The following is a 113,606-nucleotide window of genomic DNA, read 5'->3' as shown; positions in this document are numbered from 1 at the left end:
CGGCAGCTTGTCGGCGAGGTGGCGCAGCGTGGCGTTGGCCAAGCCCAGGTTGCCTTCCGAGTTTTCGAAGTCGATCGGATTGACCTTGTGCGGCATCGTCGACGAACCGATTTCGCCGGCCTTCGTGCGTTGCTTGAAGTAACCGACCGAGATGTAGCCCCACACGTCGCGATCCAGATCCAGCAGGATCGTGTTGGCGCGTGACACGGCGTCGAACAGTTCGGCCATGTAGTCGTGCGGTTCGATCTGGATCGTGTACGGATTGAACGTGAGCTTCAGGCGCTGTTCGACCACTTCGCGCGAGAACGCTTCCCAGTCGAATTCCGGATACGCGGACAGGTGCGCATTGAAATTGCCGACCGCGCCGTTCATCTTGCCCAGCAGTTCGACCTTCGCGATACGGTCGATCGCGCGTTCCAGACGCGCGGCGACGTTCGCAATTTCCTTGCCGAGCGTGGTCGGGCTGGCCGGCTGGCCGTGCGTGCGCGACAGCATCGGCTGTTCGGCCTGCGCGTGAGCCAGCGCGACGAGGCGCTGATGCACCGAGCGCAGTGCCGGCAGAATGACGTGTTCACGCGCGCCGGCGAGCATCAGGCCGTGCGACGTGTTGTTGATGTCTTCCGACGTGCAGGCGAAGTGGATGAACTCGCTCGCGCGTTCCAGTTCTTCCTGACCCTTGACCGATTCTTTCAGCCAGTACTCGACCGCTTTTACGTCGTGATTCGTCACGCGTTCGATTTCCTTGATGCGCGCGGCGTCGTGCGCGGTGAAGCGCTCGGCCAGTTGCAGCAGGAATTGCTCGGCCGCTGCTGAAAAGCGCGGCACTTCGGCGAAACCGGCGTGCGAGAGCGCGATCAGCCAGTGGATTTCAACCGTCACGCGATTGCGCATGAAAGCGGCTTCCGAGAGCCACTCGCGCAGGGCTTCGGTTTTCGACGCGTAACGGCCGTCGAGCGGGGAGAGCGCGTTCAGCGCGAACAGGGTGTCGGGGCGGGTGTCGGACATGATGGGGGCGTGACGCAAGGGTGAAAACGCGGGGAAACTGCGGGAACCCGGAATTTTACCACCGGACGCTTGGACCCCTGATTCCATCGCGACGCCCGCGGGGCGTTCCGGCGGCACAGAGGAAAAGCTTGATTTTGCCGCTGATGCTCATGGCGGAGCGCCTGATAAGGTGCTGCGTCACCCAACGCAAAATATTGGCTTTCCTGCGGTGAGCCAACCGGCGGAATCCGATTTCTGGCATTTAGCGTTATCGCCAGATTTGCGCGCGGATCGCCAAGGAATCGTTCCGGCCTGTCCGAATCCTTTCTGCCCCAGTTCCGTACTCGCCACGGCTACTTCGAAAACTCGCCGGGCACTTCGGTTATGCGCCGCTGCGGTAGATGGCTCATCCACTCGGTATCGCCGAAGTTGCCGCGATGTACTGCCGGCTGCACCAACGCAGCGTCGTGAAGAGGCGCATCAGTGGGCAGCGTGACGGCCGCATATTCGTCGATGCCGAGCGTTACCGGCGCGAATGACGAGTACCTTCCCGCTGCCGACGGGCGAGCCAACGACCGGTGCGTGATGGCCGCCGGCGCGAGTTTGGGCGAGGCTGTAGACAATACAGCCCTACCTGAGCGCCGCGCACTGCTGACAGTCCGCGAATCGGGGTGGTGGGCTTCGAAGCGCATAACGTGAATCTCGTCACGCATCACGCGGTGCGCGGGGCGCGCTTCAACCCGATGCGGCTGTAAGGTGGCCGGCGCAAGAGTCTGCCCGCTGGTAGGGAACCCGACGTCACGTGGGTGTGCCTGAGCGGGCGTGTGTTTTGCGACATCGGGTAGTTGCGCCGAAGTGGCGTAGGGTTTCGCGTGACGCTGCGGCAAATCGTCGAAGGCGACCCATATCAGGACCGCGGCGGCGCCGATGGCGCAGGCGGCCCTTACCACAACATGGTGAGCAGAACTGCCGGGCACTCGAGCTACATCCGGCGTCATGCGCATGGCGGACGCGTCCGGCAGGACACTTGCGCCAAGCGGCATGGCGTCGTTGAGCGGGGGCGGCACCGCCATAGGCGCAGACGGCGATTCCGGCCACGGGGACGCCCAGTGGCACATCGACCAGATAGTTTCATCATGTAGACAGAACGTCCGCAGAAGCGCGCCTAGTTCAGCGCGCAAGTTGCCCTCGGGGGGCAGCAACGCCCACTCGTTGCCGAAGGGTGGGAGGAACGGGTCGGATGCACGTAACCTGGGCTGGCTGATGCTGCCTTCGATCCGTACGGAAGGGCTGATCGTTGACATGGATTTTTCGCAATGCCTCGCTGTGGAGTCAATAGCCCGGAGACGACAAACCAGTACCAGTAATAGCGATGTGCCACTCAGGTCATCTACGGGGTAATCATCCGGCTGCCGGAAGCAGGCCACTCAATCCCACAAGAAAACCTCGCCTTCGAAACAGATGCTCACTATCGAGCGACCGATGCGTGCCCGGGAAAATAAACTTTTACCGGGATAATTCCAACGGCCGAGCTCAAATCCGTGGTGCGGGAATCGATATGCGCAAAAAAATCGCTTAATAAGCGTGACCTGGCGATGTAACGCCCGAATGGGGATAGGCGGAACCTCCGCAAATCGAACCGATCGCTGCCAGCAAATCTCAAGAATGTTCATTGAATGTCGAACATACGGATCGCGACTTTATTCACTGCACATAGCACATCTACTACGCTGCGCGAAAGCTATTTATGACGACACGCTTGTTTATGCCGAGACGCCCGGAGGGCGGCGTCGAATACCTTCAAAAAAAAGACGCCCGCTACTAACGGGCGCATTAACAATGCTGCGACCCGGGGAGAGGCCGCCATGCACCGAGGAACGACTAAGGACTGTTGCAGGAGTCTAGCTTAATCTCCGTAAAAGGTTGCAGTCAGCTTCCTACGGAAAAAAGGAGGAAATAAGTCGACAACGCTTCACCATGGCTTTAAATATCTTCTTATCGAAGGCGACTGCGCGATATGCGATATACATGATCGCCAGGTAATTTTCGTTAAGCCTTTCAAATTAATAGCATGTTGCGAGGCGCCGTAGAGGTGTAATGCTCGAATACGAAATACCTGTTGCAGAGCGGCTTTAATGGTGTGGCATCGTCAATTAACTATCCGGTTCATTGCCGGCGTAATAATGAAGTATTTGCTGAATCTAACGGCTATGCTTCTATATTTATAAAAAATTGAGTATTGTGTCGGCTCCTGTATTCCAAAAAAATCAAGTAAAGCGAGGAGGTTGTAAATGATGAAAGCTCCCCGGCAGGGTGTAACGGTCTTCCGGTCGGTCATTACCAGCGGTGCACAATTCGAGGAATACATCAACGAAATCGGACGTCCACGGTTCGCAGTCAGCTGTGGAGGCGACGACCCGGGCGGCGCCCAGGCCGGGCCGGATGAATGGCTGTTCGCCGACGATATTGAATGCCTGATGCGGGCATTTCTGGACTGGGATGCGCGTGGTATTCGTATGGAGTTCGATCAGCCGGCAGCCAGTGAAGGGGAGGGCGCCGCGAACTGGATGGTCGTGGGATTGCCTGTCCACTTCAACGATGCGACGGCGAATCTCAACTGCGGGCTACTCGGCGAGATGTGCAGGGTCATGGGTGCTGACGGCGCCCGCCGGGCCTTTCTCGAATCGGTGTTCAACGACGCATGGACGTACGATTTCGTCGCGTTGCGGGCGAACCGCTACGACAGTTTCATCGAGCAATGGAAGTCGGATGACGACAAGAATGCCCGGCCCGATCACTATCGGGCGTTGAAGCATTTTGGAGTTATCAGCGATGCCGGCGAACTGGGCATTGGCTGTCGGCCATTGCAGTATTGGGTGTATATCGGTGTGGCGAGTGGCAGCCTGACGGCTCAACAACTCGAAGATTCCGGCTTGGACCGCGAAGGGCTGATCGGCCAGGCATGCGTGATCAATGGACTCGGTGAGGTTGAGCGTATTGGGAACCATCGCGTCATGGAAGGGGGCGAGGCCTAGTGCGTCTCTTGCACCCGGCCTGTTGCCGGCACACGGTCGTCGCATGTCGCCGTGGGGCAAGAACGGAGGTTAATGGCCGCGGTATGCATCGCGACACCGATCTAGAATGCTGACTTCCTCCCTCCCGCTGGCAGCAGGCTTCGCATGGAACTGAAATGGCTCGAAGACTTCGTTTCGCTCGCGGAAACGCGTAGTTTCAGCCGCTCGGCCGAATCGCGTCACGTCACGCAGCCGGCGTTTTCGCGGCGGATTCAGGCACTGGAAGCGTGGTTGGGCACGGAATTGATCGATCGTTCGGTTTACCCGACGCGGTTGACGGCGGCAGGCCAGGTGTTCTACGAGCAGGCGCTGGCGATGCTGTCGCAGTTCCACGAGGCGCGTGCCCTGCTGCGCGGGCACACGGCGACGCCGCAGGCGACCATCGAGTTCGCGGTCCCGCACACGCTGTCACTGACGTATTTCCCGCGCTGGCTGCAGCGCATCGAAGCGCAAATGGGCCCGATTCACACCCGGCTGCGGGCGTTGAACGTGCACGATGCGGCCTTGGCGCTGGTGGAAGGCGGCTGCGATCTGATGATGGGCTATCACCATCCGAGCCATCCAATCGCGCTTGACCCGGCGCGCTACGACATGCTGACGCTCGGCAACGAGCCGATCAGCCCGTTCTCGGCGCCGGGCCGCGCCGGCCGTGCCCGGCACACGCTGCCGGGCACGGCCGAAACGCCCACGCCCTATCTGACCTACACGCCGAACGCGTACCTCGGGCGCATGACCGAAGTGATCCTCGCTAATGCGCAAGAGCGCCTGTATCTCGACCGCTTGTACGAAACCGACATGGCCGAGGGGCTCAAAGCGATGGCGTTGGCCGGCCACGGCATCGCCTTTCTGCCCCACAGCGCCGTGGAAGACGCGGTTGCCGACGGCAAGCTGATCCGCCTCGATCGCGCAACGCGTGGCACGCCCGAGGGGCAGCTCACGCTGACCATGGAGATTCGCCTCTATCGCGACAAGCTGGCCGCGAAAGGCGACGATGCGCGGCAGATACTCGTGCGGCAGTTATGGGACGTGGTGTCGGAGGAGTTGGCGCAAGGCGCAAGCGCTGCCTGAAAACCTGCGTCCCCACGACGCGAATTTGCGGCTTCTCAACGGTTATGCAAAAAAAACATAATCGGATAAGGAAACGGCATTGGATTTCAAAACGGCGTTTTTCGACAATGCTGTCACTCGATCAACGCCGGAGCGTTCATGTCATCCCAGCAACAAGCAGCACAATCCGCATCAACGTTGCAGTCGGTTCCTTCCTACCTGAATAAAGACGACCTCGGCCCGTGGGGCAACTACCTGCGTCAGGTCGACCGCGTCGCGCCGTACCTCGGCTCACTGTCCCGCTGGCTTGAAACCCTGAAGCGCCCGAAGCGCATTCTGATCGTCGATGTGCCTATCGAACTCGATAACGGCACAGTTGCGCACTTCGAAGGCTATCGCGTGCAGCACAATGTGTCGCGCGGTCCGGGTAAGGGCGGCGTGCGCTATCACCAGGACGTGACGCTGTCGGAAGTGATGGCGCTGTCGGCGTGGATGTCGGTGAAGAACGCTGCTGTGAACGTGCCGTACGGCGGCGCGAAGGGTGGTATTCGTGTCGACCCGCGCACCTTGTCGCGTGGCGAGCTGGAGCGCGTGACGCGCCGCTACACCAGCGAAATCGGCATCATCATCGGGCCGAATACCGACATCCCCGCGCCGGACGTGAACACGAACGAGCAGATCATGGCGTGGATGATGGACACGTACTCGATGAACCAGGGCCAAACGGCCACGGGCGTCGTGACGGGCAAGCCGATCACGCTGGGCGGTTCGCTGGGCCGCCGTGAAGCGACGGGCCGCGGCGTGTTCGTGGTCGCCTCCGAAGCCGCACGCCGCATTGGTGTCGACATCGAAGGCGCACGTATCGCCGTGCAGGGCTTCGGTAACGTGGGCGGCATCGCTGCGCGTCTGTTCCAGGAAGCGGGCTCGAAGCTGGTCGCGGTGCAGGATCACACCGGCACGCTGTACAAGTCGACCGGTATCGATGCGGTCGCGCTGCTGGATTACGTGGCGAAGCACGGTGGCGTGGGCGGTTTCCCGGAAGCCGATGCGATCGCGAGCGAAGAATTCTGGAACGTCGAATCCGACATCCTGATTCCGGCTGCGCTCGAAAACCAGATCACCGAAAAGAACGCCGGCAAGATCAAGACCAAGATCGTCGTGGAAGGCGCCAACGGCCCGACCACCACGGCAGCGGACGACATTCTGCACGACCGCGGCATCCTCGTGATTCCGGACGTGGTGGCGAATGCCGGCGGCGTGACGGTGTCGTACTTCGAATGGGTGCAGGACTTCTCGAGCTTCTTCTGGACCGAAGACGAGATCAACCAGCGTCTCGAGCGCGTGATGCGTGAAGCGTTTGCCGCAGTGTGGCAGGTGTCGAGCGAACAGAAGGTGTCCGTGCGGACCGCGGCGTTTATCGTCGCATGTAAGCGGATCCTGGAAGCGCGCGAATTGCGCGGTCTGTATCCCTGATCTGATTGCGTGAAACGGCGGGTCCGCTACCTCGCGGGCCTTTCCGATCCTTGCTTCGACGCGGTTCAAAAGACCGCGTGTTCGACCCGGCGGGCGGCATCGATACGATGCCGCCCGCCTTTGTATGTCCGGAAAGGTTGACCGACCCGGAAGCGCCGTATAAAACGACAATACGCGTAGCGGCGCGCGCCCCGGAGGAAGTCCCCTCGGGAGCACGCAACAAACATGGTTTATAGCGATACTTTCAGAATAATTACTTTGCTAAACTGGCGCCGGTTCTTGCCAAGGAGATCACACATGAAGGTTAAAAAAGCTGCGCTGCTGCTCGCGACTCTCGGACTGTTTACGGTTGGCGCGCATGCGCAAGACGCCGGTACGCTGAAAAAGATCAAGGACACAGGCGTGATTTCGCTGGGTCATCGCGAATCGTCGATCCCGTTTTCGTACTACGACGACAAGCAGAATGTCATCGGCTATTCGCAGGAATTCGCGCTGAAGGTCGTTGAGGCGGTCAAGCAGAAGCTGAACATGCCTAACCTGAAGGTCAAGCTGACGCCGGTCACATCGCAAAACCGTATTCCGCTGGTGCAGAACGGCACCGTCGACATGGAATGCGGCTCGACCACCAATAACGCCGAGCGCCAGCAACAGGCTGCGTTCTCGAACACGATCTTCGTGATCGGCACGCGTTTGATGACCAAGAAGGATTCCGGCGTCAAGGATTGGGCCGACCTGAAGGGCAAGACGGTCGTCACGACCGCCGGCACCACATCCGAGCGTATCCTGCGCAAGATGAACCAGGACAAGAGCATGGGCATGAACATCATCAGCGCGAAAGACCACGGTGAGTCGTTCCTGACGCTCTCCACCGGCCGCGCCGCTGCGTTCATGATGGACGACGCACTGCTGGCAGGCGAACGCGCCAAGTCGAACAACCCGGGCGACTTCGTGATCGTCGGCACGCCGCAATCGCATGAAGCGTACGGCTGCATGATTCGCAAGAACGATCCGGAATTCAAGAAGGTCGTCGACGAAGCAATCGCCAAGGTCGAAACCTCGGGCGAAGCCGATCAGATCTACAAGAAATGGTTCGAATCGCCGATTCCGCCGAAGGGCCTGAACCTGAACTTCCCGGAAAGCGATGACATGAAGGCGCTCTTCAAGAGCCCGAATGACAAGGCAATCGATTAAACCTCAGCTGTTCTTTTGAAACGCTGAACGAGACGGAAGGGGCCACGCGCTTCTTCCGTTTCTTTTTGCTGGAGTCTTGGTCATGTCATATCACTGGAACTGGGGCATTCTGCTGAGTCCGGTCTCCACCGGCGAGCCGACTACCTATCTCGGCTGGCTAATGTCCGGCTTCTGGGTGACGATTACCGTGTCGCTTTCGGCATGGGTGATCGCGCTGATCGTCGGTTCGCTTTTTGGTGTGCTGCGCACGGTGCCGAATAAATGGGCGTCGGGTATCGGCACGCTCTATGTCGCAATCTTCCGCAACATCCCGCTAATCGTGCAGTTCTTCATCTGGTATCTGGTGATACCGGAGTTGCTGCCGGTGTCGATCGGGACCTGGTACAAGCAACTGCCGCCGAGTGCGCAGTTCTTCTCGTCGTCGATCATTTGTCTCGGGCTCTTCACCGCTGCGCGCGTGTGCGAGCAGGTGCGCTCGGGCATCAACGCGTTGCCGCGCGGCCAACGCGCCGCGGGCCTGGCAATGGGTTTCACGCAATGGCAGACGTATCGCTACGTGCTGCTGCCGGTCGCGTACCGGATCATCGTGCCGCCGCTTACGTCCGAGTTTCTGAACATCTTCAAGAACTCGGCGGTCGCGTCGACCATCGGTCTGCTGGATCTGTCAGCTCAAGCCCGGCAACTGGTCGACTACACGTCGCAGACGTATGAGTCGTTCATCGCGGTCACGCTGGCGTATGTGCTGATCAATCTGATCGTGATGCAACTGATGCGCTGGGTCGAACACAAGACCCGGTTGCCCGGCTATATCGGAGGTAAGTGATGCATCATTTCGACTGGAGCGGTATTCCGGGCGCACTGCCTACGCTGTGGACCGGCGCTATCGTCACCATCAAGATCACGCTGATTGCGATCGTGATCGGCATCGTCTGGGGCACCCTTCTCGCGATCATGCGACTCTCGCCGATCAAGCCGTTCGAATGGTTCGCGAAGGCTTACGTCACGGTTTTCCGTTCGATCCCGCTGGTGATGGTGCTGTTGTGGTTCTTCCTGATCGTGCCGCAGGTGCTGCAGAACGTGCTGGGCTTGTCGCCGGATATCGACATCCGGCTGGCTTCGGCAATGGTCGCTTTCTCGCTGTTCGAGGCTGCGTACTATTCGGAGATCATCCGCGCCGGCATTCAGGCGGTGCCGCGCGGGCAGGTCAATGCCGCGTTTGCGCTCGGCATGAGCTACCCGCAGGCGATGCGCCTCATCGTGCTGCCGCAGGCGTTCCGCGCGATGGTGCCGCTGCTGCTTACGCAAGGTATCGTGCTGTTTCAGGATACGTCGCTCGTCTACGTGATCAGCCTTGCCGACTTCTTCCGCACCGCCACGAATATTGGCGACCGTGACGGTACGAATGTCGAAATGGTACTGTTCGCGGGCGCGTGTTATTTCGTGATCTGCGTGATCGCGTCGAGCCTCGTCAAAGGTCTTCAGAAAAAGGTCGCAAGATGATCTCTATCAAGAATGTTTCGAAGTGGTACGGTCAGTTTCAAGTGCTGACCGACTGCACGACGGAAGTCAAAAAAGGTGAAGTGGTAGTGGTGTGCGGGCCGTCGGGCTCGGGCAAGTCCACGCTGATCAAAACCGTTAACGGCCTCGAGCCGTTCCAGAAGGGCGAGATCGTCATCAACGGCCAATCGCTGACCGACAAGAAAACCAATCTGTCGAAGCTGCGTGCGAAGGTCGGCATGGTGTTTCAGCACTTCGAACTGTTTCCGCATCTGTCGATCGTGCAGAACCTGACGCTTGCGCAGATCAAGGTGCTCGGCCGTTCGAAGGACGAGGCCACGACCAAGGGCTACAAGCTGCTTGATCGCGTTGGTCTGCGTGCGCATGCGGATAAGTTTCCGGGGCAACTGTCGGGCGGTCAGCAGCAGCGTGTGGCGATTGCGCGCGCACTGTCGATGGACCCGATCGCCATGCTGTTCGACGAGCCGACTTCCGCGCTCGATCCGGAAATGATCAACGAAGTGCTCGACGTGATGGTCGAACTCGCGCAGGAAGGCATGACGATGATGTGCGTCACGCACGAAATGGGCTTTGCCAAGAAGGTCGCGCACCGCGTGATTTTCATGGACAAGGGCTTGATCGTGGAAGACGACAAGAAGGAAGACTTCTTCGCGAATCCGAAGTCGGATCGCGCGAAGGATTTTCTGGCGAAGATCCTGCACTGAGGTTGTTCTTGAGCCGCGCTGACTGGTTGGCGTGACCCATGCAAAAAAGCCGCTTCTTTGAACTGCACCCAAAAGGCTGGACAGTTCAAAGAAGCGGCTTTTTTATTTCTGACGTTCTGACGTTCTGACGTTCTGACGTTGGGGCCTTTGCGACGGCGGCCGCCGTTCAGGCGTTCTTCAGTTGGCGAATGCTGGTAGGTGCGGGTTCCAGCCATTCGGGCGTTAGCGAACGCACGCGCAGATCAGGATTCGAAAGCGGCGGCGTCGTCCGCGGCTTCGAGATCGACCTCGGCAGTGGCCACCGCCTCAATCGAAGCCGCAATCGTAGTTGCCGAAGCCGAGGCGTCCAACGCCGGATTGCGCAGCTTCTCCAGCACCGAAGCCGGCACGGGCACGTTGACTCGGTCGATCACTTCACCGTGCTGGAACATCATCAGATCGCCCGGTTCGAAAGCGGTCCACACTTCGTTATCAGTGAGCGGTTTGGTCGCGATCACGGCGACGCGGTCTTCCGGCGTCGTGTACTTGGCGAAATCGATCGACACGTCCGCATCGACCAGATGCGCGGTCGAGAACGGCCAGCGCCGTACGATGTAGTGCAGATGCGTCGAGCAGTGCGCGAACAGCGCCTGGCCGTTCGACATCAGAAAATTGAATACGCCGAACTGCGTGATCTCGCGCGTGAGGGTCTCGAGTGCGGCGAACAGTTCGCCGAGCGGCGGCTGCGTGCCCGGGAAAGCTTTGCGCAAACCTTGCAGCAACGCGCAGAACGCGAGTTCGCTGTCGGTCGTGCCGACCGGTTGATAGACGCCGTTAAGCGCCGGCGAATAATCTTTCAGGTCGCCGTTGTGCGCGAAGATCCAGTGGCGCCCCCACAGTTCGCGCATGAACGGATGGCAGTTCTCGAGCAGGATGTGCCCTTGCGTCGCCTTGCGGATATGCGCGATCGTGTTCTTCGATTTGATCGGGTAGCGCTTGACCATCTCGGCGATCGGCGAGGTGGCCGACGATTGATGGTCGATGAACAGGCGGCAGGCTTTGTCTTCGAAGAAGGCGATGCCCCAGCCGTCCGCGTGGTGATCGGTGACGCCGCCGCGCGCCGCAAAGCCGGTGAACGAGAACGTGACGTCCGTCGGCGCGGCGCAGTTCATTCCGAGAAGTTGGCACATGTTGCGGGTAAGCCTGTGAACGGGGCGAGCCGTTACAATGATGATTTTCCAAGCATATCACCGAGCCAGAAGCGCCAAACAGCAAAATTGACGTGTGTTTAGGCTCTAGCGTTGCGAATTGCTGTGATTTGTACCGCTTTGAGCATGCCGATTGGCTTTTTTGCCGCCGAATCTCGTTCCCCTCTCGCCATGACCGCTTCCAACGCCTCCCTCGATTCGATCGACACCATCGACACTGTTATGATCGCCCGCCCGGACGACTGGCACCTGCACGTTCGCGACGGCGAGATGCTCGCTGCCGTATTGCCGGATACCGCGCGCCAGTTCGGTCGCGCGATCATCATGCCTAACCTGAAACCGCCGGTCACCACGACCGCAATGGCGCAGGCGTATCGCGAGCGCGTCGTCGCCGCGATCCCGGCCGGGGCGAAGTTCGAACCGCTGATGACGCTGTACCTGACCGACAACACGCCGCCCGACGAAATCCGCCGCGCGCGCGAAAGCGGCTTCGTGCATGGCGTGAAGCTGTACCCGGCGGGTGCGACGACCAACTCGGACGCGGGCGTCACCGACATCATGAAGTGCGCCAAAACGCTCGAAGTGATGCAGGAAACCGGCATGCCGTTGCTGGTGCACGGGGAAGTGACGGATTCGTCGATCGACCTGTTCGACCGCGAGAAGGTGTTTATCGACCGCGTGATGACGCCGTTGCGGCGCGAATTTCCGGCGCTGAAGGTGGTGTTCGAGCACATCACCACGAAGGATGCCGTCGACTACATCCGTGAAGCCGGCGTGGAGCCGGGGCTGCTGGGTGCGACGATCACCGCGCATCATCTGCTGTACAACCGCAACGCGATTTTCCAGGGCGGCATTCGCCCGCATTATTACTGCCTGCCGGTGTTGAAGCGCGAGACGCATCGCGTGGCGCTGGTCGAGGCGGCGACCTCGGGTAATCCGCGCTTCTTCCTCGGCACGGATAGCGCGCCGCATCCGAAGGGTCTGAAGGAACACGCGTGCGGCTGTGCGGGTTGCTACACGGCACTGCATGCGCTCGAACTCTATACGGAAGCATTCGACAAGGCCGGCGCGCTGGACAAGCTCGAAGGCTTCGCTAGCTTCTTCGGTGCGGATTTCTACGGTCTGCCGCGTAGCGAGGAGAAGGTCACGCTGCGTCGCGAAGAATGGACGTTGCCGGCTGAATTGCCGGTCGGCGACACGCCTGTTGTGCCGCTGCGTGGCGGTGAGTCGATTGGTTGGCGCCTCGTCTGAGGTTGCGTTAGATGCAGGTGCAAGAGGCGGTGCGCGTGGACTTCGGTTTCGCCGATATCGACTGGTCGAAGCCGTGGTTCGCGCAGTTCGCGGCGCGCGGCGAGCGCTGGCAGCGGGGCGCGCTAACGAGCTACGCCGCCTTGCTCGCAGAAATGAATGCCGATGCCGGCGAGATGCGGCAGGTGACAGGGCGCGGCCAGCGCCTCGCGTTCATTGCGCAGGACGAGCTGCCGCCGGGTGCGGCTTACGAGGCGCACATCGCGTCGACGGGCTGCGTGCCGACGCGCCACAACCTGCATGATTTTTTCAACGGGTCGATGTGGTTTGCGTTTCCGCGTATCAAGGCGGCGCTGAACGCGCGACAGTCTGCGGCGATCGACGTGTTAGGCGTCGGCCCGACCCGCGGCGGCGTGCGCGATGCGCTGACCTTGTTCGACGAAAACGCGTTGCTGTTCGCCTGTGCCGATCCGGCGTTGAGCGCGGCATTGCGCGGGTTCGACTGGCAGACGCTGCTGATTGCTCATCGTGATGTCTGGGGCGCGCGCTGCGAAGTGCGTTGCTTCGGTCACGCGCTGCTGGAAAAGCTGATTGCCCCGTTCAAGGCCTGCACGGGCCACGCATGGATCGTCGACGTGCCGTCCGAATATTTCGGCTGGGACGCCGCCGCGCGCGACAAATGCCTCGACGAGTCTGTCAGCACGGCACTTCTGAGCACCGAGGCATTGACGAGCCGCATGTTTGCGCCGCTGCCGGTGCTGGGGATTCCGGGCTGGTGGGCGGAGAACGAATACGCCGCGTTTTACGATGACACGTCCGTCTTTCGCGCCGGGCGGCGTTCGCGCTAATGGCCCGCAGTGCATATGCCCCGGTTCAAGCGGCTTGGGCGTTTGCCGCGCGTAGAGTCGGGGCGAAGGGGCGAAGGGGCGAAGGGGCGAAGGGGCGAAGGGTCGAAGGGTCGAAGGGTCGAAGGGTCGAAGGGTCGAAGGGTCGAAGGGTCGAAGGGTCGAAGGGGCGATCCGGTTTGAGCGGGATAGCGGCGCCATCCGGCCGTTCCAGCCGTCGAGGCCGCACGTATCCGCCGCAGTGTTAAAATGCGCCCCAGCAAAGCAGGCCAGGCAGTCGCGGCCTCTGCGGTTTCGGCCAAAGAGGGCGAGGAAAGTCCGGACTCCATAGGGCAGGGTGATGGCTAACGGCCATCCGTGGCGACACGCGGAACAGGGCAACAGAAAGCAAACCGCCGATGGCCCGGCGCAAGCCGGGATCAGGTAAGGGTGAAACGGTGCGGTAAGAGCGCACCGCGGCTGCTGCAAGGCAGACCGGCACGGTAACCTCCACCCGGAGCAATTCCAAGTAGGCAGGCTAGCATCTTCGAGATGCAGGACGGGGCCCCCGTCACGTCTGCGGGTAGGAAGCTTGAGCGCGTCAGTAATGGCGCGCCTAGAGGAATGACTGCTACGCGCGTCGCGTTTTCGGACGGGGCGCGTGCACAGAATCCGGCTTATCGGCTTGCTTTGCCACCTAACAAAAAATGCCGGCGTCCTTGCGGACGCCGGCATTTTTCTTTTGACGCGCTGGTTTGCTCAGATGCGTGGCTACCCGCACCGAAGCCGCCGCGCCGCGCTCAACCCGCGACGATATCGAACGAGTGCGTGAGTTCAGCGGTCTTCGCGATCATGATCGACGCCGAACAGTATTTGTCGTGCGACAAATTGATCGCGCGTTCCACCGTAGCCGGGTTCAGATTTTTGCCCGTAACGGTGAAGTGGAAGTGGATCTTGGTGAACACTTTCGGATCTTCGCTGGCGCGTTCGGCCTTTAGCGTCACCGAGCAGCCGGCGATTTCCTGGCGGCTTTTCTTCAGGATCATCACGACGTCGTACGCCGTGCAGCCGCCCGTGCCGAGCAGAACCATTTCCATCGGACGCGGCGCGAGATTGCGGCCGCCGCCTTCCGGCGCGCCGTCCATCGTGACCAGATGACCGCTGCCCGTCTCGGCCGCAAACGCCATCCCGTCTTGCCCCATCCAGCTAACTTTGCATTCCATGCTGTGCTCCACCGCGCTGCGCTTATATCGAAAACGCATTGTAGCCCGGTGTTTGCGCGTCCGCCCGAAGGGACTTTCGCCGGAACTTATGCCCAATGACCACTTGCGTGTTGCGGTGCGGCATGTTCCGCCGATTCGGGTAAGTCCTGACCGGTTTAGGGGTTTTACTCTAGCTGATGTCTGCTTATATATTGGCTTAAAACGGCATGGGTGGTTGATTTTAAAGAGAATTAGCTATTTTGCGGTCTGCAAGACGATATACCACATTGTGGGATTGAATTTCGCAATGCAAATGTTCTTGCGTCGCACAAGACCGCCTCCTATAATCGAGCCCATCGGTTGCAACAGTTCTGCAACCTCCGCTGTCTCCTCCGCCTCCTCCTTTGGTGGATTAAACCCGAACCGCTCGTTCGGGTTTTTTTTCGTCCGCGCTTGGGTCCCGAGCCGATGCCGTTCGGCGTGTCACGAGGAGCGTCAAAGGGCGCTATCCGGCCGTCGCCGCACGCAACTTGTCGCCCGAAACCCTGCAAGCTTTGACTCGGCGTGACAAATTCCTTTATAATTCAGAGCTTTTCCGCATCCGCGCCCGCGGAGGAAGAACCAGGGAGAGCCTGCACGCGCCTCGATGCGCACACTACAAGCAGGAAAAAACACATTGGGCGCAGCAATTTTTTTGGATCGATCATGAAGACGTTTTCCGCAAAAGCCCATGAGGTTACGCGTGAATGGTACGTGATTGACGCGACGGATAAGGTTCTCGGGCGTGTCGCCAGCGAAGTGGCACACCGTCTTCGCGGCAAGCACAAGCCTGAATTCACTCCGCACGTCGACACCGGTGATTTCATCATCGTTATCAACGCCGGCAAGTTGCGCGTCACGGGCAACAAGGCTACTGACAAGAAGTACTACCGTCACTCGGGTTACCCGGGCGGTATCTATGAAACGACGTTCGGCAAGATGCAAGAACGCTTCCCGGGCCGCGCGCTCGAGAAAGCGGTCAAGGGCATGCTGCCGAAGGGCCCGCTCGGCTACGCGATGATCAAGAAGCTGAAGGTCTACGCTGAAGCAACGCATCCGCATTCGGCACAACAGCCGAAAGCGCTCGAGATCTAAGGGGAGCCCACATGATCGGTAACTGGAATTACGGCACGGGCCGCCGCAAGAGCGCCGTCGCACGCGTCTTCATCAAGGCAGGCAAGGGCGATATCGTTGTGAACGGCAAGCCTATCGCCGATTACTTCTCGCGCGAAACGTCGCTGATGATCGTGCGTCAGCCGCTGGAACTCACGAACCACGGCGTTACGTTCGACATCAAAGTCAACGTGACGGGTGGCGGTGAAACGGGTCAAGCCGGTGCGGTTCGCCACGGCATCACCCGCGCACTGATGGACTACGACGCAACGCTGAAGCCGGAACTGTCGAAGGCTGGCTTCGTGACGCGTGACGCTCGTGAAGTCGAACGTAAGAAGGTCGGCTTCCACAAGGCACGTCGCAGGAAGCAATTCTCGAAGCGTTAATCGCTTCGTGTGCAATCCGGCTTTCGGGCTGGAATGCTGCAAAAGCCGCCAACGCTTTCGCGAAGGCGGCTTTTTTTATGGTTTTTCCGCGCTGGGTTGGCGACGACGGTTTTCTCGCAGGGGCGGTGGTTCTGTCCGCTCAGGCAGGCTGATGGCGGCCGGCGTCGATCGATAGAATTTCCTGGAAGAACCCATTGATTTTGTGGGCTTCAGCACGATATTGAGATCAGCCCTACAATAGCGGTTAGAAGCTTTTTGGAGAGTTCGAATGAACGCAGTCACCGATACACCCGTGACCGAGATGCCCGCCCCCTTCGTTTTTACCGACGCAGCGGCTGACAAGGTCAAGCAACTGATCGAAGAAGAAGGCAATGCGGACCTGAAACTGCGCGTTTTCGTGCAGGGCGGCGGCTGCTCGGGCTTTCAGTACGGTTTTACGTTCGACGAAGCCGTCAACGAAGACGACACCGTCATGAACAAGAGCGGCGTCCAGCTGCTGATCGATTCGATGAGCTACCAGTATCTGGTCGGCGCTGAGATCGACTATAAGGACGACATCAACGGCGCGCAGTTTGTTATCAAGAACCCGAACGCTACGACCACCTGTGGTTGCGGCTCGTCGTTCTCGGTTTGATGGCCGGCCGGTTAGGCGACAGGTTGTAAAGGAAACGGGGCTTCGGCCCCGTTTCTTATTGCCTGAGCCAAACATCGGACTCTTCGCTTAGCGCGGGTAGATCGCCCCGAGCACGCGCTCGGCTGAGGCGCCAGTGACTGCCGGCAAATTGCCCGGCAAGCGCGCCACGCAGCGCATGGCAAGCCAGGCGAACGCCAGCGGCTCGACCTGGCTCGGCGGGACGCCGAGCGCGTCGGTTGTCATCACGGGCACGCCGCTTACGCCGCTGTCCTCCAGCGCCTGTCGCAGGGCTTTGAGAATCTCCGGATTGCGCGCCCCGCCGCCGCACACATAGACCGCCCTGGCGTCCGATGCATGTCGTTCGATTTCGCGGGCAACCGTTACCGCGGTCAGCGCGACCAGTGTGGCTTGTACGTCGGCGGGGGCGAGGGCGGCGAACGGTTGGAGCTTTGCATCCAGCCATTGCGCGTTGAATAAGTCACGGCCGGTGCTTTTCGGCGGTTGTTGCGAGAAGAAGGGTTCGTCGAGCAATGCACAAAGGAGCGTGCGGTCGACCTGGCCGCTCGCGGCGAAGTGACCGTTTTCGTCGAAAGGCTTGCCGAGATGGCGCTGCGCCCACTCGTCGAGCAGTACGTTCGCCGGCCCGCAGTCGAAGCCGCGCACGCCGCCGGTCGCGTTCAGGATCGTGATATTGCTGATGCCGCCCAGATTGCAGACCACCCGCGTTTCGTCTTTCGCGCCGAACACGGTGGCGTGAAACGCCGGCACGAGTGGCGCGCCCTGGCCGCCGGCCGCGACGTCGCGGCAGCGGAAGTCAGCGACCACGTCGATGTGCATCATTTCCGCGAGCAGCGCGGGGTTGTTGATCTGGCGCGTGTAACCTTTTTCCGGCCGATGCCGCACCGTCTGGCCGTGGACGCCGATTGCACGGACTTCCGAGGCTGGCACGCGGCTGCCTTGCAGCAATTCGTGGCAGCACACGGTGTAGCGCGTGGCGAGCGCATTAGCGGCCAGCGCTTCGCGTTCGATTTCGTTGTCCCCCGGCTGTTGAAGTGCGAACAGGGCCTCGCGCAAGCCCGCCGCGAACCCGACAAACGCCTCGGCCAGCACCACCGGCGGCTTGCCTTGGGCAAATTTGACGGCCACACCGTCCACACCGTCCATGCTCGTGCCGGACATCAATCCAAAGTAGACGCCGTCTGCGGGGTTTTGCGCCACGTTGCTGCTCCTCTCGATGATTCGTTGCGATCTCTTTTAGCAGATTATCGGTGCAAGCGCGGCCGAATATAAAGCGTCACGACGCCAATGGCGCGCCCCGACAAGCCGAAATCGTACGCCGGCGGCGCGCTTATGGCTGAGTCAGTGGGCGCGCCGGCGCGCATCTATGGGACAATCTCTCTTTTTCGCGACTTCACGTTTCCAGCATGACAACCGAGTCCACTAAGCCCAGCCCCGCCTTCCCGATCACCGACGAAGTCCGTCACGCACTCGCCGTCACCAAGCGCGGCGTCGACGAACTGCTGATCGAAGACGAATTCGCGCAAAAGCTCGCGAAGAGCGCGGCTACGGCCAAGCCGCTGCGTATCAAGCTCGGCCTCGATCCGACCGCGCCTGACATCCACATCGGGCACACGGTCGTGCTGAACAAGATGCGCCAGTTGCAGGACCTCGGTCACACGGTGATTTTCCTGATCGGTGACTTCACGTCGCTGATTGGCGATCCGTCGGGCCGCAATGCCACGCGCCCGCCGCTCACGCGCGAGCAGATCGAATCGAATGCGAAAACGTATTTCGAGCAAGCCGCACTCGTGCTCGACCGCGACAAGACCGAAATCCGCTACAACAGCGAATGGTCGATGCCGCTCGGCGCCGACGGCATGATCAAGCTCGCATCGCGCTACACGGTGGCGCGGATTCTCGAGCGCGAAGATTTCACCAAGCGTTTCCAGGGCGGCGTGCCGATCTCGATCCACGAATTCCTCTACCCGCTGATGCAAGGCTACGACTCGGTCGCGCTGAATGCCGACCTCGAGCTCGGCGGCACGGACCAGAAGTTCAACCTGCTGGTGGGCCGTGAACTGCAGAAGCAGTACGGTCAGGATCAGCAGTGCATCTTGACCATGCCGTTGCTCGAAGGCCTGGACGGCGTCGAGAAGATGTCGAAGTCGAAGAACAACTACATCGGTATCAGCGAAAAGCCGACGGACATGTTTGGCAAGCTGATGAGCATCTCCGACGTGCTGATGTGGCGTTACTTCGAACTGCTGTCGTTCCGTCCGATGGATGAGATTGCCGGCTTCAAAAAAGAGATTGAAGCGGGCCGCAATCCGCGCGATTTCAAGGTGATGCTCGGTCAGGAAATCGTCGCGCGCTTCCACTCGCAAGCCGATGCCGAGCGCGCGCTCGAAGACTTCAATCATCGCGCGAAGGGCGGCGTGCCGGACGATATTCCGTCGGTCACGCTCGCGGGCGCACCGCTCGCTATTGGCCAATTGCTCAAGCAGGCCAACCTCGTGCCGTCGACCAGCGAGGCGCTGCGCAACATCGAACAAGGCGGCGTGAAGATCGACGGTACGACGGTATCGGACAAGGGCCTGAAGGTCGAAGCAGGCGAGTACGTCGTGCAGGTCGGCAAGCGCCGTTTTGCGCGCGTCACGCTGACGGCTTGACGGCTCAGCGGACTCAACCTCAGCGGACTCAACGATAACGCGATGGTGATTCGAGCGTTGTTGCATTCGGAGTCGAGCCGATGATCGCGCTGATCCAGCGCGTGCGGCGCGCGGAAGTGCGCGTGGACGACCGCGTGACCGGCGCGATCGAGGCGGGCCTGCTGGCGCTCGTATGCGCCGAACGTGGCGACACAGAGGCCGCAGCTGACCGGCTGCTCGCCAAGGTGCTCGGCTACCGCGTCTTCAGCGATGCCGCCGGCAAGATGAATCTCTCCGTGCAGAATCTCGACGGCGCCGGGCGCGCGGGCGGCTTGCTGCTCGTTTCGCAGTTCACGTTGGCCGCTGACACCAACAGCGGCCTGCGTCCCAGTTTCACGCCCGCCGCACCGCCCGACGAGGGCAAGCGGCTATTCGATTACTTCGTCTCGGCAGCCCGCGCAAAGCACCCGATCGTCGAGACGGGCGAGTTCGGCGCCGACATGCAGGTGTCGCTCGTCAATGACGGGCCGGTCACGTTCTGGCTGCAGACAAACGCTTGAGTCTCAACTGCCGCCGCATGGGGTATGCGGTGGCACGCCGCTACGCCACCGGCCGCTTTTTGCGACAATAGCGGCTCGGCATAACCGGCTACTGGCGCCCACGTTCATCCCATGACCACGCAGATTCTGCTCATCCGCCACGGCGAGACCGACTGGAACCGCATCAAGCGCATTCAAGGTCACATTGACATTCCGCTCGCGACGACCGGCCTTGCGCAGGCAAAGCGCCTTGCACGCCGCATCGCGAATGAGGTGCAAGAGGGCGCGCGGCTCGATGCGATCTATTCGAGCGATCTGCAACGCGCGCAACAGACCGCGCAGCCGATCGCCGACGCGCTCGGCCTGCCGTTGCAACTGCGTGAAGGTTTGCGCGAGCGCTCATACGGCGCGTTTCAGGGGCATGACAGCGACGAGATCGCCGTCCGTTTCCCCGACGAATACGCGCACTGGCAAACCCGTGATCCAGGCTTCGCGCCGCCTGAAGGCGAATCGCAGCGCACGCTCTATCACCGCGTGCTGCACGCGATCGAGCCTCTGGTGGCCGCGCATCCGGGCGGGCGGATCGCCGTCGTCGCGCATGGCGGCGTGCTAGATTGCGTGCGTCGTTTTGCGTGCGGTCTATCACTCGATGCGCCGCGTGATTACGCGTTGCTGAACACGAGCGTCAACGTGGTGGATTACGCCGACGACGGTCACAAGGCGACGATCGTGTCGTGGGCGGACGTGTCGCATCTCGAAGCGCCGAGTGCGGACGATAGCTTCAAAAGGACGCCGGAACCGGGGCGTTGATCGGAGCGGTTCCATTTGCATGGAGCCGGTTTGCACGGCTTGCCTCGCTCGCGACACTCAGGGGGCCGCTACTCGCCGAAGCTCTTTCGCAGAAAGCTATCTCGCAGAAATCTATCCTGCGGCGAGCTATCTCGCAGTGGTTATTTCGCGCGGCTTACCTGGATTCGCGCGCAGCAGCAACGCGGTGGCGTGCCCGCTTCGATACGCCGTTTGCCAGCGCCCAGCGGATCACCGGCGCGACCAACCGCACACCGGGTCGGGTGAGCGCGCGACGAAGACCAGCGAATCGCTCGAACCCAAGCATCGCCTGCGCCCAATCGGGCAGCAGATCAACGCCGGCGTTCAACATCAATGCTCCCGCGGGCCCCATCGCGGCGGTCGGTGCGGGCGCATTCATCAGAATCTTCACGACTTCTCGAGTACGCTCGCTGGCCACCAACTCGGGTTGCATGGCGAGCAGGTAAGCGTCGATCCCGGCACGTGAGCGCGGAATATTCGACGCGCCGAGCTTCTCGGCGATGCGCGCGGTTTCCTCGAAGTACCGATCCTGCGCGGCAACGGGCAGCAACGGATTCACGTACCGTAAGTGCGCAGTCATGAAACTCGACACCTCGGCCACGTGCACCCAAGTCAGCAGGGCAGGATCGCTTGCGCGATACGGCTGGCCATCAGGCCCAATGCCAGTGACGCCGAGGTGAATGCGCTTCACGCGCTCGATCAGCGCTAAAGCATCGTGCCGGTTGCCATACGTCGTGCCGGAGATGAAAGTCGCGGTTCGGCGCAGCCGCCCCAGAATATCGGTGCGAAACGTCGAATGGTCCCATACGCCGGCGAGTGCCAGCGGATGCAGTGCCTGGAGCAGCAGTGCGCTGATGCCACCCGTCATCATCGACGTAAAGTCGGCGTGGACTTTCCAGCACACGGAGTCGGGCCCGAAGAGGCCGGGGTCTCCGGGGGGCGATGAGTAATCGAGTGTGGGGCCGCTCCCGGTTGTCAGATGCGTGACACCGGCAGCCAGTTTCGAGCGGATTCCGCTCGTGAGCAATTGTGCGAGACCCGCGCGTGAGCTGGGTTGCCTGGCTTGATCGGACATTGCTAGATCGGCCTCACGCGATGCGGATGGGCTGCCGGTTCAAGGCGCGGCCGAATCCCACAGGCCGGGGATGGGGCTCGAAGCGTCCGGCGCGGCGAGACCGAAGTGCCGGTACGTGAGCAGCGTGGCGACGCGGCCGCGCGGCGTGCGTTGCAGGAATCCTTGCTGGATCAGATACGGTTCGAGCACGTCTTCGATCGTGTCGCGTTCTTCGCCGATTGCCGCCGCCAGGTTGTCGACACCGACCGGGCCGCCGTCGAACTTGTGCAGGATCGCTTCGAGCAGCTTGCGGTCCATCAGGTCGAAGCCGACTGCGTCGACGTCGAGCATTCTGAGCGCGGCGTCGGCCACCTGTGCGGTGATGTTGCCGTCTGCTTTCACCTCGGCGAAATCGCGCACGCGGCGCAACAGCCGGTTCGCGATCCGCGGCGTGCCGCGGGCCCGCTTGGCGATTTCGAACGCGCCATCTGGATGGATCTGCGCATGCAGCAGCGATGCCGAGCGCGTGACGATGCGCGCGAGTTCTTCGGCGTTATAAAACTCGAGCCGCGCCACGATCCCGAAGCGATCGCGCAGCGGATTGGTCAGCATGCCCGCGCGGGTGGTTGCGCCGACTAGCGTAAACGGTTGCAGATCCAGCTTCACGCTGCGCGCGGCCGGTCCTTCGCCGATCATGATGTCGATCTGATAGTCCTCTAACGCCGGATACAGAATTTCCTCGACGACCGGCGAGAGCCGGTGGATTTCGTCGATGAACAGGACGTCGTTGGCTTCGAGGTTGGTGAGCAGCGCAGCGAGGTCGCCGGCGCGTTCGAGCACCGGACCGGAAGTTTGCCGCAGATTGACACCCATTTCCCGCGCGATGATGTGCGCGAGCGTGGTCTTGCCAAGACCCGGCGGTCCGAACAGCAGCACGTGGTCGAGCGATTCCGACCGGCGCTTGGCCGCCTCGATGAAGATTTCCAGCTGACCGCGCACTTTTTCCTGGCCGACATATTCTTCGAGCTGGCGCGGGCGCAACGCGCGCTCGAACGCTTCTTCGTTCGGCGAGACGGGCGTGGCCGCGATGATGCGCTCGGCGGCGAGTTTGTCGGTTTCGATCATGCGGTCATTGTACCGCGCGCGAGTTCGAGCTTTAGCCCTTGGATAGCGCCTTCAACGCGAGCTTGATGCCTTCGGAAACGCCGGTGCCGGCCGGCACGTTCTTGATGGCCGCCAACGCTTCTTTTTCGGAGTAACCCAATGCGATCAGCGCGTTCAGGATATCGGAGGCGTGGTCGGATGCCGACGCCGCGCCCGCCATCGCACCGAGGTCGGCGCCGATCTTGCCCTTCAGTTCGAGGAGCAGCCGCTCCGCGGTTTTCTTGCCGATGCCAGGCACGCGAGTCAGGCGCGCTGCGTCCTGCATCGTGACGGTCTGCGCCAGTTCATGCACGCTCATGCCGGAGAGCACGGCGAGCGCCATGCGCGCGCCGATGCCGGTGATCTTCAGCAGCTCGCGGAAAGTCGAGCGTTCCTCGGCGGTGCCGAAACCATAGAGCAGATGCGCGTCTTCGCGCACGATCATTTGCGTGAGCAGCACGACGCGTTCGCCGTTCGAAGGCAGGTTGTAGAACGTGCTCATCGGCACATCGACTTCGTAGCCGACGCCGTTGCAGTCGACGAGCAGATGCGGCGGGTTTTTTTCCAGCAGAACGCCGGCAATGCGACCGATCATGGCGGATTCAATCTTTAGAGAAAGGGCGAGTGTAGCGCACCGAATCTCTACCCCACCAACCTTCCGCGCCGCACCCGCAACCCCTTCTTCGCCAACGAAGGCGCAATGCCGCCCAGCGTACTAAGCGTCGTGCCGCCGTGCGCGTGGCAAATCGCCATGCCGAGGGCGTCGGCGGCGTCGGTGCCGGGCACGCCGGAGAGGTTGAGCAGCCGCACCACCATCTGCTGCATCTGCTCCTTCGTCGCGCGGCCGTAACCGACCACGGCCTGCTTCAACTGCAAGGCCGTGTATTCGGCGACCGGCACCCCCCCCGCCACCAGTCCACAGATCGCCGCGCCACGTGCCTGACCAAGCAGCAGGGTGGATTGCGGATTGACGTTGACGAACACCTTTTCGATCGCTGACTGATCCGGCGAATGTTGACGGATCAGCGTCGAAATGCCTTCGAAAATGGTGCCGAGACGCGACGGCAGATCGGCGTCGGCGGTTTTGATCACGCCGCTTGCGACGTAGCTAAGCGTGTGTCCGGTTTGATCGATTACGCCAAAGCCGGTCACGCGCAGGCCGGGGTCGATGCCGAGAATTCTCATGAGGTGCCGCATGCGCGGTGAAAATCAGGTGCTTGCGATACTACAACGAACGCGCCGTGTGGCGGTCGGTGTGCAGCGACGCCGGCGGAATAAAAACTGCTGTCGCATGCGTTGGCGTTGAAAGGCGGCGCACACACACGCAAAAGAGAACGGCCCGGCGGAAATGTCCACCGAGCCGTTTCGCTCAAGCTACGTTAGCGATTACCGCGCCACAAAGTATCAGGCGGTCTCCGCGAAGCCGAAATCAATGCCGGAAGTGACGCACGCCGGTCACCACCATCGCGATGTTGTGCTCGTCAGCCGCAGCGATCACTTCGTCGTCGCGCATCGAGCCGCCCGGTTGAATCACGCAGGTCGCGCCTGCTGCAACCACTACATCCAAACCGTCACGGAACGGGAAGAACGCATCCGACGCCACAGCCGAACCCGCCAGCGTCAAACCGGCGTTCTGCGCCTTGATGCTCGCAATACGCGCCGAATCCACGCGGCTCATCTGGCCCGCGCCGACGCCGAGCGTCATGCCGTTGCCGCAGAACACGATCGCGTTCGACTTCACGTACTTCGCGACGCGCCATGCGAACAGCAGGTCGTCCATTTCCTTCGGTGTCGGGTGACGCTTCGTGACCACGCGCAACTCATGCGGCTGCACGTTTTTCGAATCGAGCGATTGCACCAGCAGGCCGCCGCCGACGCGCTTCAGATCGAACGCGTTATGGCCTTCGCCGAAAGCGATTTCCAGTAGACGCACGTTCTGCTTGGCCGCGAACACCTGGCGAGCCGCCGCGCTGAACGACGGTGCGATCAGCACTTCGACAAACTGCTTGGCCACCGCTTGCGCCGCCGTTTCGTCGACTTCACGGTTGAACGCGATGATGCCGCCGAACGCCGAGGTCGGGTCGGTCTGGAACGCCTTCGCATACGCTTCGTTGGCGTCCGCGCCCACTGCCACGCCACACGGATTCGCGTGCTTGACGATCACGCAAGCCGGCACGTCGAACGTTTTTACGCATTCCCACGCCGCATCGGAATCGGCGATGTTGTTGTACGACAGTTCCTTGCCCTGCAACTGGTTGTAGTTCGCCAGTGCGCCCGCCGGCACGGAGAGGTCGCGGTAAAACGCGGCGCTCTGATGCGGGTTTTCGCCGTAGCGCAGGTCCTGCACCTTGTCGAAGGCCAGGTTGAAGGTAGCCGGGTAAGTGTTGCGCGACGAGTGTTGCAATTCGTCGGTCAGGCTCGTCAGGTAGTTCGTGATCGCACCGTCGTACTGCGCGGTGTGCGCGAACACCTTGGTGGCCAGACGGAAGTTCGTCTTGTACGAAACTGCGTTGCTATTTGCACGCATTTCGTCGAGCACGACTGCGTAATCCGTCGGATCAACCACCACCGTCACGTCGCGATGATTCTTCGCGGCTGAGCGCAGCATGGTCGGGCCGCCGATGTCGATATTCTCGATCGCGTCTTCCAGCGAGCACTCTTCTTTCGACACGGTCTGCACGAACGGATACAGATTCACGACCAGCAGGTCGATCGTCGGAATGTCGTGCTTTTCAAGCGCTGCCATGTGTTCCGGCAGGTCGCGGCGCGCCAGAATGCCGCCATGCACCTTCGGATGCAGCGTTTTCACGCGTCCGTCCAGCATTTCCGGGAAGCCCGTGTAGTCAGCGACTTCGGTGACGGAGAGGCCCGCGTCCGCGAGCAGTTTCGCGGTGCCGCCGGTCGACAGGATCTTGACGCCGAGGTCCGACAGCGACTTGGCGAAGTCGACAATGCCGGACTTGTCGGAAACGGAGATGAGCGCTTGCTTGATCATGATGAAGACGAAAAGCCGAAGGGAAACGTGGCAGGGCGCGAAAGAAACTAAAACGAGCTACAGGAGACCGTGCTGTTGCAGTTTCTTGCGCAGCGTATTGCGGTTGATGCCGAGATACTCGGCGGCCAGCGACTGGTTGCCGCCGGCCTGCTCGAGCACCACTTCGAGCAAGGGTTTTTCCACGCATGAAATGACCATGTCGTAGACGTCATGCGGATTGGAGCCGTCGAGATCCTGGAAATATATCCCCAGGCTGTCGCGGACAGATTGTTCGATATTGTTCTTGCTCATGCTGCTAGTCGGTCGGTATGGTCCGGCTCGCCGTCGTTCTTGCTGAGCGTCTCGTCGACGTAGACGAGGCGGTCGGAGATCGCCTTTTGGGCGTTGAAGAATTCGTTGACGGCGAGGAGTTGTTCGCGCGTGGTGTCCAGCGTATTCATGCGGTGCCGGAACACGTTGGCGCCAGAAAGGCCGCGAGTGTACCAGCCGATATGCTTACGCGCTGTGCGCACACCCGTAAATTCGCCGTAGAACGCGTAGTGATCTTCGAGATGCTCGTTCATGACCTGCTGGATTTCGTCGATGCGCGGCGGCGGCAGCAACTCACCCGTTTGCAGGAAATGCTCGATCTCGCGGAACAGCCACGGACGCCCCTGCGCGGCGCGGCCGATCATGATGGCGTCGGCGCCGGTGGCGGCGAGCACCTCGCGGGCTTTTTGCGGCGACGTAATGTCGCCGTTGGCGACCACCGGAATGCGCACCGCCGCTTTGACGGCAGCGATGGTCTCGTATTCGGCGTCGCCGTGATACAGGTCGGCGCGGGTGCGGCCGTGCACGGTCAGCATGGAAATGCCGGCGGCCTCGGCCAGACGCGCGACCGTCAAAGCATTTTTGTTCGCGCGATCCCAGCCGGTGCGGATCTTCAGCGTGACGGGCACGGCATCAGGGCCGACGCCCACCGCGCCCACCACCGCCTCGACGATGCGCTGCACCAGCGGTTCGTTCTGCAGCAAGGCCGAACCCGCGGCCACGTTGCACACCTTCTTGGCCGGGCAGCCCATGTTGATGTCAATGATCTGTGCGCCATTCGCCACGTTGTAGCGGGCGGCTTCGGCCATCATGGCCGGATCGGCGCCGGCGATCTGCACGGCGATCGGCTCGACCTCGCCCGTGTGGTTGGCACGGCGCATGGTCTTTTCGCTTTTCCACAACTGCGCATTCGAGGCGACCATTTCCGACACCGCATAGCCCGCGCCCAGCCGTTTGCACAATTGCCGGAACGGCCGGTCGGTCACGCCGGCCATGGGGGCGACGAACAAGTTGTTACGCAGATTGTGGGAGCCGAGAGTAGGCATGACTTGGACGCGCCTGCGACCGATTGTTTCAGTGTCTTTTCAGATTCTGTCAATCGGAGCGTTCGCGAAATGCGAGGGAAAACCGCTATTTTAGCGTTAACAGATAGCCGACACCTGACTTGCGTCTGCCGTAACTCATTAAATCTTCTATGAAAGTGCCCGATTCATAGAACCGGCACCGCTTGCGCGGCGCCGCTTATGTGCCCACCTACGGCGCCTAAAAAGCCTGCAGCGGCCGTGCGGCCGCGAGCGGGTGGCGCGCTCAACGGCGTTGACCGAACATCATTTGCCGCGCCAGCGCGGTTTTCACCGGCGGCACGAATTCGAGCGCGGTGAGAGCGAGGCCGCGCAGGGCGGCGAGCGGCGCGAAGTCGACGGTGAACAGGCGTGCGAGCGTATCGGTCGCGCCGATCGTCAGGCGCCGGTCGAGCGCGCGGCGTTGCGCGAACGTTGCCAAGGCCAGTGGGGTGGGGCCTTCCGCCGACAAGGCATCGACGAGCGCATGCGCGTCACGTAGGCCGAGATTGAGGCCTTGACCCGCCACCGGATGCAGCGTCTGCGCCGCATTACCGATTGCGACGACATGGCCCTTCACCAGCGTATCGACCGCGTTCAGCCCCAACGGGAACGACGCGCGCCCCTTGATTTGCGTGAAGCGGCCCATGCGGCTGCCGAATGCGGCGCCGAGTTCGCGCAGGAATTCGTCGTCCGTGAGCTGGGCGCGCCGCGCGGCTTCTTCGGGTGCGCAGCACCAGACCAGTGCGTAATTCGCGCCGCGCACGCCGCCCATCGGCAGCAGCGCGATCGGTCCTTGCGACGTGAAGCGTTCCCACGCTACATGCGGTTGCGGCGCCGACACGCTGACCGTGCCGACCAGCGCGGTCTGCCCGTAATCGCGTGTGCCGCCGGCGCTGCTAGCCGCGCTCCTGGCGGTTTTCTGGTCGCCGAACAGGCCGCCTTCGGCATTGACCAGAATCCGCGTGCGCAGGTGGCGTGTGACACCCGCGGTTTCGATCGGCAGCGTGACGCCGTCGAGTTCCTGAGTCGGCGCCGCGGCGGAGGTGGAGCGGAACCAGTGCACGGAAGTCGCGTGAACCGCCTCGGCGAGACCGTGCACGATTGCGCCATAACGCAGCACGTAGCCGAGCGCCGGCAAGCCGTGCTCGCCGTGGTCGATCAGCGTGCGGCCGAAATGGCCGCGCTGCGACACGTGGATGCGCTGGATCGCGGTGGCGTCGGCGGGCCAGCGCAGCGGTTCGAGAATCATCCGGCTACCGTGCGACACGGCGATCGCGCGCGGATCGGCAATCGAATCTTCCGGCTCGCGCGCGTCGATCAGTGCGATCTTCAGCGCCTGCGTCGCGCTGCGGCGTGCCAGCCAGCCGGCAAGCGCCAGCCCGACCGGCCCGGCGCCGACGATCGTCACGTCGAAATCGAAGGGGCGGTCGGACACGGCGGGTTTCAGAATCACCGTCGACTGGGGGACGTCGTTCATGGCGGGTTGTTTCCTTGGGTTACTGCCTGGCTTACCGTTTTGTTTGCTGGGCCGCGCGGGCCTCTTGCATCAGCGCCTCGATCTCGTCGGCGGCCACCGGGACGTCGCGCGTGATCAGTTCGCAGCCGGCCGGCGTGACGATCGCGTCGTCTTCGATGCGGATACCGATGTTCCAGTAGCGCTCGGGCACGCCTTCGGCCGGACGGATATACAGACCGGGCTCGATGGTCAGCGTCATTCCCGCCTGCAGCGTGCGCCACGGCAGCGCGCCCGCTTCGTCACGCGGCGCGCCGCGTTCGCGGTAGTCGCCGACATCGTGCACGTCCATGCCGATCCAGTGGCCGGTACGGTGCATGTAGAACGGCGCGTAGGCGCGCTCGGCGATCACCGCGTCGACCGAGGCGAACTTCGTGCGGTCGATGATGCCGGTGTCGAGCAGACCTTGCGACAGCACACGCAGGGCGGCCTCGTGCGGATCGTCGAAGGTGGCGCCGACGCGGGTGGCGTCGACGGCCGCCTTCTGCGCGGCCAGCACGAGGTCGTACAACTCGCGCTGCGCCGCCGTGAAGCGGCCGCTCGCCGGGAAGGTGCGGGTGATGTCGGAAGCGTAGCCGTCGAGTTCGCAGGCGGCGTCGATCAGGATCAGGTCGCCGTCCTGGGCAATCGCGTTGCCGGCTGGGTAGTGCAGCACGCAGGCGTTGGCGCCCGCCGCGACGATCGACGTGTAAGCCGGCGCCTGAGCGCCGAATTTGCGGAATGTGTAAAGCAACTCGGCTTCGAGTTCGTATTCGCGCACGCCGGGGTGGCAGGCGGCCATCGCGCGGCGATGCGCTTGCGCCGAAATCTGTCCGGCGCGGCGCATGATGGCGAGTTCGTGGGGATCCTTGATGAGCCGCATCTCGTCGAGCAACGGAATCAGATCACGCGCGACGGTGGGGGCGGCGACGCCGCTGCGGCCTTGCGCACGCACGGCGTCGAGCCAGCCGCGCACCTGTTCGTCCAGTTCCGCCGACGTGCCGAGCGCGTAATGCAGCGCCGGCTTGTCAGCGAGAATGTGCGGCAGTTGCGTATCGACTTCGCCCACGGCGAAGGCGGCGTCGAAGCCGAACGCCTCGCGCGCGCCGTCCGGCCCGAAACGGAAACCGTCCCACGTCTCGCGCTCGACATTCTTCTCGCGGCAGAACAGGATCGAAGCCGGCTCGCCAGGCGCGGCGCTTGAATCGAGCACGAGGCACGCCTCGGGTTCGGTAAAGCCCGTCAGATAGTAGAAGTAGCTATCGTGCCGGTAGGGGTAGTCGGCGTCCCGGTTGCGCAGCTTTTCCGGCGCGGTGGGGACGATGGCGACGCCCGCGCCCGCTGCGCGCAGTGCGGCGAGTACGCGCTCGCGACGCGTGCGGTAGACGTCGATGGCGATGGTGGGTTCGGTCGGCTGGTTCATTTTGCGATTGTAGCGCCCAATGCGGAGACTTATTTTGCGCGGATACTGGCGGGGAGGGGGCGCCCCAGCCGCGTTAGCCATTTGGCCGGGTAGACGGCGCGCGGGCGTCGCGGCAATGTTGCAATCCATGCACGGCGAGCATCCGTGCGGCTTGCGAAGTGGCTACTCTGCGCTCGGGAATGGCGCCAACCACTTATACTTTCGCCGAATTCAAGAAAAGGCAGATGGTCATGATGAAACTCATCGGTTCGCTCGCCAGCCCGTTCGTGCGCAAAGCGCGGATCGTTCTGGCCGACAAGAAGATCGACTACGAACTCGTGCCCGAGAACGTCTGGGCGCCGGATACCGCGATTCACACCTTCAATCCGCTCGGCAAGGTGCCGTGTCTCGTGATGGAAGACGGCGAAGCAGTGTTCGACTCGCGAGTGATTTGCGAATACGTGGATACGCTGTCGCCGGTCGGCAAGCTGATTCCGCCGTCTGGGCGCGAACGCGTCGAAGTGCGCTGCTGGGAAGCACTTGCCGACGGCATCCTCGACGCCGCGGTGCTGATTCGCCTCGAAGGCACCCAGCGCACGCCCGAACAGCGCGTGGACGCGTGGGTCGCGCGGCAGCAACGCAAGATCGACGAAGGCCTGATCGCGATGTCGCAAGGCTTGGGCAGCAAGCCGTGGTGCACGGGCAATCACTACACACTCGCGGACATCGCGGTGGGCTGCGCGCTGGGCTACCTCGATTTCCGCATGCCCGAATTGAACTGGCGCGAAGGGTATCCGAATCTGGATAAGCATTTCCAGAAACTGTCACTGCGCCAGTCGTTTATCGATACGGTGCCGGCCTGAGTCAAGTTCACTGAACGGCGTGTCGCGGCTGCTTGTGTCGTGCAATCGACATCGATCGGCCGGGTTGCTTTCGAATAAAAAACGCGCGCTCGGTTTTTCCCGAAGCGCGCGTTTTTTATGGTGGTTTTTTCGGCCGTGATTGAACAGGGTTTCCGTGTAGAAGCGGCCAGATCGCTTCATCGACGCTTATTGGCAGCTCATTTCTTGCCGTTTTGACGCCGTACGATCCCCGGCCCGAACGCAAACCCGAACGCCAGCAGCAGCAACGAAACAGCCAGCACCGTGTTATTCCCACTCGTCACATAGGGCGTGCTGCCTGAGGTACCCTGCACCGTCACATCGAGCGAGCCGATCGTGTACGGCATCAGGCGTCCGATCACCTTACCGTTGGCGTCGATCGCGGCCGTCATGCCCGTGTTGGTGGCGCGCAGCATCGGGCGCCCAGTTTCCAGTGAACGCATGCGTGCAATCTGCAAGTGCTGATCCAGCGCGATGGTGTCGCCGAACCAGGCGAGATTGGTCGAGTTGACCAGCACACCCGCCGGCGTATCGCTCTCGCGAATGTTCCGCGCAATCTCCTCGCCAAAAATATCCTCGTAGCAGATATCGACCGAGACCGGCTGGTTGTGCACGACGAACGGCTTTTGCACCGGCGCGCCGCGTGCGAAATCGCCGAGCGGAATGTTCATCAGATTCACGAACCAGCGGAAGCCCCACGGCACGAATTCGCCGAAGGGCACGAGATGGTGTTTGTCGTAGCGATACACGTCGCGCGCGCCCGGCGTGACGCCGAACAGGCTGTTCGTATAGTCGACCACCTGGCCTTCCGGCGTGATGGTGCCGCCGATCGCGCCGAACACGATCGCGGTACCCGTGCTATCCGAGAAGTTGCGCACTGCCGAGGCGAACTGCGGCGGCAATTGCTGCGCGAGCACCGGAATGGCGGTTTCCGGCGTGACGATCAGGTCGGCCGGCTTCGACGTAATCATCTGCTGATACTGGTCGATCGCGGCGCGCATGCCGGCTTCTTCGAACTTCATTTCCTGTTTGACGTTGCCTTGCAGGAGGCGCACCGTCAGCGGCGCGTTGGCCGGCAGGGTCCATTGCGCGAGCGGCAGCAACAGGCCGGCCGCGATCAGCGCAACCGCGATTCCCCCTGGCGCCGCAACGCGCGCGATACGGCGTTTAGTCCCACTGCCGGCATTTCCAGCATTGCCGACTGCAGCGGCATCGCGTTGCCCGCGCGAGGGCAGCAGCGGCAACAGCGCCTGCACGATCAACGCCGCCACCAGCGCCAGCATCCAGCCGACGCCGTACACGCCCGCCACGGGCGCAAACCCGGCGAACGGGCCGTCCACCTGCGCATAACCGCTCGCAAGCCACGGAAAGCCGGTGAACACGGTGCCGCGCAACCATTCGCCGATCGCCCACGCGCTCGCAAAAGCCAGCGCGCCGTGCCAGGTCGGCGAGAACGGTTGGTCGGTATCGGACGCGCCATTGCTCGCGTGCCCCGCGCAGAACGACCAGATGCCAGCAGCGAGCGCCGGATACACCGCCAGATACAGCGAGAACAGCGCGACCGCCGCGCCCGCGAGCGGCGCGGCCATACCGCCGTAGTCGTGCATGCTGACGTACAGCCACCACACACCGGTGACGAAGTTGCCGAAGCCGAAAGCGCCGCCCGTCAGCGCTGCGCTTTTCCAGCCGGTGGTGCGCGTCAGCCACCCAAAGAAGAAGGCGAAGATCACGAGTTCGAGCCAGCCGCCGTGCGGCGTCGGTGCGAACGACAGCGTATTGGCCGCACCGGCGGCCAACGCGACGAGGTAATGCCAGCGGGGCAGTGCGCGGCCGCGCGCTTCTCGGGCGGCAGGGACACTCACGCCGCGGCGCGAACGGGATGTAATCGGGTCGGCCATTGTTGCGCGGTCGGCGTGAGGAGTTGGAGAAGCGAAGAAAGGAAGCGGATCAGGTCTGCACGTGCTGCGCTTCGCGCTCGCGCTGGCCGGCGAGCGGGTCGCGGCGCACCAGCAGCATGTGAATCTGGCGGGCGTCGCCGCGCAGAATCTCGAAGATCAGATCGTCGATGCGGACTTTTTCGCCGCGATGCGGCACCCGTCCGAAATGATGCGTGACGAGGCCGCCGATCGTATCGACTTCGTCGTCCGAGTAATGCGTGTCGAAGACCTCGTTGAACTGCTCGATTTCCGTGAGCGCGCGCACGCGGAAGCGCCCGTCCGGCGAGGCGATGATGTTGCCGCTTTCCTCGTCGAAATCGTATTCGTCTTCGATATCGCCGACGATCTGTTCCAGCACGTCTTCGATCGTAATCAGGCCGGCCACGCCGCCGTATTCGTCGACCACCACCGCGAGATGATTGCGATTCACGCGGAAGTCGTGCAGCAGCACGTTCAGGCGCTTCGACTCCGGGATGAAGACGGCGGGGCGCAGCATGCCGCGCACGTCGAATTCCTCTTCGGCGTAGTAGCGCAGCAGATCTTTCGCGAGCAGCACGCCGATGATGTTGTCGCGATTGCCCTCGTAGACCGGATAGCGCGAGTGCGCTTTTTCCAGCACGTAGGGGATGAATTCGGCGGGATTGTCCGCGATGTTGATCGCGTCCATTTGTGCGCGCGGCACCATGATGTCGCGGGCGCTGAGTTCGGACACCTGGAACACGCCCTCGATCATCGACAGCGAGTCGGCGTCGATCAGGTTGCGCTCGTGCGCGTCCTGCAGGATTTCCAGGAGTTCTGCGCGCGAGTCGGGCTCGGGCGAGATGAAGTCGGTCAGACGCTCGAGGAGTGAGCGTTTTTCCTGTGGTTTGTCGCTAGTTCGGTGTCGACTGGGATACGTGTCGTTCATGGTAGTGCGCCCGGCGAAACTGAGCGCGCTGTTGCAGAGCATTAAGGATACACCAGGCACATGGCAGGACCGTGTCCCGCCTGGCTTGGGCGATGAGTGATGTGACGAAACCGCCCACCCGCGTGCGGCAGGGCGTGGGTCCATCCTAACTGATTACGCGGGGAAAAGCGTTTTCGACCAAAAAAACGCGATTGCCCTCGCGGTTGAAAAACCTCGCGTTTGGCCTCGCGTTTGGCCTCGCGTTTGGCCTCGCGTTTGGCCTCGCGTTTGGCCTCGCGTTTGCCCTATTTCTGCCCGGCCTCGCGGCTTTCCTCACGGCAACGCTCAAGCAGTGCCTCCAGCGCGCGGTCGGGCATGCCGCTTTCGCGCAGCGCATGGACGGTGCGGGTGACATAGTCGAGCGTGGTGCCGTAGCGGCCGCACGCGCAGCCGAGCACGGCTTTGACGACCTCGTCGCGCAGCTTGCCGGTGTAGCTCGGCACGTCGCGGCGCATCACGAACGCGAGCGCGTCGACGCGCCGGCCGTCGGCGAGCACGCAGGGCAGCCAAGCGGGGCGGTACGAACCCATCGGCATTTCACGGCGCCACAACGCTTCCAGATGCGGCATCGCACCCTCCGCGGCGAGGCGGAAGGCGATGCCGGAGCACGAGCCGCCGCGATCGAGCGCGAGTACGAGGCCCGGCTGCTCGGGCGTGCCGCGATTCACGCGCGACCATAGATATAGCCCGCGGTGATAGCCGTGCACTTTCGAACGGGCGGCTTCGACGGTGGGCAGGCCGGGATTCCAGATCAGCGATCCATAGCCGAACAGCCACAGATCGCTTTTGCGGTCCCAGTCGCGCAAGGTGCATTCAAGCGACGCGCGCAACTCCTCGTCCGTCAGCAGCCGCGATTCGCCGAGCGCGGGCGGATAGTCCGTGTAGCGCGTGTTGCGCGTATCGGCTTCAGGGGAGGACGTGCTCACTGTGGTTTCTGACGGAGATGGTAAAGACGTTGGGAAAGATTATTGGTAAGGATCCGGGAAACCGAGCTTGCCGAGGATTTCGGTTTCGATCGCTTCCATCTCCTCGGCTTCTTCCTCGACCTCGTGGTCGTAGCCTTGCGCGTGCAAGGTGCCGTGCACCAGTAGATGCGCGTAGTGCGCGAGCAGCGGCTTGCCCTGTTCGGCGGCTTCTTTTTCCACCACGGGGCAGCACAGGATCAGGTCGCCGGTCACCGGATCGTCTTCCGATTCGGCGTACGCGAACGTCAGCACGTTGGTCGAATAGTCTTTGCCCCGGTAGGTGCGGTTAAGCAGGCGGCCTTCTTCGGCGTCGACGAAACGCACGGTCAGTTCGCCGTCTGCGAAGAGCGCCGCCTTGATCCAGCCGGCCACGGTGGCGCGCGGCAGCAGCGCCTTGTGTTCCGGCCAGGCCTTGGCGGCGGGGAATTGCAGATTCAACGTCAGTTTCGGGGCGCGGCTCATGCGGTGTCGACTTGTTGCTTGGGTTGCTGCGGCATATTCAGTGCGATTTGGCGCTAATTCGCGCCGCAAATCAGCGCCGGAAATTAGCGTGAATCCGCCGGACTGGCGGTTTTCTGCGAATGCGCATCGTACGCCTCCACAATTCGCGCGACCAGCGGATGCCGCACCACGTCGGCGCTCGTGAAGCGCGTGAGCGCAATGCCGCGCACGTCCGCCAGCACCTGCTGTGCCTCGATCAGCCCGCTTCTCGCGCCGCGCGGCAAGTCAACCTGGGTCGTGTCGCCGGTGACCACGGCCTTCGAGCCGAAGCCGATCCGCGTGAGGAACATCTTCATCTGTTCGGGCGTGGTGTTCTGCGCCTCGTCGAGGATGATGAACGCGTGATTCAACGTGCGGCCGCGCATGTACGCGAGCGGCGCAATTTCGATCATTTGCCGCTCGAACATCTTGGCGGTCTTGTCGAAGCCAAGCAGGTCGTACAGCGCGTCGTACAGCGGACGCAGATACGGATCGACCTTTTGCGCCAGATCGCCCGGCAGGAAGCCGAGGCGTTCGCCCGCTTCGACGGCCGGACGCGTCAGCACGATGCGTTTGACCTGGTCACGCTCCAGCGCGTCCACCGCGCAAGCCACGGCGAGATACGTCTTGCCCGTCCCCGCCGGGCCGACGCCGAACGTCACATCGTGCGAAATGATCTGCTTCAGATACTCGCGTTGCGCCGGTGTGCGGCCGCGCAGGTCGGCGCGCCGCGTGTACAGCTTCGGGCCGAGTTCTTCGAGGTCGTCTTCGCCGGCGTCGGCGGGTTGATCGAACGGATGATCCGGGTTGCCGGGGAAACGCGCGTCTGCCGCGTCCGCGCCGTGGCCGTTGCCGTTCGCACGATGGCGCGCCGGGTGGCGCACTTCGACGAGCGCGAGCTGGATGTCGTCGACCGACAGCGGCTCGCGCGCGTTGTTGTAGAAGTTTTCAAGCGCGGTGAGCGCGAGTTTCGCGCCGCGCCCGCGAATCGTGATGCGGTGGCCACGGCGTTGCAGCGTCACGTCGAGCGCCTGCTCGATCTGCCGCAGATTCTCGTCGAGCGGTCCGCAGAGGTTGGCGAGCCGCGCGTTGTCGTCGCGCGGTGCGGTGAATTCCAGATGCTGCTGAGTGGTCTTCAAGGCGGTGGATCGATCCTGTCGGGTTCGTGACGCCGGGCGGGCGTCGCTCAATGAGTGGTCGCGTGTGCGTCGTCGTGCACCAGCACGAGCTCGCCACGTAACGAATGTGGGTACGCATGGACGATTTTCACGTCCACCATCTGGCCGATCAGCCGCGCGTGCGATGCGACAGGCGCCGGGAAATTCACCACGCGGTTGTTCTCGGTGCGGCCTGCGAGTTCGTTCGGGTCCTTGCGTGCCGGGCGCTCGACCAGAATCCGCTCGACCTTGCCGACCATCGAGTCGCTGATGCGCTGCACGTTTTCTTCGATCGTAGCCTGCAGATGTTGCAGACGCTTGAGCTTCACTTCCCGCGGTGTGTCGTCGTGCAGATTCGCGGCTGGCGTGCCTGGACGTGGGCTGTAGATGAACGAGAAGCTGGTGTCGTACTTCATCTCGTGAATCAACGCCATCATCTTGTCGAAGTCTTCTTCCGTCTCGCCGGGGAAGCCGACGATCATGTCGGTCGACAAAGACAGGTCAGGACGGATCGCGCGCAGCTTGCGGATCACCGACTTGTATTCGAGCACCGTGTAGCCACGCTTCATCGCCATCAGGATGCGGTCGGAGCCGTGCTGCACCGGCAGGTGCAGATGGCTGACGAGCTTCGGCACCTTGGCGTAGGTGTCGATCAGGCGCTGCGTGAATTCCTTCGGATGCGACGTGGTGTAGCGAATCCGTTCGATGCCTGGAATATCGGCGACGTATTCGATCAGCTGTGCGAAATCGGCGATTTCGCTCGAGCCGAGCGTGAGTCCGGCACGGTAGGCATTCACGTTCTGGCCGAGCAGCGTGACTTCGCGCACGCCCTGGTCGGCAAGGCCGGCGATTTCGGTCAGCACGTCGTCCAGCGGACGCGACACTTCTTCGCCGCGCGTGTACGGCACGACGCAGTAGCTGCAGTACTTGCTGCAGCCTTCCATGATCGACACGAACGCGCTCGGACCGTCGACGCGCGCCGGTGGCAGGTGATCGAACTTTTCGATTTCCGGGAACGAGATGTCGACCTGGGCGCGGCCGCTTTCGCGGCGCTTGTCGATCATTTGCGGCAGACGGTGCAGGGTTTGCGGACCGAATACCAGATCGACATACGGCGCGCGCGCCACGATCGACGCGCCTTCCTGGCTCGCCACGCAGCCGCCGACGCCGATGATCAGATTCGGATTCGCTTCCTTCAGCTCGCGCACGCGGCCGAGGTCGGAGAAGACCTTTTCCTGGGCTTTTTCGCGCACCGAGCAGGTGTTGAACAGAATGACGTCCGCGTCTTCCGGCGTGTCGGTCTTGACGAGCCCTTCAGCCGCACCGAGTACGTCGACCATTTTGTCGGAGTCGTACTCGTTCATCTGGCAGCCAAAGGTCTTTACATAAACTTTCTTGGTCATCGATTTTCGCCGGTCGCAGTGGTTAACCTGGGGGCGTCGTTTAAAAGGTGAAGAGGGGTCGAACGTACCGGTAGCGTGTGGACGGGCCACGGGGGGGCGGTTGGGCTTGCTTGAGTCCGCCAGGGCCGATTTCGGTCCGCTTTCAATGCACGTTCGCAGCGTAACTAAGCATTATAGCCCCTCATCGGATGCGGTTTCTGCCGCGGCCCTTGGCTGCAGCCGCTCCCGAATGGCACCTTGAAGTGCTGCACCGAGGTTATCCATCGCGATATTTCAAAAATATTTGAAAATGCTTCAAATGCTACGCCAATTATCAAATCGACCCGTTCCGCTCACAATGCACTCCTCGTAAACCCTTTGTGCTCCGTGCAGCCCCGCCATGCAACTCGATCACGCAACGATCGTCACCGCTGACCTCGAGACCGCGCGTCGTTTTTTCGTCGACGTCGCCGGACTGACGCAAGGCAAGCGTCCGCCGTTTTCGATCGACGGCTACTGGCTGTGTGCAAGCGGCCGCCCGGCGATTCATCTGATTGACGCGACGGTGCCTGCACAGACGGGAAGGGCGGCGCCACGCATCGACCATATCGCCTTCCGGCTGGAGAGCGCCGACGAATGGCAGGCGTTCTTGCACCGCCTGCACGCGGCGGACATGCCTTACCAGCTCGCCGAAGTGCCCCAGATAGGTCCTCAGCAAGCCGAATTGCAGCTGTTCGTCGCGCTCGCGCCGGGAGTGGTCATCGAATTCGTGACGGCGCTGCGTCACGTTCACCGTAGCTAACACGCTTAACTTTAGAACCTGGAGTAGAAAAATGCCCATTCCATTACTGGCGCTAGCGATCAGCGCTTTCGCGATCGGCACGACCGAGTTCGTGATCATGGGCTTGCTGCCTGAGGTTGCGCGCGATCTGGCCGTGTCGATTCCGTCGGCCGGTTTGCTGGTGAGCGGCTATGCGCTTGGTGTCGCGGTCGGTGCGCCGCTGCTCGCGGTAGTCACCAGCAAGATGCCGCGCAAGCTCGCGTTGCAGTTGCTGATGGGGCTGTTCATCGTCGGCAATACGCTGTGCGCGATCGCGTCCAGCTATTCCGTGCTGATGGTCGCGCGCGTGGTGACGTCGTTCGCGCATGGGTCGTTCTTTGGCATTGGCGCGGTAGTGGCCGCTTCGCTCGTGCCGGCTGAAAAGCGGGCGAGCGCCATTGCGCTGATGTTCACCGGCTTGACGCTCGCAAATGTGCTCGGCGTGCCGTTCGGCACTTTCGTCGGCCAGGAGTTCGGCTGGCGTGCGGCGTTCTGGATCGTCAGCGCGTTTGGGGTGCTGTCGCTGGCGGGCGTGTCGTTGCTGGTGCCAAATCGTCACGATTCCGGCCCGGTCGGTTTGGGCCATGAGGTGCGCGTGCTGAAAGACCCGCAAGTCTGGACCGCGCTCGCGATGACGGTGCTCGGCTTTGGCGGCGTGTTCGTCGTGTTCACCTATATCGCGCCGATTCTCGAGCAGGTCAGCGGCTTCTCGCCGCGTGGCGTGACGCTGATTCTGGTGCTGTTCGGTATGGGCCTCACTATCGGCAATACCGTGGGCGGCAAGCTCGCGGACCGCGCGCTGATGCCTTCGTTGATGGGCATTCTGGTGGCGCTTGCGGTCGTGATGGCGATCTTCGCGCGCACCAGTCATTCGCAGGTGGCCGCGGCGATTACCATTTTCGTGTGGGGCATTGCTGCGTTCGCCACGGTGCCTCCGTTGCAGATGCGCGTGGTCGAGAAGGCCGCTGCGGCGCCGAATCTGGCTTCGACGCTGAACATCGGTGCGTTCAACATGGGCAACGCGGCCGGCGCGTGGCTCGGCGGTCTGGTAATCAATCACGGCCATTCGCTCGATACGTTGCCGTGGGTCGCGGCGGCGGTCAGCGTGGCGGCATTGCTGCTCACGTGGTTCGCGGCGCGGATGGATGCGCCGGCATCGGCAGTCGCGCAGCGCGCGTGAGTGTCGGTGCGGCGCATCCGATATCCCGAGATGTGCTTGAGTGTGTGTACGTGCTTGAGCGCATCTGAGGCTGGACACGTCCATTTGAATAATTCGCACAAGCTTTGCGAGAATCGTCATCCGCAATGCTGATAACAGTGTGAAGATAACTTCGTTGGGCGTGGCAGGGCGCGATGCTATCTTGCTTCCACTAACCGCTTGCCCGCCGTCCGGCGGCGCTTCTGGAGGCAATCATGCATTCCCCGCTGGCACTGGTTCGCGATCCCGCGGCTGATATCGATGCATCGCCGCGTGCCGCTGAACCCTTCGATGCTCTTGAACATCTGGTCGGCGTGAATCTCGCCCGTTTGCGCGCCGAGCGCCAACTTTCGCTCGACGCCTTGGCCCGTGCTTCGGGCGTTTCGCGGGCGATGCTCGCGCAGATCGAGTCAGCGCGCAGCGTGCCGTCGATCAAGGTGCTGTGCAAGGTGGCATCGGCGTTGAAGGTCTCGGTGGCCGCGTTCTTGCGGCGTCATGCGATCAACGGCTTCGAGCATTTGCCGGCGGAGCGTTCGTCGCGGCTCGTCAGTTCGAATGGGCGCTTTTCAGCCCGGCCGCTGTATCCGGATGCCGAGCCGACCGCCGCCGAGTTCCACGAGCTGCGTATCGCGCCGCTGCATACCGAGGCCGGTACGCGCCGCGCGCCGGGCACCACGGTGAATCTGGTGGTGAGCGAAGGCACGCTGGAAGTCAGCGTGCACGACCAGCGCCAATTGCTGGCAACCGGCGACGCGATCGTGTTCGACGCCGACCAGCCGCACAGCTTGCGCAATCCCGGTGACACCGAAGCACGCGCGTTTCGCGTGACGCTGAAGGCGGAAACGCCGCCGCGCTGGGACGTGCCTGCGCCGCATGATTTGACGCGCTAGGCAGCGCCGGTTTGACGAATGAGGTTTTTCAGGCGGATGTGCTGTGAGGATCGGCTGTGAAGCAATGTCCGTCTAATCAGTGGGGTTGCGCTGCAGGTTTCGCGCGACTGTTGTATTCTTTGCCAGCCGGTCGATCCGGCAATCAGTGCGTCTTCAGGGCGGGGCGAAATTCCCCACCGGCGGTATGCCGGCAGCGCGAAAGCGTGAGCCGGTGAGCCCGCGAGCGCCCGCGTCGTCAATGTGTTTGGAACTGTGCAACTACGTTGCATGGGACCAGAGTAAGTGCTTTGCATGGGACCAGAGTAAGCGCTAAAGCGCTAACTCTGATCGGCAGCTAAAGCGCTAACTCTGGTCGACAGCACTTGCATGGGACCAGAGTAAGAGCTTTGCATGGGATCAGAGTAAGCGCTAAAGCGCTAACTCTGATCGACAGCTAAAGCGCTAACTCTGGTCGACACGGGGTCAGCAGATCTGGTGAGAAGCCAGAGCCGACGGTTAGAGTCCGGACGGAAGAAGATGTGCAGATAGTCATGTTCGTTTCCGTGGCGCCGCTAGAGGCTGGAGCGGTGCACGAGCGCCGCTTTGCGCGGCGTTCAACGGCGCGTCTTTGTCTATTTGCAATGCCCTGAAACGTTTCTCGCCCAACTTTTGCGATGAGCGTTTCAACTATGTCTTTTGCAACTTTTCCTGCACCGTCGACGATTGCGGACGATGCATTCCTCGATCTTCCCCTGCTCGCCACCGAGCCCGTTCCGCCACGTATCGCCGCCGCCTTGCAAGCCATGCGCGATGGCCGCGCAGTCGTCCTGCAAGACGATCACGACCGCGAGAACGAAGCCGATCTGATCGTTTCCGCCGAGCGTCTTTCCGTCGAAACCATGGCCTTGCTGATCCGCGAATGCAGCGGCATCGTCTGCCTGTGCCTGCCCGACGACAAAATCCGCGCACTCGAACTGCCGCCGATGGCCGTCAATAACGAAAGCCGTCATGGCACCGCATTCACGGTCTCGATCGAAGCTCGCGATGGCGTGACCACCGGCGTGTCCGCACTCGATCGCGTGACGACAATCCGCGCAGCCATCAGCGATACGGCGAAGCCTGCCGATATCGTGCGTCCGGGCCACGTGTTCCCGCTGCGTGCGCAGCCGGGCGGCGTGCTGGCACGTCGCGGCCACACCGAAGGCACGGTCGATCTGGCGATTCTCGCGGGTCTGAAGCCGGCCGGCGTGCTGTGCGAGCTGATGAACGCGGACGGCACGATGACGCGCGGCGCGGATGTGGAGCGCTTCGCTCAACAACACAATCTGCCGATGCTGACGATCGCCGAGCTGGTGGAATTCCGCCAGGCGCTGGCGACGGCGCGCGAATGCGTGGCCGATGAGGCTTGATGCGTTAAGGGTGTGCCGCGTGCGGCGAGGTGATCCGGTTGGCGATTGATCGCGAACGCTTTGTCGCGCTGGACGACGGCGCCGATCAGCGCGAACTCGACGCACTCTCGCGCGCGTTTGAAAAAAACAAAACCCCACCTCGGAAAAGACGTGGGGTTAGTCAGCGGTCTGAAGCCTGAAGCCTGAAGCCTGAAGCCTGAAGCCGGCTATTGCAGCCGGCTTTTCTCTTCTCTCACCCGTTAAGACTGCACGTCGCCAAACTCACCACGCACGCCGGCTTCGACCAGCGCGGGCAGCTCATCCATATGCTTCATGATGCGTGTCATACCCATCTTGCGCAGCGCATCCGCGTAACCGTCAGGGATATGGCTCGCACCGACGAAGGCAATCGTCTTCATGCCCGCCGCACGCGCGGCATTCAAACCGGCCACGCTATCTTCCACGACGACGCATCGCGCCGGTTCCACACCGAGCGCTTTCGCAGCGAACAGATACACATCCGGAAAAGGCTTCGGGCGCGCCACCTGTTCGGCGCTGAAAATCCGCTCGCCAAAAATCTGCTGCAAACCCGCGCGCCGCACTGAAGCATTCACGCGCGCCATCCGGCTGTTCGACACGACCGCGGCCGGCAGCGTCACGCGTTGCAATGCGTCGCGCACGCCGTTGATCGGGCTCAGCGATGCCGCGAGCGCGAGCTCGACGTTGTGTTCGATCGTATTGAAGAAATCAGCCGGCAGCGTGATGTCGAACGACTTCTCGATACCTTCGAGAAAGCGCGAGGTCTGCTGGCCGAACGCCGTTTTGACAACGGGTTCGAAGTCGAGGCCGGGGAAGGTGGCGGACAGCGTTTCGAGCATTACGCGGTCAGCGATGATTTCGCTGTCGACGAGCACGCCGTCGCAGTCACAGATGAGGTGGTCGATCATGCTTTAAAGCGGAAAGCGAGAGGCGCGCGGGCAAGACAATGGCAAGCTCTTACGCGGAGATTGAAAGCGTCATGATACGTGCTTTGGCGCCACGTGCGCGGCGCCATCGCTTTCCGTCGGCGCACATTTGCGCCTTGAGCGTGCGCGTAGTGCGGCTCGTGCGCGCGCTATATGCACCCTATATGTGCCCTGTGTGCGCTGCAGGATCAGTGCGCGTGCAAATACAGATACAGCCCCGTTGCCAGCGCGCCGCCAAGCAGCGGGCCGCACACCGGAATCCATGAATAATGCCAATCGCTGTCGCGCTTGCCCGGAATCGGCAGCAGCGCGTGCATCAGACGCGGCGACAGGTCGCGCGCCGGGCTCATCGCGTAACCGGTCGGGCCACCGAGCGAAATACCGATGCCGAGCACCAGCAGGCCGACCGGCAATGCGTCGAGCGCGCCCAGGCCGACTTGCGGCGAAGCCAGGTACAGCACGCCGAGAATCAGCACGAACGTCGCGATCATTTCGGTGAGCAGGTTATGCGGCACGCTGCGAATCGCGGGCGACGTGCAGAACACGCCGAGCTTCACGTCGGCATCGCCTTCTTTCGCGAAGTGTTGACGATACGCGATCCACACGAGCAGCGCGCCCGCCATGCCGCCGAGCATCTGCGCCGCGATGTAGCCCGGCGCTTTGGCCCATGCGAATTTGCCGGCCAGCGCGAGGCTGATCGTCACGACAGGATTCAGGTGCGCGCCGCTGTACGATGCCGTGACGTACACGGCGATGAACACGGCCATCGCCCAGCCCATCACGATCACGATCAGGTCCGCACCTTTGCCTTTGGTGCGGGCGAGCAGCACGTTGGCGACTGCGCCGTTGCCGAGCAGCACCAGGAGCGCGGTGCCGATGAATTCCGCAATGTAAGGAGACATGGTTTGTTATCCGAAATATAGTTGTTAGGGAAGCCGCGGGATAAGCGGCTTCGTTATGTCGAAAGGTATTGTGTGAAAGCTGGGATCAGGGCGTGTCGGCCCAGGCCTTCGCGGCGCGAATCGCGCGCTTCCAGCCGTCGAGGCATTCCTTGACGTCGGCGTGCGGCAGGGCAGGCGTGAAACGGCGATCGAGCGCCCATTGGCTCTTCAGTTCGTTCACGTCTTTCCAGTAGCCGACCGCGAGACCGGCCAGATATGCCGCGCCCAATGCGGTCGTCTCCGATACCTTCGGCCGTACTGCGTCGACGCCGAGAATGTCCGCCTGGAACTGCATCAGCAGATTGTTCGCGCAGGCGCCGCCGTCCACGCGCAATTCGCCGATGCGAATGCCGGAATCGGCTTCCATCGCTTTGAGCACGTCGAGCGATTGATAGGCGATCGAGTCGAGCGCGGCGCGGGCGATATGCGCCGCGCTCGTGCCGCGCGTCACGCCGAACAGCGTGCCGCGCGCACGGGCGTTCCAGTGCGGCGCGCCGAGGCCGGCAAACGCGGGCACCAGATACACGCCGTCGCTATGCGCCACGCTGCGCGCCATCGTTTCGATTTCCGCGGCGTTCTTGATGATGCCGAGGCCGTCGCGCAGCCATTGCACCACCGCGCCGCCGATGAAGATACTGCCTTCGAGCGCGTAATTGATCTGATCGCCGATTTGCCAGGCGATCGTGGTGACGAGATTGTTCTTCGATTCGATCGGCTTTTCACCGGTGTTCATCACGAGGAAGCAGCCGGTACCGTAGGTGTTCTTCACCATGCCCGACTCCGTGCACATCTGGCCGAACAGGGCCGCGTGCTGGTCGCCGGCGATGCCCGCGAGCGGAATCCTGGAAGCGAACACGGTGGTCTTGGTCGGCCCGTACACTTCCGAGGACGCACGCACTTCCGGCAGCATGTTGCGCGGAATGTCGAGCGCTTCGAGCAGTTCGTCGTCCCACTTCAGCGTGTGGATGTTGAACAGCATCGTGCGCGACGCGTTGGTCACGTCGGTGACGTGCAGGCCGCCCTTGGTGAAATTCCACACCAGCCAGCTATCCACGGTGCCGAAGGCGAGGCGGCCTTGCCTGGCCTTTTCGCGTGCGCCTTCGACGTTGTCGAGAATCCAGCGGATTTTGGTCGCGGAGAAGTACGAATCGATCGGCAGGCCGGTTTTGGCGCGGACTTTTTCTTCGAGACCCTGCTCTTTGAGCTGATCGCAGAAGTCGGCGGTGCGGCGGTCTTGCCAGACGATCGCGTTATAGATCGGATGGCCGGTTTCGCGGTCCCACACGATGGTGGTCTCACGCTGATTGGTAATGCCGATCGCGGCGATCGAGGTGCCGTTCATGCCGGCCCGAGTGACGGCTTCGGCGGCGACGCCGGCCTGGGTCGACCAGATTTCCTGCGGATCGTGTTCGACCCAACCCGGACGCGGATAGATTTGCTGGAATTCTTTCTGTGCGGTCGACACGATGTTGCCGAGCCGGTCGAACAGCATCGCGCGGGAGCTGGTGGTGCCTTGGTCAAGCGCGAGGATGTACTGATCCTGCATTGTCTCTTCTCCATGCGTTTTATGAATCGCCGGATTGCTGACCGGCGACGGGAACGGCTTGTTGTTTTAAGCGGGCTGCAACAGTTTGAGGTGGTGCGTCCCGGCTTTGTCAGTAGCCGAGGGGGTGAAAATCGATTCGGTTCATGCGGGTTTATCCACGGAGCCGGGCCGCGTTGCTATAGCCTCGTTAAGCGGTCTGGCTAGGTGGCGTAACTAAATGGCCTGGCTAAGTGGCCTGACTGAATGGCCTGACTGAGTGGACCAACCAAGTGCCTTAACTAGGCTAGGCGCTCTGTCGGACCGGCTCGCGGGCAAACCACGCGTCAATCTCGTGTGTGATCGAATCGAGCGTGCCCGGTTCGACGTGCAGGCCGAGTTTCGAGCGGCGCCACAGCACGTCTTGCGCGCTGCGCGCCCATTCGGTGTCGCGCAGATAGGTGAGTTCGGCTTCATAGAGACCTGGCGCGAAAGCGCGGCCGAGGTCGGCCACCGAGCGCGCATTGCCAATGACGTCCTTCACGCGCGTGCCGTACGCACGAGCGAGGCGGTGAGCCAGATCGGCGGGCAGCCACGCGTTCTGCTGCCTGAAGCCGGTGAGGAAGCGCTCGAAATTGGCTTGCGGAATATCGCCGCCGGGCAACGGCGCACCGGCCGTCCACGAAGGCGTGCCCTTATCCAGCGCGTGTGCGAGTTTGCCGACGGCCTCTTCCGCCAGCTTGCGGAACGTCGTGATCTTGCCGCCGAACACAGACAGAAGCGGTGCTTCGCCCGCGGGCGCGTCGAGTTCGAGCGAGTAATCGCGCGTGACCGCCGACGGGTTGTCCGCGCCTTCTTCCTCGAGCAGCGGACGTACGCCCGAGTAGGTCCAGCGCACGTCCTGCGGCGAGATTTTCTGCTTGAAGTAGCGGTTGATCGAGTCGCACAGGTACTGGATTTCGTCGGCGTCGATCGCTACTTGCGACGGATCGCCGCGATATTCGAGGTCGGTTGTGCCGATCAGCGTGTAATCGTGTTCGTACGGAATCGCAAAGATGATCCGCTTGTCCGGATTCTGGAAGATGTACGCGTGATCGTGTTCGAACAGGCGGCGCGTGACGATATGGCTGCCCTTCACGAGGCGCACGCTGTGCGTCGCCTCGCGGCCAAGCGCGCCATGCAGCAGTTCGCCGACCCACGGACCGGCCGCGTTTGCGATCGAGGCAGCGCGCACGTCGAGGATCGTGCCGTCCGCGCGCTTGAATTGCGCGCGCCATTCGCCGCCGGCGCGCACCGCGCTCAGCAGTTTGGTGCGCGTGAGAATCGTTGCGCCGCGTTCCTGCGCATCCAGCGCGTTCAGCACGACCAGACGCGCGTCATTCACCCAACCGTCCGAATACACGAAACCGCGCTTGATCGAGTCGATCAGCGGTGCGCCGGCAGGATGGTTGCGCATGACGATGCCGCGCGAACCGGGCAGGAGTTCGCGTCTGGCGAGGTGATCGTAAAGGAACAGGCCGGCGCGAATCATCCAGGCCGGGCGCAGATCGGGCATGTGCGGCATCACGAAGCGCAGCGGCCACATGATGTGAGGCGCCGCGCGCAGCAGCGTCTCGCGCTCCTGGAGGGCCTTGCGCACCAGCCTGAACTCGCGGTACTCGAGGTAGCGCAGGCCGCCGTGAATCAGCTTGGTGCTGGCCGACGACGTATGGGCCGCCAGATCGTCCTGTTCGCAGAGCAGCACCGACAGGCCGCGGCCCGCCGCATCGCGTGCGATGCCTGCGCCGTTGATCCCGCCGCCCACGACGAGCAAATCGTATCTCGAGCCTTGCGTCACCTGCTGTGTCCCCTGCGTTGTATCCGGAATGCTGTTTGGAAAGACTATCGAACCGATAGTGTTCGTTTGCGAACTTTAATGAACATATTCGAAAAAGTAAAGTTCGGTTTTCGTAGGCGCCCCTCTAGTGGTTGGCTAAGGTGGTGGCGTAACGCGCGGCCACGGACGATACTCTCGGCAGCAGCCATTGCGAGGTGAATTCATGCGTGGACTTTGGATGATCGGCGCCGCTGCGGTCCTGACGGGATGCGTCAGCTCGCCGAGCTTGAACGGGACGATGGGTGCGCCCTCGTTCGCATCGTTGCAACAGATGTGCAATGCCCAGACAGTCGACTACGGCAACGACGCGCAAGGCGTCTACGCGACGCTGTTCGATGCGTACGTGGCGAACCGGCGCGGCAAGTTGCCGAAGGACGATTACTGCGCGTTCCAGGCGTCGCTTGCGCAGCGCTATACGAGCCAAGGGCTGAGTGCCGATCCGCAGGTGCGTAATCAATGGGTTGCGTTCTTCACCGACCAGCGGGCCAAGGCGTTGAGCTGGCGCGCGGCGGTCGACCCGACGTTGCGCGCGGGCTGAACTTCGCACCAGCTTTTCTCCACCCGGTCCTTCCCGCTGGCTATTCGCGTTGAGTGAGCTGGCGGGCTAACGCGGGGCTAACGCCGGGCTAGCCGCGCTGCGGCTGGGCGCCGCGCCACAACATCTTGCGAATCTGCGCGAACACGGCCTCGCGCGTCGGCGCCTTGCTCCCGGCGGGTTGTTGCGCTTGTGGCAAAGGCAGCTGATTGGCGAGCGCCAGCATAGTGAAGCCGTGCAGGCTTGCCCAGTAGGCGTAGCCGATCAATTGTGGATCGCCTTCCAGAATGCCCGCGGCAACGAGCTGCTCGAAGTGCGCCCCGAGCATGCTCCAGGCGCGGTGCGACGCAGCGCCGAGTGCCGGGTAGGCGCCTTCCTGCTGGGTCATATCGAACATCAGGCGGTAGGCATGCGGCTCGTCGAGTGCGAATGCCACGTAGGCGTCGCTGACGGCGGAGCGGTCGGTGGCGGGAGCCTGTTTCGCCGCCGCTTCGAGTCGCGCCGCGAAGCGGTTGAACGCCGCGGCGCGGACCATCGCCAGAATCTCGTCCTTGTCGCGGAAGTAGCGATAGGGCGTCATTGCGCTGCAACCCAGCTCCTTCGCCAGTTCGCGCATCGTCACGCCTTGCGCCCCGCGCGTGGCGAACGCGTTTTCGGCCACGCGCCGCATGGTTTCGCGGAATTGCTGGATGTCGTTGGCGGAGAGCGTTTTTGGCATGCGCGAAGGCTGAAGGTCCGTCGCGTCAATTTACTGTGTAAATGAATTGGGCACAACACAGTGGCCGTCGGTTACGCGGCAGCGTGGTTTGAGGCAAAAAGAATTTGCGGCAGCTTTACAAAGACGAGGGCGCGCGCGATGTCACCGCGGCGCAACCGCCGTCATGCTGCCGGTCGTCGGCTTCAGACTCTGACGTATTACTAGGAAAAACGTTTGATGGCCCGGAGTGCGCTGTCGCCGGTTTCGGTCACGCGCCATTGTTCGTCGCCCGATGCGAGCCGTTCGAGTTGCACAAGCTGGCGTTCCAGCAGGGCGTCGAGTTCTTCTCGCGCCATATCGACTTGAGTGGGGGCGTCCTTGACGAGCAACAACGTGGCGAATTCATGCGGACTCAGCATCGTTCTCTCCATGTCAAACTAACGCGGACGGCCTTGCTGGCGACTGGCCGAATGCCAGTGAAGTCCGCTAGAGGATCAGGCGGGAGGTGCGGCTATCACGACAGGTTCACGCTGCCGGCGCTCCGCGTAACGCGGAACGGACGCCGGGGAACTGGAGTGTAGTCAACCGCCGGGCAAACGCCAAAGGGACCCCAGTAAATATTCCCTTTGACAATTGGGACCCGCAGAGGCGGTTTGGAGCAGCGGCCAGATCCTTGATTTCACTCGAAGTTTCGCGTGCACTGCAACATGGCCGAAGACGCCTGGATTACTCGGCGATATACACCTGGCAATTGGCGGCAGCGAGCGTTTCGTTCATCTCGGCGGGCGGTGCGGCGTCGGTGAAAAGCGCGTCGATCTGGTCGAGATGACCTTGGCGGACGAGCGCCGGGCGGCCGAATTTGGAGTTGTCGGCGGCGAGAAACACCGTGCGCGCATGCTGGATGATCGCCTCGGCCACACGCACTTCGCGGGTGTCGAAATCGCGCAGCGTGCCGTCCGTTTCAATGCTCGACGTACCGATGATCGCGAAGTCCACCTTGAACTGCCGGATGAAGTCGATCGCCAGTTCGCCGACGATGCCCTTGTCCCATGGCCGCACGATGCCGCCTGTCACCAGCACCTCGCAATCCGGATAGCCGCTCATCATGCTGGCGACGTTCAGATTGTTGGTGATGACGCGCAGGCCGCGATGCCGGTTGAGCGCCCGTGCGACTTCCTCGGTGGTCGTACCGAGGTTGATGAAGAGGGACGCCTGGTCGGGAATGTGAGTGGCCACTAGCGTCGCGATGCGCCGTTTCTCTTCGTGGAACATCCGCTGACGCGCTGTGTACGAAACGTTCTCGGAGCTGGTCGGCAGACTGGCGCCACCGTGATAGCGGCGCAGCAGGTTCATGTCGGCGAGCCAGTTGACGTCGCGGCGGATCGTCTGCGGGGTCACGTCGAAGTGCGCCGCGAGGTCGTCCACGGTCACGAAGCCGTCGCGTTGCACCCACTCCAGCAGTTCCTGTTGCCGGGCGTTGAGAGTCAGGCGGGGGTCTCGGGTCATGTGTCTCGGGTCGTGGGTTTTTATCGGCGCTGCCCGCTACCGGTGCAATATGCCGAGCCGGAAAACGGGTCATGCGTGAACGAGGGTGAGCGTATTGTAAGACGATCGAACGTCTTGTCTGCCAACTCGTGCGTCATGGTTCGGACTCAGGGCGACCCTGCAGCGGCCCATTCAGGTGATTTATGCATTTATTCATTTGATAAATGAATTTGTTTTTTGTGCCGGATCGCGCTGCAATCCAAGGCTCCGCGTTTTACCCGCGTGTTACTTGTTTCCCCATGGTTTCCGGCGTTCGAGAACGCGCCGGGCCGTGCTATCGAGAGTGTTCGACATGACTGGCTTCAACTGGCAAAACCCCTACCCGACGCCGCGTCTGCCTGTATTCGCGCGCAACATCGTTTCGACTTCGCATCCGCTCGCCGCGCAAGCCGGCCTGCGGATGTTGTGGAAAGGCGGCAATGCCGTCGACGCGGCGATCGCGGCGGCTGCCGCCATCACCGTGGTCGAGCCGGTGTCGTGCGGCCTTGGCGGCGACGCCTTCGCGCTGGTGTGGGACGGCAAGAAGCTGCATGGCCTGAATGCGTCGGGCGTCTCGCCGGCGGCGTGGAATGTCGATTACTTCAAGCGCAAATACGGCGAGGAAAATGGTCTCGCGAAGCAACCCAAGCGCGGTTGGGACGCGGTAACGGTGCCCGGCGTGATCGCGGGCTGGGAAGCATTGCATCAGAAATTCGGCTCGCTGCCGTTCGCCGATCTGATGGAGCCGGCGATCGAAATCGCCGAGCGTGGCCATGCGGTGGCGAGCATCGTGGCCTACAAGTGGGCGGCGGCCGTGCCTGAACTGAAGGACCTGCCGGGCTTCGCGCAAACCTTCATGCCGCGCGGCCGCGCGCCGGACGTCAGCGAACTGGTGCGCTTTCCCGGCCACGCGAAGACGCTGCGCAAGTTGGCAGAACAAGGTCCGCGTGCGTACTACGAAGGCGAGATCGCTGAACAGATCGCGGCGTTTGCGCGTGAAGGCGGCGGCGCGTTGACCCTCGACGATCTGCGCAACTACCGTGCGGATTGGGTCGAGCCGATCGGCAAGGATTATCGCGGCTACACCGTGCATGAAATTCCGCCGAACGGCCAGGGCATCGCGGCGCTGATCGCGCTGGGCATCCTCGAAAAGTTTGACGTGAAAGAATTCGCCGTCGACAACGTCGAGTCGCAGCATGTGCAGATCGAAGCCATGAAGCTGGCGTTCGCCGACGTCTACCGTTACGTTGCCGATCCGCGTTCGATGGAAGTCACGCCCGAACAGATGCTCGGCGACGCGTACCTCACGTCGCGCGCGAAGCTGATCGACCCCAGGCGCGCCATGCGGTTCGACTTCGGCATGCCGAAGGCCGGCGGCACGATCTACATGTCGGTGGCGGACGAGCGCGGCATGATGGTCAGCTTCATCCAGTCGAACTACATGGGCTTCGGCTCGGGCATCGTGGTGCCGGACAGCGGCATCGCGATGCAGAACCGCGGCTGCGGTTTCTCGATGGACCCGAAGTCGCCGAACGTGGTGGAAGGCGGCAAGCGGCCGTTCCACACGATCATCCCGTCGTTCCTGACGCAGCAGGTGGACGGCCGGCAGGAAGCGGTGATGAGCTTCGGCGTGATGGGCGGCGATATGCAGCCGCAAGGCCATTTGCAATCGATCGTGCGGATGCTCGACTACGGTCAGCAACCCCAGGCCGCCTGCGACGCGCCGCGCTGGAAGGTCAACCGCGATTTCACGATCGACATCGAATCGACGCTCGATCCGAAGACCGCCGCGGCGCTGCAGAAACTGGGCCACACGATCAAGTCGGTCGACGATCCATACATGGATTTCGGCTCCGGCCAGTACATCTGGAAGCTCGACCGTAACGATCCGGAGCGCGGCTACGTGGCGGCGAGCGACAGCCGTCGCGACGGACTGGCAGCGGGGTTTTGAATGAACATCCCCGCGTCGCAACCCGCGACAGCTTCCGCCTATTCCACGCCCGCGCCGTAGCCCGCGACAGCTTCGCTCCATTCCACGCCTGACCGGCACCCTTTTCAAGTCAAAGCCAGCTCGCCGAGCTGGCTTTTTTTGCGCAGTGCGTGCACCGCATGTAACCAACCGAAGCATTCGATTACCGTGAAATTGGAACTGCGGCGGTCCGGCATGGTCTGTGCTGGGTTATCTGCAGAGTTGCTAAACACCGGCTAAGATGCAAGATACAAGGGGTTAACTCTAATTCAAAGCGTTGTATCTGACACGGCGGACCGTCCTTGCGATAGCGGGCGGTTTCGAGCGGGCTCCGCGAGTCGATACAGCTTTCGGAGCAAAGACACAATGCACACTGAGCTGAACCATGTGATGCCCTGGCGGATCGAGGATATCGACCTCACCCGCATAGATCGCCAGAAGGCAGCCGCAAACGAAGACCTGCTGCTTCTGTTGTGCGCCGCTTCGTTTATCGAAAGCGGCACTGATCTTTACACCAGCAATCTGAGCACCTTCTTCAACGGTGACCCCGAAGTCTCGGCTTGGCTCAACCAGGAATGGGAGCCGGAAGAGATGCAGCACGGCCGGGCTCTCAAGACGTATGTCGCCTACGTCTGGCCTGAGTTCGATTGGGACACTGCGTTCCGCAATTTCATGGAAGAGTATTCGCTGACCTGCTCGGTCGAAGACTTCGAAAAGACCCGCGCGCTCGAAATGGTTGCTCGCTGCGTGGTGGAGACGGGCACCGCAACGTTGTATCGAGCGATTGGCGAATGTTCTGACGAGCCGGTGCTCAAGCAGATCACCGACAACATTCGCACTGACGAAGTCCGTCACTACAAACACTTTTTCAGGTTCTTCAAGAAGTACAACAAGATCGAAGGCAATGGCCGTCTTGCGGTTCTCGGTGCGTTGATGCGCCGCGTGCTGGAAATCAAGAACGAAGACTCGGAGATCGCGCTGCGGCATGTCTTCGCGATTCGTTATCCGGAACGCGTGCACGATTCGGCCTATAACCGCGAACGCGCGGCCCGCATCAATGCGCTGGTGCGGCGCAATCTGTCGGCGGACATGTGCGTGAAGATGCTGCTCAAGCCGCTCGATCTGCCGGCCAAGATCCAGCCGGGCGTGCATTACCCGCTCGCCAAGATCACGCAACATGTGTTCTTTCGCTGAAGTTTTGCCGCGGAGTCCACGGCGTACAGATGAAAACGAATGGCCCGCTTGTGCGGGCCATTCGTTTTCCGAGGCATGATTGATCCTGGCGACCCTCGCAACCTGTTTCTGACCGGATCGATACGATGAGCGATTTTCCTTCACCCGAGCGTGCGCTCGAACAGAACGTGTTCGACGAATGGCCTGACGCCGTCCGCACGTTATTCGACGGTTCGTCGCTGGCGAGCAAGACGGGGTTCACCGCGTCGCTGCTCACTGTCGATGCGAACGGCCACGTGCGCACGTCGCTGCTCGGCGTCGGCGAGTTGTACGCGCCTGACTCGCGCTCGCTGTGCATAGCATTGTGGCCGCAGGCCCGGGCGGCGCGCGTGATCGCGCAAAACGGACGGGCCGCACTGACGTTCGTCTGCGAGGAGACGTTCTATCAGGTGCAGTTGCGCTGGACGCCGCTAGCGGGCGTGACAGGCGACGACAGCGGCCTCGTGTACCTGATCGGCTCGATCGACACAGGGGAGGCGCAGAGCGTGCGTTATGCGCGCCTGACAAGCGGCATCACGTTTGAGCTGGAAGCGGAAGGGGAGGCGGTGCTCGATCGATGGGAACGGCAGATCGAGCACCTGAAGCAGGCTGCCGCTGCGGCTAGCCATTAGTCTGGGACTACGGCCAGCGAGCAGGCAGCGCTTAACGCTTAACGGCCGCGCTGGCCGCTGCGCGTCGGCTGGCCGCCACGCGGCGCGTCGTTGCGCGTCTTCGCGCCGCCCAGCAAGGCCCCCGGATTGCCGCCTTGCGGCTTTGCACCCTGCGGCTTGCGCGGCGCATGCTGCGCGGCGCTGCCTTCGTGCGCCGCTGCACGCGGCTGACCGTCATGACGCTGGCCGTCGCGGCGCGGCTGGCCGCCGTTGCCGGCCGGTTTTGCACCTTGCGGCTTCGGCTGCTGCTGACCATTCGCCGGACGCTGACCCGAACGCTGCGCCGGCTTTGCAGACGACGCCCCATCGCGGCGGCCGCCGTCACGCTGGCCACCCTCGCGCTTCGGCGCACCCTGGCTTTGGCGCGGCTGACGATTGCCACCGCCGCCACCACCCTGGCCACGGCGCAGAATCGGTTCCGGCTTCGCAGTCGGATCCGGCTCGAAACCGGCGATCACTTCCTGCGGCACCTGACGCTTGATCAGCTTCTCGATGTCCTTCAGCAGTTGCAGTTCGTCGACGCACACCAGCGAAATCGCTTCGCCCGATGCGCCTGCACGACCGGTGCGGCCGATGCGGTGCACGTAATCTTCCGGCACGTTCGGCAAATCGTAGTTGACCACGTGCGGCAGCTGATCGATATCGATGCCGCGTGCGGCGATGTCGGTCGCGACCAGCACTTGCAGCGTGGCGTCCTTGAACTCGGCGAGCGCACGGGTACGGGCCGACTGGCTCTTGTTGCCGTGAATCGCCAGTGCGCTGATGCCGTCTTTCGTCAGCTGTTCGGCAAGGCGGTTCGCGCCGTGCTTCGTGCGCGTGAACACCAGTACCTGGAACCAGTTGTGTTGCTTGATGAGGTGCGTGAGCAGCTCACGCTTCTTATCGCGGTCAACCGGGTGAATCTTTTGCGCGACCAGTTCAGCCGTCGTGTTGCGGCGGGCGACTTCGATCAGCGCCGGCGAGTCGAGCAGGTTGTCGGCGAGCGTCTTGATCTCGTCGGAGAAGGTGGCCGAGAACAGCAGGTTCTGACGCTTCGGCGGCAACTTCGCGAGCACGCGCTTGATGTCGTGGATGAAGCCCATGTCGAGCATGCGGTCGGCTTCGTCCAGCACGAGAATCTCGAGATGCGACAGGTCGATGGTCTTCTGCTGCATGTGGTCGAGCAAACGGCCCGGCGTTGCGACGACGATGTCCACGCCGCTGCGCAGCGCGCCGATCTGCGGATTGATGCCGACGCCGCCGAACATCACGGTCGACTTCAGCTTCAGATACTTGCCGTAGGCGCGCACGCTTTCTTCGACCTGGGCGGCCAGCTCGCGCGTCGGCGTGAGGATCAGCGCGCGCACGACGCGCTTGCCCGACGCCGTGGTGACAGCGGGCATGGTATTCAGACGCTGCAGGATCGGCAGCGTGAAGCCGGCGGTCTTGCCGGTGCCAGTCTGCGCGCCGGCCAGCAGGTCGCCGCCGTTGAGCACGGCGGGGATCGCTTGCGTCTGGATCGGAGTCGGGGTGGTGTAGCCGAGTTCGTGTACGGCGCGGACCAACGGTTCGGACAAGCCGAGGGAATCAAAAGACATAAATGCTCTTTGCAATGCAGTTTCGCGGACGGCGCCAGGCGGCACCAATTGGGTCCAAAGCGGGCCCAGGCGGGTACAAGCTGGTACAAGCACGGCATGAACACACCGGCATGGCGCATTCGAGGCCAAAGCCCAGTTCCGTTCGCAGAGAAATCGGCGGCACGCTCAAATGCGTGCCGAATGCTTCAACGCGCTATGCAGACACGTTGACTGGCCTTAAGTTGCATTTCGCCGCCGTGGGATGTCACGCGACGTAGCGCGCAACACTGACGAATTGACACAGACTGCCCGCCAGTACGAACAGGTGCCAGATACCATGTCCGTGCCGGATGCGCTCGTCGTTGATGAAGAAGTAGATACCGGCGCTGTAGATGATCCCGCCGGCCACGAGCCAGGCGGTACCCGCTGCTGGTAAAGCTTGAACCAGCGGGCGGACGGCAACGAGCGCGAGCCATCCCATCAATACATACAGCACCATCGAAACGCTGCGGGTGCGTCGCCCGAGCGTCAGTTCCTGCACGATGCCGAGAGCGGCGAGCCCCCAGCTTACGCCGAATAGCGACCAGCCCCACGGTCCGCGCAAGGTGACAAGCGCGAACGGGGTGTAGCTGCCGGCGATCAACAGGTAGATCGCCGAATGGTCGCATTTTTGCAGAACCGCTTTGACACGCGGGTTGCGCACGCTGTGGTAAAGCGTCGAGATAGCATACAGCACGAACAGCATCGCGCCGTAGACACTGAAACTCACCACCTTGTACGCGTCGCCGTCGAGCGCGCCCATTGTCACGAGCGTAGCCAGCCCCGCCACCGACAGCACGGCGCCGACGAGGTGGGTAATGCTGTTGAAACGCTCGCCGACATGCACGGCTCTTTCCTCCTGCGCGGTTTCATTAGGGTTTATACCACCCACATGATACCGGTCCTGAAAAAACGAAGGGCGCGGCCGCGTTATTTCGCAGGCCGCGCCCCAGGTGCGTCTGACGCTGCTTAGTCGAGCGGCGCCGAACGCAGATCGGACACTTGCTGCGGCGACACAGCCGTACCGTGGTTGCCCCAGGACATACGAATGTACGTCACGACGGCTGCCACTTCCGTGTTCGACAGTGCCTGGGCAAACGGCGGCATGCCGTACGGATGCGGATTGGAGTCGGTGCTCGGCGGGTAACCGCCGTTCAGCACCATACGGATCGGATTGACCGCCGACGGCATCTGGATCGACTGGTTGTTCGCCAGCGGCGGGAAGGACGGCGGCATGCCGAGGCCATTTTCCGCGTGACACTTCGCGCAGTTGTCAGCGTAGATCTTCTGACCTTGCTTCAACAGTTCGCCGCCGAACTTTTCCGAGGTTTCGAGCTGCAGCGGTTCCGGCGCTTCGCTCTTCTGCGGAATCGTCTTCAGGTACGTGGCCATTGCGTTGATGTCTTCGTCCGACATGTACTGCAGGCTGTTGTGAACCACTTCAGCCATCGGACCGAACACCGCGCCGCGGTTCGACACACCGGTCTTCAGCAGATCGGCGATATCTTTGGTTTCCCAGTCGCCGAGGCCGGCTTCCTTGTTCGACGTCAACGACGGCGCATACCAGTTTTGCAGCGGGATCAAGCCGCCGGCGAATGCCGCCGAGCTGACCGGGCCACCCATGGCGTTGATCGACGTGTGGCACATGCCGCAGTGGCCGAGGCCTTCGATCAGGTACGCGCCACGGTTCCATTCGACCGACTTGGTCGGATCAGCCTTGTACTCGCCTTCGCGGAAGAACAGCGTGCGCCAGCCGATCAGCATGTTGCGCTGGTTGAACGGGAATTTCAGTTCGTGCGGACGGCTCGGCACATTGACCGGCGTAACCGAGCGCAGGTACGCGTAGATCGCGTCCGAGTCGGCGCGCGTGACCTTCGTGTAGCTCGTGAACGGGAAGCCCGGGTACAGCAGGCTGCCGTCTTTCGAGCGGCCCGTGTGCATCGCGCGGTAGAAGTCGTCCTGCGTCCACTTGCCGATACCGTACTGGTCGTCAGGCGTGATGTTCGGCGTGAACATCGTGCCGAACGGCGTAGCCATCGGCAGGCCGCCGGCGAACTGCTTGCCGCCGCGCACCGTGTGGCAGGCGATACAGTCGCCGGCGCGGGCGAGGTACTCGCCCTTCTTGATCAGCGCGGCCTCGTCGGCGGGCGTTGCCGCCATAGCCGTGCCGTTATGCAGGTTGTCGCCGCCCGACCACAGGACGGGAACGAGTGCGGCTGCCGCAACGACCACGACTGCCGAGAGGGCGAACAAAGACTTGCGTTTCATTTGAGTGTCTCTCCCGGTGCCTTATTGCGGTTCGCTGCCGCAGGCAAGCGGAGTCTTCATCGAGCGGGCCGGAGCCGGCACGGGGTTTTGTGGGGCCGTTTGCGTGGAAAGCCATGCAGCGACGGCGTTCACATCGTCATCAGTCAGACGCGTGGCGATGGTGTGCATGCAATCCGGTGCGATGGCATGACGCGAGCCCGAACGCCATGCGCCCAACTGCGCGCTGATGTAATCAGCATGCAAACCGACCAGACCCGGGATAGCGGGTTCCATGCCGGTCAGCGCCTTGCCGTGGCAGGCCGCGCAAGCCGGAATCTGTTTCGATGCGTCGCCGTGCAGCACGATCTGCTCGCCGCGCGCAACGATGGCCGCCGACACGGTCGGCTTGGCCGGCGTGGGGTACGGCGGGCGTTGCTGCGAGAAGTACGTGGCGATTTGATGAAGGTAGTCGTCAGAAAGATACGTGACGAGGTAGTTCATCGGCGGGTACTTGCGGCGCCCCTCGCGGAAATTCTGTAGCTGGTTGTACAGATAGTCGGCCGGCTTGCCCGCCAGACGCGGGAAGTAGTCGTTGTCGGTACCTTGGCCATGCGAGCCGTGACAGGCCGTACAGCCTTGCACGCGCGCTTCCATCGTATCGGGGGCCTTCGGTTGAGTCTGCGCTTTCGCAGCGCTATAGACACCCGCGGAGCCGATCAGCAGAAGGGCGAGCAACGGGCGGAAAATGCGTCTTGAAGACACGCGTAACTCCATCAAAATCGGGGACCTGACCGAACTTCGGGCGGCTCGGTGTGAAGGGCAGCCGGCGCTGCGACGACGCGGAATTCTATCATCGAAGGGTGATGGTGACTATTTGCCACATTAGAGAAGGTTCCGTGTGTCACAGCTATGCGACAGTTTGTCGCGCGCCGCCGCCTGGCAAGTGGGCCGGCCATCCCGATTTTGTCCGAGGAATCGCGGGCGCAAGTGCTGCTCTTGCAGGCTTGCATGACAAAGCGGGTTGAACCGACGCGCACGCCGACCATCGAAGCGTACACTTCCGGGCGCGCTGGCGTCTGTCCGATGCCCACGCCCCTGGCTCAATGTCCACCGTTCTATTTTCCATAAGCTATCGGCCTTACATGAAGCTATTCAATTTTTCCCGTCCGGCGCTGCGTGCGTTGACGTTCGGCGCCGCCGCGCTGGTCATGACGTCCACGGCGTTTGCGCATGCGCATCTGGTGTCGAGCGAGCCGGCGGCGAACGCCGAAGTGGCCGCCGTCACCGAAGTGACGATCCATTTCACTGAGCCGCTCGAGCCGGCTTTCAGCAAGCTTGAACTGAGCGACGCGAGCGGCAAGCCCGCCGCGCTGGCCGCGTCGCAAGTCGACAAAAGTGATGCAAAAGTGATGCATCTGGCGTTGCCGCAGTTGGCGGCCGGCCGCTACGGGGTGCACTGGACGGCGGTTGCCACGGACGGCCATCGTACGCAAGGCGACTTCGCGTTCATCGTCAAATGACCATGGACGGACTGTGGATCGGGCAGGTCGCCATGGCCGCGCTCATGAATGTCGCGTTTGCGTTTGCCGTCGGTTCGGCCTTGCTCGGCGCGTGGCTCGCTAAGGATGCGCAGGCCAAGATCAACCCTGCGCGGCCCGCCTGGCTGCGCGCGCAACGGTCGATGCTGACGGCTAGCGTCGTGCTGGTGCTCGCGGATCTCGGCTGGCTGCTGTATCAGGCGGCGTCGATGAGCGGCGTGGCGTTGCCGGCGGCTATCGGCGTGGTGCCGTCCGTATTGACGCAAACCCATGTCGGTTATGGCTGGAGCGTGGCGTTCGCCGGCGCGCTGGTGTTGCTGGGCACGGCCATGGCCGGTCATACGGGCATGCTGCGCAATGCGCTGCTGTGGCTCGCGGTGATCGCGATTGCGGCGGGCAAGGCGTCGCTCGGCCACGCGGCAGATGCCGGCCCGGTCTCGGCGGCGCTCGGCATGCAGACGCTGCACGTGCTGGTCACGGGCGTCTGGGGCGGCCTGGCGATGGCGGCGGGGCTCGCGGTATTGCCCGCGCTGGGCATGTCGACCGCTCGTGGGATGCTGATCCGCACGGCGACGCAGGTGTCGAACGTATCGCTGGTGGCGGTCGGGCTGGTATTGCTGACGGGCGTCTTCAATGCCGTGCGTGGTTCGGGCGGCTCGTTCGAAGCGATCGAGACGAGCACGTGGGGCCACGTGCTGACGCTGAAGCTTACGCTGATCGCACTCGCACTGGTGCTCGGCGGACTCAACCGTTTCTCGGCGCTGCCGCGCTTGCGCCGCACGGCCTCGACGATGGACGCGCATACCTTCGTCAACGTGCTGTATCTGGAAGCTCTGGCGATGATTGGCGTGTTCGTCGCAGCGGCCGTGTTGTCGCACAGCGTGCCGGCATTTGCCGCGTTGGGCTGAGAAAAAAGCGCCGCACAGTAAAAACGTGCGGCGCAACACACACGGTCGCCCGGCGGTCGCCGGCTGATCCGTTACTGCCCTCTAGGCCGCGAGCGCGTTGCGCGCCCGTTCCAGTGTCTCTTCCGGAAACATCTCCTGCTGCAGTTCGCCGTCGTTGCCGAACCACTGGCAGATCAGCCCGTTGCCCGGCGCAAACAGCACCGGCCCGGTCCAGGTGGCCGTCATTGGACGTCCGCCGGACTTGAGCGTCAGGACGTCGCCGGCGCAGTAGGCGGGTTTCGTGGGCCTCGCAGGTTTCTTTCCCAGTCGCATGGTGAGCATCCGTTCGATGAGCCCGATCATTCGAGGCCGAGCCGATGTCCGAGAATCGGCGCGCAGAAGAGCGCGATCGCGCAGCCCGCTGCTTTGCCTTCCAGTTCCGCGCCTGCGGCATGCGAGCCGACCATATGCGTCAGCAGATCGGAGAGCTGCGGCAGGCAGTACAGTACCGCGGCCGCGACAAAGCACTTTTCGACCACGGAGATGCGCCAGCCGCGTTCATAGGCGAGCATCGCGCCGATGATGCGAAGCACGCCGAACACCACCAGCGCGCCGACGGCGGCCTGTTCGCGGAGCAGATAGTCTGGCAGGAATTCGCCCATGATGTTCCCCGATGCATGTGTCGTTTGCATGCATTTGAGCAAGGAGCGGGCCATGCGTATGTCCGGTGCCGAACCAACGGCGTGAAAGCCTTTCTGGATAAAGTTTTGCGGGCGATGTCGCAGGGCTGGGAAAGCGCCGCGAAGCGCGTGTTCCGGCAGTTTCGGTCCGCGGTGTAACGTAACTGAGACGGCGCGTGCTACGTCTGGCGTAACGTGCGCGCCGGTCAGCCGTGACACATCAAGCTGTCACGCAATTACCACTCCGCGACGCTGCCATCCTCATGGCGCCACACCGGGTTGCGCCAGCGGTGGCCGATCTTCGCCATCTCGCGCACCTTATCTTCGTTCACTTCGATACCGAGCCCCGGGCCTTGTGGAATCGACACGAAGCCGTCTTCGTATTTGAAGACTTCGGGGTTCTTGATGTAGTCGAGCAGGTCGTTGCCCTGGTTGTAGTGAATGCCAAGGCTCTGTTCCTGGATGAACGCGTTGTAGCTCACCGCGTCGATCTGCAGGCAGGTGGCCAAAGCGATCGGGCCAAGCGGGCAGTGCAGGGCGAGCGCGACGTCGTACGCCTCGGCCATCGCCGCGATCTTGCGGCACTCGGTAATCCCGCCCGCGTGCGATGCGTCCGGCTGGATGATGTCGACGTAGCCGCCCGACAGGATGTGCTTGAAGTCCCAGCGCGAATACAGGCGTTCGCCCAAGGCGATCGGCGTGTTGGTCTGGTTGACGATGTCGCGCAAGGCTTCCGCGTTTTCCGACAGCACTGGCTCTTCGATGAAGAGCAGCTTGTACGGGTCGAGCTCCTTGGCCAGCACCTTTGCCATCGGCTTATGCACGCGGCCGTGGAAGTCCACGCCGATGCCGATGTTCGGCCCAACCGCTTCGCGCACGGCGGCGACGTTGTCGATGACGCCTTGCACCTTGTCGAAGGTGTCGATGATCTGCAACTCTTCCGAGCCGTTCATCTTCACCGCCTTGAAGCCGCGTTCGACCACGGCGCGCGCATTGTTCGCAACATCGCTCGGACGGTCGCCGCCGATCCACGAATACACCTTGATCTTGTCGCGCAGTTGGCCGCCCAGCAGCGCATGAACCGGCACGCCGTGATGCTTGCCCAAGATGTCCCACAGCGCCTGGTCGACGCCTGCGATCGCGCTCATCGTGATCGGGCCGCCGCGGTAGAAGCCCGCGCGATACATCACCTGCCAGTGATCTTCGATCAGTAGCGGGTTTTTGCCGATCAGATAGTCGGATAGTTCCTCGACGGCAGCCGCCACGGTATGCGCGCGGCCTTCCACCACGGGTTCGCCCCACCCGACGATGCCTGCGTCGGTCTCGATCTTCAGGAAGCACCAGCGCGGTGGAACGATGAAGGTTTCGAGCTTCGTGATTTTCATGGCGTGCGTCTCCTTGCGGCTTGAGTGCCTGCGTGTGCGGGCGATTTCGAGGATTCACATGCTACAACAAAAGCGCGATTAAGTACTATTAATAGTACTATTCGTCAAATAGTGGCCGGGTGTTGGTCCAGATGTTGGCCGGGGCTGCTGGATACTCGCCGGGCGCCGGGCAACGGGCAACGGGCAACGGGCAACGGGCAACGGGCAACGGGCAACGGGCAACGGGCAACGGGCGACGGGCGACGGGCGACGGGCGACGGCGACGGCAACGGCAACGGCAACGGCGAGGTCGCGGCCGAGCATGACCAACGCCGGAACGGTGCCGAAGCCATAGGTCGGCAGGTCGGGATGCCGGATAATCGCGGTCGTTCCGATATCAATAGCGCCGAGAGGCTGCTGGGAGAAAGCTATTCAGCACGATCTGCATGGGCGCGTCGCCCATCTGCTGGCGACCGCGATTCTGCGCGGCGACTACGCGCCCGACTCGATCCTGCCGCGCGAGGCGGAGTTGATGGATACCTTCGGCGTGAGCCGGACGGTGTTGCGCGAGGCGCTGCGTACGCTGACGTCGAAAGGGCTGATCGAATCGCGTCCGCGGGTCGGCACCCGCGTACGGCCGAAGCACGCGTGGAATCTGCTCGATGCCGATGTGCTCGACTGGTACTCGCGCGTCGCGGAGCCGATGGCGTTCGCGCTCAAGCTGCAGGAAATGCGCGAGATGATCGAGCCGTACGCCGCAGGTCTGGCAGCGGCCTCGCACACGGACGACACCTTCAATGCGCTGGCGGCAGCCCATGCGTCGATGGTCGCGGCGCGCAATGTCGATGAATGGGTCCGCGCCGATCTGCAGTTCCATCTGAGCGTGCTGACGGCCTGCAGCAACGAATTGCTGATTCCGCTCGGTACGCTGATCGAGCGCACGCTGGAAGCACAGCTACGCCTGAATGCGAAACGCGCGGACGTGTTCAACGCATCGCTGGCCGAGCACACGGCGGTGTTCGAAGCGATCCGCGACCGTGACGCGGTGGCGGCGCGAGAAGCGATGGCAGGCTTGCTGAGCGTGACGCGCGGAAGAATCGAAGGGTGAGTGTGACGCGAGTGCGCCGCCGCTCCTGCTTGACCCATCCATCATCGTGCTCAATCCATCGCCGCATGCGCCATTGACGCATCCGGCGCCTGGCGCGCCGGGCGGATCAACAGCACCAGCGGAATGACCAGCAGCGTGGCCAGGAACATCAGCTTGAAGTCGTTCAGATAGGCGATCATCGAAGCCTGCTGCGTAATCGACGCGTTCAGCGCCGCCAGGTCGTAATTCGAACCGCTGTTGAGCATGGGCTGGATCGCCGGATTGAACGGTGTGATGTTCGCGGCGAGGTCAGCATGCGAAACCTGCGTGTTGCGCGTTATCAGCGTCTGCACGATCGAAATGCCGATACTGCTGCCGATATTGCGCATCAGGCTGTACGTCGCGGTGCCGTCCGCACGCAGTTCAGGCGTCAACGTGGAGAAGGTCAGCGCGCTCAATGGCACAAACACAAGGCCCAGGCCAAAACCCTGGATTACGCCAGGCCAGACGATATCCGACGCCGACAGCACGATCGTGTAATGCATCATCTGCCACAGCGCGAACGCGGAGATCAGGAAGCCGGCGAGCAGCAACAGCCGCGCGTCGACCCGCTTCGACAGCCGCCCCGCAAACAGCATCGCGACCATGGTCCCCGCGCCGCTCGGCGCCGTGACGAGACCCGTCGTCGCGACCGGATAGTTCATCAGGTTCTGCAGCATCGGTGGCAGCAAGGCGCGCGTCGCATACATCACCGCGCCGATCACGAAAATGAAGAACGTGCCGGTGGCGAAGTTCGGGTCCTTCAGCAACTCATATTTGAAGAACGATTGCTTGCCGACCGTCGCGGTATGCACGAGGAAGAACGCGAAGCTGAGCGCCGCGACCATCGCTTCGATGACGATCTCATGCGAGCCGAACCAGTCGAGCTGCTCGCCGCGGTCGAGCATCGCCTGCAGCGCGCCGATGGCAAGACCCAGGGTGGCAAAGCCGAATGCGTCAAACTTGGCGTCGTGTTTCGGTTCACGCGCCGGCAGGAAGGTGGCCACGCCGAACAGCGCAAACGCGCCGATCGGCACGTTGATGAAAAACACCCAGCGCCAGTTATAGCTATCGGTGAGCCAGCCGCCGAGCGTCGGCCCGAGAATCGGCCCGACCATCACGCCCATGCCCCACACCGCCATCGCCTGGCCCTGCTTTTCGCGCGGATTGATGTCGAGCAGGATCGACTGCGACAGTGGCACCAGCGAGGCCCCGAAAATCCCCTGCAGCAAACGCGACGCGACGATCTGCGTCAGCGTTTCCGACAACCCGCACAGCGCCGAGGCCACCGTGAAGCCGCCGATCGCAAAGATCAGCAACCGCTTGACGCTCAGCCGGTCGGACAGCCAGCCGGTCAAAGGCGTGGCGATCGCGGCCGCGACGATATACGAGGTCAGCACCCACGTGATCTCATCCTGCGACGCGGACAGCGTACCCTGCATGTGCGGCAGCGCGACATTGGCGATGGTGCTGTCGAGCGTCTGGATCAGTGTCGCGAGCATGATCGAGACGGTGATCATCGGCCGGTTGAGCGGGACGGCGGCGCTCGTCGGCGGGGAGTCGGAGGACATGGGCGAGCGGGATCTTCGATATAGTAAGCATGCTTAGTATATCGGCTGCATGCGCATGCGCCCACCAGGAATTATGCGGAGCCTGAATTGCGCTTGCTTACACCCATTCCGACGATGACAAACGAAGGCCTTTCGTATAATCCGCGTATGAGCATCCAACTCGAAGAGCGTTTCGGCTTTCTGATTTCCGACGTCGGCCGCCTGACAGGCAAGCGTTTCGACGATCTAGCGAAGTCATCGGTCGATCTGACACGCGCGCAGTGCCGCGTGCTGGCCAACCTCGCCCATTACGGCGACATCAACCAGGCGCGGCTCGCGGACCTGCTCGAAGTCGCGCCGATTTCGGCGGGACGTCTGCTGGACCGCATGGAAGAGGGCGGCTGGATCGAGCGCACGGCCAATCCGCAGGATCGCCGCGAGCGCCAGGTGCGTATGACGCCGAAGGCCGAGCGCACGCTTGGCAAGGCACGCAAAGTGGGCGATGAAATCGCGCTCGAAGCGCTGAACGGCTTTACCGACGAAGAAGCGAAGCAGCTCATCGCACTGCTGCAACGGGTGCGCGGTAATCTCAGCCGGCTGGTGGATCGCTGAACCCGCTGACATCGCGCTGATGTTCGTATTTACCCGTGGTTGCGGCATTGGACCACGCTGAAGACCGTCCTTGACCTGCCAACATGAGTAGGCAGGGTGTCAGTCGATCTTTCACTCCCTGCAGTTCCTGCCGGGCAGGTGCTACTTCCGCTCAGCCGGGACGCTCAGTCACCACAGGCAGTTGCGCGCGGTGCAGACGGCCTGCAAGCCGACCGACCTGGTCGGGGGAGTTGGGGATGAAAATCATCTCGGCAAAAACGATCTCGCTCACCTTCGCTGCTGACTTGGCCGGCTGCGGTGGCGGGGAATCTGGGCAGTGACCCGGCGGCGACACGGCAATTGTTTGACGCGTTACCACCGGCATTACAGGCAGCGACCTCATTCGCACTCGGCGAGTCGAGGGTATTGACGATGCCGGGCTACATCGACGAGGGGGTGTCTGTATTTGTGGCGGCGAAAGGCGTTCACCAGATACTCGAGCAGAGCCCTGGCGGACGCTCAGCATGCGCAGCAGAGTGCGCTGGTACGACTTCACGCTTGCCGAGGCAGGTGGTTTCTCGCGGCGTTTTGCAGGCCGTGTCGCAACGGGTAAGGACAGCGTCAGCGATCCGGCAATGGGCATAGCGGGTTAGCCAGGGCAATAGCGTTATTCGATCCGTTTCAGAAGATTGGATTTACCGGACGGGGGCGCGCAGAGCGTTGCCACTCTGATATAGCGGTTCTGCATACCGGTAACGGAAGTTATGTAATGCGACGATTTACCATCGTTCGTCTTGTGACAAAAAACTACACAATGGACTCGTCGATGATTTTCGTCGATAGAGGTTGTTATGAAATTAATTAGGTCTATAAAATATTTTAAATGTAGTAGAAGGCAACCGTAGAGAGCAACCATGAATCAGGAAGCAATGCAGAAGCCGTCCGTCAACGCGCCGTCCAAGGGACGCAAGCGGCAGCAATCCGTTTCGGCACTGCATGATGCGGAAAGCATCGCACTTTGGTATGACACGCGTGCACTCGAAAACCTGACCGACGTGCAACGCGAAGAGATCATCGGCAAGATCATTGAGAGCGGTTTCAATGGCGTAGTCCTTTATCCGAATAACTGGAGCACGTTTGCCGATCGCTTTCCGCCGACCACGACGCGCGTCGTCGCTTGTGCCGACGCGGCCGATTGGCAGTTGGCGCAGGCGGCCGGTTTCTTCGCTGAGGCGCAAGAGGGCGAAGCCAGGAGCATCGTGTCGAGCGCCGATATCCAGCTATTGGCACAAGCCGCCGATTCGGGCTGGTCGACCTGCTTCCGTACGCATGTCAACGATGCGCGCTCGCTGGGCGACTCGTTCCGCCATGGTGTCCATCACGATTGCGTGATGGTGTCGTTTAAAGATCCGACCAACATTCCACTCGAACTGGTGATCGCCGAGTTGCACACCCAACCGGCGCGTCTCCTCAAGGAAGTCGGCGCGGATGTCGACGACGCGGTGATCGCGCTTGGGGTGCTGGAACTCGGAAGCGACGGCGTAGTGGCGAGTTTCACCGACGTGGCGCAGTTCGACGCCTTCGTCGCAAAGCTCGATGCGGTCCGCAACCCGCCCATGCGTGTTCAGACGGGTGTGGTGAGGGCGACGCGTCATCTCGGCCTTGGCTATCGGGCTTGTATTGACACAACGCACATGTTCGAACCCGACGAGGGCCTGTTGGTAGGGTCCACGTCGACGGGCGGACTGTTGTGCTGCCCGGAAGTCTTCCATCTTCCCTATATGGAACTCCGTCCGTTCCGCATCAACGCAGCTTCAGTACACAGCTACGTCTTTCATGCAAGCGACCGGACCAGCTATATCAGCGAACTCAAGGCAGGCTCGCAGATCACCGCGGTCAATGCGTCGGGCCGCACGCGGCAGATTTACGTGGGACGCGTCAAGACGGAGATCCGTCCGCTGATCCTGATAGAAGTGACGTTCGACGGCGGCGAGAACGTCAACATCGTCATGCAGGACGACTGGCATGTGCGCGTCTTTTCAGATCAGGCGTTACCCCGCCACGTGACCGAACTGCGCCCCGGCGATCGCGTGCTGGGATTCACGACGCAGCCGGGTCGCCATGTCGGCGTCAAGGTCGACGAGCACATCATCGAAGTCTGATTGTTTCGCCGACTTGCTCGCTGAGCATCGCATACATATCTTGGTGCGCCGTTAATGTAGGAATGCAGAATGAATAAGATAATTTTGACTGGTGCCACCGGCTTTGTCGGCAGCGCACTTGCTGCAACCTTGTTATCCCGCGGCGCGACCGTGCTCGCGGTGTCCCGCAATGATCAGGATGGCTGCCGCACCGAAACGGCCGTGCGTGAAGCGGCCGCCGGCTGCGGACTTGACCTTGGTGCTGCTATCCGCGATCGCTTGGTAACGTTCGACGCGGGGCAGGGTCCGCTCGCTGACGCGCTCGACGCCGACTCGCTGCAAGCGGCCGACGCCGTCTGGCATTGCGCTGCAGAGATGAGCTATTCGGCGAACAAGCTTGCGCATGCGTATCAAACCAACGTGTGCGGCACCGTGGACCTATATCGGAAGGTCGCTGCGCACGCGCCCGCTTGCAAGCGCTTCTACTACGTGTCGACCGCATACACTGCGGGCATCCGGGGCGGTAATACAGACGAGACATTGCACGTCGGCAATCCTTGCGTGAACAGCTATCAGGTTACGAAATGGTGCGCGGAGCAGTCGCTGTCGGTGCTGCACCAGGAGGGAGCGCTGCCGGTCGCCATTTTCCGGCCGACGATCGTTGTCGGTCACGCGCAGACTGGATGGGCCCGACGCAATGGTTTTGGTTTCTACATGTTCGTCGATGCAATCGAAGCCGTGCGCCGCGCAGGGGCATCCCACGCGCGGCTGAATCTGCCGGGCGACGTCAAGCCCGATCTCGTGACGGTTGATCGCGTCGTCGACGACATGGCGGGACTGACGTCGCGTGAGAATCAGGGTGCCGCTTTTGAGGTGTTCCATTGCTCCGGTGGCCGCGAACTGAACAATCGGCAGCTCCTGTCGATCATCAGCGAGACGACTGGCGTACGCGCGACGCATGGACCGCCGATGACACTGCACGATCAGCGTATTGATCGTGCGATTGATGCGAATCGCCTGTTTGCGAGCACCGATTGGACGTTCAACCGCACGAGCCTCGATGCGGCACTGAAGCGGGAATCGCGTTCGACGCCTGTTGACAAGGACCTGCTCGCGCGCCTGGTCGATTGGTACCGGTCGGAGGTGCCGCTCAAGATACCTCCGGTCGCAGGGCAGTTGGAAACGCAAGCGTGAGTGTCCTCATGTCTTCGCCGCCTCCCGTCGCCGCGCCGCAGTTTAGCGGCAACCGTGTCGATGCGCTGACCGAAGCATTTGCGGAATTGGTTCGCTACGACAATACCAATACCAACCAGATTCTCGTTCTAGACGGCACGTTGTGCGCAGCACGCCTCGCTGGCGCCGTCACGCGTGCTGCACGGGCCTTCCCGTTGCTTCACGCCGGCTACCCGCCTGATCCTGGCGCGGCGCACGATGTGGACGCGGGGAGCGTCGCGCTGCGTGTCCATCGCTGGAACGGTCGATGCGATTTCGGCGACGCGGGATTTCGCGCGCTGCTCATGAGATTGAACGAGCTCAACAGGCTCGATTGGAAGCGGCGCGCGCCATTTCAGTTGTATCTCGTGCTGGGCCGTGATGCTTCGACGTCGTGCGTCTACCTAAGCAGCGCACACGCTGTCGCCGATGCTCACAGCGATTGTTTGCTGCTCGAACGCATCATGGACGAATATGTGTGCGCCAACGCCAACGCCAACGCCAACGCCAACGCCAACGCCAACGCCAACGCCAACGCCAACGCGCATGCACATGCACATGCACATGCACATGCACATGCACATGCACATGCACATGCACATGCACATGCAGATGCAGATGCAGATGTCCCAGCCGCGCCGCCAGCTATCCATGACTTCGAGCCGCTTCACCGTATTCGTCCCGAGTGGTATTCGCCGCGTGCCCGTGCAATCCGGCTGGCGCGCGCGGCGCTCAACATCGCGGGCGATCTGCTTCGCCGCAATCGGAATTTCACGAGTCGACGTGCGGCGCTCACTGGTGCGCCAATGCCACAAATCGATTTCTATCACAGCGTGGTGGACAGCGAACTCGAAACGACGGCGAAGCGGATTGCGAAGCACATGGGCGTTACGCTCAATACGCTCTTGACGACGGCACTGGTGCGGTTGACTGAGCGTGGCGGCACGGGCCTCGGCTTCACGCGTGTGACTTGCGCGATCAGCTTGCGGCTAACGCTGGATCCGCGTTACGCGGACACGTTTCGCAACTACCTCGTCCCCGCCGGTCTACGCATTCGCACTGGTCTGCCCGATAGGGTGTTGCTTGCGCACGTGCATGGTGCTGTGCAACGCGCGCGCGAACAGGCGGCCTTGCAACTGGAACTGGGCCGGCTCGAATGGCTTGTGCTGCTGCTCAAGATTCCCGTCCTCTATCCTCTGACACGCGCCATAGTGCGCCGCGCACAGGGGACTAACGCGTGCGTTTCAAACCCCGGCCTGATTCGCGCGGATATGAGGAAACTGGACGCGTGCGTCGAAGGCCCCGCACGCGCGCGTGCGCCTTCCAGCTACGTCGGCTTTGGATGTCTGGTAGAGCCATACGACTTCATTCTTTATACGCCGACTGTGAACGGACGGCTGCAGTTTGACGCAGTCTTCCGGCGCTCCGCATTCGACGATTTCAGTACTCAGTTCATGGGGCCGTACTGCGCCGAACTCAGACGCCTGCTGGATAGCCTCGACGGTGCCGAACCTGCAGTGTTGCCTGGCTCAGCCCGCGAGGCACGGAGTGTCGAACGCCGCGGGTAGCGCCGGTTGGCCGTGCATCGGTGGTGCTCGGCGGCAGTTGAACGGCCCGTGGACGTGTCGCCACGACTGATCTTTCACATTGGAATTACCAGGTAAGGAACACGGATGACCTACATTGCACGCAAGCGACGCTGGTCGCGGTTTGTCGATCCGCAAAGCGGATCCGCACTGATCGTGCCGATCGACCACGGTCTGACGATCGGCCCTGTACGCGGTATCGCACGTCTCGAAGACCTGGTTGGCTGGGTGTCGCGGGGCTTGCAAACGGGGGTCGTCGTGCACAAGGGACTCGCGGAACGCCTGGGGCTTGTGACCAGCGGCGGAATGATGATTCATCTGAACGGTGCGCTGTCCCTTGACGAACAGCCTGACCGGAAGCGTCTGCTGACATCAGTTGAGGCGTCAATGCGGCTGGGTGCCGATGCGGTTTCGGTGCAAACCAATTTTTTGCCGGCGAACACGGGCTCCAACCTGCGATTGCTCGGCCGCGTGATCGACGATGCGCATCAGTTCGGGCTGCCGGTGCTCGCGATGCTCTATGACAAGACGGGTACCGGTAACGCGAGCGAGCGTATGAGACGGATGCGCCATTTCGTTCGTGCGGCGGTCGAAATGGGAGTCGATGCAATCAAGCTCGGCGTTCCCGATGACCTCTCCGCGATCGCCGAGTTGATTGACGGCGTGCAATCGCACACGAGCGTCGTGTTCGCAGGTGGCGAGCGCAAGTCGGATGCGCAGTTGGTTGAACTGGCGCGCGCGATCGTGCAGTACGGCGGGGCGGGTTTGTGCGTCGGCCGTAATGTGTTCCAGCACGATGATCCGTGCAGCATTCTGGCGGAACTGCGCGACGCGTTGCGTACTACGCGTACCGCATGCGGTGAGCCCGACGGGGCGCGACGATTTCCGGGCGAGTTGCGACCGCATTTCGAACCGCACGGGCTGTGCAAGCCGGTTAAGGAGCCGGCCTGCGCCATAACGACGTAACGAACCGCGCTAGCCAGCGTCGATGAAGGTAGCGTATTTCGACACGAATAAGGAGACTGTCATGGTATTACCGCTGCTGCAGCGGGCAGGTTGCGTCGAGTCGCTGGTCGACCGGCATGTGCGGGCGGGACGCGGCGAGCGCACCGCGCTAATTGAGTGTTCCAGCGAGGGCCGGCGCAGCCTCAGCTATGCGCAATTGGCCGCCGCTACCATTCGGCTCGCGGGTGAGCTCGACGTGGAGTTGGGCGGATGCCGTGCGCAGCAGCGCATTGCCATCGTCGGAAGCTCGACGCTCGAAACGCTCTGCATCTGGCTTGCGGCGATGCGCGCGGGACACTTGCCGTTTCTTGTCCATCCGGACCTCGGCGACGATGCATACGACCTCCTCTTCAGCGATTTCGATCCCGCACGCGTTTTTCGCGACCGCACCGCGCGGGTACGGCACGGCCTCGATTTGCGGCCGGTCGACGAGGCTGGACTTGAGCGCCGCGAGGTCGCCGCCGCGTGCATGGCCATCCGGCGCGAGCCGGGGGCTGACACCGATACCGGGCCGGACTTGCGTGCCGCATTCTGCCTTGCATCGTCTGGATCGACGGGACGCCCGAAGATCTGTGTGCATTCCCATCACGCGGTGGCTTCATTTGAACGGCACGTGACAGGACCCATGTGGCGGTTGAGAGATGACGATATCGTGTTGGGGACGAGCGGGCCGTACTTTTCGTTTGGGCTGCAAGGCGTCCATCCGGCGCTGTCGATCGGCGCCACGTCCGTACTGCTGCCCGGCTGGCAAAGCCACGACGAATTTCTCGCGGCCATCGAAGCGGAGCGAGTCAGTGTGTTCCTCGCGGTGCCGACGCTGTATCACCTGTTGATGGCGCGCGCGAAGCGGCCGTTCAGGCTCGACTCGCTGCGCTTGTGTCTTGCTGCGGGTGAACGGCTGCCGGCTGTAGTGCGTGAGCGTTGGGAGGCGTTCTCGCGCGCACCGATGCTCGATTCAATCGGCACGACGGAAACTTTTCTACCCTATCTGTCTGAAGTCGCTGGTGTTGCGTCCGGTCTGCGCGAGGTCGCGGCATTTGGCTATGAATGGACTGCGGCAGGGGGAGACCCCGACACCGGCGCATACGGGAGCGCAGGCGCGCTCGACGATGCATCGGTGTTGCGCGTCACCGGTGACGCGCTGATGCTAGGGTGTTTCCGACCCGGGGAGAGCGCAGCTTACCAGCCGCAAGGCCCCACTTTCGACCCCGGCGATCTGTTTGCGCGCGCTGGCGACGGCTGGCGCTTCCTGTCACGTCGCTCTGAGCGAACGAAGGTTGCGGGGCATTGGGTGTCACCACAAGATCTGGAAGAGTTCCTGCTCGCCGATCCACGCGTGGTGAAGGCCGCGGCGCTACCGGTCGAGACGCCCGAAGGGCTGGTGCGGCTACGCGCATTTATCGTGCTGGACGTTCCGGAGTACTGCGCGGCGCATATCGTCGACGATCTGATCCGGCGCATCCAGCGTGAACTCAAACCGGGCGCCCTGCGTCCGGACCGAATCGAGGTCGTGCGGGACCTGCAGAGCACGCCGAGCGGCAAGCTCAGGCGCGAGGCGTTGCACGTAGCACCGCAGAACGGTACGGGGTGTGTACTGTCTGGCCCGCGGCGTTGAGGGAAATGGATCGCGCCCGGGTATCGGGTTGCATACCGGATAGACGAACCCGTAAACGGACAAAGGGTTACAAGCCAATGACCTGTAACCCTTTGATAACACTGGTGGCGAATCAGGGACTCGAACCCCGGACCTGCGGATTATGATTCCGTCGCTCTAACCAACTGAGCTAATTCGCCGAAAGAAGCGAGATTATGCGGATAGCGCCGGAGGCTGTCAACCCCCGGCGCGCAACTTTTTCAAGTTGCCCCGTCCGCCAGGCGTTTCAGTCCTTCGCGTAAATATCCGAGTCCTTGGTTTCCCTGACGAACAGCACGCCGATCACGAGCGTGACGAGCGCGATCACAATCGGATACCACAGCCCCGAGTAGATGTTGCCCTTGGCCGCCACGATCGCGAAGGCGGTCGCCGGCAGGAAGCCGCCGAACCAGCCATTGCCGATGTGATACGGCAGCGACATCGAGGTATAGCGGATGCGCGTCGGGAACATCTCCACCAACATCGCCGCAATCGGCCCGTAGACCATCGTCACGTAGATCATCATGATCGTCAGGATCACCACGCTCATCGGCCAGTTGATCTGCGATGGATCGGCCTTCGGCGGATAGCCGGCGGTCTTCAGCGTGGTCGCCAGGGTCTTGTCGAACGCCTTGCCCTGGTCCTTGGCGTCGGCGGCCTTGCCGTCATACGTGTTGATCACCGTATCGCCGACCTTGATCTCCGCCAGCGTGCCCGCCGGCGCCGCGACGTTCTCGTAGTTCAAGCCGGCTTTCGAGAGCGCGCTCTTGGCGATGTCGCAGGAACTCGTGAACTTCGCCGTGCCGACCGGGTTGAACTGGAACGAGCACTCGTCCGGGTTCGCGATCACGACGATCGGAGACTTCGCCGTAGCCGCTTCCAGCGCCGGGTTCGTATAGTGAGCCAGCGCCTTGAACAGCGGGAAGTACGTGCAGGCAGCAATCAGCAGGCCGGCCATGATGATCGGCTTGCGGCCAATGCGGTCCGACAGCGAGCCGAAGAACAGGAAGAACGGCGTGCCGATCAGGAGCGCAATCGCGATCAGGATGTTGGACGTCGCGCCATCGACCTTCAGCGTCTGCGTCAGGAAGAACAGCGTGTAGAACTGGCCGGTGTACCAAACCACGGCCTGGCCGGCGGTCACGCCGATCAGCGCGAGAATCACGACCTTCAGGTTTTTCCACTGACCGAATGCTTCCGACAGCGGCGCCTTCGACGTCTTGCCTTCAGCCTTGATGCGCTCGAACACCGGCGATTCATGCAGTTGCAGGCGGATCCACACCGACACGCCGAGCAGGATGATCGACGCGATGAACGGGATACGCCAGCCCCACGCGCCGAACGCGTCTTCGCCCATGGCCGTGCGCACGCCGAGAATCACCAGCAGCGACAGGAACAGGCCGAGCGTGGCAGTCGTCTGGATCCACGCGGTGTAGAACCCGCGGCGTCCCTGAGGCGCATGTTCCGCGACATAGGTTGCCGCCCCGCCGTATTCGCCGCCGAGTGCGAGGCCCTGCAGCAAGCGCATCGCGATGAAGATCACCGGCGACGCCATGCCGATCGACGCGTAGCCGGGCAGGAAGCCGACCAGGAAGGTCGACAGGCCCATAATCACGATCGTGATGAGGAACGTGTATTTGCGCCCGACCATATCGCCGAGGCGTCCGAATACGATCGCGCCGAATGGCCGCACCGCGAATCCCGCGGCGAAGCTGAGGAGCGTGAAGATGAACGCGGCAGTCGGATTGACGCCGGAGAAGAAGCTCTTGCTGATGAAAATCGCAAGTGAGCCGGCCAGATAGAAGTCGTACCACTCGAAAACCGTACCCAGCGACGATGCGAAGATTACCCGCTTCTCATCGCGCGTCATCGGCACGTGCGAGATTTGCCCGCCAACGGTAGCCATATGTCGTCTCCAATATTGATATGTGCACGCGGTTCGCCGGCAAAGGCGTTCCCGTGCAACCGATTATTGGAGTGGAAACTTACGGCGTACTGACGTGATGGGGTGAAATGGCAGCTTCGGGCGTGTAGGGGGAAATTCAATCAAAAAACGGTAACGTACCGCTAAATTCTTATAAGATTTGCCAAAATTATCTCAATATGGCGGCGGCGCCATGTGCGGACCGTTGCGCCCTTAGGGTAAGTCCCGTGCCCGTTCGAGTACCTGCAAGCTGACACGCACAAGCGTTCCGGCCAGCCGCGGCGAGGTTTGATAGACGTTATCGTCAATCGTCATTTCTCCGCCGTGCATCGTCGCGATCTCGCGGACGATCGCGAGCCCAAGGCCGCTGCCGTCGCCTTCGCGGCCGAGAATCCGGTAAAAACGCTCGACCACCCGCGAGCGCTCGGCTACCGGAATGCCGAGTCCGGTGTCTTCCACTTCCAGATGCACGCGCCGCGCCGTCGCGTCGTGCCGCACCCGTACGGTGATCCGCCCGCCAGCCGGCGTGTAGCGGATCGCGTTGTCGATCAGATTCGACAACATTTCCCGCAACATGACCGGGTTGCCGTCGACTTCGACGGGTTCCTCGGGCGCTTCGTAGCCGAGGTCCATCTGCTTGGCGAGCGCGGCCTGAACCCAATCGCGCACAGCGTTGCGGGCCACCTCGGTCACCTCGACCGGCGTGAAAATCTGGCCCGACATGCGGTTTTCCGCGCGCGCCAGCGCCAGCAACTGGGTGACGAGACGCGCCGCATGCTCCGAACTCGTGGCGATCTGTTCGAGCGAGCGGTGAACTTCCGCGGAGGCGTCCTGGCGCAGCGCAAGCTCGGCCTGGGTGCGCAGACCGGCAAGCGGCGTTTTCATCTGATGCGCGGCGTCGGCGATAAAGCGCTTCTGCAACTCCATGTTCTGTTCGAGGCGTGTCAGCAGATCGTTGAACGACGTCACCAGCGGCTCGATTTCCGGCGGCGCGCGGCGGGCTTCGAGCGGCGACAGATCGTCCGGGCGGCGCGCGCGAATATGCGCCTGCAGGGCGTGCAGAGGCGCGAGTCCGCGCGACAGGCCGAACCACACCAGCAGGATCGCCAGCGGCAGGATCACGAACTGCGGCAGGATCACGCCTTTGATGATGTCGTTGGCAAGCTGGCTGCGTTTGTCGAGCGTCTCGGCGACCTGCACCAGCACGGGTTGAGCGCCGCGCGTCTGCGGAAACTCGACGGTCGTATAGGCGACGCGGATATCGTTGCCGCGCAGCACGTCGTCGCGGAATTCGACGAGGCCGGGCGGCGGCCGGTCTTCCTCGTGCGGCAGCGGCATGTCGCGCTCGCCGCCCACCAGTTCGCCGCGCGTGCCGAGCACCTGATAGAACACGCTGTCGACGTTGTCGGCGCGCAGAAAGTCGCGGGTGGAGTCGGGTAGCGACAGCTCCGCCACGCCGTTGATCGGGTGGATCTGGCGGGCGAGCACGTAGGCGTCGGTTTCGAGCGCACGGTCGAACGGGCCGTTGGCGATCGACTTGGCGACCAGGTAGGTGACCGCAAGGCTCATCGGCCAAAGCAGCAGCAGCGGCGCCAGCATCCAGTCGAGAATCTCGCCGAACAGCGAGCGCGGGCGTGCTTCGGCGGCGGCTTCGGTCTCGTCGGGCGGGGCGAACGGATTGGCGTAGCGCTCGTCGCGCGCCTCGTCGAGGTCCGCCGCGTGCGCCGTAGCGCGGTCTGCGCGTGCGGACATGGGCGTCCTCTATTTGTAGTGATGGCTCGCCGGCATCGCGGCCGACGAGGGCGATGCCGGCGGTTCTGGCTCGGCCGGAGCATGCGGCGCGGGCGCGTTGGCGCTCACGTTCGTGTTCGAGGGTAGGGCGGCTTTCTCGAGGCAGTACCCGAGGCCCCGCACGGTGATGATGCGCACGCCGCTCGGCTCGATCTTCTTGCGCAGCCGGTGCACGTAGACTTCGATCGCGTTATTGCTGACTTCCTCGCCCCATTCGCACAGATGGTCGACGAGCTGTTCCTTCGATACCAGCCGCCCGATCCGTTGCAGCAGCACTTCGAGCAGACCGAGTTCGCGCGCCGACAGGTCGATCACCTGCTCGTTGACATAGGCGATCCGGCCGACCTGATCGAACGACAGCGAACCGTGCCGCACCACCGTCGGGCCACCGCCCGCGCCGCGCCGGGTCAGCGCGCGCACGCGCGCCTCGAGCTCGTTCAGTGCGAAGGGTTTGGCCATGTAGTCGTCGGCGCCCAGGTCGAGGCCTTTGACGCGTTCGTCGACGCTGTCCGCGGCGGTGAGGATCAGCACCGGCACGTTCGAATTGCGGGCGCGCAGGCGGCGCAGCACCTCGAGCCCGGACATGCGCGGCAGGCCCAGATCGAGGATCAGCAAGTCGAAAGTTTGCATCGACAGGGCGGTGTCGGCCTCGACGCCGTTCTTCACGTGATCGACGGCATAGGCCGATTGGCGGAGTGATCGAACCAGACCGTCCGCGAGTATGCTGTCGTCTTCGGCAATCAGAATTCGCATGGTGCGCCAACCTGGCGTTGCCGGCGCCGTGGGGTGTCCCCGGCGCACAGCGGTCTCCGAAAATTATTGTGGGTAGTTGGGCAGCGCGACGGTAAAAATGCGCGTTCGCATGAGAATCGCGCTTGCCAAAACTACTGTTTTTTTATACAGTGTCTGGGTTTCGTGTGCTGTCCTTCAAGAATCTTGAAAAGGCGGGCCGCACATCTGCCTCAGACGCCGTTCATCATAGCAAAGGACGATTCATGGAAGAAAGCAAGAAAGGCTCGGCTGGACTGACTGCTGAAAAGAGCAAGGCACTCGCTGCCGCGCTTGCGCAGATCGAAAAGCAGTTCGGCAAAGGGTCGGTCATGCGGCTCGGCGCAGGTGAGGTAGTCGAAGACATCCAGGTGGTCTCAACCGGATCGCTCGGCCTCGACATCGCGCTGGGCGTCGGCGGTTTGCCGCGTGGCCGTGTGGTCGAAATTTATGGCCCGGAATCGTCCGGTAAAACCACGCTGACGCTGCAAGTCATCGCCGAAATGCAGAAGATCGGCGGCACGGCAGCGTTTATCGACGCGGAACACGCGCTGGATATCCAGTACGCGGGCAAGCTCGGCGTGAATGTGAACGACCTGCTGGTTTCGCAGCCGGACACCGGCGAACAGGCGCTCGAAATCGCCGACGCACTGGTGCGCTCGGGCTCGATCGACATGATCGTGATCGACTCGGTCGCGGCACTCGTGCCGAAGGCTGAAATCGAAGGCGAAATGGGCGACTCGCTGCCGGGTCTGCAAGCGCGTCTGATGTCGCAAGCGCTGCGCAAGCTCACCGGCACGATCAAGCGCACGAACTGCCTCGTGATCTTCATCAACCAGATCCGTATGAAGATCGGCGTGATGTTCGGCAACCCGGAAACCACCACGGGTGGTAACGCGCTGAAGTTCTACGCGTCGGTGCGTCTGGACATTCGCCGGATCGGTTCGATCAAGAAGAACGACGAAGTGATCGGCAACGAAACGCGCGTGAAGGTCGTGAAGAACAAGGTGTCGCCACCGTTCCGGGAAGCGATTTTCGACATCCTGTACGGCGAAGGCATTTCGCGTCAGGGTGAAGTCATCGACCTCGGCGTGCAAGCGAAGATCGTCGACAAGGCCGGCGCCTGGTATAGCTACAACGGCGAACGGATCGGTCAGGGTAAGGACAACGCGCGTGAATTCCTGCGCGAAAATCCGGACATCGCCCGTGAGATCGAAAACCGCATTCGTGAATCGCTGGGCGTGAATGCCATGGCAGAAGCGGCGACGGGCGTAAGCGCCGAAGTCGCGGGCGAAGAAGAGTAACCAGCACGTGATACGCAAGGGCCGGCCGCTGTCCAGCGCTGCCAACGCAGGACGCAACGCGGACGGCCCGCGTGACGACGACACCGATCCCTTCGAGTCGTTCGATGCGCATGATCGCGCCGAAGGTCGTCAGCCGCAGTCTGATTCTTCTGCAGAAGCTGCAGCGGATCCGTCCGAAACCACCTACACCCGCTCGCGCCGCACACCTGGCGAGGCGAAGCCGGGGCAGGACGATGCAAAAAAATCCCAACGCCCAGCCCGTTCGCTCAAAGGACGTGCGCTCGGCTATTTGTCCCGGCGTGAATACAGCCGCTCCGAACTGGCGCGCAAGCTGAAGCCGTTCGTCGAAGAAACCGATTCGCTCGACACCTTGCTCGATTCGCTGGAGGCCGAAAACTGGCTGTCCGATTCGCGTTTTGCTGAAAGCCTGGTCCATCGGCGCTCGTCGCGGTTGGGTGCGAGCCGGATTGTCGGCGAATTGAAGCAGCACGCGGTGGACCAAACGCTGGTCGAAGAAGCCAGTGCGCAACTGCGCGAAACCGAACTCGCGCGAGCCCAAGCCGTCTGGCGGAAGAAATTCAGCCAACTGCCCGAAACGCCCGCCGAGCGGGCCAGGCAGGCGCGCTTTCTGGCATCGCGCGGTTTCTCGGGCGCCACGATCGGCAAAATTCTCAAAGGGTTCGACGAGGAATGAAGCGGCGAGTCGCTGCGAGGCCGCGGCAGAACCCCGCCGCCAGCCGCACTTTGAGATAAGGCCGTCCGCGCTGAACCGCCCGCCGGGCGGCCCTGCGCATTCCCACCTGTCTCAAATACCCAGTATGCTAAAATTCGGGGGTTTTCCAATCCGGCCTTCCCTTTCCGCATGCCGCTCTCCCCGCCAGTGTCCCGTCAGTTGCGCCACCGTCGCGCAATCAGAGCGGAAGCCTATGAGCGAGCCGATGGCCTGTGGGATGTGGAAGCGTGCTTGACCGACGAAAAACCGCGCGATGTGGTGCTTGCGTCGGGCGTCCGGCCCAATGGTCAGCCGATCCATGAACTCTGGCTTCGCATCACCATCGATCGCAAGCTCAACGTCGTCGACGCCGAAGCGTCGTCCGACTGGGTGCCCTATCCAGGGTTGTGCCAAGCCAGCAATCCCGCCTACCGTGCCCTCATCGGGCTCAATCTGTTCCGCAACTTCCGTCGCGATGCTGCCCGTTTGCTGGCCGGCACGGCTGGCTGCACGCATCTCACGGAGTTGTGCGCGCTTTTGCCGACCGCCGCAATCCAGGCGTTCGCCGGCGACGTATGGAACACCAATGAAGACACGCCGGGCGCGACGGCAAAGTCAGGGACCGAGCAGGCCACAAGTGCAGACAGCACAGACGAGCATTCCAACAACAAACCGCCATTCCAGTTGGGACGCTGCCACGCGCTGCGTTTCGACGGCGAGGCGGTGCAACAGTTTTATCCGCGCTGGTATGGCCGCGCTCCGTATACAGCGGATCGCGCGCCATCGTCAGGCGACGGGGCAGCCCGCCAGACAGGTGAGGGCGGCAACGCGTCCGGCATGAACGACGGCAGCGGAAACGATGTTCAATCCAACTCTCAGACTGAAGGGAATCACGCATGAAGATTCACGAGTACCAGGGTAAGGAAATCCTGCGGAAATTCGGCGTCGCGGTACCGCGCGGCAAGCCGGTCTTCTCGGTGGATGATGCGGTCAAGGCCGCGGAAGAGCTTGGCGGCCCGGTATGGGTCGTGAAGGCTCAGATCCACGCGGGTGGCCGTGGCAAGGGCGGCGGCGTGAAGGTCGCCAAGTCGCTGGATCAGGTTCGCGAGTATTCGCAACAGATCCTCGGCATGCAGCTCGTCACGCACCAGACCGGTCCGGAAGGCCAGAAGGTGAATCGTCTGCTGATCGAAGAAGGCGCTGACATCAAGAAGGAACTGTATGTCGGCCTGGTGATCGATCGCGTTTCGCAGAAGATCGTCGTGATGGCATCGAGCGAAGGCGGCATGGACGTCGAAGAAGTCGCGGAAAAGACGCCTGAGCTGATCCACAAGATCGCCGTCGATCCGTCGACCGGTCTGAAAGACGCCGAAGCCGACGAGCTCGCCACGAAGATCGGCGTGCCCGCCGCTTCGCTGCCGCAAGCACGCGCGATCCTGCAAGGCCTGTACAAGGCATTCTGGGAAACCGACGCATCGCTGGCCGAAATCAACCCGCTGATCCTGACCGGCGACGGCAAGGTCATCGCGTTGGACGCCAAGTTCAACTTCGATTCGAACGCACTGTTCCGTCACCCGGAAATCGTCGCGTATCGCGATCTGGACGAAGAAGATCCGGCTGAAGTCGAAGCGTCGAAGTTCGACCTCGCTTACATCTCGCTCGACGGCAACATCGGCTGCCTCGTGAACGGCGCTGGCCTCGCAATGGCAACGATGGACACCATCAAGCTGTTCGGCGGCGAACCGGCGAACTTCCTGGACGTGGGCGGTGGCGCCACGACCGAGAAGGTCACGGAAGCGTTCAAGATCATGCTGAAGAACCCGAACCTGACCGCGATTCTGGTCAACATTTTCGGCGGCATCATGCGCTGCGACGTGATCGCGGAAGGCGTGATCGCGGCGTCGAAGGCCGTGTCGCTGAAGGTGCCGCTCGTGGTCCGCATGAAGGGCACGAACGAAGACCTGGGCAAGAAGATGCTCGCTGAATCCGGCCTGCCGATCATTGCGGCAGACAGCATGGAAGAAGCGGCTCAGAAGGTTGTCGCGGCTGCCTCGGGCAAGGCGTAAGCCGAGCTGGGCGTTTATGAGGCGGCTGTAGCCAGGCCGCTTTTGCCTGGCTGTTTTTACCAGACTGCTTCTACCAGGATTAACCAGGATTACGAATGGCGGCGCGTGAGCGACGCGGGCGGAGAACATCCCGCCTCGCGGCGCCACCGCGCGACGCCAAACGAACAGAGGTCAATACATGTCGATTCTGATTAACAAAGACACCAAGGTCATCACGCAGGGCATCACCGGCAAGACCGGTCAGTTCCACACGCGTGCTTGCCGTGAATACGCAAACGGCCGTGAAGCGTTCGTTGCGGGCGTGAACCCGAAGCGCGCCGGCGAAGACTTCGAAGGCATTCCTATCTACGCTAGCGTCGCTGAAGCCAAGGCTGAAACGGGCGCGACCGTGTCGGTGATTTACGTTCCGCCGGCAGGCGCTGCTGCTGCGATCTGGGAAGCGGTCGAAGCCGACCTGGATCTCGCAATCTGTATCACGGAAGGCATTCCTGTCCGTGACATGATCGAGCTCAAGGCACGCATGCGCGCAAAGAACAGCAAGACGCTGCTGCTCGGACCGAACTGCCCGGGCACGATCACGCCGGACGAACTGAAGATCGGCATCATGCCGGGTCACATCCACCGCAAGGGGCGCATCGGCGTCGTGTCGCGTTCGGGCACGCTGACCTATGAAGCAGTCGGCCAATTGACGGCGATCGGCCTTGGCCAATCGTCGGCAGTCGGTATCGGCGGCGACCCGATCAACGGTCTGAAGCACATCGACGTGATGAAGATGTTCAACGACGATCCGGAAACGGACGCCGTCATCATGATCGGCGAGATCGGCGGTCCGGACGAAGCGAATGCTGCTGAGTGGATCAAGGACAACATGAAGAAGCCGGTGGTTGGCTTTATCGCCGGTGTTACGGCGCCTCCGGGCAAGCGCATGGGCCACGCCGGCGCGCTGATCTCGGGCGGTGCGGACACGGCTGAAGCCAAGCTGGAAATCATGGAAGCTTGCGGCATCAAGGTCACGAAGAACCCGTCGGAAATGGCGCGTCTTCTGAAGGCGATGCTGTAAAAACGAAATTCGCGCGCAGTCACGGCGCGTTTTTGATACGCTTACGAAACCCTTTCGTGAGCGGGCAGTCTTAAAAAGCGGGGGAGTGTAGACTCCCCCGCTTTTTTATTGCCCGCGCGTCCTATTCCTTCTTGCTCTTTCACTCATGCTCGAGTTTTTCGCCACGCTCCATTGGGGCGCAGTCGTTCAGATCATCGTCATCGACATCCTGCTGGGTGGCGACAACGCCGTGGTGATCGCGCTTGCCTGCCGCAACCTCCCGGCCGAGCAGCGTACCAAGGGCGTGCTGTGGGGCACGGCCGGTGCGATTTTGCTGCGCGTGGCGCTGATTGCGTTTGCCGTGGCGCTGCTCGACGTGCCGTTGCTGAAATTCACCGGCGGCCTGTTGCTGCTGTGGATCGGCGTGCGCCTGATGGCGCCCGCGCATGACGTCCACGAGAATATCAAGCCGGCCGATAAGCTGATGTCGGCGATCAAGACCATCATCATCGCGGATGCGGTGATGAGCCTCGACAACGTGATCGCAATTGCTGGCGCGGCTGAGGCGGCCGACCCCGAACATCGCCTCGCGCTAGTGATTTTCGGCCTGGTGGTGAGTATTCCGCTGATCGTGTGGGGCAGCCAGTTGGTGCTGAAGCTGCTCGACCGTTTTCCGATCGTCATCACGCTCGGCGCTGCGCTGCTCGGCTGGATCGCGGGTGGCCTGATTGTCAACGACCCGGCCGGCGACCGTTGGCCGATCCTCGATGCGCCGGTGGCCGAGTACGGCATGAGCATCGCGGGCGCGCTGTTCGTCGTGATCCTCGGTTATCTGCTCAAGCGCCGCAACGCGAAGCGAGCGGCGGCTTAAGCTGACCTCAGCCGGAGCCCTGGCCGATGCGCCACGGCAACGGTGCGGTGGCCTGAACATGGAACCGCACCAGCACCGACTTCCGCTGCACTAGCGCAACGTTAGCCATTCGGCTGACTGTGTGGAACGCGCACCGCTGGCTACGATTGAAACGCCTGTCCCCGATTCGAGGGGCAGGCGTTTTTCGTTTCAGGAGCCTGCCGATGATCGTTACTTTGCCTTACTGCCCTTATTCACAGTCCACGCTTTCTCCGCGGAACGCGTTCGAACGAGCGCGCTGGACCGAGCGGCTCGCACGTGCATGCCGCTGCTTTAGTTTCGGCTTCACGCTGATCGAGTTGATGATCGTGCTGGCGATTGTCGGCGTAATCGCCGCCTATGCGATTCCGGCATATCAGGACTATCTGGCCCGCAGCCGCGTAGGGGAGGGTCTCTCGTTAGCTGCATCCGCGCGGCTCGCGGTGTCCGAAAACGCCGCTAGCGGGAATGCGTTCGGCGGCGGTTATGCGTCACCGCCTGCCACCCGCAACGTCGAATCTGTTCATGTCGACGACGACACCGGCCAGATCACCGTTGCTTTCACGACGCGCGTCGCGCCTGCCGGTTCGAACACGCTGACCCTGGTACCCTCGGTGCCGGACAATGCCGACGCACCGACTGCGCGGATCGCCTTGAGCAAGGGCGCCGTGCAGGCGGGTGCGGTCACCTGGGAGTGCTTCGCCGGCGGCAAAACGGCTTCGTCGTTGCCTGCGCCAGGCGCCGGGCCCGCACCGGCCGATGCGCCGTCCTTGCCGTCGAATCTTGCGCCGCCGGAGTGCCGTTCGTAAGCCACCGTGGGGGTGATCGGGTGAGTTGTTATCCGGACGTAAAACACTGATTTTCGGGATATTTCAGCCCAGCCGGCGCACAGCAGGAGAATTTTTTTGTATAGTGCGCCGGTTGCTGACGCCCTCCGGTTACTCGATGCCCACCCCATTTGCGCGCTACCTGTCTCTCATTCTGTTGGCTCTCGCGTTGGTGCTGCCTTATGCAGTTGCCAACCACACGTATCCGATTCCGACCTTCTACGCTGAATTCACGGCGCTCGCGTTGTATTTGCTGACGGGCGCGGGTGTCGTGCTGCTAGTGGGGACGGCCAGGCCGCGCGTGGCCTTCGCGTCGCCGGTTGTCGCGCTGGTGCCCTTGCTGTTCGGGCTGGTGTTGGTGGCGCAGTCGGTGCTGCTCCCGGTCTCGCAGCCCTCGATGAACTGGCTCGGCGGCGGTTACCTGCTCGCCGCGTTCATGGCGACACACGCCGGCTACGGTTTCACACGCGCCAAGCTGAACGAAACGGCGCTGCGCTGGGCGGCTGGGGCGTTGATCGTCGGTGGCCTGTTCGCGGTGTTCTGCCAGGTGATCCAGTTGTTTCACCTCGAAACGCGCGTGTCGCCGCTGGTCGTCGCCTATAACGTGATCGTCGAGCGGCGGCCGTTCGGCAATATGGCGCAGGCGAATCACCTCGCCACCTATATCGCCTTCGCGATGGCCGGTGCGCTGTTCCTCGTGCAGACACGGCGCATTGCCGTCAGCATCTGGCTGCTCGTGTCGACGATTTTCGCCATTGGACTGGCGTTGACCGTGTCGCGCGGCCCCTGGCTGCAGATGGGCGTGATCGTGTTGGCGGGTCTCTGGATGGCCTTCGCGCAGACGCGCAGTCAGCCGCATCTGCGCCGCGGCAATCGCGAATGGCTGATCCCGATTGCGTTGGCGGTGCTGTTCTTTGTCGTTAATGCATTGATCCGCTGGGCTAATGTGCACTATCACCTGGAACTTGGGCAGTCGGCGGCTGAGCGTTTCAAGGACGCTGGCCAGATCGCGCCGCGCCTTGCGCTGTGGAAATACGGCTGGACGATGTTCAAGACGCATCCGCTGCTGGGTGTCGGCTGGGGCGAGTTTCCGAGCTACCAGTTCGAGTATGCGAAGTCGCTGGGCGGCGTCGAGATTGCCAATAATTCTCACGACATCTTCATCGATCTGCTCGCGAAGACCGGCTTGATCGGCCTTGCAATCGTGCTGTTCGGCCTGATCACGTGGCTGGTGCGCGTGGTCCGCGCGCCGCAGAGCGCCGCGCGCGTGTTCGGCATCGCGCTGATCGGCGTGCTGGTCATGCATGCGCTGGTCGAGTATCCGCAGCAGTACATGTTCTTCCTGCTGCCGGCGATGTTCGTGTTCGGCTTGCTCGAGACACGGCCGCTGCGCCTCGTGCCTGGACGCCTTTCATTTGGCGCGTTCGTGGTGGTGGTGTTTGGCGGGTTGGCCGCGCTGTATCCGGTGTACAAGGATTACACGCGCTCCGAGGTGCTGTATTACGGCTCGCGTCCGGCAGAGCAATATCGGGCGGATCCGTCGTTCCTGTTCCAGGCGTGGGGCGAGTATGGTCTCGCGACGTTGGAGCCCATGAATTCGATGAACCTGCAGCACAAGCTCGCCATGCACAAGCAGGCGATGGCGCTGCTGCCCGGCGAAACCGTGCTGCGCCGGTACGCGGTGCTGCAGGCGCTGAGCGGCGATACGGCGGGGGCGTTCGACACTGTCGAGCGTCTGAAGATCTTTGCTCAGGAGTTGAAGGACTGGCCGTCGCAGTTGGCCTATGTGTATGAGCTGTGCGACGAGCAGAAGACGCTGGCCGGTTTCAAGGCGGAACTGCTCAAGCGCTATGGCATGCCGGCGGCCGACGTCAATCAGGACGACGACAGCGACGAGGATTGACCGGCAATGCCGCTGTCCGGGCGCGTTGATGCGCCTGGACAGAGGCGCCATCGGGTCAACCGGCGGCGACGTTCTGGGTAAACTGCAGGATGATAAATTCGGCCGGGCGGACCGCCGCCATGCCCACCTTGACAATCATTTTTCCTTGGGCGATGTCGTCAGCTGTCATCGAGGTGCCTTCGCCGATCGCCACGAAATAGGCATCTTTCTCGGTTGTGCCGACCAGCGCGCCCTGTCGCCAGAGGCTATGTAAATAATTGGTGACGGCGCTGCGCACTTTCTCCCAGGTCGGCGAATTATTGGGCTCGAATACCATCGGCTGCATTGCGTTTTTTATATCCCGTTCCGCACTATTGAACAGGCGCCGTACGGAGATATAGCGCCAGTCGTCACTATCTTCCAGTGTGCGTGCACCCCATATCACAGGACCCCGTCCGTCGAGATCGCGGATCATGTTGATCGCCTTGCCCTGATTGTATTGCCCCTGTAAATCGTCGCTGACTTTAAATAAAGGCTTGTAATTGCCTGCGATCGAGATATTTGCAGGCGCTTTCCATACGCCGCGTGTGCGGTCTGATTGGCAGTAAAGGCCGGCCGCCACTGCGCTGGGAGGAATTCCACCCGTGGTCCAGTCTACTGACAACCAAGGGTAATAAACCGCTGCATGCGGAGTGGAAGGAAAGTTACTTGCCGCATTGCCATCAGTAATTTCTGCTTGTGGGCCGTCGAATATCGCAAACAATCCTGAGCCTGATGTGCAAAGGGCGGTGACGGCTGAGTTGATATCCCGGCCCGCAGCGACAATCAGTGTAATGTCGCTATATTTCGGTACTTCAGTTGCTAAATTGCCATAATTGACTACATAGCAGGGGCCGCCTCCGCTTTCAAAATAGGCCCTTACGGATAGCAGATTCATGTCGGTGGTACCTGAACCCCACGAACCTATCGATGATATAAATTCAAGATAACTATTGAATTTTACTGCTGCGCTTTTCCAACTATTTACGGCAATTATCGGGACCGCGGTTGCGCTGGCGCTGACGGAAAGCGACGGCGATGCATCTTCCTCGATGTAGATGCCCGGATAGCTGACGGTAGTCGGCATAATCTTTCCTCATCCTTGAATAGGGAATAACTTGCTTTACCAAACACCAAGGCCGTGCAAATCACTGTTCGTCGGCTTACCTCGTGTTGAAAGCATTCGGCGAACGTGGCGTGCAGTCAGATAAGTGAAGCAATCGAGCGGATATCGGGGAGGGCGAAGCGTAACGTTCACCCTGAGGGGAGTATTGGACAGATCAATGGCGCTTGTCAGCGTGGTGAAACGCCACAGATCAGACAGTTGTCGTCGCGGTGCACGACAAGCCGCGGGAATTGAGCGTGTCGTCGTCGCTCAATCGTGGGCGCCGCGCCACGTTAAAACGGTGTAACAGCATTTAGCTGTATTAGCCCGCCACCCAATCCCCCGACTTCCCGCCGTGCTTCTCCAGCACCTTCACATCGGTGATCGTCATGCCGCGATCCACCGCCTTGCACATGTCGTACACGGTCAGCAGTCCGACCTGCACGGCGGTCAGCGCTTCCATCTCCACACCCGTGCGTCCCAGCGTTTCCACCTGCACAGTGCAATGCACGCCGGGCAGTTTTTCATCCAGGTCGAAGTCCACTTTGACGCGCGTCAGCGCCAGCGGATGACATAGCGGGATCAGATCGGCGGTGCGCTTCGAACCTTGAATCGCAGCGATGCGTGCGATCCCGATCACGTCGCCCTTCTTGGCGTTGCCGTCGCGGATCAGCACGAATGTCTCCGGCAGCATGCGAATCGAGCCACGCGCGACCGCGATGCGCCTGGTCTCCTGCTTACCGCCGACGTCCACCATATGCGCCTGGCCGGCGGCGTCGAAATGAGTGAGTTCAGGCATGGTTGGGCTCCTTCAGAGGGCGCCTATCATAGCAGTGTGGTTCGACGGGCCGGGATGATTACAATTGGCCCATGCCCGCTATCTTAGTCCGAGCGGCGGGCGTCGCTTTTCGACTTCGTCATATCGACCTCGCGATGCGTTCGAAACGGTTTCTTGCTGCGTTATTGTCTGTCGTGCTCGCGGCGCCGCCGGGCGCGTTTGCGCAATCGCGCACGGCTTCGAGCACGAACCTCGCGCTCAACATGCCGTCCGCGGAACCGCCGCTGGTAAGCGGTCCGGTTGAAGCTTTCGCCGACCCCATCGTGCCGCCGGGACTCGCCCAAGGCGTGTTCGGCGTCTATGGCGGCGCACAGAGCCGCTTTTCCGGTAGCGCTGGCGCGAGCACCAGTTGGCGCGCCCCGATCGTCACGCAGCAACTGCCCGACCTCGGCAACGGCGGCTCCGGCTCGCTCACGCCGCAAGCCGAGCGCAAGCTCGGCGAGCGCGTGATGCGCGAGGTGCGCCGCGACCCCGACTATCTCGACGACTGGCTGGTGCGCGACTACCTGAACTCGGTCGCCGCGAAACTCTCTGCGGCGGCGAGTGCGCTATACATTGGCGGCTATCGTCCGGACTTCGAGCTGTTCGCGGTGCGCGACGCGCAGATCAACGCGTTCTCGCTGCCGGGCGGTTTTATCGGCGTGAACACCGGTTTGATCGTGACGACGCAAACCGAGTCCGAACTCGCCTCCGTGCTCGGCCACGAGATGGGGCACGTCTTGCAGCGGCATATTTCGCGTATGATCACCGCCGGCGAACGCGGCTCCTATGCCGCGCTCGCCGGCCTGTTGTTCGGCATTCTGGCGGGCGTGCTCGCGCACAGCGGCGACCTTGGCAGCGCGATTGCGATTGGCGGCCAGGCCTATGCGGTCGACAACCAGTTGCGTTTCTCGCGCTCCGCCGAGCAGGAAGCGGATCGCGTCGGCTTTTTGCTGCTGGCCGGTGCCGGCTACGACCCCTACGCGATGACCACGTTTTTTGGCCGCCTCGATCGCGCGGCAATGAACGACACAGGCATACCGGCCTACGCGCGCACCCATCCGCTGACTGGCGAACGGATTGCCGACATGGAAGACCGTGCGCGCCGAGCGCCTTACCGGCAGCCGCATCAGACGTCCGAATATGGTTTTGTGCGGGCGCGGGCGCGCTTGCTGCAGGACCGCTCGCGCAGCGAATACGCCGATGAGATTTCGCGCCTGCGCTCCGAAATCGAGGACCGTACCGCAGTGAACGTCGCGGCGAACTGGTACGGGATTGCGTATGGGCAGATGCTGCTCGAACGTTACGACGATGCGGCGGCATCGCTGGCTGCGTCGCGCGCTGCGTTTGCAGCCGGCGAACGCGGTGAAGGCGAGCCCATGCGCAGTTCGCCGAGTCTCGACGTGCTGGCGGCCGACATCGCGCGCCGCGCCGGGCGCGATGACGAGGCGGCTCGTCTGGCCGAGTTCGCACAGAAGCGCTGGCCGCAGTCGAACGCCGCGATCGACATGCATATCCAGACCTTGCTGACCTTGAAGCGATTCGCCGACGCGCAGGCTTTGGCTTTGAAGGAAACGCGTGCACAACCCGATCAGCCTGCCTGGTGGATGTATCTCGCGCAGTCAAGCGCCGGCAGTGGCGATGCGTTGACGCAGCATCGGGCTTTGGCCGAAAAATTCGCGCTGGAGGGGGCTTGGCCGTCGGCCATCCGGCAACTGAAGGAAGCGCGGGATCTGAAGACGATCGGCTACTACGATCTCGCGACCGTCGATGCCCGGTTACATGAAATGGAGAGCCGCTATAAAGAGGAGCGGCTTGACGAGAAGAGTTAGGGGCTGCCGGCTTGCGCTATCTGACACGGAACGTGGGCTGCGCAAAAAAACCAGGCGATAAGTAAGCCGGCAAACGACCTAGACATTCGCCGCCGGACTATCGACAAACCCGAACCGCGCGGCAACCTCATTTCGCTGCACCCCCTGCAAGGGCAGCACAACTCCATTGTTCCAGCGGAACGCCCCGCTCATCGAGTCATCGCCCAGCGCTGCGTGGTCGGAAAAAACCTCGAGGTCGTGATCGTGCAAAACAGCGACTCGCAGTGGCGCGGAGGCATCGACAAACAGAACCCCACCTTCGTCGTCGACAAACACAGCCGAAGGCTCGAAAGCCCCACCGGCCTGGTCAGTCAAAGCAAGCACCCCAGCGGCATCGGCTGACAACCGCACCACCCACGGCGTATAACCCAACTCGATATAGACCCGCTGCGGTCCATTCTGAAAAAACCACTGCCCGCGTTCATCGGCGTCGTAATTCCGATTGATGAATCCGAGCAACGCCTCATGCCGAATCGGCGTACCGGGCGCACCGCTGGCCTGAGCGGCTTCATCCCGCATGCGCCAGTTGCCGCGCCGGTCCAGCATCAGCCATCCCGTGCAACTCGGCACGTTCGGCCATTTGGCCAAAGCCTGCTTGACGACGTCATCCATGATCGACGTACCGCTCCAGATAACCGAACACGCGCCGCGACAACCAGTCGATGCGGCCCGGGAAGGGGCCGGTCATAAAGCCAGCGTGGCCGCCGTGCCGGGGTTGATCGAGTTCTACAAATTCCGACACCTCGTGCGGCGCCGGTAACGCCTCGGCCGGCAGGAACGGGTCGTTGCGCGCGTTCAGCACCAGTGTCGGCACGGCAATGCCAGGCAACAACGGCCGTGTGGTCGCGCTGCTCCAGTAGTCGTCGGTATCGCGGAAGCCGTGCAGCGGCGCCGTCACCACGTTGTCGAAGTCGTACATCGTGCGGCTCGCCAGCATGGCGTCGCGGTCGAACAGTCCGGGAAACTGCGCCAGCTTCTGTTCGGCCTTCTGTTTCAGCGTCTTCAGGAAACTGCGCGTGTAGACCATGCCGAAGCCCTGCGACAACGCGCGGCCGCCGGCATGCACGTCGATCGGCGTCGAAATTGCCGCGGCGGCCGAGAGCACCGGCGACGCATCTTCGCGCCGTTCGCCGAGCCAGCGCAGCAGTACATTGCCGCCGAGCGACACGCCCGCCGCCACGATCGGCCCCCGATGCGTGGCGCGCAGGCGGCGGAGGATCCAGTCGACTTCGTTGCTGTCGGCGAGATGATAGAAGCGCGGCAACAGATTCAGCGGTCCGCTGCAACTGCGAAAGTGCGGCACGACGCCGTGCCAGCCGTACTCGCGCGCGGCCGCCATCAACGTGGCGGCATAGTGCGACGTGGAACCGCCTTCGAGGCCGTGAAACAGGACGAACAGCGGAGCGTTGTCGGCGGGAAGGCTAAACGAGGAGGCGGGGGCGAGCGCAGAGGCGGCTCCGCCGTCATGCACCACCCAATCGAGATCGATGAAATCGCCGTCCGGCGTATCCCAGCGTTCGCGCCGGAACGTGATGGCCGGGCGGCGCCCGAACAGCGCAGGGACGATGGTCTGCACGTGCCGGTTCGGCAGCCAGAGGGGCGCACGGTAGAACAGATCCACGGTGGCCGTGGCGCGTGCCGCGCCGGTGGAAGCGGATTGATTGTGTGCCGTCCCCCAATCCCCCGATCCCCCATGGGGACTTCCGTCGGGGCGGTGGACTTCCTGCGGGGCGAGGGACTTCCTGCGGGGCGTGCTCATGCCAGTGTCGAAGCAAAAAGGTAAAACCGGTATAACAGATGAGAAACGCAGATGAAACGCCCGTCAGGCGTCAGTGCAACGACCCTTGGCCATGCCGCATCTTCGTGGCGAACTGACTGGCGGCCTCATTCGGCATCGGACTCGCGTGAATATGCGCGATCCGCCACTCGCCGCGTTCGTGGACCATGACGTAAGTGGTGAACACCATGGTGGGGGGAGCTTTGGGATCAGCCGGGCGGTGCGCTTCGGCGATCGCATAGACAACTGTGCCGAGGCTGTCGTAGACGCGAATATCGAGCGGTTCAATCGAAACGGGCGCGGTTTCGAGCTGGATTTGCAAGCCGGCGCGAATGCTGTCGAGGCCGTGCAGGTGGGAGCCGTCGGCGCAGATGCAGCTAACGAACTCCTCATCGATCCACAGGCCCATCAAACTATCGATATTGACCTCGGCGATGGCCTGGTAATAGGCGTTCAGCGTATCGGCGGCGGCTTCGAAGATATGGGCAAAACGTGGCATGGCTCGTCAGTCTCTTGTGCGTGGCGCGCGGTTGCGGGGCGGCGGTCAGCGGGACAGTCCGGAGCACCGGACAATCGCACCCAAGCGCGAGGATGCCCGCGCCGCAAGGCGCGAACATGACGCGACGCGCTCAGAGGCGTGCGGTGTTGCGTGCAAGTATCAGTCGAATCAGTTTGGCTCAACGTTGCGCCAGCAACATGCCGCGCAAATCGCCGAATACCTGCTCGGCGCTCAACTGCTTCAGGCAGTTCAGATGCCCGAGCGGACACTCGCGCTGAAAACAGGGGCTGCATTCGAGATGAAGCCATTGTACCTTCGCAAGCTCGGACAAGGGCGGCGTGTGGCGCGGATCGGTCGAACCATACACGGCCACCAGCGGACGGCGCAGCGCGGCGGCCACGTGCATCAAGCCTGAATCGTTGGTGACGACTGCGTTGGCCCGCGAGATCAGCGCGCAAGCCTCACCCAGCGCGGTTTGGCCGCACAGGTTACGCACGTTTGGCGCTCTCTCGGCGATGGCCTGAGCAAGCGCCGCGTCTCTGGGCGAGCCGAGCGCGATGATCTGCGTGTACGGGAACGACTGACCGACGATCTGCGCGAGCGCTGCGAAATGCTCCGGCGGCCAGCGCTTGGCCGGACCGTACTCGGCGCCAGGGCAGAACACCAGCAGTGGCACGCGCGTGTCCAGATTGAAGCGTGCCGATACGCGCGACGCTTCGTTCAGGTCAGCATCGAGCCGCGGCATCGGCAGGTCGTCGGGGATCCTGGCGCCTGGCGCGTAGGCGAGGGCGGCGTAGTGGCCGACCATCGGCGGCCGCTCGTCCTTGCGCGGATTCGCGTGGCGCACGTTCAGCAAGCCATAGCGGCTTTCGCCGGTATAGCCGATGCGTAGCGGAATGCCCGCCATCCACGGAATCAGCGCCGACTTGAGCGAATTCGGCAGGACATAGGCCGCGTCGTAGCCGACATCGCGCAAGTCGCTCGCCAGTTGCCAGCGGCGCAGCATCTGCAGCTTGCCGTGCGCGAGGTCCGTTGCGTAGACGTCGCGGATCTCGGGCATGCGTTCGAGCACAGGTGCAACCCACGAGGGCGCGACCGCGTCGATCACGATGCGCGGATGCAATTTCACGAGGCGCGCAAACAGCGGCTGCGCCATCAATGCGTCACCGATCCAGTTCGGTGCGATAACCAACGCGCGACGCATCAGAGTGAGTGTCCGGTATCGAAATGAAGCGCCGCGCGCGCTATGCGCGTGGCGTTCGATTGTGTCAAAAGGGAAAAGCCGCGAGCTTGCAATGCGGATCAGGCAAGGCCGGCCCCGCCGCGGCTGCGGCTTTGCTGCGAAGCGCTCGCCTGACCGCCACCTGCTGCAATAGCAAAGCCGGCCCGTCACGTGACGAACCGGGCAGCGGGTGGCCCGGCAAAGAGCGCAGCAAGCGATCAGCGCTCAGTGCGCAGTGTCACAAGGTTAGTGACCCTTGACCACCTCGCCGTCACGCAGCTTGTAGCGCGTGCTGCAATACGGGCATTTGGCTTCGCCGTGCGTGACGTCGATAAAGACGCGCGGATGCGCGCTCCAGCGCGGCATGGCTGGATTCGGGCAATACGCCGGCAGGTCTTTTGCCGACAGTTCGACCAGCGGCATTTCCTTGATTTCGCTCATGGGGACTTTCTCAATTTATACAGGGTCGTGCATCGCACCGCCCAAAGGCCGAGGACTCAAGGGCGGGGCAGCGCGCGTTAGATCTTGGTCAGCCAGTGCGCGTACTTCTCGCTCTTGCCGTTCACGATGTCGAAGAAGCCCGATTGCAGCTTCTCGGTGATCGGGCCGCGTGCGCCCGAGCCGATCGTGCGGTTGTCGAGTTCGCGGATCGGCGTGACTTCGGCGGCGGTGCCGGTGAAGAACGCTTCGTCGCAGGTATAGACTTCGTCGCGCGTGATGCGCTTTTCGATTACCTGGATGCCCGCGTCGCGCGCCAGCGTGATGACCGTGTCGCGCGTGATGCCGTCGAGGCACGACGACAGATCCGGCGTGTACAGCTTGCCGTTGTTCACGAGGAAGAAATTTTCGCCGGAGCCTTCCGACACGTAGCCGTCCACGTCCAGCAGCAGCGCTTCGTCGTAACCGTCGGCAATTGCTTCCTGGTTGGCGAGGATCGAATTCACGTACCAGCCCGAGGCCTTGGCGCGGACCATCGACACGTTCACGTGATGGCGCGTGAACGACGAGGTCTTCACGCGGATGCCCTTGGCAATACCGTCTTCACCGAGGTAAGCGCCCCACGGCCAGGCGGCGATCGCCACGTGGATCGTGTTGCCCTTGGCCGACACGCCAAGCTTTTCCGAGCCGACCCAGATGATCGGGCGCAGGTAGCAGGATTCCAGCTTGTTTGCACGGACCACTTCGCACTGCGCGGCGGCCAGCGTTTCGTGGTCGAACGGCACGTCCATCTGGAAGATCTTGGCCGAGTTCAAGAGGCGCTTGGTGTGCTCCTGGAGGCGGAAAATCGCCGTGCCGCCGTCCGCCGTCTTGTAGGCGCGCACGCCTTCGAAAACGCCCATGCCGTAATGCAGCGTGTGGGTGAGCACGTGGATCTTGGCGTCGCGCCAGTCGATGAGCTTGCCATCCATCCAGATCTTGCCGTCGCGGTCGGCCATTGACATACGATTCTCCAGCAGTGCGGTGAAAGAGCGTCATTTTAGCGTCTTTTGCACACGAAACGGGCATTTGGCCGCACACCGGGCGCTATAATTCGGCGCACGCATAATTCAAATCCGGATGCGCCAGCGGGTGCTTGACGACCTGGCGCCGACTTCCCTTCGTTGCGGCGCCGCCCGGCGCCCGCGTTTCGCCTCATGCTCGCTCGCCTGTCAGATACCGATCGCCGTGCCTTCCGTGAGGGCGCGCGCGACTATTCGCCCACGCTAATGGCAATTTTCTCCTGGGGCCTCGTCACCGGCATTGCAATGAGCAAGTCGGTGCTCACGCTGCCGCAGGCGCTCACCATGTCGCTGCTGTGCTACGCCGGATCGTCGCAACTGGCCGTGCTGCCGCTGCTGGCCGCCAAGCTGCCGATCTGGACCGTGCTGCTCACCGCCGCCATGGTCAATACGCGTTTCGTGATCTTCAGCGCCGGTCTTGCGCCGCATTTTTCCTATCTGCCAATGTGGCGGCGCATCGTGTTGGGCTACTTCAACGGGGACGTGATCTATCTGCTGTTCCAGAAGAAGAGTTTCCAGAGCGGCTACGTGCCGGGCAAAGAGGCGTACTTCTGGGGCATGGCGGTGTGCAGCTGGCTGTCGTGGCAGGTGTCGTCGATCGTCGGCATCCTGCTGGCGAGCCTGATTCCGGACAACTGGGGCCTCGCGCTCGCGGGCACGCTGGCGCTCTTGCCGATCATGGTGTCGGCGATCGCCACGCGTTCCACGCTGGTTGCCGTCAGCATCGCGGGCCTGGTGTCGCTGCTCGCTTTCGACCTGCCGTACCGGCTTGCGCTGCCGCTCGCGGTGATCGCGGCGATTGTCGCGGGCAGTGCCGCCGACCTGATGGTCGAGCGCGCCGACTTGCGCCGCATCCGTAACAGCGCCGGAGGTACCCAATGACATCCACGCAGATCTGGCTGGCCATTATCGGCATGACCTTCGTCACCGCCGTGACACGCGCCATGTTTCTAATCGGCGGCGAGCGCACGGTTTTGCCGGCGCGCGTGCAGCGGATGTTGCGCTATGCGCCGGCCGCGGCGCTTGCCGCCGTCGTGCTGCCCGATGTGCTGGCGACGCCGGACGGGCTCTCGTTTGCGCTGTCGAACCACGAGTTTTACGCGGCGCTGGCCGGTCTTGCGTGGTTTTTGTGGCGGCGCACCATGCTCGGCACGATTGTGGTGGGAATGGTCGTGTTCACGCTCTTGCGCCTCGTTATGTAATTGATCGAGGCGGGAATGCTGCATTGCGACATGCGCGGCGCATTCTTCAAATACGGGACATTCGCCGGTTGCGGGTTAGAAGGTCGTGTGGATCAGTTAAAATGGCCGTTTCCGGGATAAGCGCGCCGGTGCATGGCGCGACAGCCGCGGCCATGCCGCCGGCGCCCGATTCAGTGGAACCGCTGCCGTGCCAAAGCGCTGGAGTTTGCCGCGCCTGGATGCCAGCGCGTCATCCGCCACCGCCTTCTCATCAACTCGCACATACACGCCCATGAACAAGGTATTGCGTCTCTCCGATCTGATCGCCGAAGGCAAGCTAGCCGGCAAACGCGTGTTTATCCGCGCCGATCTGAACGTGCCGCAGGACGATCAAGGCAACATCACCGAAGACACCCGCATCCGCGCCTCCGTGCCGGCGATCAAGGCAGCGCTGGACGCAGGCGCCGCCGTGATGGTCACGTCGCACCTGGGCCGCCCCACTGAAGGCGAATTCAAGCCGGAAGACTCGCTTGCGCCGGTTGCGAAGCGTCTGGCCGAGCTGCTCGGCCGTGACGTGCCGCTGCTCGCCAACTGGGTCGAAAACGGCGTGAACGTCACGCCGGGCCAGGTCGTGCTGCTGGAAAACTGCCGCGTCAACAAGGGCGAAAAGAAGGATTCAGACGAGCTCGCGCAAAAAATGGCGAAGCTCTGCGACGTCTACGTGAACGACGCGTTCGGCACCGCGCACCGCGCCGAAGCCACCACGCACGGCATCGCCAGATATGCGCCGATCGCCTGCGCCGGCCCGTTGCTGGCCGCTGAACTCGAAGCGCTCGGCAAGGCGCTGGGCGCGCCGAAGCGTCCGCTGGTGGCGATCGTCGCCGGCTCGAAGGTGTCCACCAAGCTGACCATTCTGAAATCGCTGGCCGACAAGGTCGACCAGCTGATCGTCGGCGGCGGCATTGCCAATACGTTCATGCTGGCGGCTGGCCTGAAGATCGGCAAGTCGCTCGCCGAAGCCGATCTGGTCAACGAGGCCAAGGCCATCATCGACGCGGCGAAAGCCCGCGGCGCCTCGGTGCCGATCCCGACCGACGTGGTCACGGCCAAAGAGTTCTCGCCGACCGCCAAGGCTGAAGTCAAGGCAGTGGCCGACGTGCAGGACGACGACCTGATCCTCGACATCGGACCGGAAACCGCCAAGGTGCTCGCCGCACAACTGGAAAAAGCCGGCACGATCGTGTGGAACGGGCCGGTCGGCGTATTCGAATTCGATCAGTTCGGCAACGGCACCAAGACCCTGGCTGACGCGATCGCCAACTCGGCGGCGTTCTCGATTGCAGGCGGTGGCGACACGCTCGCGGCGATTGCCAAGTACGGCATCCACGACAAAGTCAGCTATATCTCGACGGGCGGCGGCGCCTTCCTCGAGTTCCTCGAGGGCAAGACACTGCCCGCTGTCGCAGTTCTGGAATCGCGGGCTTAACGTGGTGACGCGCTCCCCCTCAGCGAAGTCTGCAAAAGCGCAGGGCGGTCAGCGCGGCAGCAAGTCGCCGCGCAACGCCGCAGCAGCAACGGCAGGGGAGCGCGAAGCGCGCTCCGCCGCCACCACGGCCGCAGCCGGATCTGTTGAATCTGTGATTGCGCAGCAGGAAGAATCCGGGTCGCCCCCAGCGCTCGCGGAGTTGACCACTGCCAACGAGACCGCAGAATTGTCCAACGGACAAGCCGCCCACTCGCCGGCAGAACTCCCGGACGAAGAGGTCGCGCTCGCACCCCCACCGGCCCCCCCCGTGCTGGTGTCGAACACCGCTTCACCCCATAAAGCGACGCTGGTTTCAATCGGCGCGCAGCCCCCCGTAGCACCCTTCGGTGCGCAGCCTCCGCATCCGACTCGCAGCGCTCATTCCAGCGATCCCATCCAGACGAGGAGACTCATGCATCGCGCTACCAAGATTGTCGCTACCATCGGACCGGCTTCCAGTACGCCGGAAATTCTGCTGCAAATGATTCGAGCAGGGTTGGACGTGGTGCGGCTCAATTTCTCGCACGGCACCGCCGACGACCACCGCCAGCGCGCCGAATTCGTGCGCGAGGCGGCCCGCCAGGCCGGCCGTGAAGTCGCCATCATGGCCGATCTGCAAGGACCGAAGATCCGGGTCGGCAAATTCGAAAACGGCAAGATCATGCTGGCCGCCGGCGAGCCGTTCGTGCTCGACGCCGACTGCGAACTCGGCAACCAACAACGCGCCGGTCTCGACTACAAAGACCTGCCGCGCGACCTGAAGCCGGGCGACGTGCTGTTGCTCAACGACGGCCTGATCGTGCTGGACGTCGAGCGCGTGATCGGCAGCGAAATCCACACCACCGTGAAGATCGGCGGCGAGCTGTCGAACAACAAGGGGATCAACCGCCAGGGCGGTGGCCTGTCGGCGCCGGCGCTGACCGCGAAAGACATGGAAGACATTCGCACGGCGATGTCCCTCGGCGTGGATTTCGTCGCGGTATCGTTCCCCAAGAACGCCACCGACATGGAAATGGCCCGCCAGCTCGCGAACATCGCGGGCGCGCCGTACGGGATCAAGCCGAAGATGATCGCGAAGATCGAGCGGGCGGAAGCGATTCCGGCGCTGCAAGGCATCCTCGACGCATCGGACGGCATCATGGTCGCGCGCGGCGATCTGGCCGTGGAAGTGGGGAATGCGGCAGTTCCCGCGCTGCAAAAGCGCATGATTCGGATGGCGCGCGAATCGAACAAGTTCGTGATCACCGCGACTCAGATGATGGAGTCGATGATCTACGCGCCGGTGCCGACGCGCGCCGAAGTCTCGGACGTCGCCAACGCGGTGCTCGACGGCACGGACGCGGTGATGCTGTCGGCCGAATCCGCAGCGGGCAAGTACCCGGTGCAGACCATCGAGACGATGGCGGCGATTTGCCTCGAAGCCGAGAAGTCGGAGCAGTCGGAGCTGGACAAGGATTTCCTCGACCGCACGTTCACGCGAATCGACCAGTCCATCGCCATGGGCGCGCTGTTCACGGCCTATCACTTGGGTGCGAAGGCGATCGTCGCGTTGACCGAATCGGGTTCGACCGCGCTGTGGATGTCGCGTCACTGGACGCATGTGCCGATTTTCGCGCTCACGCCGCGCGTGGGCAGCGAACGGGCGATGGCGATCTACCGCAACGTCACGTCGCTGCATCTGGACACCAGCAGCGACCGCGATACCGCGTTGCAGCAGGCGCTGGAGACCGTGGTCGGCAAGGGCTACGCGTCGCGCGGCGACATGGTGGTGCTCAGCGTCGGCGAGCCGATGGGCCAGGCAGGCGGCACGAACACGCTGAAGATCGTGCGCGTCGGCGAGCCGTATTGATTTGGCGGCAAGCATCCTGCGTGGGATCGGAGTAAGAGTTATAGGACCTGAGTAAGAGCTTTGCATGGGATCAGAGTAAGCGCTGAAGCGCTAACTCTGATCGACAGCCTTGCATGGGACCTGAGTAAGCGCTAAAGCGCTAACTCAGGTCGACAGCCTTGCATGGGATCAGAGTAAGCGCTAAAGCGCTAACTCTGATCGACACAGGCTTGGCCCAAGCGAAGCAGGTTGTCATGCCCCGCGAGAGGCGGCGCACAGACTCCAATCGCGCGTGAAGGAAAACGCGCTTTAGGGAATGTGTGAACGGGTATGCAGCTTGCTTCGCGATAAAATCGCCAAAAAAAGATGCCGACGGCACAGAATTCGTTTCAATCTAAGGAGTTACAGCATGCCTCTCGTATCAATGCGTCAATTGCTGGATCATGCCGCCGAAAACGGTTATGGCATTCCAGCCTTCAACGTGAACAACCTGGAGCAGGTGCAGGCGATCATGGCCGCGGCCGACAAGGTCAACGCCCCGGTCATCATGCAGGCATCGGCCGGCGCGCGTAAATACGCGGGCGAGCCGTTCCTGCGTCATCTGATCGAAGCCGCGGTCGAGTCGTACCCGCATATTCCGGTCGTGATGCACCAGGATCACGGCCAGTCGCCGGCGGTCTGTATGGCGGCGATCCGCAGCGGTTTCACCAGTGTGATGATGGACGGTTCGCTCGAAGCCGACGGCAAGACGGTGGCTTCGTACGAATACAACGTCGAAGTCTCGCGCAAGGTGGTTGAAGCGGCGCACTCGATCGGTATCACGGTGGAAGCGGAACTGGGCGTGCTCGGTTCGCTGGAAACCATGAAGGGCGACAAGGAAGACGGCCACGGCGCGGAAGGCACGATGACCCGCGAACAACTGCTGACCGACCCGGAGCAGGCCGCCGACTTCGTCAAGCTGACCCAATGCGACGCGCTGGCGATCGCGATCGGTACGTCGCACGGCGCGTACAAATTCAGCAAGAAGCCCACGGGCGACATCCTGTCGATCCAGCGCATCAAGGAAATCCACCAGCGCATTCCGAATACGCACCTGGTGATGCACGGTTCGTCGTCGGTGCCGCAGGAACTGCTCGCGGAAATCCGCGAATTCGGCGGCGACATGAAGGAAACCTACGGCGTGCCGGTCGAGGAAATCCAGGAAGGCATCAAGAACGGCGTGCGCAAGGTCAATATCGACACCGACCTGCGTCTGGCGATCACCGGTGCGATCCGCCGCTACATGGCGACCAATCCCGGCAAGTTCGACCCGCGCGATTACCTGAAGCCGGCGCGCGAAGCGGCGATGAAGATCTGTCTCGAGCGCTTCACGCAATTTGGCTGCGAAGGCCAGGCTGGCAAGATCAAGCCGGTTTCGCTTGATAAAATCGCGGAGAAGTACAAATCGGGCGAACTCGCGCAAGTCGTCCGCTAAGCTATAACCAAGCTCTACATCTGGCTGATTGGCCAGGTTGTCGTTCGATCGCCGTTCCCGCATCATCCGGGGAACGGCGTTTCCCTTTTGTTCCGGTCACACTTTTTGCCCCACTTTTAGCGAACCACGACGATGTCTACCCTTTACGAATCCACGCTCCACTCGCTGCCGCTGCTTGGCCGCGGTAAAGTCCGCGACAATTATGCGGTGGGAAACGACCAGTTGCTGATCGTCACGACCGACCGTCTGTCGGCGTTCGACGTCATCATGGGCGAGCCGATTCCGAATAAGGGCCGCGTGCTCAACGAAATGGCGAACTTCTGGTTCGAGAAGCTGAAGCATGTGGTGCCGAACCACCTCACGGGCGTGGCGCCCGAATCCGTGGTGGCGGCTGACGAAGTCGAGCAGGTCAAGGGCCGTGCAGTGGTGGTGAAGCGCCTCGAGCCGATCCTGGTCGAAGCGGTGGTGCGCGGCTATCTGGCCGGCAGCGGCTGGAAAGACTACCAGGCAACCGGTTCGGTATGCGGTGTCGAACTGCCGCCGGGCCTGCAAAACGCGCAAAAGCTGCCTGAGCCGATTTTCACGCCGGCAGCCAAGGCAGAAATGGGTCACCACGACGAAAACATCACGTACAACGAGATGGAACGCCGCATCGGCACCGAACTGTCGGCCACGATCCGCGACATCTCGATCAAGCTGTACAAGGAAGCTGCTGACTATGCCGCAACGCGCGGCATCATCATCGCGGATACGAAGTTCGAATTCGGTCTGGACAATCACGGCCAGCTGTACCTGATGGACGAGGCGCTGACTGCCGACTCGTCGCGCTTCTGGCCGGCTGACCAGTATCAGGTCGGCACCAACCCGCCGTCGTTCGACAAGCAGTTCGTGCGCGACTGGCTCGAAACCCAGCCGTGGAAGAAAGAGCCGCCCGCGCCGAAGCTGCCGGATGACGTGGTCACGAAGACGGGCGAGAAGTACCAGGAAGCGCTCGAACGCCTGACTGGACACAAGCTCGCCTGATTGCGCGTAGCTGGGTACACCCGCGCTGCGTGAGAAAACGCAGGACCACCCCAAGTTGTCCGCTCAGGAGGAAGTCCCCTTGGGGGATCACCCCCCTCGGGGAGCCTGGCGCGAAGCGACAGGTCTGCGGGCGCTCTCAAGAAACAAGGAAGCCGTAAGATGAGTGAAGTCCAGACTGCCCATACGCATGCCGCGCCGGTTGTTGGCGTGCTGATGGGGTCCAGTTCCGACTGGGAAGTGATGAAGAACGCCGTTGCGATTCTGCAAGAGTTCGGCGTGCCGTACGAAGCCAAGGTCGTGTCGGCGCACCGGATGCCCGACGAGATGTTTGCGTATGCCGAACGCGCGCGCGAGCGCGGCATTCGCGCGATCATCGCGGGTGCGGGCGGCGCGGCGCATCTGCCGGGCATGCTGGCCGCCAAGACCACGGTGCCGGTGCTCGGCGTGCCGGTGGCGAGCAAGTATCTGAAGGGCGTCGATTCGTTGCACTCCATCGTGCAGATGCCCAAGGGCGTGCCGGTTGCCACGTTTGCAATCGGCGAAGCGGGCGCGGCGAATGCGGCGCTGTTCGCGGTGTCGATTCTGAGCGGCACGAGCCCCGAGTATGCGGAAAAGCTGGCTGCGTTCCGCGTGCGCCAGAACGAAGCGGCCCACGCAATGGTGCTGCCGGCGCTGTAAGCGCCAAGGCTGATTGTTTTTAGACGTCCCCTCATGTCCGACCCCCGGCCGGATGCCGCTAATGCACGTTTTGCATGCGCATCCGGCCGTGACCGACCACTAAGATGAACCCTGACAACACACCGGTTTCACCGATTCTGCCCGGCGCATGGCTTGGCATGGTCGGTGGCGGCCAGCTCGGCCGCATGTTCTGCTTTGCCGCTCAGGCGATGGGCTATCGCGTCGCCGTGCTCGACCCGGACGAAAACAGTCCCGCGGGCGCGGTTGCCGACCGCCACATCCGCGCGCCTTACGACGACGAAGCGTCGCTCACCGAACTCGCGCGCCTGTGCGCCGCGGTGTCGACCGAGTTCGAGAACGTGCCGGCGGCGAGCCTCGATTTCCTCGCGAAAACTACATTCGTGAGCCCGGCCGGCCGTTGTGTCGCGGTGGCGCAGGACCGGATCGCCGAGAAGCGTTTTATCGCGTCGTCGGGCGTGACGGTGGCGCCGCACGTGGTAATCGAATCGTCGGACGCGCTGGCCGCGCTCGACGATGCGAAACTCGAAGCCGTGCTGCCCGGTATTCTCAAGACCGCGCGCATGGGCTACGACGGCAAAGGCCAGATCCGCGTGCGCAACGCCGAGGAAGTGCGCGAGGCGCATGCGTCGCTGGCGGGCGTTCCGTGCGTGCTGGAAAAGCGCTTGCCGTTGAAGTTCGAAGTCTCCGCGCTAATCGCGCGCGCGGCGAACGGCGCATCGGTGGTGTATCCGTTGGCGCAGAACACGCATCGCGACGGCGTGCTGTCGCACACCATCGTCCCCGCGCCGGATGCAAGCCCGACGCTGGTCCAGCAAGCGCAACAGGCCGCGCTGCAAATCGCGGACAAGCTCGGCTATGTCGGCGTGCTGTGCGTCGAGTTCTTCATTCTCGAAGACGGTTCGCTGGTCGCCAACGAAATGGCGCCGCGTCCGCACAACTCCGGCCATTACACTGTCGACGCCTGCGCGACCAGTCAGTTCGAACAGCAGGTCCGCGCGATGACCGGCATGCCGCTTGGCGACACGCGCCAGCATTCGCCGGCGGTCATGCTGAACATCCTCGGCGACGTCTGGTTCCCGGGCGGCCCGAAGGGGGCGGCGGTCACGCCGCCGTGGCACGAAGTCGCCGCCATGCCTGCGGCGCGTTTGCATCTGTACGGCAAGGAAGAAGCACGGTGCGGCCGCAAGATGGGTCACGTGAACTTCACGGCCGCGACGCTCGAAGAAGCCCGCACGGCGGCGCGCGATTGCGCGCGGCTCCTGCACATCCTCACGAGCTGACGCGAACGCCATGCCGGATCAAAGCAAACCTGCCGAAGGGGGCGCCGCGAGCGCCTTGCCTGTGAGCGCCGAGCAGATCGGGCACGCCGCCGCGCTGCTCGACGCGGGCGGCCTCGTCGCGTTCCCGACGGAGACGGTCTACGGACTCGGCGGCGACGCTGAAAGTCCGGACGCGGTTGCGCGTATTTACGCAGCGAAGGGCAGGCCGGCGAATCATCCGGTGATCGTGCATCTGGCGCCGCAGGGCGATCCGAACTATTGGGTCGAGCATTTGCCCGCGGAGGCGCAGCGCTTGATCGATGCGTTCTGGCCGGGGCCGCTCACGTTGATCCTGAAGCGCGCGGCGCGAATTAATGCGGCGGTGAGCGGTGGGCAGGATTCGGTGGGTTTGCGCTGCCCGTCGCATCCGGTTGCTCAGGCTTTGCTGGAAGCGTTCAGCGCGTTGCGCGGTGGGCATGGTGGTGTTGCTGCGCCGTCGGCGAATCGTTTTGGTCATGTGAGCCCGACGACAGCGCAGCATGTGCGCGACGAATTCGGCAGCGCGATTCATGTGCTGGACGGCGGCGCATCGGATGTCGGAATCGAATCGACGATTCTGGATTTGTCGCGCGGGTTTCCGGCGCTATTGAGGCCGGGGCGGGTCACGCCACAAGATATCGCCGATGTGCTCGGTGAAGCGCCACGTCTCGCTGACGGGTCAGATGCGACGGCACCGCGGGCTTCGGGCACGCTGAAGGCGCATTACGCGCCGCGCACGCCGTTGGCTTTGCTGCCTTTTGATGCGTTGCAGACTTTGCTCGCGGCGCGCCAGGGCGATGAACGCGTTGCCTTGGTGGCGCGGGCTTCCCGCGCAGGGGAATGGGCTCATGCTGAAGGCGTGCATTTCATTGCCGCGCCTGAAGATCCGCACGTTTATGCGCGTGAGTTGTATGGCCTGCTAAGGGCGCTCGACCGCGCGGACGTAAGCCGGATTCTCATCGAGAAGCTCCCGGATACGATTGAGTGGATTGCTGTGAACGATCGGCTGGGCAGGGCCGCGGCGGCTTTCGAGGCGCTAAGTTAGGCTTCGCTTTTTGCCTGCAGGCACGGCGCAGACTATGCCGTCACGCAGGAAAAATTCAGTAAAGTCCTACCGTCTCAGGTGACCCATAAGAAAGCCTCACCCTCGCAGGCGCACAAACAACGGCGCCTCGGCCACAATAGAAAACGCCCAGCTTGACCAGCAAGCCGGGCGTTCGCAAAATCCAAAAACCACCGCCGCCAAGCCGGCAAACCAGACTTACTTGCCGAGCCCGCTCGCAGCCACCTGCTGCTCCACATACTGTGCAAAAAGTGCATGCACGTGCGTGGTCGGATGTACTAGGTCAGCAAACATATAAGTCTGGTCTGCGCCAGCGACCGTATAAGTCTCTGGGGAACAGAACAACGAGGACGCAAATGCCGTCGGATCAGGCTCGCCGAATTTGGCCGCGGCCGTTGCCATCGCGGTCAAATTACACGCCGTGCCCGTGTTCGTCACGGTGAAGCCGCTGGCCGCTGCATTGGCCATCAGCTTGTCCTGCCACGTGAACGCATCGATCGGAATGATTTTGCTGTAGATGCCGCCCTGCTGCAACGCGCCGGTCAATGCAGCGTTGTACACCTGCGTGATCCCCGTAATCAAAGCCGGAGCCTGTGCACCCAGGGTCGCGACCTGCTGCAGCGCCAACGGCGTCGAGCCGATATCCGGCACATTCGACACCACCACATGTGTCGCGCCGCTCTGCAAGATCAAGCCAACCTGCTGAGCCAATGCGGCCGCCACCGGCCCAAGCGTCTTGAGCGTTTCCGTTTGCACCGCCACCTGTTCGTTCATGCCGCCGGCGATGTCCGTCGTGATCGCCGTCGCCAGCGCCGGGAGTTGCTCGAAAATGTCGTTGGCACCGCCGTTGACCAGCACCAACTGGTCCGAGTTGAAGCTGCCGTGCGCCGTCAGATAGTTCTGTACCTGTGCCACGATCGGCGTCGTGGTGGCCTGTGCATAGTCAGGCTGGCCGGCCGGTGCGTGCCCTTCGCCATTCGGGTCTACCACGCGCGCTCCACCTTGCGCATAACCGTTACCCGACGTGTTCACGAGCGGTTGACCAAAGCCGCCGAGCGCCGCCGCCGACAAGGTGCCTCCGTAGTACTCGGCAACCTTCTGGGTCCACACCTCACCCGGATTCGTCGTGAAGCGGCCACCGCCGAAGTTCGCCTGAATCACCGGCGCGTACGTACCGACATCCGACAAGCTGTCGCCGAACGATACGACCTGCAATTTCACGCCGCCCGCCGGCGTGCTGCTCGAGCTGTTGTTATCGCTGCCGCCGCCGCAAGCGGCGAGCAGCGCAAACGCGGCACTTGCTGCGGCGATCTGCGTGACGCGTACGAAACTGCGTTTCTTCGATGCTGTTTGATTCATGTTGACTACATCTCCTCGTATGGGTGGCCCTGATGCCATGTATTGCAGGCAGCGCCCACCGCGTCGGCGGCGTGGCGACAGCTTACAGAATCTTCTACGGCCTGCGCGGTGTTTGAAACGCGGCCGTATGGTTTTCTCCAATGCCCGTATCTTCGCCGGATGCCGCGGCATTGGCACTCGTGCCGGCGGCGCGGCGCGCATGATAATTCGCGGCCCATGCGGGCGGTGCGAACAGCGCGCGCCACTTGTTGCGCCAGCCTCGCACGCTCACGAAATCGGCGGCCATCGACGCCCATTCATGAAACGTCGCCTTCAGCGGGTTATACGTATGGAGCGGCTCCACGATGCCGTAATCCGGCGCTTCGTGCGGATCTTCCTCGACATAGCTGCCGAACAGGCGATCCCAGATCACCAGCACGCCGGCATAGTTGCGGTCGATATAGCGGCCGTTGCGCGCGTGATGCACGCGGTGAATCGACGGCGTGTTGAACACGTATTCGAGCCAGCCGAGTTTGCCGATCGTCTGGGTGTGCACGAAAAACTGGAAGCCGAGGTTGATCAGCACGATGGCCACGATCTGCTTCGGCGGAAAGCCGAGCACAGCGAGCGGAATCCAGAACAGCCACATGCCGGCAATCGGATACATCAGGCTCTGGCGGAATGCGGTCGAAAAATTCATCCGCTCCGACGAGTGATGCACGACATGCGCGGCCCATAGCCAGCGCACGCGATGGCTGCAGCGGTGGAACCAGTAATAGAGCAGATCTTGAGCGACGAACAGCACGACGAACGACACCCAGCCCGGCCGCCACGTGGTGACGCGATAGTGATCGTAGAAAAACGCATAGACGGGGATGATCGCGAGCCACGCAAGCTTGTCGGCGGCTTGCTGCATCAGTGCGAGCGCGGCGTTGCAGAACGTGTCGCGCCAGCTATAGAGTTGCGCGCCGGGGCGCGTGCGCCGCAGGTGCCACGCCTCCCAGCCAATGCATGCGAGAAAGACTGGCGCCATGGCGAGCAGCAGCAATTCGGCATCGAATTGCATGGTGTCTTCCTCCGTGGTCCCTGACCGCTGCGCTTGCCGCAGCGGACGTTGTCGTTTTCGTTTGATCGGGCCACGTGACCGTAACGGGTGCGCGGCTCGTGCGCTACGTGTTACGTTTTACGCGCTCCTCAAACACTGCCCGACAGCGTACACGCTTGGGCGCGTTGCGGCGCGCGGGTTCTATAGAAGGAATCTTCAATGGGCGCCGCGCTTGTGCGGGTTTTTCCTGGGCTTGCGGCTGCGCGGTTCGGCGACGCGCTCGGAGACCTTCGTGAATCCCTGGGAGGGTCCCTGATACACCCATTCGAGCAGGGCGTCGTGCGCGGCGCGCGCGGCCTCCGAATGCGGGTCGTTGATCAGGCTCACCACCACGTAGCTGTTGCCATCCGCCGAGGCCACATAGCCCGCGATCGCACGCACATCGCGCAGCGTACCGGTCTTGATGTGCGCGTTGCCGCCCGCGCCCTGGTTGGTCAAGCGGTTGCGCATCGTGCCGTCGACGCCCGCAATCGGCAGCGACTCCACGAATACCTGGGCGACCGGACTCGCATTGGCCCGCTGCAGCAGATCGGCGAGCGAGAGCGCGGTAACGTGCTCGTCGCGCGACAGACCCGAGCCGTTGTCGAGCGTCAGGTATTGCATGTCGACGCTGTCGCGGCGCAGAAACGCCTCGATGGCGCGCGCCGATTTCGCGGGCGTGGCGGGCGGGTTTTCTTCCTTCGCGCCGATCGTCAGGAACAGATTGCGCGCCATGGTGTTGTTGCTGAACTTGTTGATGTCGCGAACGATGTCGGCGAGCATCGGCCCCTGGTGCGTGGCGACGAGGCGCGCGCCGGCCGGCACCGGGCCTTCGCGGGTTGCGCCGCTGAAGGTGCCGCCGGTTTGCTGCCACAGGGCGAGGAAGCCGCCTGCGAAGAACGCGGAGTGGTCGAGTACCGCGACGTTGATCGTGCGCGGGCCGCAGCGCACCGAGTAGTCGCCGTCGAACGACGCCACCACAGTGCCGTTGGGCTGCGGCGTCACGGTGGGCGAGACGGAGGCGGCGTCGCCGCGGCACGGGCCATTGACGGCGTGCATCTGATTGTCGATATGCAACTGCGAGAGCGCCGGCAGCACGTCGATGGCGACGCTGCCGTCCGGGGCAGGCGTCAGTGTGAACGACAGCGATTTGAAGGCGTACAGCAGCGGATCGGGGCCGACGTTGTATGGTGCGGTGGCGTCTTCGTCGAACGGTGGCAGGTCGCGCGTGGAGGCATCGAAGTAGCGCTTGTCGAGCACCAGCGCGCCGTCGACGCCGTTGATCCCCGCCTTGTGGATCTTCTGCACGAGGTCGATCAGTTCCTCAGGCACGAGTTTCGGATCGCCTGTGCCCTGAATGTACAGATTGCCATGCAGCACGCCATTGGCGTCAAGCGTGCCGTCCGCGTACGCGCTTGTGCGCCAGCGATAGTCCGGGCCGAGGATCGACAGGCCGGAGTAGGTGGTGACGAGCTTCATCGTCGAGGCGGGCATCATCGGCTTGCCGGCGTTCAGCGCGACGATCGGCGTGCGGTCGCCGACTTTTTCGACCACCACGCTGATCGACGACAAGGGCACGTGTGCGCGCTGCAGGCCGATCATGACCGGCTGCGGCAGCACCGTGGTGACGTTGACGTTCGGATGCGTGGCCTTGACGCGCGCCTGCGCGGCAAGCGGCAGCGCGGCTCCGCAGCCGAGCGCGGCGCAGGCAAGCAGCAACGCCGCGGTGCGCGGCGCGAACCGGCGAGGCAGGGAGTCGACGGAAGCAGAGGAGCGTGGTCGCAGCGCCACACGGCGTGCGAGAGAGGGCAAAAAAGCAGGCAAACAAGCGAGCGTCATGAAAAGGCGAAGAAGCGAGATTTCGGGGCGCGGTGGCGCGCGGCAATCCAGAGTGTGTCGAAGCGTCGCGTGACGCGCGGAAAACCGCGGCGCGGCGCAAAGCGCTCATTGTAGAGACATGCCGCCAGGCTGCGGTGAAAAAGCGTCGCACGGCGCGCATGCCGGGGCCGGGCGCTAGAATGCGGCATCATCGAATGTTTCGGGACCGTACCAACCATGCGCATATTGCTAGTCGAAGACGACCGGATGATCGCCGAAGGCGTGCGCAAGGCGCTACGCGGCGAAGGCTTTGCGGTCGACTGGGTGGAAGACGGCGACGCGGCGCTCAGCGCGGCGACCGCCCAACCTTACGATCTGGTGCTGCTCGATTTGGGCCTGCCCAAACGCGACGGGCTCGACGTGCTGCGTACGCTGCGCGCGAAAGGCAACGCGATTCCCGTGCTGATCGTGACCGCGCGCGATGCGGTCGCCGATCGCGTCAAAGGCCTCGACGCCGGCGCCGACGATTACCTCGTCAAACCTTTCGATCTCGACGAACTCGGCGCCCGCATGCGCGCGCTGATCCGCCGCCAATCGGGCCGCAGCGATTCGACGATTCGCCACGGTAACCTGACGCTCGATCCCGCGTCGCATCAGGTCACGCTCGACGGCGCACCGGTCGCGTTGTCGGCGCGTGAATTCGCGCTGCTCGAAGCGTTGATCGCACGGCCCGGCGCGGTGCTCTCGAAGAGCCAGCTCGAAGAAAAAATGTACGGCTGGGGTGAGGAAATCGGCAGCAATACCGTCGAGGTTTACATTCACGCCCTGCGCAAGAAGCTCGGCGCGGACCTGATCCGCAACGTGCGCGGTCTCGGCTACATGATCGCCAAGGACGCCTGAGCCGATGCGTTCGATTCGCCGTCAATTGTTGGTCTGGCTGCTGGCGCTGGTGTTGCTCGGCGTCGGCATTGCGGGTTGGCTGATCTACCGGCAAGCGCTTGCCGAAGCCAATGAACTGTTCGATTACCAGTTGGAGCAGATCGCCGCGGCACTGCCGTCGGAACCGTTCTCGCAGGTGCTCGGTTCACGCGACACCGGCGACGAAGGCATCGTGCTGCAAATCTGGAACCGCAACGGCGTGCTGATGTACTACTCGCGACCGCGTGCGCCGCTCGCGCCGCGCGCCGAACTCGGCTTTTCGACCGAGCATACGGAGCGCGGCGACTGGCGTGTGTACGGCGCGATCGTCGGCGATAACGTCGTGCAGTTGGCGCAACCGGTTTCGGTGCGCAACCGGCTCGCGGCGAACGTCGCGTTGCGAACCCTGTGGCCGTTGATCGTTCTGCTGCCGTTTCTGGGGCTGGCGGTGTGGGTGATCGTCGGGCGCGGACTGCGGCCGTTGCGGCGCGTGACCAGCGCGCTCGACACGCGTCACCCCGAGGCCCTCGATCCCTTGCCCGACCAGCGTCTGCCGCTCGAAGTGCAGCCGCTGGTGCGCGCATTGAACGGCCTGCTCGAACGGCTCGCCACCGCGCTCGATATCCAGAAGGCATTCGTCGCCGATGCCGCGCACGAATTGCGCACGCCGCTCGCCGCCGTGCAGATCCAATCGCAACTGGTGGCCCGCGCGAAAGACGACGCCGCCCGTAGCGACGCGCTGGCCGACCTGCAGGCGGGCGTCACGCGCGCCACGCGTCTCGCCGAACAATTGCTGGCGCTCGCACGATCGGAACCGGACGGCCTCGCCGCCACCAACGCGATCGATCTGCGCGCGTTGCTGCAAGACTGTGTCGTAGCGTACGCGCCGCTTGCGCTGAATCGCGGCGTCGATCTCGGGATCGAGGCGAGCGAACCTGCTGCGGTGACCGGCGACGCCGACGCGTTGCGGGTCATGTTCAATAACCTCGTTGATAACGCAACCAAATACACGCCGCGAGGCGGCCGGGTCGACGTCAGTCTGTATGTCGACGAAGGGCATCCGGTGGTGCGGATTGCCGACAGCGGGCCGGGCATCGAGCCCGCTGAACGCGACCGCGTGTTCGATCGCTTCTACCGGGCCGGCGCCGGTGCGAACCGCGCGCGCACCGACGTGGCGGGCAGCGGTCTCGGCCTCGCGATCGTGCGCCGCATCGCAACGCAGCACCATGCGGCGGTGAGGCTCGACGAATCTCCGGCGGGTGGTTTGCAGGTCGAAGTGCGCTTTTGAATGCGCTGCTGAGCGTGCTTTGAAAGATGAGGCTTTCTGTTCGTAAAGCGGCTCGAACGTGGCCCAGGCGTGGCTCAGGCGTGGCTCAGGCGTGGCTTAAACAAGCCTTAAACAAGCCTCAAACAAGCCTCAAACACTGGTTAGAAGCGATCTGGCGCTGCTTAAGACTCTTTTAAGCGATGCGACGTACGCTTCATCTCATTCCAAAGCCTCTTTCTCCCAGTCAGGAGTACACGATGAACGCGAAAACCTTGTCCCGCAGCGCTGTTGCAGTGGCTGTCGCCGTGGCGCTTTCCGCCGGCTATGTGGCGGGGCATCGCGACGTCCCCGCGCCGCAGGTGATCGCGCCGGCGCAGGCTGCGATGATGCCTGCTGAAGCCGCGGCGAAAACCGGCATCCCCGATTTCTCCGGTCTGGTCGAAACCTATGGCCCGGCCGTCGTCAACATCAGCGCGAAGCACGTGGTCAAGGAGACGGCGTTGCGCGGCAGCGGCGGCAACCAGTTGCCGATCGATCCGAGTGATCCCTTCTATCAGTTCTACAAGCACTTCTTCGGCGGCATGCCGGGCATGCAAGGCGGCGACGGCGGCGATGCGCCCGATCAACCGAGCGCGAGCCTCGGTTCGGGATTCATCGTCAGCAGCGACGGCTACATCCTGACCAATGCCCACGTGGTGGACGGCGCGAACGTCGTCACCGTGAAGCTGACCGACAAGCGTGAATTCAAGGCGAAAGTGGTCGGCGCCGACAAGCAGTCCGACGTCGCCGTGCTGAAGATCGACGCGAGCAGTCTGCCGACCGTGAAAATCGGCGATCCGCGTCAGAGCAAGGTCGGCCAGTGGGTGGTCGCGATCGGCTCGCCGTACGGTTTCGACAACACGGTGACCTCGGGCATCATCAGCGCGAAGTCGCGCTCGCTGCCGAACGAAAACTACACGCCATTCATTCAGACCGACGTGCCGGTGAACCCGGGTAATTCCGGCGGCCCCCTGTTCAATCTGCAAGGCGAAGTGATCGGCATCAACTCGATGATCTATTCGCAGACGGGCGGCTTCCAGGGCCTTTCGTTCGCGATCCCGATCAATGAAGCGATCAAGGTCAAGGACGACATCGTCAAGACCGGCCACGTGAGCCGCGGGCGTCTCGGCGTCGCGGTGCAGGGCATGAACCAGACGCTGGCCGATTCGTTCGGCATGCAGAAGCCGCAGGGCGCGCTCGTCAGCTCGGTCGATCCGGGCGGCCCGGCCGCCAAGGGCGGTTTGCAGCCGGGCGACGTGATTCTGTCGGTGAATGGCGAGCCGGTCGGCGACTCGTCGGATCTGCCGTCGCAGGTCGCCGGTCTGGCGCCAGGCAGCAAGGCCACCGTGCAAGTGTGGCGCGACAAGGCCACCAAGGACCTGACGGTAACGATCGGTTCGTTGTCGGATGCGAAGGTCGCCTCGGACAAGGCCGATCAGCCGACCCAGTTGCAAGGCCGTCTCGGTGTGGCGGTGCGGCCGCTGACGCCGGAAGAGAAGAGCAGCGCGTCGGTGTCGCATGGTCTGCTGGTCCAGCAATCGGGCGGCGCGGCTGAAAGCGCCGGCATCCAGCCGGGCGACGTGATCCTGGCGGTCAACGGCCGGCCGGTCGCGAGCGTCGATCAGTTGAAGCAGATGATCGCCGGCGCGGGCAACAGCATTGCGTTGCTGATCCAGCGCGATAACGCGCAGATCTTTGTGCCGGTCGATCTCGGCTAACGGGAACTTGAACTCATTGAAGTAACGGTTGCCGGTCCTTGCACATATTGCTCACGGACCGGCATTTTTTTACCCGTTCAAAAAGCCGTGAAGAAGGGCGCTCTGCGCCGCATG

At 62.6% G+C, this 113,606-nt stretch carries 104 protein-coding genes, 1 tRNA gene and 1 other RNA gene (1 of these 106 cut by a window edge); 56 read left to right on the top strand and 50 right to left on the bottom strand.

The window, feature by feature from the left end:
- Positions 1-1,005 carry the 5' portion of an adenylosuccinate lyase gene (gene purB, locus P3T22_RS14940; RefSeq protein WP_063497328.1) on the bottom strand. It extends 384 nt beyond the left edge of the window, so the window shows 1,005 of its 1,389 coding nt (coding positions 1-1,005); its start codon is at positions 1,003-1,005; its stop codon lies off the left edge, out of view.
- Positions 1,006-1,337: 332 nt separating this feature from the next.
- Positions 1,338-2,288 (bottom strand): hypothetical protein, encoded by a 951-nt coding sequence (locus tag P3T22_RS14935; protein WP_429325336.1) that lies wholly within the window; start codon positions 2,286-2,288, stop codon positions 1,338-1,340.
- Between the two features lie 987 nt (positions 2,289-3,275).
- Between P3T22_RS14935 and P3T22_RS14930 the strand changes: the two genes are divergently transcribed.
- From P3T22_RS14930 to P3T22_RS14900, 7 genes are all read left to right on the top strand, one after another.
- Entirely contained in the window at positions 3,276-4,019 is a 744-nt protein-coding gene (locus P3T22_RS14930) for a hypothetical protein (RefSeq protein WP_063497325.1), read from the top strand.
- A 144-nt stretch (positions 4,020-4,163) separates the two neighbouring features.
- A complete protein-coding gene (locus P3T22_RS14925) occupies positions 4,164-5,126 on the top strand; it encodes a LysR family transcriptional regulator (protein WP_063497324.1) in 963 nt (320 codons plus the stop codon).
- Positions 5,127-5,264: 138 nt separating this feature from the next.
- On the top strand, positions 5,265-6,578 hold the full coding sequence (locus P3T22_RS14920) for a Glu/Leu/Phe/Val family dehydrogenase (protein ID WP_063497323.1): 1,314 nt from the start codon (positions 5,265-5,267) through the stop codon (positions 6,576-6,578).
- A gap of 297 nt (positions 6,579-6,875) precedes the next feature.
- Entirely contained in the window at positions 6,876-7,769 is an 894-nt protein-coding gene (locus tag P3T22_RS14915; protein ID WP_063497322.1) for a glutamate/aspartate ABC transporter substrate-binding protein, read from the top strand.
- Between the two features lie 82 nt (positions 7,770-7,851).
- Positions 7,852-8,592 carry an amino acid ABC transporter permease gene (locus P3T22_RS14910; protein WP_063497321.1) on the top strand — a complete coding sequence of 247 codons (741 nt, stop codon included), beginning with the start codon at positions 7,852-7,854 and terminating at the stop codon, positions 8,590-8,592.
- Positions 8,592-9,269, top strand: coding sequence for a glutamate/aspartate ABC transporter permease GltK (gene gltK / locus P3T22_RS14905; protein WP_054034499.1), 678 nt, complete (start codon positions 8,592-8,594; stop codon positions 9,267-9,269). The genes P3T22_RS14910 and gltK overlap by 1 nt, the downstream gene beginning before the upstream one ends.
- The gene (locus P3T22_RS14900) at positions 9,266-9,991 is read left to right on the top strand and encodes an amino acid ABC transporter ATP-binding protein (RefSeq protein WP_063497320.1); all 726 of its coding nucleotides are present in this window, start codon (positions 9,266-9,268) and stop codon (positions 9,989-9,991) included. Before gltK ends, P3T22_RS14900 begins: the two co-directional genes overlap by 4 nt.
- Positions 9,992-10,233: 242 nt before the next feature.
- Here P3T22_RS14900 and P3T22_RS14895 read toward each other — a convergent pair whose 3' ends face one another.
- Complete coding sequence (locus P3T22_RS14895) at positions 10,234-11,160, bottom strand: class II glutamine amidotransferase (protein WP_429325335.1); 927 nt, start codon at positions 11,158-11,160, stop codon at positions 10,234-10,236.
- A 189-nt stretch (positions 11,161-11,349) separates the two neighbouring features.
- On the opposite strand from P3T22_RS14895, the gene pyrC reads away from it, so the two are divergent.
- The 3 genes from pyrC (at position 11,350) to rnpB (ending at position 13,946) form a co-directional block, all read left to right on the top strand.
- The gene (gene pyrC / locus P3T22_RS14890) at positions 11,350-12,429 is read left to right on the top strand and encodes a dihydroorotase (RefSeq protein ID WP_429325334.1); all 1,080 of its coding nucleotides are present in this window, start codon (positions 11,350-11,352) and stop codon (positions 12,427-12,429) included.
- A gap of 11 nt (positions 12,430-12,440) precedes the next feature.
- Positions 12,441-13,274: a DUF3025 domain-containing protein gene (locus P3T22_RS14885; protein WP_429325333.1), complete on the top strand. Its 834-nt coding sequence runs from the start codon at positions 12,441-12,443 to the stop codon at positions 13,272-13,274.
- Positions 13,275-13,532: 258 nt separating this feature from the next.
- An RNA gene (gene rnpB / locus P3T22_RS14880) (RNase P RNA component class A) lies at positions 13,533-13,946 on the top strand.
- Between the two features lie 104 nt (positions 13,947-14,050).
- Here the strand turns inward: rnpB and P3T22_RS14875 are convergent.
- The gene (locus P3T22_RS14875) at positions 14,051-14,473 is read right to left on the bottom strand and encodes an OsmC family protein (RefSeq protein WP_063497318.1); all 423 of its coding nucleotides are present in this window, start codon (positions 14,471-14,473) and stop codon (positions 14,051-14,053) included.
- Between the two features lie 684 nt (positions 14,474-15,157).
- Here P3T22_RS14875 and rplM point away from each other — a divergent pair.
- The 3 genes from rplM (at position 15,158) to erpA (ending at position 16,624) form a co-directional block, all read left to right on the top strand.
- A complete protein-coding gene (gene rplM, locus P3T22_RS14870; protein ID WP_007180422.1) occupies positions 15,158-15,586 on the top strand; it encodes a 50S ribosomal protein L13 in 429 nt (142 codons plus the stop codon).
- Between the two features lie 11 nt (positions 15,587-15,597).
- Positions 15,598-15,990 carry a 30S ribosomal protein S9 gene (rpsI, locus tag P3T22_RS14865; RefSeq protein ID WP_011489810.1) on the top strand — a complete coding sequence of 131 codons (393 nt, stop codon included), beginning with the start codon at positions 15,598-15,600 and terminating at the stop codon, positions 15,988-15,990.
- Between the two features lie 268 nt (positions 15,991-16,258).
- The gene (gene erpA / locus P3T22_RS14860) at positions 16,259-16,624 is read left to right on the top strand and encodes an iron-sulfur cluster insertion protein ErpA (RefSeq protein ID WP_007180424.1); all 366 of its coding nucleotides are present in this window, start codon (positions 16,259-16,261) and stop codon (positions 16,622-16,624) included.
- 87 nt (positions 16,625-16,711) lie between these two features.
- Here erpA and P3T22_RS14855 read toward each other — a convergent pair whose 3' ends face one another.
- The gene (locus P3T22_RS14855; protein ID WP_429325332.1) at positions 16,712-17,842 is read right to left on the bottom strand and encodes an anhydro-N-acetylmuramic acid kinase; all 1,131 of its coding nucleotides are present in this window, start codon (positions 17,840-17,842) and stop codon (positions 16,712-16,714) included.
- Positions 17,843-18,048: 206 nt separating this feature from the next.
- Here P3T22_RS14855 and tyrS point away from each other — a divergent pair, with 206 nt between their 5' ends.
- The 3 genes from tyrS (at position 18,049) to P3T22_RS14840 (ending at position 20,621) form a co-directional block, all read left to right on the top strand.
- Positions 18,049-19,293: a tyrosine--tRNA ligase gene (tyrS, locus tag P3T22_RS14850; protein ID WP_063497316.1), complete on the top strand. Its 1,245-nt coding sequence runs from the start codon at positions 18,049-18,051 to the stop codon at positions 19,291-19,293.
- 80 nt (positions 19,294-19,373) lie between these two features.
- Positions 19,374-19,832, top strand: coding sequence for a D-aminoacyl-tRNA deacylase (gene dtd, locus P3T22_RS14845; RefSeq protein WP_063497315.1), 459 nt, complete (start codon positions 19,374-19,376; stop codon positions 19,830-19,832).
- 111 nt (positions 19,833-19,943) lie between these two features.
- On the top strand, positions 19,944-20,621 hold the full coding sequence (locus P3T22_RS14840; RefSeq protein ID WP_063497314.1) for a histidine phosphatase family protein: 678 nt from the start codon (positions 19,944-19,946) through the stop codon (positions 20,619-20,621).
- A 154-nt stretch (positions 20,622-20,775) separates the two neighbouring features.
- Here the strand turns inward: P3T22_RS14840 and P3T22_RS14835 are convergent, their stop codons facing one another.
- The 9 genes from P3T22_RS14835 to P3T22_RS14795 all read right to left on the bottom strand — a co-directional run bounded on the left by P3T22_RS14835 (position 20,776) and on the right by P3T22_RS14795 (position 30,119).
- The gene (locus P3T22_RS14835; protein ID WP_063497313.1) at positions 20,776-21,714 is read right to left on the bottom strand and encodes an oxygenase MpaB family protein; all 939 of its coding nucleotides are present in this window, start codon (positions 21,712-21,714) and stop codon (positions 20,776-20,778) included.
- A 39-nt stretch (positions 21,715-21,753) separates the two neighbouring features.
- Complete coding sequence (gene ruvB, locus P3T22_RS14830) at positions 21,754-22,818, bottom strand: Holliday junction branch migration DNA helicase RuvB (RefSeq protein ID WP_063497312.1); 1,065 nt, start codon at positions 22,816-22,818, stop codon at positions 21,754-21,756.
- Between the two features lie 31 nt (positions 22,819-22,849).
- Entirely contained in the window at positions 22,850-23,431 is a 582-nt protein-coding gene (ruvA, locus tag P3T22_RS14825; RefSeq protein WP_063497311.1) for a Holliday junction branch migration protein RuvA, read from the bottom strand.
- Between the two features lie 47 nt (positions 23,432-23,478).
- The gene (gene ruvC, locus P3T22_RS14820; RefSeq protein ID WP_063497310.1) at positions 23,479-24,021 is read right to left on the bottom strand and encodes a crossover junction endodeoxyribonuclease RuvC; all 543 of its coding nucleotides are present in this window, start codon (positions 24,019-24,021) and stop codon (positions 23,479-23,481) included.
- A gap of 244 nt (positions 24,022-24,265) precedes the next feature.
- The gene (purH, locus tag P3T22_RS14815) at positions 24,266-25,831 is read right to left on the bottom strand and encodes a bifunctional phosphoribosylaminoimidazolecarboxamide formyltransferase/IMP cyclohydrolase (protein ID WP_429325331.1); all 1,566 of its coding nucleotides are present in this window, start codon (positions 25,829-25,831) and stop codon (positions 24,266-24,268) included.
- A 57-nt stretch (positions 25,832-25,888) separates the two neighbouring features.
- Positions 25,889-26,122 (bottom strand): Fis family transcriptional regulator, encoded by a 234-nt coding sequence (locus P3T22_RS14810; RefSeq protein ID WP_006049915.1) that lies wholly within the window; start codon positions 26,120-26,122, stop codon positions 25,889-25,891.
- A complete protein-coding gene (gene dusB / locus P3T22_RS14805) occupies positions 26,119-27,186 on the bottom strand; it encodes a tRNA dihydrouridine synthase DusB (RefSeq protein ID WP_429325330.1) in 1,068 nt (355 codons plus the stop codon). Before dusB ends, P3T22_RS14810 begins: the two co-directional genes overlap by 4 nt.
- Before the next feature lie 262 nt (positions 27,187-27,448).
- Positions 27,449-28,681 (bottom strand): UbiH/UbiF/VisC/COQ6 family ubiquinone biosynthesis hydroxylase, encoded by a 1,233-nt coding sequence (locus P3T22_RS14800; protein WP_429325329.1) that lies wholly within the window; start codon positions 28,679-28,681, stop codon positions 27,449-27,451.
- A gap of 31 nt (positions 28,682-28,712) precedes the next feature.
- On the bottom strand, positions 28,713-30,119 hold the full coding sequence (locus P3T22_RS14795) for an aminopeptidase P N-terminal domain-containing protein (RefSeq protein ID WP_429325328.1): 1,407 nt from the start codon (positions 30,117-30,119) through the stop codon (positions 28,713-28,715).
- Positions 30,120-30,349: 230 nt separating this feature from the next.
- Here P3T22_RS14795 and P3T22_RS14790 point away from each other — a divergent pair, with 230 nt between their 5' ends.
- Entirely contained in the window at positions 30,350-30,961 is a 612-nt protein-coding gene (locus P3T22_RS14790; protein WP_181448380.1) for a glutathione S-transferase C-terminal domain-containing protein, read from the top strand.
- Positions 30,962-31,158: 197 nt separating this feature from the next.
- Here P3T22_RS14790 and lnt read toward each other — a convergent pair whose 3' ends face one another.
- The 6 genes from lnt to miaB form a co-directional block, all read right to left on the bottom strand.
- A complete protein-coding gene (gene lnt, locus P3T22_RS14785; protein ID WP_429325327.1) occupies positions 31,159-32,877 on the bottom strand; it encodes an apolipoprotein N-acyltransferase in 1,719 nt (572 codons plus the stop codon).
- 49 nt (positions 32,878-32,926) lie between these two features.
- Positions 32,927-33,823: an HlyC/CorC family transporter gene (locus P3T22_RS14780; RefSeq protein ID WP_063498085.1), complete on the bottom strand. Its 897-nt coding sequence runs from the start codon at positions 33,821-33,823 to the stop codon at positions 32,927-32,929.
- 284 nt (positions 33,824-34,107) lie between these two features.
- Entirely contained in the window at positions 34,108-34,788 is a 681-nt protein-coding gene (locus tag P3T22_RS14775; RefSeq protein ID WP_063497304.1) for a gamma-glutamylcyclotransferase, read from the bottom strand.
- 39 nt (positions 34,789-34,827) lie between these two features.
- Entirely contained in the window at positions 34,828-35,289 is a 462-nt protein-coding gene (ybeY, locus tag P3T22_RS14770) for an rRNA maturation RNase YbeY (protein WP_063497303.1), read from the bottom strand.
- 83 nt (positions 35,290-35,372) lie between these two features.
- On the bottom strand, positions 35,373-36,446 hold the full coding sequence (locus tag P3T22_RS14765; protein ID WP_063497302.1) for a PhoH family protein: 1,074 nt from the start codon (positions 36,444-36,446) through the stop codon (positions 35,373-35,375).
- Positions 36,447-36,493: 47 nt separating this feature from the next.
- Positions 36,494-37,867, bottom strand: a complete 1,374-nt coding sequence (miaB, locus tag P3T22_RS14760; protein WP_429325326.1) for a tRNA (N6-isopentenyl adenosine(37)-C2)-methylthiotransferase MiaB — start codon at positions 37,865-37,867, stop codon at positions 36,494-36,496.
- Positions 37,868-38,246: 379 nt separating this feature from the next.
- Here miaB and P3T22_RS14755 point away from each other — a divergent pair, with 379 nt between their 5' ends.
- The 4 genes from P3T22_RS14755 to ribB all read left to right on the top strand — a co-directional run bounded on the left by P3T22_RS14755 (position 38,247) and on the right by ribB (position 42,142).
- Complete coding sequence (locus tag P3T22_RS14755; RefSeq protein WP_063497300.1) at positions 38,247-38,648, top strand: VOC family protein; 402 nt, start codon at positions 38,247-38,249, stop codon at positions 38,646-38,648.
- A 31-nt stretch (positions 38,649-38,679) separates the two neighbouring features.
- Positions 38,680-39,846: an MFS transporter gene (locus tag P3T22_RS14750; RefSeq protein WP_429325325.1), complete on the top strand. Its 1,167-nt coding sequence runs from the start codon at positions 38,680-38,682 to the stop codon at positions 39,844-39,846.
- 233 nt (positions 39,847-40,079) lie between these two features.
- Positions 40,080-40,754, top strand: a complete 675-nt coding sequence (locus P3T22_RS14745; protein ID WP_429325324.1) for a helix-turn-helix domain-containing protein — start codon at positions 40,080-40,082, stop codon at positions 40,752-40,754.
- Positions 40,755-41,422: 668 nt separating this feature from the next.
- Positions 41,423-42,142 (top strand): 3,4-dihydroxy-2-butanone-4-phosphate synthase, encoded by a 720-nt coding sequence (gene ribB, locus P3T22_RS14740; RefSeq protein ID WP_063497297.1) that lies wholly within the window; start codon positions 41,423-41,425, stop codon positions 42,140-42,142.
- Between the two features lie 239 nt (positions 42,143-42,381).
- On the opposite strand, the gene P3T22_RS14735 is transcribed toward ribB, so the two are convergent.
- The 4 genes from P3T22_RS14735 to glpD all read right to left on the bottom strand — a co-directional run bounded on the left by P3T22_RS14735 (position 42,382) and on the right by glpD (position 47,386).
- The gene (locus P3T22_RS14735) at positions 42,382-43,068 is read right to left on the bottom strand and encodes an HAD family hydrolase (protein WP_063497296.1); all 687 of its coding nucleotides are present in this window, start codon (positions 43,066-43,068) and stop codon (positions 42,382-42,384) included.
- 206 nt (positions 43,069-43,274) lie between these two features.
- Entirely contained in the window at positions 43,275-43,988 is a 714-nt protein-coding gene (locus P3T22_RS14730; RefSeq protein WP_429325323.1) for an MIP/aquaporin family protein, read from the bottom strand.
- 85 nt (positions 43,989-44,073) lie between these two features.
- Positions 44,074-45,573: a glycerol kinase GlpK gene (glpK, locus tag P3T22_RS14725; RefSeq protein WP_429325322.1), complete on the bottom strand. Its 1,500-nt coding sequence runs from the start codon at positions 45,571-45,573 to the stop codon at positions 44,074-44,076.
- Between the two features lie 283 nt (positions 45,574-45,856).
- On the bottom strand, positions 45,857-47,386 hold the full coding sequence (glpD, locus tag P3T22_RS14720; RefSeq protein WP_429325321.1) for a glycerol-3-phosphate dehydrogenase: 1,530 nt from the start codon (positions 47,384-47,386) through the stop codon (positions 45,857-45,859).
- A 202-nt stretch (positions 47,387-47,588) separates the two neighbouring features.
- Here glpD and P3T22_RS14715 point away from each other — a divergent pair, with 202 nt between their 5' ends.
- Entirely contained in the window at positions 47,589-47,963 is a 375-nt protein-coding gene (locus P3T22_RS14715; protein ID WP_429325320.1) for a hypothetical protein, read from the top strand.
- Between the two features lie 88 nt (positions 47,964-48,051).
- Here the strand turns inward: P3T22_RS14715 and P3T22_RS14710 are convergent, their stop codons facing one another.
- The 3 genes from P3T22_RS14710 to P3T22_RS14700 all read right to left on the bottom strand — a co-directional run bounded on the left by P3T22_RS14710 (position 48,052) and on the right by P3T22_RS14700 (position 50,163).
- Positions 48,052-48,678: a TetR/AcrR family transcriptional regulator gene (locus P3T22_RS14710; protein WP_063497291.1), complete on the bottom strand. Its 627-nt coding sequence runs from the start codon at positions 48,676-48,678 to the stop codon at positions 48,052-48,054.
- Between the two features lie 200 nt (positions 48,679-48,878).
- Positions 48,879-49,076 carry a hypothetical protein gene (locus tag P3T22_RS14705; protein ID WP_063497290.1) on the bottom strand — a complete coding sequence of 66 codons (198 nt, stop codon included), beginning with the start codon at positions 49,074-49,076 and terminating at the stop codon, positions 48,879-48,881.
- Between the two features lie 307 nt (positions 49,077-49,383).
- On the bottom strand, positions 49,384-50,163 hold the full coding sequence (locus P3T22_RS14700; protein ID WP_063497289.1) for a DeoR/GlpR family DNA-binding transcription regulator: 780 nt from the start codon (positions 50,161-50,163) through the stop codon (positions 49,384-49,386).
- A 331-nt stretch (positions 50,164-50,494) separates the two neighbouring features.
- Between P3T22_RS14700 and P3T22_RS14695 the strand changes: the two genes are divergently transcribed.
- The 3 genes from P3T22_RS14695 to P3T22_RS14685 all read left to right on the top strand — a co-directional run bounded on the left by P3T22_RS14695 (position 50,495) and on the right by P3T22_RS14685 (position 53,994).
- Positions 50,495-52,132, top strand: coding sequence for a gamma-glutamyltransferase family protein (locus P3T22_RS14695; RefSeq protein WP_429325319.1), 1,638 nt, complete (start codon positions 50,495-50,497; stop codon positions 52,130-52,132).
- 384 nt (positions 52,133-52,516) lie between these two features.
- On the top strand, positions 52,517-53,344 hold the full coding sequence (locus P3T22_RS14690) for a ferritin-like domain-containing protein (protein ID WP_063497287.1): 828 nt from the start codon (positions 52,517-52,519) through the stop codon (positions 53,342-53,344).
- Positions 53,345-53,469: 125 nt separating this feature from the next.
- Positions 53,470-53,994 carry a pyridoxamine 5'-phosphate oxidase family protein gene (locus tag P3T22_RS14685; RefSeq protein WP_063497286.1) on the top strand — a complete coding sequence of 175 codons (525 nt, stop codon included), beginning with the start codon at positions 53,470-53,472 and terminating at the stop codon, positions 53,992-53,994.
- A gap of 38 nt (positions 53,995-54,032) precedes the next feature.
- Here the strand turns inward: P3T22_RS14685 and P3T22_RS14680 are convergent, their stop codons facing one another.
- The 4 genes from P3T22_RS14680 to P3T22_RS14665 form a co-directional block, all read right to left on the bottom strand.
- Entirely contained in the window at positions 54,033-55,610 is a 1,578-nt protein-coding gene (locus P3T22_RS14680; protein WP_063497285.1) for a DEAD/DEAH box helicase, read from the bottom strand.
- 244 nt (positions 55,611-55,854) lie between these two features.
- Positions 55,855-56,475, bottom strand: a complete 621-nt coding sequence (gene trhA / locus P3T22_RS14675) for a PAQR family membrane homeostasis protein TrhA (RefSeq protein WP_063497284.1) — start codon at positions 56,473-56,475, stop codon at positions 55,855-55,857.
- A 122-nt stretch (positions 56,476-56,597) separates the two neighbouring features.
- Positions 56,598-57,896, bottom strand: a complete 1,299-nt coding sequence (locus P3T22_RS14670; protein ID WP_063497283.1) for a c-type cytochrome — start codon at positions 57,894-57,896, stop codon at positions 56,598-56,600.
- A gap of 21 nt (positions 57,897-57,917) precedes the next feature.
- Positions 57,918-58,649, bottom strand: a complete 732-nt coding sequence (locus P3T22_RS14665; protein WP_063497282.1) for a c-type cytochrome — start codon at positions 58,647-58,649, stop codon at positions 57,918-57,920.
- A gap of 368 nt (positions 58,650-59,017) precedes the next feature.
- Between P3T22_RS14665 and copC the strand changes: the two genes are divergently transcribed.
- Together copC and P3T22_RS14655 are read left to right on the top strand one after the other, a co-directional pair.
- Entirely contained in the window at positions 59,018-59,395 is a 378-nt protein-coding gene (gene copC / locus P3T22_RS14660; RefSeq protein ID WP_063497281.1) for a copper homeostasis periplasmic binding protein CopC, read from the top strand.
- Entirely contained in the window at positions 59,392-60,321 is a 930-nt protein-coding gene (locus P3T22_RS14655) for a CopD family protein (protein WP_429325318.1), read from the top strand. The genes copC and P3T22_RS14655 overlap by 4 nt, the downstream gene beginning before the upstream one ends.
- A gap of 81 nt (positions 60,322-60,402) precedes the next feature.
- Here the strand turns inward: P3T22_RS14655 and P3T22_RS14650 are convergent, their stop codons facing one another.
- The 3 genes from P3T22_RS14650 to dgoD all read right to left on the bottom strand — a co-directional run bounded on the left by P3T22_RS14650 (position 60,403) and on the right by dgoD (position 62,365).
- Positions 60,403-60,663: a YodC family protein gene (locus P3T22_RS14650; protein ID WP_429325317.1), complete on the bottom strand. Its 261-nt coding sequence runs from the start codon at positions 60,661-60,663 to the stop codon at positions 60,403-60,405.
- On the bottom strand, positions 60,660-60,962 hold the full coding sequence (locus P3T22_RS14645) for a hypothetical protein (RefSeq protein ID WP_063497279.1): 303 nt from the start codon (positions 60,960-60,962) through the stop codon (positions 60,660-60,662). The genes P3T22_RS14650 and P3T22_RS14645 overlap by 4 nt, the downstream gene beginning before the upstream one ends.
- Positions 60,963-61,216: 254 nt before the next feature.
- A complete protein-coding gene (dgoD, locus tag P3T22_RS14640; protein WP_429325316.1) occupies positions 61,217-62,365 on the bottom strand; it encodes a galactonate dehydratase in 1,149 nt (382 codons plus the stop codon).
- 379 nt (positions 62,366-62,744) lie between these two features.
- On the opposite strand from dgoD, the gene P3T22_RS14635 reads away from it, so the two are divergent.
- Positions 62,745-63,452, top strand: a complete 708-nt coding sequence (locus P3T22_RS14635; protein ID WP_236720963.1) for a FadR/GntR family transcriptional regulator — start codon at positions 62,745-62,747, stop codon at positions 63,450-63,452.
- Between the two features lie 50 nt (positions 63,453-63,502).
- Here P3T22_RS14635 and P3T22_RS14630 read toward each other — a convergent pair whose 3' ends face one another.
- On the bottom strand, positions 63,503-65,041 hold the full coding sequence (locus P3T22_RS14630) for a DHA2 family efflux MFS transporter permease subunit (RefSeq protein WP_063497276.1): 1,539 nt from the start codon (positions 65,039-65,041) through the stop codon (positions 63,503-63,505).
- Positions 65,042-65,188: 147 nt separating this feature from the next.
- Here P3T22_RS14630 and P3T22_RS14625 point away from each other — a divergent pair, with 147 nt between their 5' ends.
- From P3T22_RS14625 to P3T22_RS14595, 7 genes are all read left to right on the top strand, one after another.
- Positions 65,189-65,632: a MarR family winged helix-turn-helix transcriptional regulator gene (locus P3T22_RS14625; RefSeq protein ID WP_063497275.1), complete on the top strand. Its 444-nt coding sequence runs from the start codon at positions 65,189-65,191 to the stop codon at positions 65,630-65,632.
- Between the two features lie 503 nt (positions 65,633-66,135).
- The gene (locus P3T22_RS14620; protein WP_429325397.1) at positions 66,136-66,264 is read left to right on the top strand and encodes a hypothetical protein; all 129 of its coding nucleotides are present in this window, start codon (positions 66,136-66,138) and stop codon (positions 66,262-66,264) included.
- A 261-nt stretch (positions 66,265-66,525) separates the two neighbouring features.
- A complete protein-coding gene (locus P3T22_RS14615) occupies positions 66,526-67,773 on the top strand; it encodes a 3-dehydroquinate synthase II (protein ID WP_429325315.1) in 1,248 nt (415 codons plus the stop codon).
- A 69-nt stretch (positions 67,774-67,842) separates the two neighbouring features.
- A complete protein-coding gene (locus P3T22_RS14610) occupies positions 67,843-68,946 on the top strand; it encodes an NAD-dependent epimerase/dehydratase family protein (RefSeq protein ID WP_429325314.1) in 1,104 nt (367 codons plus the stop codon).
- A gap of 8 nt (positions 68,947-68,954) precedes the next feature.
- Positions 68,955-70,532, top strand: a complete 1,578-nt coding sequence (locus P3T22_RS14605; protein WP_429325313.1) for a hypothetical protein — start codon at positions 68,955-68,957, stop codon at positions 70,530-70,532.
- A 105-nt stretch (positions 70,533-70,637) separates the two neighbouring features.
- Positions 70,638-71,516, top strand: coding sequence for a class I fructose-bisphosphate aldolase (locus P3T22_RS14600; RefSeq protein WP_429325312.1), 879 nt, complete (start codon positions 70,638-70,640; stop codon positions 71,514-71,516).
- A gap of 61 nt (positions 71,517-71,577) precedes the next feature.
- The gene (locus tag P3T22_RS14595) at positions 71,578-73,170 is read left to right on the top strand and encodes an AMP-binding protein (RefSeq protein ID WP_429325311.1); all 1,593 of its coding nucleotides are present in this window, start codon (positions 71,578-71,580) and stop codon (positions 73,168-73,170) included.
- 102 nt (positions 73,171-73,272) lie between these two features.
- On the opposite strand, the gene P3T22_RS14590 is transcribed toward P3T22_RS14595, so the two are convergent.
- The 4 genes from P3T22_RS14590 to P3T22_RS14575 all read right to left on the bottom strand — a co-directional run bounded on the left by P3T22_RS14590 (position 73,273) and on the right by P3T22_RS14575 (position 77,656).
- Positions 73,273-73,349: transfer RNA gene (locus P3T22_RS14590), tRNA-Met, on the bottom strand.
- 86 nt (positions 73,350-73,435) lie between these two features.
- Positions 73,436-75,094, bottom strand: coding sequence for an MFS transporter (locus P3T22_RS14585; protein WP_063497270.1), 1,659 nt, complete (start codon positions 75,092-75,094; stop codon positions 73,436-73,438).
- A gap of 231 nt (positions 75,095-75,325) precedes the next feature.
- Positions 75,326-76,864, bottom strand: a complete 1,539-nt coding sequence (locus tag P3T22_RS14580) for a sensor histidine kinase (protein ID WP_063497269.1) — start codon at positions 76,862-76,864, stop codon at positions 75,326-75,328.
- 9 nt (positions 76,865-76,873) lie between these two features.
- Positions 76,874-77,656, bottom strand: a complete 783-nt coding sequence (locus P3T22_RS14575; protein WP_063497268.1) for a response regulator transcription factor — start codon at positions 77,654-77,656, stop codon at positions 76,874-76,876.
- Positions 77,657-77,898: 242 nt separating this feature from the next.
- Here P3T22_RS14575 and recA point away from each other — a divergent pair, with 242 nt between their 5' ends.
- The 8 genes from recA (at position 77,899) to P3T22_RS14535 (ending at position 86,411) form a co-directional block, all read left to right on the top strand.
- On the top strand, positions 77,899-78,975 hold the full coding sequence (gene recA / locus P3T22_RS14570; RefSeq protein ID WP_063497267.1) for a recombinase RecA: 1,077 nt from the start codon (positions 77,899-77,901) through the stop codon (positions 78,973-78,975).
- Between the two features lie 7 nt (positions 78,976-78,982).
- Positions 78,983-79,669: a recombination regulator RecX gene (gene recX / locus P3T22_RS14565; protein WP_429325310.1), complete on the top strand. Its 687-nt coding sequence runs from the start codon at positions 78,983-78,985 to the stop codon at positions 79,667-79,669.
- A 168-nt stretch (positions 79,670-79,837) separates the two neighbouring features.
- Entirely contained in the window at positions 79,838-80,587 is a 750-nt protein-coding gene (locus P3T22_RS14560; RefSeq protein WP_429325309.1) for a DUF2889 domain-containing protein, read from the top strand.
- A complete protein-coding gene (gene sucC / locus P3T22_RS14555; protein WP_063497264.1) occupies positions 80,584-81,753 on the top strand; it encodes an ADP-forming succinate--CoA ligase subunit beta in 1,170 nt (389 codons plus the stop codon). Before P3T22_RS14560 ends, sucC begins: the two co-directional genes overlap by 4 nt.
- Before the next feature lie 178 nt (positions 81,754-81,931).
- Positions 81,932-82,813 (top strand): succinate--CoA ligase subunit alpha, encoded by an 882-nt coding sequence (sucD, locus tag P3T22_RS14550; protein WP_429325308.1) that lies wholly within the window; start codon positions 81,932-81,934, stop codon positions 82,811-82,813.
- A gap of 145 nt (positions 82,814-82,958) precedes the next feature.
- A complete protein-coding gene (locus P3T22_RS14545; RefSeq protein WP_429325307.1) occupies positions 82,959-83,663 on the top strand; it encodes a TerC family protein in 705 nt (234 codons plus the stop codon).
- A gap of 203 nt (positions 83,664-83,866) precedes the next feature.
- Positions 83,867-84,490 (top strand): pilin, encoded by a 624-nt coding sequence (locus tag P3T22_RS14540; protein ID WP_429325306.1) that lies wholly within the window; start codon positions 83,867-83,869, stop codon positions 84,488-84,490.
- Positions 84,491-84,626: 136 nt separating this feature from the next.
- On the top strand, positions 84,627-86,411 hold the full coding sequence (locus P3T22_RS14535; RefSeq protein ID WP_429325305.1) for a PglL family O-oligosaccharyltransferase: 1,785 nt from the start codon (positions 84,627-84,629) through the stop codon (positions 86,409-86,411).
- Positions 86,412-86,466: 55 nt separating this feature from the next.
- Here the strand turns inward: P3T22_RS14535 and P3T22_RS14530 are convergent, their stop codons facing one another.
- Both P3T22_RS14530 and moaC read right to left on the bottom strand, forming a co-directional pair.
- A complete protein-coding gene (locus P3T22_RS14530) occupies positions 86,467-87,516 on the bottom strand; it encodes a phage tail sheath family protein (RefSeq protein WP_063497260.1) in 1,050 nt (349 codons plus the stop codon).
- Positions 87,517-87,856: 340 nt separating this feature from the next.
- On the bottom strand, positions 87,857-88,333 hold the full coding sequence (gene moaC / locus P3T22_RS14525; RefSeq protein WP_429325304.1) for a cyclic pyranopterin monophosphate synthase MoaC: 477 nt from the start codon (positions 88,331-88,333) through the stop codon (positions 87,857-87,859).
- Between the two features lie 134 nt (positions 88,334-88,467).
- Between moaC and P3T22_RS14520 the strand changes: the two genes are divergently transcribed.
- Positions 88,468-90,183: a M48 family metalloprotease gene (locus P3T22_RS14520; RefSeq protein WP_063497249.1), complete on the top strand. Its 1,716-nt coding sequence runs from the start codon at positions 88,468-88,470 to the stop codon at positions 90,181-90,183.
- A gap of 78 nt (positions 90,184-90,261) precedes the next feature.
- Here P3T22_RS14520 and P3T22_RS14515 read toward each other — a convergent pair whose 3' ends face one another.
- The 6 genes from P3T22_RS14515 to P3T22_RS14490 form a co-directional block, all read right to left on the bottom strand.
- Positions 90,262-90,834 (bottom strand): DUF2946 family protein, encoded by a 573-nt coding sequence (locus P3T22_RS14515; protein WP_063497248.1) that lies wholly within the window; start codon positions 90,832-90,834, stop codon positions 90,262-90,264.
- Positions 90,827-91,981, bottom strand: coding sequence for a YheT family hydrolase (locus tag P3T22_RS14510; protein ID WP_429325303.1), 1,155 nt, complete (start codon positions 91,979-91,981; stop codon positions 90,827-90,829). The genes P3T22_RS14515 and P3T22_RS14510 overlap by 8 nt, the downstream gene beginning before the upstream one ends.
- 70 nt (positions 91,982-92,051) lie before the next feature.
- Positions 92,052-92,498 carry a nuclear transport factor 2 family protein gene (locus P3T22_RS14505; protein ID WP_063497246.1) on the bottom strand — a complete coding sequence of 149 codons (447 nt, stop codon included), beginning with the start codon at positions 92,496-92,498 and terminating at the stop codon, positions 92,052-92,054.
- A gap of 178 nt (positions 92,499-92,676) precedes the next feature.
- The gene (gene waaF, locus P3T22_RS14500; RefSeq protein WP_063497245.1) at positions 92,677-93,702 is read right to left on the bottom strand and encodes a lipopolysaccharide heptosyltransferase II; all 1,026 of its coding nucleotides are present in this window, start codon (positions 93,700-93,702) and stop codon (positions 92,677-92,679) included.
- A 264-nt stretch (positions 93,703-93,966) separates the two neighbouring features.
- Entirely contained in the window at positions 93,967-94,161 is a 195-nt protein-coding gene (locus P3T22_RS14495; RefSeq protein ID WP_007180502.1) for a zinc-finger domain-containing protein, read from the bottom strand.
- 77 nt (positions 94,162-94,238) lie between these two features.
- Positions 94,239-95,162: a branched-chain amino acid transaminase gene (locus P3T22_RS14490; protein ID WP_063497244.1), complete on the bottom strand. Its 924-nt coding sequence runs from the start codon at positions 95,160-95,162 to the stop codon at positions 94,239-94,241.
- 192 nt (positions 95,163-95,354) lie between these two features.
- On the opposite strand from P3T22_RS14490, the gene P3T22_RS14485 reads away from it, so the two are divergent.
- The 9 genes from P3T22_RS14485 (at position 95,355) to P3T22_RS14445 (ending at position 105,292) form a co-directional block, all read left to right on the top strand.
- Complete coding sequence (locus tag P3T22_RS14485; RefSeq protein ID WP_063497243.1) at positions 95,355-96,101, top strand: AzlC family ABC transporter permease; 747 nt, start codon at positions 95,355-95,357, stop codon at positions 96,099-96,101.
- On the top strand, positions 96,098-96,421 hold the full coding sequence (locus tag P3T22_RS14480) for an AzlD domain-containing protein (RefSeq protein ID WP_063497242.1): 324 nt from the start codon (positions 96,098-96,100) through the stop codon (positions 96,419-96,421). Before P3T22_RS14485 ends, P3T22_RS14480 begins: the two co-directional genes overlap by 4 nt.
- A gap of 271 nt (positions 96,422-96,692) precedes the next feature.
- Positions 96,693-97,886, top strand: coding sequence for a phosphoglycerate kinase (locus P3T22_RS14475; RefSeq protein ID WP_429325302.1), 1,194 nt, complete (start codon positions 96,693-96,695; stop codon positions 97,884-97,886).
- 451 nt (positions 97,887-98,337) lie between these two features.
- Entirely contained in the window at positions 98,338-99,774 is a 1,437-nt protein-coding gene (gene pyk / locus P3T22_RS14470) for a pyruvate kinase (RefSeq protein WP_063498081.1), read from the top strand.
- Between the two features lie 388 nt (positions 99,775-100,162).
- Positions 100,163-101,227: a class II fructose-bisphosphate aldolase gene (gene fba, locus P3T22_RS14465; protein WP_063497240.1), complete on the top strand. Its 1,065-nt coding sequence runs from the start codon at positions 100,163-100,165 to the stop codon at positions 101,225-101,227.
- Positions 101,228-101,359: 132 nt separating this feature from the next.
- Positions 101,360-102,250: a phosphoribosylaminoimidazolesuccinocarboxamide synthase gene (locus tag P3T22_RS14460; RefSeq protein WP_028196245.1), complete on the top strand. Its 891-nt coding sequence runs from the start codon at positions 101,360-101,362 to the stop codon at positions 102,248-102,250.
- Between the two features lie 159 nt (positions 102,251-102,409).
- A complete protein-coding gene (purE, locus tag P3T22_RS14455; RefSeq protein ID WP_063497239.1) occupies positions 102,410-102,928 on the top strand; it encodes a 5-(carboxyamino)imidazole ribonucleotide mutase in 519 nt (172 codons plus the stop codon).
- Between the two features lie 104 nt (positions 102,929-103,032).
- Positions 103,033-104,229 carry a 5-(carboxyamino)imidazole ribonucleotide synthase gene (locus tag P3T22_RS14450; protein WP_063497238.1) on the top strand — a complete coding sequence of 399 codons (1,197 nt, stop codon included), beginning with the start codon at positions 103,033-103,035 and terminating at the stop codon, positions 104,227-104,229.
- A gap of 10 nt (positions 104,230-104,239) precedes the next feature.
- Complete coding sequence (locus P3T22_RS14445; RefSeq protein WP_429325301.1) at positions 104,240-105,292, top strand: L-threonylcarbamoyladenylate synthase; 1,053 nt, start codon at positions 104,240-104,242, stop codon at positions 105,290-105,292.
- 216 nt (positions 105,293-105,508) lie between these two features.
- On the opposite strand, the gene P3T22_RS14440 is transcribed toward P3T22_RS14445, so the two are convergent.
- From P3T22_RS14440 to dacB, 3 genes are all read right to left on the bottom strand, one after another.
- Positions 105,509-106,669, bottom strand: coding sequence for an SGNH/GDSL hydrolase family protein (locus P3T22_RS14440; protein ID WP_063497236.1), 1,161 nt, complete (start codon positions 106,667-106,669; stop codon positions 105,509-105,511).
- Positions 106,670-106,763: 94 nt separating this feature from the next.
- Positions 106,764-107,714, bottom strand: coding sequence for a sterol desaturase family protein (locus P3T22_RS14435; RefSeq protein ID WP_429325300.1), 951 nt, complete (start codon positions 107,712-107,714; stop codon positions 106,764-106,766).
- 195 nt (positions 107,715-107,909) lie between these two features.
- A complete protein-coding gene (dacB, locus tag P3T22_RS14430; RefSeq protein WP_429325299.1) occupies positions 107,910-109,571 on the bottom strand; it encodes a D-alanyl-D-alanine carboxypeptidase/D-alanyl-D-alanine endopeptidase in 1,662 nt (553 codons plus the stop codon).
- A gap of 216 nt (positions 109,572-109,787) precedes the next feature.
- Between dacB and P3T22_RS14425 the strand changes: the two genes are divergently transcribed.
- The 3 genes from P3T22_RS14425 (at position 109,788) to P3T22_RS14415 (ending at position 113,492) form a co-directional block, all read left to right on the top strand.
- On the top strand, positions 109,788-110,450 hold the full coding sequence (locus P3T22_RS14425; protein WP_063497232.1) for a response regulator: 663 nt from the start codon (positions 109,788-109,790) through the stop codon (positions 110,448-110,450).
- 4 nt (positions 110,451-110,454) lie between these two features.
- Entirely contained in the window at positions 110,455-111,756 is a 1,302-nt protein-coding gene (locus P3T22_RS14420) for an ATP-binding protein (RefSeq protein ID WP_429325298.1), read from the top strand.
- A gap of 236 nt (positions 111,757-111,992) precedes the next feature.
- Positions 111,993-113,492, top strand: a complete 1,500-nt coding sequence (locus P3T22_RS14415; protein ID WP_429325297.1) for a DegQ family serine endoprotease — start codon at positions 111,993-111,995, stop codon at positions 113,490-113,492.
- The last annotated feature ends 114 nt before the right edge of the window (positions 113,493-113,606 follow it).

Source organism: Paraburkholderia sp. GAS348, assembly GCF_050434205.1.
Classification (GTDB): Bacteria; Pseudomonadota; Gammaproteobacteria; order Burkholderiales; family Burkholderiaceae; genus Paraburkholderia.
The sequence above is the reverse complement of the archived record's forward strand: the minus strand, read 5'-3'. Positions and strand labels throughout refer to the sequence as shown.

What these genes read in the sequence shown, in the direction of transcription:
- P3T22_RS14935 (WP_429325336.1), bottom strand. Translation starts at nt 2,288, where the DNA reads ATGTCAACGATCAGCCCTTCCGTACGGATCGAAGGCAGCATCAGCCAG.
- P3T22_RS14930 (WP_063497325.1), top strand. Translation starts at nt 3,276, where the DNA reads ATGATGAAAGCTCCCCGGCAGGGTGTAACGGTCTTCCGGTCGGTCATT.
- P3T22_RS14925 (WP_063497324.1), top strand. Translation starts at nt 4,164, where the DNA reads ATGGAACTGAAATGGCTCGAAGACTTCGTTTCGCTCGCGGAAACGCGT.
- P3T22_RS14920 (WP_063497323.1), top strand. Translation starts at nt 5,265, where the DNA reads ATGTCATCCCAGCAACAAGCAGCACAATCCGCATCAACGTTGCAGTCG.
- P3T22_RS14915 (WP_063497322.1), top strand. Translation starts at nt 6,876, where the DNA reads ATGAAGGTTAAAAAAGCTGCGCTGCTGCTCGCGACTCTCGGACTGTTT.
- P3T22_RS14910 (WP_063497321.1), top strand. Translation starts at nt 7,852, where the DNA reads ATGTCATATCACTGGAACTGGGGCATTCTGCTGAGTCCGGTCTCCACC.
- gltK (WP_054034499.1), top strand. Translation starts at nt 8,592, where the DNA reads ATGCATCATTTCGACTGGAGCGGTATTCCGGGCGCACTGCCTACGCTG.
- P3T22_RS14900 (WP_063497320.1), top strand. Translation starts at nt 9,266, where the DNA reads ATGATCTCTATCAAGAATGTTTCGAAGTGGTACGGTCAGTTTCAAGTG.
- P3T22_RS14895 (WP_429325335.1), bottom strand. Translation starts at nt 11,160, where the DNA reads ATGTGCCAACTTCTCGGAATGAACTGCGCCGCGCCGACGGACGTCACG.
- pyrC (WP_429325334.1), top strand. Translation starts at nt 11,350, where the DNA reads ATGACCGCTTCCAACGCCTCCCTCGATTCGATCGACACCATCGACACT.
- P3T22_RS14885 (WP_429325333.1), top strand. Translation starts at nt 12,441, where the DNA reads ATGCAGGTGCAAGAGGCGGTGCGCGTGGACTTCGGTTTCGCCGATATC.
- P3T22_RS14875 (WP_063497318.1), bottom strand. Translation starts at nt 14,473, where the DNA reads ATGGAATGCAAAGTTAGCTGGATGGGGCAAGACGGGATGGCGTTTGCG.
- rplM (WP_007180422.1), top strand. Translation starts at nt 15,158, where the DNA reads ATGAAGACGTTTTCCGCAAAAGCCCATGAGGTTACGCGTGAATGGTAC.
- rpsI (WP_011489810.1), top strand. Translation starts at nt 15,598, where the DNA reads ATGATCGGTAACTGGAATTACGGCACGGGCCGCCGCAAGAGCGCCGTC.
- erpA (WP_007180424.1), top strand. Translation starts at nt 16,259, where the DNA reads ATGAACGCAGTCACCGATACACCCGTGACCGAGATGCCCGCCCCCTTC.
- tyrS (WP_063497316.1), top strand. Translation starts at nt 18,049, where the DNA reads ATGACAACCGAGTCCACTAAGCCCAGCCCCGCCTTCCCGATCACCGAC.
- dtd (WP_063497315.1), top strand. Translation starts at nt 19,374, where the DNA reads ATGATCGCGCTGATCCAGCGCGTGCGGCGCGCGGAAGTGCGCGTGGAC.
- P3T22_RS14840 (WP_063497314.1), top strand. Translation starts at nt 19,944, where the DNA reads ATGACCACGCAGATTCTGCTCATCCGCCACGGCGAGACCGACTGGAAC.
- P3T22_RS14835 (WP_063497313.1), bottom strand. Translation starts at nt 21,714, where the DNA reads ATGTCCGATCAAGCCAGGCAACCCAGCTCACGCGCGGGTCTCGCACAA.
- ruvB (WP_063497312.1), bottom strand. Translation starts at nt 22,818, where the DNA reads ATGATCGAAACCGACAAACTCGCCGCCGAGCGCATCATCGCGGCCACG.
- ruvA (WP_063497311.1), bottom strand. Translation starts at nt 23,431, where the DNA reads ATGATCGGTCGCATTGCCGGCGTTCTGCTGGAAAAAAACCCGCCGCAT.
- ruvC (WP_063497310.1), bottom strand. Translation starts at nt 24,021, where the DNA reads ATGAGAATTCTCGGCATCGACCCCGGCCTGCGCGTGACCGGCTTTGGC.
- purH (WP_429325331.1), bottom strand. Translation starts at nt 25,831, where the DNA reads ATGATCAAGCAAGCGCTCATCTCCGTTTCCGACAAGTCCGGCATTGTC.
- P3T22_RS14810 (WP_006049915.1), bottom strand. Translation starts at nt 26,122, where the DNA reads ATGAGCAAGAACAATATCGAACAATCTGTCCGCGACAGCCTGGGGATA.
- dusB (WP_429325330.1), bottom strand. Translation starts at nt 27,186, where the DNA reads ATGCCTACTCTCGGCTCCCACAATCTGCGTAACAACTTGTTCGTCGCC.
- P3T22_RS14800 (WP_429325329.1), bottom strand. Translation starts at nt 28,681, where the DNA reads ATGAACGACGTCCCCCAGTCGACGGTGATTCTGAAACCCGCCGTGTCC.
- P3T22_RS14795 (WP_429325328.1), bottom strand. Translation starts at nt 30,119, where the DNA reads ATGAACCAGCCGACCGAACCCACCATCGCCATCGACGTCTACCGCACG.
- P3T22_RS14790 (WP_181448380.1), top strand. Translation starts at nt 30,350, where the DNA reads ATGATGAAACTCATCGGTTCGCTCGCCAGCCCGTTCGTGCGCAAAGCG.
- lnt (WP_429325327.1), bottom strand. Translation starts at nt 32,877, where the DNA reads ATGGCCGACCCGATTACATCCCGTTCGCGCCGCGGCGTGAGTGTCCCT.
- P3T22_RS14780 (WP_063498085.1), bottom strand. Translation starts at nt 33,823, where the DNA reads ATGAACGACACGTATCCCAGTCGACACCGAACTAGCGACAAACCACAG.
- ybeY (WP_063497303.1), bottom strand. Translation starts at nt 35,289, where the DNA reads ATGAGCCGCGCCCCGAAACTGACGTTGAATCTGCAATTCCCCGCCGCC.
- miaB (WP_429325326.1), bottom strand. Translation starts at nt 37,867, where the DNA reads ATGACCAAGAAAGTTTATGTAAAGACCTTTGGCTGCCAGATGAACGAG.
- P3T22_RS14755 (WP_063497300.1), top strand. Translation starts at nt 38,247, where the DNA reads ATGCAACTCGATCACGCAACGATCGTCACCGCTGACCTCGAGACCGCG.
- P3T22_RS14750 (WP_429325325.1), top strand. Translation starts at nt 38,680, where the DNA reads ATGCCCATTCCATTACTGGCGCTAGCGATCAGCGCTTTCGCGATCGGC.
- P3T22_RS14745 (WP_429325324.1), top strand. Translation starts at nt 40,080, where the DNA reads ATGCATTCCCCGCTGGCACTGGTTCGCGATCCCGCGGCTGATATCGAT.
- ribB (WP_063497297.1), top strand. Translation starts at nt 41,423, where the DNA reads ATGTCTTTTGCAACTTTTCCTGCACCGTCGACGATTGCGGACGATGCA.
- P3T22_RS14735 (WP_063497296.1), bottom strand. Translation starts at nt 43,068, where the DNA reads ATGATCGACCACCTCATCTGTGACTGCGACGGCGTGCTCGTCGACAGC.
- P3T22_RS14730 (WP_429325323.1), bottom strand. Translation starts at nt 43,988, where the DNA reads ATGTCTCCTTACATTGCGGAATTCATCGGCACCGCGCTCCTGGTGCTG.
- glpK (WP_429325322.1), bottom strand. Translation starts at nt 45,573, where the DNA reads ATGCAGGATCAGTACATCCTCGCGCTTGACCAAGGCACCACCAGCTCC.
- P3T22_RS14715 (WP_429325320.1), top strand. Translation starts at nt 47,589, where the DNA reads ATGCGTGGACTTTGGATGATCGGCGCCGCTGCGGTCCTGACGGGATGC.
- P3T22_RS14710 (WP_063497291.1), bottom strand. Translation starts at nt 48,678, where the DNA reads ATGCCAAAAACGCTCTCCGCCAACGACATCCAGCAATTCCGCGAAACC.
- P3T22_RS14705 (WP_063497290.1), bottom strand. Translation starts at nt 49,076, where the DNA reads ATGCTGAGTCCGCATGAATTCGCCACGTTGTTGCTCGTCAAGGACGCC.
- P3T22_RS14700 (WP_063497289.1), bottom strand. Translation starts at nt 50,163, where the DNA reads ATGACCCGAGACCCCCGCCTGACTCTCAACGCCCGGCAACAGGAACTG.
- P3T22_RS14695 (WP_429325319.1), top strand. Translation starts at nt 50,495, where the DNA reads ATGACTGGCTTCAACTGGCAAAACCCCTACCCGACGCCGCGTCTGCCT.
- P3T22_RS14690 (WP_063497287.1), top strand. Translation starts at nt 52,517, where the DNA reads ATGCACACTGAGCTGAACCATGTGATGCCCTGGCGGATCGAGGATATC.
- P3T22_RS14685 (WP_063497286.1), top strand. Translation starts at nt 53,470, where the DNA reads ATGAGCGATTTTCCTTCACCCGAGCGTGCGCTCGAACAGAACGTGTTC.
- P3T22_RS14680 (WP_063497285.1), bottom strand. Translation starts at nt 55,610, where the DNA reads ATGTCTTTTGATTCCCTCGGCTTGTCCGAACCGTTGGTCCGCGCCGTA.
- P3T22_RS14670 (WP_063497283.1), bottom strand. Translation starts at nt 57,896, where the DNA reads ATGAAACGCAAGTCTTTGTTCGCCCTCTCGGCAGTCGTGGTCGTTGCG.
- P3T22_RS14665 (WP_063497282.1), bottom strand. Translation starts at nt 58,649, where the DNA reads ATGGAGTTACGCGTGTCTTCAAGACGCATTTTCCGCCCGTTGCTCGCC.
- copC (WP_063497281.1), top strand. Translation starts at nt 59,018, where the DNA reads ATGAAGCTATTCAATTTTTCCCGTCCGGCGCTGCGTGCGTTGACGTTC.
- P3T22_RS14655 (WP_429325318.1), top strand. Translation starts at nt 59,392, where the DNA reads ATGACCATGGACGGACTGTGGATCGGGCAGGTCGCCATGGCCGCGCTC.
- P3T22_RS14650 (WP_429325317.1), bottom strand. Translation starts at nt 60,663, where the DNA reads ATGATCGGGCTCATCGAACGGATGCTCACCATGCGACTGGGAAAGAAA.
- P3T22_RS14645 (WP_063497279.1), bottom strand. Translation starts at nt 60,962, where the DNA reads ATGGGCGAATTCCTGCCAGACTATCTGCTCCGCGAACAGGCCGCCGTC.
- dgoD (WP_429325316.1), bottom strand. Translation starts at nt 62,365, where the DNA reads ATGAAAATCACGAAGCTCGAAACCTTCATCGTTCCACCGCGCTGGTGC.
- P3T22_RS14630 (WP_063497276.1), bottom strand. Translation starts at nt 65,041, where the DNA reads ATGTCCTCCGACTCCCCGCCGACGAGCGCCGCCGTCCCGCTCAACCGG.
- P3T22_RS14625 (WP_063497275.1), top strand. Translation starts at nt 65,189, where the DNA reads ATGAGCATCCAACTCGAAGAGCGTTTCGGCTTTCTGATTTCCGACGTC.
- P3T22_RS14620 (WP_429325397.1), top strand. Translation starts at nt 66,136, where the DNA reads ATGCGCAGCAGAGTGCGCTGGTACGACTTCACGCTTGCCGAGGCAGGT.
- P3T22_RS14615 (WP_429325315.1), top strand. Translation starts at nt 66,526, where the DNA reads ATGAATCAGGAAGCAATGCAGAAGCCGTCCGTCAACGCGCCGTCCAAG.
- P3T22_RS14610 (WP_429325314.1), top strand. Translation starts at nt 67,843, where the DNA reads ATGAATAAGATAATTTTGACTGGTGCCACCGGCTTTGTCGGCAGCGCA.
- P3T22_RS14605 (WP_429325313.1), top strand. Translation starts at nt 68,955, where the DNA reads ATGTCTTCGCCGCCTCCCGTCGCCGCGCCGCAGTTTAGCGGCAACCGT.
- P3T22_RS14600 (WP_429325312.1), top strand. Translation starts at nt 70,638, where the DNA reads ATGACCTACATTGCACGCAAGCGACGCTGGTCGCGGTTTGTCGATCCG.
- P3T22_RS14595 (WP_429325311.1), top strand. Translation starts at nt 71,578, where the DNA reads ATGGTATTACCGCTGCTGCAGCGGGCAGGTTGCGTCGAGTCGCTGGTC.
- P3T22_RS14585 (WP_063497270.1), bottom strand. Translation starts at nt 75,094, where the DNA reads ATGGCTACCGTTGGCGGGCAAATCTCGCACGTGCCGATGACGCGCGAT.
- P3T22_RS14580 (WP_063497269.1), bottom strand. Translation starts at nt 76,864, where the DNA reads ATGTCCGCACGCGCAGACCGCGCTACGGCGCACGCGGCGGACCTCGAC.
- P3T22_RS14575 (WP_063497268.1), bottom strand. Translation starts at nt 77,656, where the DNA reads ATGCGAATTCTGATTGCCGAAGACGACAGCATACTCGCGGACGGTCTG.
- recA (WP_063497267.1), top strand. Translation starts at nt 77,899, where the DNA reads ATGGAAGAAAGCAAGAAAGGCTCGGCTGGACTGACTGCTGAAAAGAGC.
- P3T22_RS14560 (WP_429325309.1), top strand. Translation starts at nt 79,838, where the DNA reads ATGCCGCTCTCCCCGCCAGTGTCCCGTCAGTTGCGCCACCGTCGCGCA.
- sucC (WP_063497264.1), top strand. Translation starts at nt 80,584, where the DNA reads ATGAAGATTCACGAGTACCAGGGTAAGGAAATCCTGCGGAAATTCGGC.
- sucD (WP_429325308.1), top strand. Translation starts at nt 81,932, where the DNA reads ATGTCGATTCTGATTAACAAAGACACCAAGGTCATCACGCAGGGCATC.
- P3T22_RS14545 (WP_429325307.1), top strand. Translation starts at nt 82,959, where the DNA reads ATGCTCGAGTTTTTCGCCACGCTCCATTGGGGCGCAGTCGTTCAGATC.
- P3T22_RS14540 (WP_429325306.1), top strand. Translation starts at nt 83,867, where the DNA reads ATGATCGTTACTTTGCCTTACTGCCCTTATTCACAGTCCACGCTTTCT.
- P3T22_RS14535 (WP_429325305.1), top strand. Translation starts at nt 84,627, where the DNA reads ATGCCCACCCCATTTGCGCGCTACCTGTCTCTCATTCTGTTGGCTCTC.
- P3T22_RS14530 (WP_063497260.1), bottom strand. Translation starts at nt 87,516, where the DNA reads ATGCCGACTACCGTCAGCTATCCGGGCATCTACATCGAGGAAGATGCA.
- moaC (WP_429325304.1), bottom strand. Translation starts at nt 88,333, where the DNA reads ATGCCTGAACTCACTCATTTCGACGCCGCCGGCCAGGCGCATATGGTG.
- P3T22_RS14520 (WP_063497249.1), top strand. Translation starts at nt 88,468, where the DNA reads ATGCGTTCGAAACGGTTTCTTGCTGCGTTATTGTCTGTCGTGCTCGCG.
- P3T22_RS14515 (WP_063497248.1), bottom strand. Translation starts at nt 90,834, where the DNA reads ATGGATGACGTCGTCAAGCAGGCTTTGGCCAAATGGCCGAACGTGCCG.
- P3T22_RS14510 (WP_429325303.1), bottom strand. Translation starts at nt 91,981, where the DNA reads ATGAGCACGCCCCGCAGGAAGTCCCTCGCCCCGCAGGAAGTCCACCGC.
- P3T22_RS14505 (WP_063497246.1), bottom strand. Translation starts at nt 92,498, where the DNA reads ATGCCACGTTTTGCCCATATCTTCGAAGCCGCCGCCGATACGCTGAAC.
- waaF (WP_063497245.1), bottom strand. Translation starts at nt 93,702, where the DNA reads ATGCGTCGCGCGTTGGTTATCGCACCGAACTGGATCGGTGACGCATTG.
- P3T22_RS14495 (WP_007180502.1), bottom strand. Translation starts at nt 94,161, where the DNA reads ATGAGCGAAATCAAGGAAATGCCGCTGGTCGAACTGTCGGCAAAAGAC.
- P3T22_RS14490 (WP_063497244.1), bottom strand. Translation starts at nt 95,162, where the DNA reads ATGTCAATGGCCGACCGCGACGGCAAGATCTGGATGGATGGCAAGCTC.
- P3T22_RS14485 (WP_063497243.1), top strand. Translation starts at nt 95,355, where the DNA reads ATGCTCGCTCGCCTGTCAGATACCGATCGCCGTGCCTTCCGTGAGGGC.
- P3T22_RS14480 (WP_063497242.1), top strand. Translation starts at nt 96,098, where the DNA reads ATGACATCCACGCAGATCTGGCTGGCCATTATCGGCATGACCTTCGTC.
- P3T22_RS14475 (WP_429325302.1), top strand. Translation starts at nt 96,693, where the DNA reads ATGAACAAGGTATTGCGTCTCTCCGATCTGATCGCCGAAGGCAAGCTA.
- pyk (WP_063498081.1), top strand. Translation starts at nt 98,338, where the DNA reads ATGCATCGCGCTACCAAGATTGTCGCTACCATCGGACCGGCTTCCAGT.
- fba (WP_063497240.1), top strand. Translation starts at nt 100,163, where the DNA reads ATGCCTCTCGTATCAATGCGTCAATTGCTGGATCATGCCGCCGAAAAC.
- P3T22_RS14460 (WP_028196245.1), top strand. Translation starts at nt 101,360, where the DNA reads ATGTCTACCCTTTACGAATCCACGCTCCACTCGCTGCCGCTGCTTGGC.
- purE (WP_063497239.1), top strand. Translation starts at nt 102,410, where the DNA reads ATGAGTGAAGTCCAGACTGCCCATACGCATGCCGCGCCGGTTGTTGGC.
- P3T22_RS14450 (WP_063497238.1), top strand. Translation starts at nt 103,033, where the DNA reads ATGAACCCTGACAACACACCGGTTTCACCGATTCTGCCCGGCGCATGG.
- P3T22_RS14445 (WP_429325301.1), top strand. Translation starts at nt 104,240, where the DNA reads ATGCCGGATCAAAGCAAACCTGCCGAAGGGGGCGCCGCGAGCGCCTTG.
- P3T22_RS14440 (WP_063497236.1), bottom strand. Translation starts at nt 106,669, where the DNA reads ATGAATCAAACAGCATCGAAGAAACGCAGTTTCGTACGCGTCACGCAG.
- P3T22_RS14435 (WP_429325300.1), bottom strand. Translation starts at nt 107,714, where the DNA reads ATGCAATTCGATGCCGAATTGCTGCTGCTCGCCATGGCGCCAGTCTTT.
- dacB (WP_429325299.1), bottom strand. Translation starts at nt 109,571, where the DNA reads ATGACGCTCGCTTGTTTGCCTGCTTTTTTGCCCTCTCTCGCACGCCGT.
- P3T22_RS14425 (WP_063497232.1), top strand. Translation starts at nt 109,788, where the DNA reads ATGCGCATATTGCTAGTCGAAGACGACCGGATGATCGCCGAAGGCGTG.
- P3T22_RS14420 (WP_429325298.1), top strand. Translation starts at nt 110,455, where the DNA reads ATGCGTTCGATTCGCCGTCAATTGTTGGTCTGGCTGCTGGCGCTGGTG.
- P3T22_RS14415 (WP_429325297.1), top strand. Translation starts at nt 111,993, where the DNA reads ATGAACGCGAAAACCTTGTCCCGCAGCGCTGTTGCAGTGGCTGTCGCC.